Annotated in this window: 103 protein-coding genes and 1 pseudogene (2 of these 104 running past the window's edge); 51 read left to right on the top strand and 53 right to left on the bottom strand. The window is 60.3% G+C overall.

Annotation, left to right across the window (positions count from 1 at the left end; translation table 11 throughout):
* From folE to ACVHNU_RS01025, 4 genes are all read left to right on the top strand, one after another.
* On the top strand, positions 1-186 hold the end of the coding sequence (gene folE / locus ACVHNU_RS01040; protein WP_003221735.1) for a GTP cyclohydrolase I FolE. 375 nt of this gene lie to the left of the window's left edge; only the last 186 of its 561 coding nucleotides appear in the window; the start codon falls outside the window, past its left edge; its stop codon occupies positions 184-186.
* A complete protein-coding gene (folX, locus tag ACVHNU_RS01035; RefSeq protein WP_003221732.1) occupies positions 187-558 on the top strand; it encodes a dihydroneopterin triphosphate 2'-epimerase in 372 nt (123 codons plus the stop codon).
* 68 nt (positions 559-626) lie between these two features.
* On the top strand, positions 627-923 hold the full coding sequence (locus tag ACVHNU_RS01030) for a DUF1244 domain-containing protein (protein WP_473018822.1): 297 nt from the start codon (positions 627-629) through the stop codon (positions 921-923).
* The gene (locus tag ACVHNU_RS01025; protein ID WP_102900671.1) at positions 916-1,254 is read left to right on the top strand and encodes a HopJ type III effector protein; all 339 of its coding nucleotides are present in this window, start codon (positions 916-918) and stop codon (positions 1,252-1,254) included. The genes ACVHNU_RS01030 and ACVHNU_RS01025 overlap by 8 nt, the downstream gene beginning before the upstream one ends.
* A gap of 182 nt (positions 1,255-1,436) precedes the next feature.
* Here the strand turns inward: ACVHNU_RS01025 and trxB are convergent, their stop codons facing one another.
* The gene (trxB, locus tag ACVHNU_RS01020) at positions 1,437-2,399 is read right to left on the bottom strand and encodes a thioredoxin-disulfide reductase (RefSeq protein WP_003221727.1); all 963 of its coding nucleotides are present in this window, start codon (positions 2,397-2,399) and stop codon (positions 1,437-1,439) included.
* 311 nt (positions 2,400-2,710) lie between these two features.
* On the opposite strand from trxB, the gene cysZ reads away from it, so the two are divergent.
* Positions 2,711-3,463, top strand: coding sequence for a sulfate transporter CysZ (gene cysZ, locus ACVHNU_RS01015; protein WP_473018821.1), 753 nt, complete (start codon positions 2,711-2,713; stop codon positions 3,461-3,463).
* Positions 3,464-3,517: 54 nt separating this feature from the next.
* Positions 3,518-4,717: a glycosyltransferase family 4 protein gene (locus tag ACVHNU_RS01010; protein WP_103520213.1), complete on the top strand. Its 1,200-nt coding sequence runs from the start codon at positions 3,518-3,520 to the stop codon at positions 4,715-4,717.
* 218 nt (positions 4,718-4,935) lie between these two features.
* On the opposite strand, the gene ACVHNU_RS01005 is transcribed toward ACVHNU_RS01010, so the two are convergent.
* From ACVHNU_RS01005 to ACVHNU_RS00995, 3 genes are all read right to left on the bottom strand, one after another.
* Positions 4,936-6,039, bottom strand: a complete 1,104-nt coding sequence (locus ACVHNU_RS01005) for an NADH:flavin oxidoreductase (protein WP_473018820.1) — start codon at positions 6,037-6,039, stop codon at positions 4,936-4,938.
* A 142-nt stretch (positions 6,040-6,181) separates the two neighbouring features.
* Entirely contained in the window at positions 6,182-6,664 is a 483-nt protein-coding gene (locus tag ACVHNU_RS01000) for a glutathione peroxidase (RefSeq protein WP_103486179.1), read from the bottom strand.
* A 124-nt stretch (positions 6,665-6,788) separates the two neighbouring features.
* The gene (locus tag ACVHNU_RS00995; protein WP_003221719.1) at positions 6,789-7,274 is read right to left on the bottom strand and encodes an FKBP-type peptidyl-prolyl cis-trans isomerase; all 486 of its coding nucleotides are present in this window, start codon (positions 7,272-7,274) and stop codon (positions 6,789-6,791) included.
* Between ACVHNU_RS00995 and ACVHNU_RS00990 the strand changes: the two genes are divergently transcribed.
* Genes ACVHNU_RS00990 through ACVHNU_RS00980 form a run of 3 tightly spaced genes read left to right on the top strand, consistent with a single transcriptional unit; the run spans position 7,243 to position 10,665 of the window.
* Complete coding sequence (locus tag ACVHNU_RS00990) at positions 7,243-7,569, top strand: DUF3565 domain-containing protein (RefSeq protein WP_080593221.1); 327 nt, start codon at positions 7,243-7,245, stop codon at positions 7,567-7,569. The genes ACVHNU_RS00995 and ACVHNU_RS00990 overlap by 32 nt on opposite strands.
* Before the next feature lie 60 nt (positions 7,570-7,629).
* Positions 7,630-9,759, top strand: coding sequence for a phosphate acetyltransferase (gene pta / locus ACVHNU_RS00985; RefSeq protein WP_473018819.1), 2,130 nt, complete (start codon positions 7,630-7,632; stop codon positions 9,757-9,759).
* Positions 9,760-10,665 (top strand): acyltransferase, encoded by a 906-nt coding sequence (locus ACVHNU_RS00980; protein WP_103486180.1) that lies wholly within the window; start codon positions 9,760-9,762, stop codon positions 10,663-10,665.
* Between the two features lie 978 nt (positions 10,666-11,643).
* On the opposite strand, the gene cysN is transcribed toward ACVHNU_RS00980, so the two are convergent.
* From cysN to ACVHNU_RS00965, 3 genes are all read right to left on the bottom strand, one after another.
* Positions 11,644-13,542, bottom strand: coding sequence for a sulfate adenylyltransferase subunit CysN (gene cysN / locus ACVHNU_RS00975; RefSeq protein ID WP_473018818.1), 1,899 nt, complete (start codon positions 13,540-13,542; stop codon positions 11,644-11,646).
* A gap of 9 nt (positions 13,543-13,551) precedes the next feature.
* Positions 13,552-14,469, bottom strand: coding sequence for a sulfate adenylyltransferase subunit CysD (gene cysD, locus ACVHNU_RS00970; RefSeq protein WP_003221715.1), 918 nt, complete (start codon positions 14,467-14,469; stop codon positions 13,552-13,554).
* A gap of 250 nt (positions 14,470-14,719) precedes the next feature.
* On the bottom strand, positions 14,720-15,478 hold the full coding sequence (locus tag ACVHNU_RS00965) for a Nif3-like dinuclear metal center hexameric protein (RefSeq protein WP_473018817.1): 759 nt from the start codon (positions 15,476-15,478) through the stop codon (positions 14,720-14,722).
* 103 nt (positions 15,479-15,581) lie between these two features.
* On the opposite strand from ACVHNU_RS00965, the gene algW reads away from it, so the two are divergent.
* Positions 15,582-16,736, top strand: a complete 1,155-nt coding sequence (gene algW / locus ACVHNU_RS00960) for a Do family serine endopeptidase AlgW (protein ID WP_045122296.1) — start codon at positions 15,582-15,584, stop codon at positions 16,734-16,736.
* Between the two features lie 122 nt (positions 16,737-16,858).
* Here algW and hisC read toward each other — a convergent pair whose 3' ends face one another.
* The 10 genes from hisC to ACVHNU_RS00910 all read right to left on the bottom strand — a co-directional run bounded on the left by hisC (position 16,859) and on the right by ACVHNU_RS00910 (position 24,823).
* Complete coding sequence (gene hisC, locus ACVHNU_RS00955; protein WP_103485947.1) at positions 16,859-17,911, bottom strand: histidinol-phosphate transaminase; 1,053 nt, start codon at positions 17,909-17,911, stop codon at positions 16,859-16,861.
* Positions 17,912-17,913: 2 nt separating this feature from the next.
* On the bottom strand, positions 17,914-19,251 hold the full coding sequence (gene hisD, locus ACVHNU_RS00950; RefSeq protein WP_473018816.1) for a histidinol dehydrogenase: 1,338 nt from the start codon (positions 19,249-19,251) through the stop codon (positions 17,914-17,916).
* 125 nt (positions 19,252-19,376) lie between these two features.
* Positions 19,377-20,012, bottom strand: a complete 636-nt coding sequence (hisG, locus tag ACVHNU_RS00945; RefSeq protein WP_003221711.1) for an ATP phosphoribosyltransferase — start codon at positions 20,010-20,012, stop codon at positions 19,377-19,379.
* A gap of 126 nt (positions 20,013-20,138) precedes the next feature.
* Positions 20,139-21,404, bottom strand: coding sequence for a UDP-N-acetylglucosamine 1-carboxyvinyltransferase (murA, locus tag ACVHNU_RS00940; protein WP_045122295.1), 1,266 nt, complete (start codon positions 21,402-21,404; stop codon positions 20,139-20,141).
* 22 nt (positions 21,405-21,426) lie between these two features.
* Entirely contained in the window at positions 21,427-21,666 is a 240-nt protein-coding gene (locus ACVHNU_RS00935) for a BolA family protein (protein WP_003221710.1), read from the bottom strand.
* Between the two features lie 116 nt (positions 21,667-21,782).
* The gene (locus ACVHNU_RS00930) at positions 21,783-22,088 is read right to left on the bottom strand and encodes an STAS domain-containing protein (RefSeq protein ID WP_003221709.1); all 306 of its coding nucleotides are present in this window, start codon (positions 22,086-22,088) and stop codon (positions 21,783-21,785) included.
* Complete coding sequence (locus ACVHNU_RS00925) at positions 22,085-22,738, bottom strand: MlaC/ttg2D family ABC transporter substrate-binding protein (RefSeq protein WP_003221707.1); 654 nt, start codon at positions 22,736-22,738, stop codon at positions 22,085-22,087. The genes ACVHNU_RS00930 and ACVHNU_RS00925 overlap by 4 nt, the downstream gene beginning before the upstream one ends.
* Before the next feature lie 11 nt (positions 22,739-22,749).
* On the bottom strand, positions 22,750-23,217 hold the full coding sequence (gene mlaD, locus ACVHNU_RS00920) for an outer membrane lipid asymmetry maintenance protein MlaD (RefSeq protein WP_007967220.1): 468 nt from the start codon (positions 23,215-23,217) through the stop codon (positions 22,750-22,752).
* A complete protein-coding gene (gene mlaE, locus ACVHNU_RS00915) occupies positions 23,217-24,014 on the bottom strand; it encodes a lipid asymmetry maintenance ABC transporter permease subunit MlaE (protein WP_003221704.1) in 798 nt (265 codons plus the stop codon). The genes mlaD and mlaE overlap by 1 nt, the downstream gene beginning before the upstream one ends.
* Positions 24,014-24,823 (bottom strand): ATP-binding cassette domain-containing protein, encoded by an 810-nt coding sequence (locus tag ACVHNU_RS00910; RefSeq protein ID WP_003221703.1) that lies wholly within the window; start codon positions 24,821-24,823, stop codon positions 24,014-24,016. The genes mlaE and ACVHNU_RS00910 overlap by 1 nt, the downstream gene beginning before the upstream one ends.
* Before the next feature lie 275 nt (positions 24,824-25,098).
* On the opposite strand from ACVHNU_RS00910, the gene ACVHNU_RS00905 reads away from it, so the two are divergent.
* The 10 genes from ACVHNU_RS00905 (at position 25,099) to ACVHNU_RS00860 (ending at position 32,128) form a co-directional block, all read left to right on the top strand.
* A complete protein-coding gene (locus ACVHNU_RS00905) occupies positions 25,099-26,073 on the top strand; it encodes a KpsF/GutQ family sugar-phosphate isomerase (RefSeq protein ID WP_103520210.1) in 975 nt (324 codons plus the stop codon).
* Complete coding sequence (locus ACVHNU_RS00900) at positions 26,073-26,597, top strand: KdsC family phosphatase (RefSeq protein WP_003221699.1); 525 nt, start codon at positions 26,073-26,075, stop codon at positions 26,595-26,597. The genes ACVHNU_RS00905 and ACVHNU_RS00900 overlap by 1 nt, the downstream gene beginning before the upstream one ends.
* An 8-nt stretch (positions 26,598-26,605) precedes the next feature.
* Positions 26,606-27,178: an LPS export ABC transporter periplasmic protein LptC gene (gene lptC / locus ACVHNU_RS00895; protein ID WP_103485944.1), complete on the top strand. Its 573-nt coding sequence runs from the start codon at positions 26,606-26,608 to the stop codon at positions 27,176-27,178.
* Positions 27,165-27,713, top strand: coding sequence for a lipopolysaccharide transport periplasmic protein LptA (gene lptA, locus ACVHNU_RS00890; RefSeq protein ID WP_473018815.1), 549 nt, complete (start codon positions 27,165-27,167; stop codon positions 27,711-27,713). Before lptC ends, lptA begins: the two co-directional genes overlap by 14 nt.
* Positions 27,713-28,438 (top strand): LPS export ABC transporter ATP-binding protein, encoded by a 726-nt coding sequence (gene lptB, locus ACVHNU_RS00885; protein ID WP_003221693.1) that lies wholly within the window; start codon positions 27,713-27,715, stop codon positions 28,436-28,438. The genes lptA and lptB overlap by 1 nt, the downstream gene beginning before the upstream one ends.
* A gap of 186 nt (positions 28,439-28,624) precedes the next feature.
* Positions 28,625-30,118, top strand: coding sequence for an RNA polymerase factor sigma-54 (locus ACVHNU_RS00880; protein WP_201135790.1), 1,494 nt, complete (start codon positions 28,625-28,627; stop codon positions 30,116-30,118).
* Between the two features lie 73 nt (positions 30,119-30,191).
* Positions 30,192-30,500, top strand: coding sequence for a ribosome hibernation-promoting factor, HPF/YfiA family (gene hpf, locus ACVHNU_RS00875; RefSeq protein WP_003221690.1), 309 nt, complete (start codon positions 30,192-30,194; stop codon positions 30,498-30,500).
* Positions 30,501-30,512: 12 nt separating this feature from the next.
* Positions 30,513-30,977: a PTS IIA-like nitrogen regulatory protein PtsN gene (ptsN, locus tag ACVHNU_RS00870; RefSeq protein ID WP_003221688.1), complete on the top strand. Its 465-nt coding sequence runs from the start codon at positions 30,513-30,515 to the stop codon at positions 30,975-30,977.
* Between the two features lie 2 nt (positions 30,978-30,979).
* Positions 30,980-31,837, top strand: coding sequence for an RNase adapter RapZ (rapZ, locus tag ACVHNU_RS00865; RefSeq protein WP_473018814.1), 858 nt, complete (start codon positions 30,980-30,982; stop codon positions 31,835-31,837).
* Positions 31,838-31,852: 15 nt separating this feature from the next.
* Positions 31,853-32,128, top strand: a complete 276-nt coding sequence (locus ACVHNU_RS00860) for an HPr family phosphocarrier protein (protein WP_003221684.1) — start codon at positions 31,853-31,855, stop codon at positions 32,126-32,128.
* 37 nt (positions 32,129-32,165) lie between these two features.
* On the opposite strand, the gene ACVHNU_RS00855 is transcribed toward ACVHNU_RS00860, so the two are convergent.
* The 6 genes from ACVHNU_RS00855 to pmbA all read right to left on the bottom strand — a co-directional run bounded on the left by ACVHNU_RS00855 (position 32,166) and on the right by pmbA (position 37,530).
* On the bottom strand, positions 32,166-33,059 hold the full coding sequence (locus tag ACVHNU_RS00855; RefSeq protein WP_226500641.1) for a ZIP family metal transporter: 894 nt from the start codon (positions 33,057-33,059) through the stop codon (positions 32,166-32,168).
* A gap of 30 nt (positions 33,060-33,089) precedes the next feature.
* Positions 33,090-33,701 carry a superoxide dismutase gene (locus ACVHNU_RS00850; RefSeq protein WP_473018813.1) on the bottom strand — a complete coding sequence of 204 codons (612 nt, stop codon included), beginning with the start codon at positions 33,699-33,701 and terminating at the stop codon, positions 33,090-33,092.
* A gap of 1 nt (position 33,702) precedes the next feature.
* Positions 33,703-34,143, bottom strand: coding sequence for a hypothetical protein (locus ACVHNU_RS00845; protein WP_003221677.1), 441 nt, complete (start codon positions 34,141-34,143; stop codon positions 33,703-33,705).
* Between the two features lie 27 nt (positions 34,144-34,170).
* A complete protein-coding gene (locus ACVHNU_RS00840; protein ID WP_400499020.1) occupies positions 34,171-35,547 on the bottom strand; it encodes a class II fumarate hydratase in 1,377 nt (458 codons plus the stop codon).
* Positions 35,528-35,935 carry a FagA protein gene (locus ACVHNU_RS00835; RefSeq protein ID WP_103521624.1) on the bottom strand — a complete coding sequence of 136 codons (408 nt, stop codon included), beginning with the start codon at positions 35,933-35,935 and terminating at the stop codon, positions 35,528-35,530. Before ACVHNU_RS00835 ends, ACVHNU_RS00840 begins: the two co-directional genes overlap by 20 nt.
* 248 nt (positions 35,936-36,183) lie before the next feature.
* Positions 36,184-37,530: a metalloprotease PmbA gene (pmbA, locus tag ACVHNU_RS00830; protein WP_473018812.1), complete on the bottom strand. Its 1,347-nt coding sequence runs from the start codon at positions 37,528-37,530 to the stop codon at positions 36,184-36,186.
* 108 nt (positions 37,531-37,638) lie between these two features.
* Here pmbA and yjgA point away from each other — a divergent pair, with 108 nt between their 5' ends.
* On the top strand, positions 37,639-38,163 hold the full coding sequence (gene yjgA, locus ACVHNU_RS00825) for a ribosome biogenesis factor YjgA (protein WP_473018811.1): 525 nt from the start codon (positions 37,639-37,641) through the stop codon (positions 38,161-38,163).
* 51 nt (positions 38,164-38,214) lie between these two features.
* On the opposite strand, the gene tldD is transcribed toward yjgA, so the two are convergent.
* The 8 genes from tldD to mreB all read right to left on the bottom strand — a co-directional run bounded on the left by tldD (position 38,215) and on the right by mreB (position 49,411).
* Positions 38,215-39,657 (bottom strand): metalloprotease TldD, encoded by a 1,443-nt coding sequence (gene tldD, locus ACVHNU_RS00820; RefSeq protein WP_007961588.1) that lies wholly within the window; start codon positions 39,655-39,657, stop codon positions 38,215-38,217.
* A 4-nt stretch (positions 39,658-39,661) separates the two neighbouring features.
* A complete protein-coding gene (locus tag ACVHNU_RS00815) occupies positions 39,662-40,522 on the bottom strand; it encodes a carbon-nitrogen hydrolase family protein (protein WP_003221670.1) in 861 nt (286 codons plus the stop codon).
* A 58-nt stretch (positions 40,523-40,580) separates the two neighbouring features.
* Positions 40,581-44,384, bottom strand: a complete 3,804-nt coding sequence (locus ACVHNU_RS00810; RefSeq protein ID WP_473018810.1) for a YhdP family protein — start codon at positions 44,382-44,384, stop codon at positions 40,581-40,583.
* A gap of 75 nt (positions 44,385-44,459) precedes the next feature.
* Entirely contained in the window at positions 44,460-45,917 is a 1,458-nt protein-coding gene (rng, locus tag ACVHNU_RS00805) for a ribonuclease G (protein ID WP_003221665.1), read from the bottom strand.
* Positions 45,918-45,975: 58 nt separating this feature from the next.
* A complete protein-coding gene (locus ACVHNU_RS00800) occupies positions 45,976-46,572 on the bottom strand; it encodes a Maf family protein (protein WP_473018809.1) in 597 nt (198 codons plus the stop codon).
* A gap of 44 nt (positions 46,573-46,616) precedes the next feature.
* Positions 46,617-47,108, bottom strand: a complete 492-nt coding sequence (gene mreD, locus ACVHNU_RS00795) for a rod shape-determining protein MreD (protein ID WP_003221660.1) — start codon at positions 47,106-47,108, stop codon at positions 46,617-46,619.
* Complete coding sequence (gene mreC, locus ACVHNU_RS00790) at positions 47,108-48,232, bottom strand: rod shape-determining protein MreC (RefSeq protein WP_080593219.1); 1,125 nt, start codon at positions 48,230-48,232, stop codon at positions 47,108-47,110. Before mreC ends, mreD begins: the two co-directional genes overlap by 1 nt.
* A gap of 141 nt (positions 48,233-48,373) precedes the next feature.
* A complete protein-coding gene (gene mreB / locus ACVHNU_RS00785) occupies positions 48,374-49,411 on the bottom strand; it encodes a rod shape-determining protein MreB (RefSeq protein ID WP_002555108.1) in 1,038 nt (345 codons plus the stop codon).
* Between the two features lie 211 nt (positions 49,412-49,622).
* Here mreB and gatC point away from each other — a divergent pair, with 211 nt between their 5' ends.
* The 6 genes from gatC (at position 49,623) to ACVHNU_RS00755 (ending at position 54,886) form a co-directional block, all read left to right on the top strand.
* Positions 49,623-49,910 (top strand): Asp-tRNA(Asn)/Glu-tRNA(Gln) amidotransferase subunit GatC, encoded by a 288-nt coding sequence (gene gatC / locus ACVHNU_RS00780; protein ID WP_473018808.1) that lies wholly within the window; start codon positions 49,623-49,625, stop codon positions 49,908-49,910.
* A gap of 16 nt (positions 49,911-49,926) precedes the next feature.
* A complete protein-coding gene (gene gatA, locus ACVHNU_RS00775; RefSeq protein WP_097090387.1) occupies positions 49,927-51,378 on the top strand; it encodes an Asp-tRNA(Asn)/Glu-tRNA(Gln) amidotransferase subunit GatA in 1,452 nt (483 codons plus the stop codon).
* 10 nt (positions 51,379-51,388) lie between these two features.
* Positions 51,389-52,834, top strand: coding sequence for an Asp-tRNA(Asn)/Glu-tRNA(Gln) amidotransferase subunit GatB (gene gatB, locus ACVHNU_RS00770; protein ID WP_003221653.1), 1,446 nt, complete (start codon positions 51,389-51,391; stop codon positions 52,832-52,834).
* A 192-nt stretch (positions 52,835-53,026) separates the two neighbouring features.
* Complete coding sequence (locus ACVHNU_RS00765) at positions 53,027-53,401, top strand: septal ring lytic transglycosylase RlpA family protein (RefSeq protein WP_003221651.1); 375 nt, start codon at positions 53,027-53,029, stop codon at positions 53,399-53,401.
* A gap of 46 nt (positions 53,402-53,447) precedes the next feature.
* Entirely contained in the window at positions 53,448-54,509 is a 1,062-nt protein-coding gene (locus ACVHNU_RS00760; protein ID WP_003221649.1) for a calcium/sodium antiporter, read from the top strand.
* Positions 54,506-54,886: a carboxymuconolactone decarboxylase family protein gene (locus tag ACVHNU_RS00755; protein WP_003221648.1), complete on the top strand. Its 381-nt coding sequence runs from the start codon at positions 54,506-54,508 to the stop codon at positions 54,884-54,886. The genes ACVHNU_RS00760 and ACVHNU_RS00755 overlap by 4 nt, the downstream gene beginning before the upstream one ends.
* A gap of 135 nt (positions 54,887-55,021) precedes the next feature.
* On the opposite strand, the gene ACVHNU_RS00750 is transcribed toward ACVHNU_RS00755, so the two are convergent.
* The 5 genes from ACVHNU_RS00750 to kdgD all read right to left on the bottom strand — a co-directional run bounded on the left by ACVHNU_RS00750 (position 55,022) and on the right by kdgD (position 61,727).
* A complete protein-coding gene (locus ACVHNU_RS00750) occupies positions 55,022-55,963 on the bottom strand; it encodes an AEC family transporter (protein ID WP_003221646.1) in 942 nt (313 codons plus the stop codon).
* A gap of 234 nt (positions 55,964-56,197) precedes the next feature.
* On the bottom strand, positions 56,198-57,751 hold the full coding sequence (gene garD / locus ACVHNU_RS00745) for a galactarate dehydratase (RefSeq protein WP_473018807.1): 1,554 nt from the start codon (positions 57,749-57,751) through the stop codon (positions 56,198-56,200).
* Positions 57,752-57,762: 11 nt separating this feature from the next.
* Complete coding sequence (locus tag ACVHNU_RS00740; RefSeq protein ID WP_003221643.1) at positions 57,763-59,127, bottom strand: MFS transporter; 1,365 nt, start codon at positions 59,125-59,127, stop codon at positions 57,763-57,765.
* Between the two features lie 182 nt (positions 59,128-59,309).
* Complete coding sequence (locus ACVHNU_RS00735) at positions 59,310-60,755, bottom strand: aldehyde dehydrogenase family protein (RefSeq protein WP_473018806.1); 1,446 nt, start codon at positions 60,753-60,755, stop codon at positions 59,310-59,312.
* Positions 60,756-60,815: 60 nt separating this feature from the next.
* The gene (gene kdgD / locus ACVHNU_RS00730; protein WP_003221638.1) at positions 60,816-61,727 is read right to left on the bottom strand and encodes a 5-dehydro-4-deoxyglucarate dehydratase; all 912 of its coding nucleotides are present in this window, start codon (positions 61,725-61,727) and stop codon (positions 60,816-60,818) included.
* Positions 61,728-61,964: 237 nt separating this feature from the next.
* On the opposite strand from kdgD, the gene ACVHNU_RS00725 reads away from it, so the two are divergent.
* From ACVHNU_RS00725 to ACVHNU_RS00715, 3 genes are all read left to right on the top strand, one after another.
* The gene (locus ACVHNU_RS00725; RefSeq protein ID WP_473018805.1) at positions 61,965-63,269 is read left to right on the top strand and encodes a phospholipase; all 1,305 of its coding nucleotides are present in this window, start codon (positions 61,965-61,967) and stop codon (positions 63,267-63,269) included.
* A gap of 11 nt (positions 63,270-63,280) precedes the next feature.
* Positions 63,281-63,469, top strand: coding sequence for a hypothetical protein (locus ACVHNU_RS00720; RefSeq protein ID WP_473018804.1), 189 nt, complete (start codon positions 63,281-63,283; stop codon positions 63,467-63,469).
* 260 nt (positions 63,470-63,729) lie between these two features.
* Complete coding sequence (locus tag ACVHNU_RS00715) at positions 63,730-64,083, top strand: hypothetical protein (RefSeq protein ID WP_262143677.1); 354 nt, start codon at positions 63,730-63,732, stop codon at positions 64,081-64,083.
* A 4-nt stretch (positions 64,084-64,087) separates the two neighbouring features.
* Here the strand turns inward: ACVHNU_RS00715 and ACVHNU_RS00710 are convergent, their stop codons facing one another.
* The 4 genes from ACVHNU_RS00710 to ACVHNU_RS00695 all read right to left on the bottom strand — a co-directional run bounded on the left by ACVHNU_RS00710 (position 64,088) and on the right by ACVHNU_RS00695 (position 68,661).
* Complete coding sequence (locus ACVHNU_RS00710) at positions 64,088-64,834, bottom strand: FadR/GntR family transcriptional regulator (RefSeq protein ID WP_103485926.1); 747 nt, start codon at positions 64,832-64,834, stop codon at positions 64,088-64,090.
* A gap of 187 nt (positions 64,835-65,021) precedes the next feature.
* Complete coding sequence (locus ACVHNU_RS00705) at positions 65,022-66,749, bottom strand: ABC transporter ATP-binding protein/permease (RefSeq protein WP_473018803.1); 1,728 nt, start codon at positions 66,747-66,749, stop codon at positions 65,022-65,024.
* A gap of 96 nt (positions 66,750-66,845) precedes the next feature.
* A complete protein-coding gene (locus ACVHNU_RS00700) occupies positions 66,846-67,406 on the bottom strand; it encodes a response regulator transcription factor (protein ID WP_003221630.1) in 561 nt (186 codons plus the stop codon).
* Entirely contained in the window at positions 67,399-68,661 is a 1,263-nt protein-coding gene (locus ACVHNU_RS00695) for an ATP-binding protein (RefSeq protein ID WP_003221626.1), read from the bottom strand. Before ACVHNU_RS00695 ends, ACVHNU_RS00700 begins: the two co-directional genes overlap by 8 nt.
* Positions 68,662-69,076: 415 nt before the next feature.
* Between ACVHNU_RS00695 and ACVHNU_RS00690 the strand changes: the two genes are divergently transcribed.
* Positions 69,077-69,796, top strand: coding sequence for an SIMPL domain-containing protein (locus ACVHNU_RS00690; protein WP_003221624.1), 720 nt, complete (start codon positions 69,077-69,079; stop codon positions 69,794-69,796).
* Positions 69,797-69,967: 171 nt separating this feature from the next.
* On the opposite strand, the gene ACVHNU_RS00685 is transcribed toward ACVHNU_RS00690, so the two are convergent.
* A complete protein-coding gene (locus ACVHNU_RS00685) occupies positions 69,968-70,327 on the bottom strand; it encodes a DUF6124 family protein (protein ID WP_473018802.1) in 360 nt (119 codons plus the stop codon).
* A gap of 1,139 nt (positions 70,328-71,466) precedes the next feature.
* Here ACVHNU_RS00685 and ACVHNU_RS00680 point away from each other — a divergent pair.
* The 9 genes from ACVHNU_RS00680 (at position 71,467) to ACVHNU_RS00640 (ending at position 84,043) form a co-directional block, all read left to right on the top strand.
* Complete coding sequence (locus ACVHNU_RS00680) at positions 71,467-73,005, top strand: ABC transporter substrate-binding protein (RefSeq protein ID WP_473018801.1); 1,539 nt, start codon at positions 71,467-71,469, stop codon at positions 73,003-73,005.
* Positions 73,006-73,265: 260 nt separating this feature from the next.
* Entirely contained in the window at positions 73,266-74,891 is a 1,626-nt protein-coding gene (locus ACVHNU_RS00675; RefSeq protein WP_003221617.1) for an ABC transporter substrate-binding protein, read from the top strand.
* Between the two features lie 301 nt (positions 74,892-75,192).
* Positions 75,193-76,791: an ABC transporter substrate-binding protein gene (locus ACVHNU_RS00670; protein WP_473018800.1), complete on the top strand. Its 1,599-nt coding sequence runs from the start codon at positions 75,193-75,195 to the stop codon at positions 76,789-76,791.
* Positions 76,792-76,966: 175 nt separating this feature from the next.
* Entirely contained in the window at positions 76,967-78,388 is a 1,422-nt protein-coding gene (locus ACVHNU_RS00665; RefSeq protein ID WP_103485768.1) for an OprD family porin, read from the top strand.
* A gap of 78 nt (positions 78,389-78,466) precedes the next feature.
* Positions 78,467-80,062 carry an ABC transporter substrate-binding protein gene (locus ACVHNU_RS00660; RefSeq protein ID WP_226500658.1) on the top strand — a complete coding sequence of 532 codons (1,596 nt, stop codon included), beginning with the start codon at positions 78,467-78,469 and terminating at the stop codon, positions 80,060-80,062.
* A gap of 73 nt (positions 80,063-80,135) precedes the next feature.
* A complete protein-coding gene (locus ACVHNU_RS00655; protein WP_003221609.1) occupies positions 80,136-81,146 on the top strand; it encodes an ABC transporter permease subunit in 1,011 nt (336 codons plus the stop codon).
* An 11-nt stretch (positions 81,147-81,157) separates the two neighbouring features.
* Positions 81,158-82,084, top strand: coding sequence for an ABC transporter permease subunit (locus tag ACVHNU_RS00650; RefSeq protein ID WP_003221608.1), 927 nt, complete (start codon positions 81,158-81,160; stop codon positions 82,082-82,084).
* 10 nt (positions 82,085-82,094) lie between these two features.
* Positions 82,095-83,063 carry an ABC transporter ATP-binding protein gene (locus ACVHNU_RS00645; protein ID WP_003221606.1) on the top strand — a complete coding sequence of 323 codons (969 nt, stop codon included), beginning with the start codon at positions 82,095-82,097 and terminating at the stop codon, positions 83,061-83,063.
* The gene (locus tag ACVHNU_RS00640; RefSeq protein ID WP_103485765.1) at positions 83,063-84,043 is read left to right on the top strand and encodes a peptide ABC transporter ATP-binding protein; all 981 of its coding nucleotides are present in this window, start codon (positions 83,063-83,065) and stop codon (positions 84,041-84,043) included. Before ACVHNU_RS00645 ends, ACVHNU_RS00640 begins: the two co-directional genes overlap by 1 nt.
* Before the next feature lie 209 nt (positions 84,044-84,252).
* Here ACVHNU_RS00640 and ACVHNU_RS00635 read toward each other — a convergent pair whose 3' ends face one another.
* The 3 genes and pseudogenes from ACVHNU_RS00635 to ACVHNU_RS00625 all read right to left on the bottom strand — a co-directional run bounded on the left by ACVHNU_RS00635 (position 84,253) and on the right by ACVHNU_RS00625 (position 87,592).
* Positions 84,253-84,507, bottom strand: a complete 255-nt coding sequence (locus tag ACVHNU_RS00635; RefSeq protein WP_473018799.1) for a hypothetical protein — start codon at positions 84,505-84,507, stop codon at positions 84,253-84,255.
* Positions 84,508-84,664: 157 nt separating this feature from the next.
* A pseudogene (locus ACVHNU_RS00630) lies at positions 84,665-84,973 on the bottom strand (MFS transporter); the annotation flags it as partial.
* A 1,035-nt stretch (positions 84,974-86,008) separates the two neighbouring features.
* Positions 86,009-87,592: a peptide chain release factor 3 gene (locus ACVHNU_RS00625; RefSeq protein ID WP_027610807.1), complete on the bottom strand. Its 1,584-nt coding sequence runs from the start codon at positions 87,590-87,592 to the stop codon at positions 86,009-86,011.
* Positions 87,593-87,951: 359 nt separating this feature from the next.
* Here ACVHNU_RS00625 and ACVHNU_RS00620 point away from each other — a divergent pair, with 359 nt between their 5' ends.
* From ACVHNU_RS00620 to ACVHNU_RS00600, 5 genes are all read left to right on the top strand, one after another.
* Positions 87,952-88,641, top strand: coding sequence for an ABC transporter permease (locus ACVHNU_RS00620; RefSeq protein ID WP_177327464.1), 690 nt, complete (start codon positions 87,952-87,954; stop codon positions 88,639-88,641).
* A gap of 21 nt (positions 88,642-88,662) precedes the next feature.
* Entirely contained in the window at positions 88,663-89,556 is an 894-nt protein-coding gene (locus tag ACVHNU_RS00615; protein ID WP_473018798.1) for a glycine betaine ABC transporter substrate-binding protein, read from the top strand.
* A gap of 12 nt (positions 89,557-89,568) precedes the next feature.
* On the top strand, positions 89,569-90,222 hold the full coding sequence (locus ACVHNU_RS00610; protein WP_003221593.1) for an ABC transporter permease: 654 nt from the start codon (positions 89,569-89,571) through the stop codon (positions 90,220-90,222).
* A complete protein-coding gene (locus ACVHNU_RS00605; RefSeq protein WP_003221591.1) occupies positions 90,219-91,376 on the top strand; it encodes an osmoprotectant ABC transporter ATP-binding protein OsmV in 1,158 nt (385 codons plus the stop codon). Before ACVHNU_RS00610 ends, ACVHNU_RS00605 begins: the two co-directional genes overlap by 4 nt.
* Before the next feature lie 653 nt (positions 91,377-92,029).
* Positions 92,030-93,193 carry a type III PLP-dependent enzyme gene (locus ACVHNU_RS00600; RefSeq protein WP_003221589.1) on the top strand — a complete coding sequence of 388 codons (1,164 nt, stop codon included), beginning with the start codon at positions 92,030-92,032 and terminating at the stop codon, positions 93,191-93,193.
* A 42-nt stretch (positions 93,194-93,235) separates the two neighbouring features.
* Here ACVHNU_RS00600 and ACVHNU_RS00595 read toward each other — a convergent pair whose 3' ends face one another.
* Both ACVHNU_RS00595 and ACVHNU_RS00590 read right to left on the bottom strand, forming a co-directional pair.
* Positions 93,236-94,150 (bottom strand): hypothetical protein, encoded by a 915-nt coding sequence (locus ACVHNU_RS00595; RefSeq protein ID WP_262143686.1) that lies wholly within the window; start codon positions 94,148-94,150, stop codon positions 93,236-93,238.
* 15 nt (positions 94,151-94,165) lie between these two features.
* On the bottom strand, positions 94,166-96,382 hold the full coding sequence (locus ACVHNU_RS00590; protein WP_473018797.1) for an alpha-xenorhabdolysin family binary toxin subunit A: 2,217 nt from the start codon (positions 96,380-96,382) through the stop codon (positions 94,166-94,168).
* Positions 96,383-96,689: 307 nt separating this feature from the next.
* Here ACVHNU_RS00590 and ACVHNU_RS00585 point away from each other — a divergent pair, with 307 nt between their 5' ends.
* Together ACVHNU_RS00585 and ACVHNU_RS00580 are read left to right on the top strand one after the other, a co-directional pair.
* Positions 96,690-97,754, top strand: coding sequence for an alpha-xenorhabdolysin family binary toxin subunit A (locus ACVHNU_RS00585; RefSeq protein WP_473018796.1), 1,065 nt, complete (start codon positions 96,690-96,692; stop codon positions 97,752-97,754).
* 30 nt (positions 97,755-97,784) lie between these two features.
* Positions 97,785-98,786, top strand: coding sequence for an alpha-xenorhabdolysin family binary toxin subunit B (locus ACVHNU_RS00580; protein WP_473018795.1), 1,002 nt, complete (start codon positions 97,785-97,787; stop codon positions 98,784-98,786).
* Between the two features lie 17 nt (positions 98,787-98,803).
* Here the strand turns inward: ACVHNU_RS00580 and ACVHNU_RS00575 are convergent, their stop codons facing one another.
* Both ACVHNU_RS00575 and ACVHNU_RS00570 read right to left on the bottom strand, forming a co-directional pair.
* On the bottom strand, positions 98,804-99,580 hold the full coding sequence (locus tag ACVHNU_RS00575; RefSeq protein ID WP_473018794.1) for a tetratricopeptide repeat protein: 777 nt from the start codon (positions 99,578-99,580) through the stop codon (positions 98,804-98,806).
* The gene (locus tag ACVHNU_RS00570; RefSeq protein WP_473018793.1) at positions 99,577-100,257 is read right to left on the bottom strand and encodes a Fe2+-dependent dioxygenase; all 681 of its coding nucleotides are present in this window, start codon (positions 100,255-100,257) and stop codon (positions 99,577-99,579) included. Before ACVHNU_RS00570 ends, ACVHNU_RS00575 begins: the two co-directional genes overlap by 4 nt.
* Before the next feature lie 207 nt (positions 100,258-100,464).
* Between ACVHNU_RS00570 and ACVHNU_RS00565 the strand changes: the two genes are divergently transcribed.
* On the top strand, positions 100,465-102,786 hold the full coding sequence (locus ACVHNU_RS00565) for a TonB-dependent receptor (protein ID WP_473018792.1): 2,322 nt from the start codon (positions 100,465-100,467) through the stop codon (positions 102,784-102,786).
* Positions 102,787-103,038: 252 nt separating this feature from the next.
* Positions 103,039-105,567 carry a PepSY domain-containing protein gene (locus ACVHNU_RS00560; protein ID WP_473020045.1) on the top strand — a complete coding sequence of 843 codons (2,529 nt, stop codon included), beginning with the start codon at positions 103,039-103,041 and terminating at the stop codon, positions 105,565-105,567.
* Between the two features lie 117 nt (positions 105,568-105,684).
* On the opposite strand, the gene ACVHNU_RS00555 is transcribed toward ACVHNU_RS00560, so the two are convergent.
* The 4 genes from ACVHNU_RS00555 to ptsP form a co-directional block, all read right to left on the bottom strand.
* Positions 105,685-107,226, bottom strand: a complete 1,542-nt coding sequence (locus ACVHNU_RS00555; RefSeq protein ID WP_262143692.1) for an alkaline phosphatase D family protein — start codon at positions 107,224-107,226, stop codon at positions 105,685-105,687.
* A 170-nt stretch (positions 107,227-107,396) separates the two neighbouring features.
* On the bottom strand, positions 107,397-109,139 hold the full coding sequence (locus ACVHNU_RS00550; RefSeq protein WP_473018791.1) for a PTS fructose-like transporter subunit IIB: 1,743 nt from the start codon (positions 109,137-109,139) through the stop codon (positions 107,397-107,399).
* An 11-nt stretch (positions 109,140-109,150) separates the two neighbouring features.
* Complete coding sequence (pfkB, locus tag ACVHNU_RS00545) at positions 109,151-110,092, bottom strand: 1-phosphofructokinase (protein ID WP_473018790.1); 942 nt, start codon at positions 110,090-110,092, stop codon at positions 109,151-109,153.
* Positions 110,092-112,953: a phosphoenolpyruvate--protein phosphotransferase gene (gene ptsP, locus ACVHNU_RS00540; RefSeq protein ID WP_473018789.1), complete on the bottom strand. Its 2,862-nt coding sequence runs from the start codon at positions 112,951-112,953 to the stop codon at positions 110,092-110,094. Before ptsP ends, pfkB begins: the two co-directional genes overlap by 1 nt.
* Before the next feature lie 306 nt (positions 112,954-113,259).
* On the opposite strand from ptsP, the gene cra reads away from it, so the two are divergent.
* Together cra and ACVHNU_RS00530 are read left to right on the top strand one after the other, a co-directional pair.
* Positions 113,260-114,255, top strand: coding sequence for a catabolite repressor/activator (gene cra, locus ACVHNU_RS00535; RefSeq protein ID WP_400498354.1), 996 nt, complete (start codon positions 113,260-113,262; stop codon positions 114,253-114,255).
* Between the two features lie 3 nt (positions 114,256-114,258).
* Positions 114,259-115,035 (top strand): TatD family hydrolase, encoded by a 777-nt coding sequence (locus ACVHNU_RS00530; protein WP_473018788.1) that lies wholly within the window; start codon positions 114,259-114,261, stop codon positions 115,033-115,035.
* Here the strand turns inward: ACVHNU_RS00530 and ACVHNU_RS00525 are convergent, their stop codons facing one another.
* Positions 115,036-115,343: the 3' portion of a hypothetical protein gene (locus tag ACVHNU_RS00525; protein ID WP_473018787.1), read on the bottom strand. Its footprint extends 82 nt past the window's final position; only the last 308 of its 390 coding nucleotides appear in the window; its start codon lies beyond the right edge, outside the window; its stop codon occupies positions 115,036-115,038.

Here is a 115,343-nt window from a genome sequence, read left to right as displayed (position 1 = left end):
GCGGTGCAACAGGTCACCGATGCCGCCGGCGTCGCGGTGGTCATCGAGGCCCGGCACATGTGCATGATGATGCGCGGTGTCGAGAAACAGAATTCGACCATGAACACCTCGGTCATGCTCGGCGCCTTTCGCGAGTCGAGCAACACCCGCCAGGAGTTCCTGCAATTGATTGGACGGAGCAAGTAAATGTCACAACTTCAACCGGGAATGGCGCGCATCCGGGTCAAGGATCTGCGCCTGCGCACCTTTATCGGGATCAACGAGGACGAGATCCTCAACAAGCAGGATGTGCTGATCAACCTCACCATCCAGTACGCCGCGCAGGAAGCGGTGCGCGACAACGACATCGACCACGCGCTGAATTACCGCACCATCACCAAGGCGATCATCGCCCACGTCGAGGGCAATCGTTTTGCGCTGCTCGAACGCCTGACCCAGGAATTGCTGGACCTGGTGATGACCAATACCGCGGTGCTGTACGCCGAAGTCGAAGTCGACAAGCCGCATGCGCTGCGGTTTGCCGAGTCGGTGTCGATCACCCTCGCTGCCAGCCGCTGAGCATGTCTGGCGCATCGCGTGCCAGACTTTTATCATCCGCGCCACGAATAGACTGCACAGAGCCCATCATGACCGAGCAACAACGCCTCGAACTCGAAGCCGCCACCTTCCGCCGGCTGGTCGCTCACCTGGACAGCCGCAAGGACGTGCAGAACATCGACCTGATGAACCTCGCCGGGTTCTGCCGCAACTGCCTGTCCAAGTGGTACAAGGCTGCCGCCGATGAGCAGCAGATCGAGGTCAGCCTCGATGACGCCCGTGAAGTGGTTTACGGCATGCCTTACGCCGAGTGGAAAGCCCAATATCAGCAAGAAGCCAGCGCCGAGCAACAAGCGACGTTCGCCAAAGGAAAACCCAATGAGTGATCTGAACACCCTGCGCGCCAGCCTCAAAAGCGGCGAACACGCTTTCGCCGACACCCTGGCTTTCATCGCCGCCGGTTACGACTATCAGCCTCAAGCGTTCAACAACGGTGGCGTGGAAAACGCCGCCGGGCAGAACGAAGGTTCGTGCAAGACCCTGGGCCTGGCACTGCTGGAAGGCCTGAGCGATGAAGAAGCGCTGCTGGCATTCGGTGAACATTACCGTTCGGTGGTGGCGACGCCTGAGGGCAGCGACCACGGCAATATTCGCGCGCTGATCAAGCACGGTCTGGCGGGTGTGAAGTTCACCGCTCAGCCCCTGACTCGCCGCTGATATCAGATCTAACACCATCCCCTGTGGGAGCGGGCTTGCTCGCGAAGGCGCCGTGTCAGGCGACTTTTCTTTGTCTGAGACAACGCTTTCGCGAGCAAGCCCGCTCCCACAGGGTTATGCGGTGTAGCGGAAATACGGGCACAAAAAAAACCGGCCGAAGCCGGTTTTTTTGTGTCTGCGATTTAGAACGAAGCGTTCTGCAGACCGTCCAGGTAACGCTCGGTGTCCAGTGCCGCCATGCAGCCGGCGCCGGCCGAGGTGATGGCCTGACGGTAAACGTGGTCGGCCACGTCACCCGCAGCGAAGATGCCTTCGACGCTGGTTGCAGTCGCGTTGCCGTCACGGCCGCCCTGCACCACCAGGTAACCGTCTTTCAGGGTCAACTGGCCTTCGAACAGCGAAGTGTTCGGAGTGTGGCCGATCGCGATGAATACGCCGTCGACCTTGATTTCGTCGAAGCTGCCGTCGTTGTTCTTCAGGCGCGCGCCGGTCACGCCCATGTTGTCGCCCAGCACTTCGTCGAGGTTGGCATTCAACTTGAGGATGATCTTGCCTTCGGCCACACGGGCGTTGAGCTTGTCGATCAGGATCTTTTCGGCGCGGAAGGTTTCGCGACGGTGGATCAGGGTCACGGTGCTGGCGATGTTGGCCAGGTACAGTGCTTCCTCAACAGCGGTGTTGCCGCCGCCGACCACAGCCACTGGCTTGTTGCGGTAGAAGAAACCGTCGCAGGTCGCGCAGGCCGAAACGCCTTTGCCCATGAACGCTTCTTCCGACGGCAGGCCCAGGTAACGAGCGCTGGCACCGGTGGCGATGATCAGGGCGTCGCAGGTGTAAGTCGCGCTGTCGCCGGTCAGGGTGTATGGCTTGGCAGCGAAGTCCACGGCGTTGATGTGATCGAAAACGATCTCGGTTTCAAAACGCTCGGCGTGCTCGCGCATCCGCTCCATCAGCGCCGGACCGGTCAGGCCGTGAACGTCGCCTGGCCAGTTGTCGACTTCGGTAGTGGTGGTCAATTGACCGCCAGCCTGCATGCCGGTGATCAGCAGTGGCTTGAGGTTGGCACGGGCGGCGTAGACCGCGGCGCTGTAACCGGCAGGGCCGGAACCGAGAATAATCACTCGCGAATGACGGACTTCAGACATGACCTGCTCCTGTTGACCGAGCCGAAAGACTGGCGCGGAACGCCGGACTGCCGGCGGGAATAAAAAAGGACTGTGGATAACCTTGGGGAAGGCATGAGCTCGACAGTCCTGTAAAAAGTTGGGTGCAGCGTATCGAGGGGGGCAAGATTAAGGAAATACGGTTTAACAATCCAGCTCATAGGTGGTCTCTATGCGCAGACTCCGACCAGATCGACGTCTTTGTTACAGTGAATGTCGATCGTTCTGCCGCGCTTTCGCACGCAGTGCAAAGCCGGTAAGGTCGGCGCGTTTTCCCTTGCTCGGAGCACCTTATGCCCGCCCCTGTTCTGTCTGGCCCGCAATACCTGCGCGAAGGCCTCAAACTGGTTCTCAGCCCGGGCCTGCGCCTGTTCGTGTTGCTGCCGCTGGCGATCAACCTGGTGCTGTTCGTCGGATTGATCTATCTGGCCGGCCATCAGTTCAGCCTGTGGGTCGACAGCCTGATGCCGTCGCTGCCCGACTGGCTGGGTTTTCTCAGCTACATCCTCTGGCCGCTGTTCGTGGTGCTGGTGGCGTTGATGGTGTTCTTCACCTTCACCATGCTCGCCAACGTGATCGCCGCGCCGTTCAACGGTTTCCTCGCGGAAAAAGTCGAAGTGGTGGTGCGCGGCACCGACGACTTCCCGGCCTTCAGTTGGGGCGAACTGATCGCGATGATCCCGCGTACCCTCGCCCGGGAAATGCGCAAACTCGGCTACTTCCTGCCCCGGGCGATCGGCCTGTTCATCCTCTCGTTCATCCCGGTGGTGAACATCGTCGCCGCACCGCTGTGGCTGCTGTTCGGCGTGTGGATGATGGCGATCCAGTACATCGACTACCCGGCGGACAACCACAAACTGGGCTGGAACGAAATGCTCGCCTGGCTGCGCCAGAAGCGCTGGCAGAGCATGAGTTTTGGCGGGATCGTCTATCTGGCGCTGCTGATTCCAGTGGTCAACATTCTGATGATGCCGGCCGCTGTGGCCGGGGCAACATTGTTCTGGGTGCGTGAACGGGGTGCGGAGAACCTCGTCACGCAGCGCTAGGCCGCCCCCAGACAGCCAGTCACAAATCCATCATCCGAACGTCACAGGCACGACATGGCCTCAGCCGACACTGAGGTCATGACGACAGCTCTGCATATCACCCTGATCAGCGAAACCTTCCCACCGGAAATCAACGGGGTGGCCAATACCCTTGGCCGCTTGTGCGATGGCTTGCGCGCGCGTGGGCATCAGGTGGAGCTGGTGCGCCCGCGTCAGGCGGGCGATCCGCAGCGCGTCGAGGACGATGCCTTGCTGTTGTGCCGGGGCTGGCCGTTGCCGGGTTATCCCGGACTGCAATGGGGTCAGTCTTCGATGCACAAGCTGCTGCGGCGCTGGAAACGCCAGCGCCCGGATGTGCTGTACATCGCCACCGAAGGCCCGCTCGGTTTGTCGGCCTTGCGCGCGGCGCGACGTCTGGGGATCTCGGTGGTCAGTGGCTTTCACACCAATTTTCAGCAGTACACCAATCAGTACGGGCTGAGTTTGCTGACGCGCTTGCTCACGCATTATCTGCGCTGGTTTCACAACCGCTCGGCGATGACCCTGGTGCCCAGTTTCAGTCAGCGCCTGGAACTGGAGCGTCGGCATTTCGATCGCCTCGCCCTGCTGTCCCGTGGCGTGGACAGCCAGTTGTTTCACCCGGCCAAGCGCCTGAACGGCTTGCGTGAACAATGGGGTTTGTCCGAGCAGGACATCGCGGTGATTCACGTCGGACGTCTGGCCCCGGAGAAGAACCTCGGCCTGCTCAAGCGCTGCTTCGACACCCTGTGCAGCACTTATCCACAGCGCAATCTGAAGCTGATCGTGGTCGGCGACGGGCCGCAGCGTCTGGCGCTGGAAAAGCAAATCCCGCAAGCGATTTTCTGTGGCTCACAACGCGGCGAAGCTTTGGCGGCGCACTATGCGTCCGGCGATATCTTTCTGTTTCCGAGCATGACCGAAACCTTCGGCAACGTGGTACTTGAAGCACTGGCGTCCGGTCTGGGGGTGGTCGCTTACGATCAGGCTGCGGCGGCGCAGCACATCCGTCACGGCTACAACGGCGTGTTGGCGATGCCCGGGGATGAGGAAGCGTTCTGCGATGCGGCGGCGTGGTTATTGGAAGAGGACGAGCGCTTGCGCTGTGTACGTCTGAATGCGCGGCAGCATGCCAGTCGCCAGGGGTGGGCGGCGATCATCGAGCAGTTTGAAAAGCATCTGCGTGGCGCGTGTGTGCGGGAGCAGGTGTTACCGAATGCGCAGACATTACCTTAGATAATCGTCGACCCTGATGCCCTCTTCGCGAGCAAGCCCGCTCCCACATTTGGAATGCATTTCAAAATGTGGGAGCAGGTGGTGCCGAATGCGCAGGCATTGCCTTAGATATCGTCGACTCTGATGCCCTCTTCGCGAGCAAGCCCGCTCCCACACTTGGAATGCATTTCAAAATGTGGGAGCGAGCTTGCTCGCGAAGGGGTCGGTAATGGCGACGCTTAAACCAGGGTCATCAACGCCTCACGGCTGAACGGCAGAATGTCCTGCTCACGCCCTTCACGGACTTTCAGCGCCCAGTCCGGATCCACCAGCAGCGCACGGCCAACCGCCACCAGATCGAATTCGTCGTTGTTCAGACGCTCCAGCAGTTTCTCCAGGCTCGCCGGTTGCGCGACTTTATCGGTGTTGACCATGAACTGCAGGAACTCACCGTCCAGGCCGACACTGCCCACTGTAATGGTAGGTTTGCCGGTGAGCTTGCGCGTCCAGCCCGCCAGGTTCAGCTCGGAACCATCAAATTCAGGCTCCCAGAAACGCCGCGTCGAGCAGTGGAAAATGTCCACCCCGGCGTCGGCCAACGGCTTGAGGAATTCGCCCAGCGCCTCCGGGGTCTGCACCAGACGCGCGGTGTAATCCTGCTGCTTCCACTGCGAAAAACGGAAGATGATCGGGTAGCCTTCACCGACTGCCGCGCGCACCGCTTGAATCAACTCGATGGCGAACCGCGAACGGTTGGCCAGGCTGCCGCCGTATTCGTCGGTGCGCTGGTTGCTGCCTTCCCAGAAGAACTGGTCGATCAGATAGCCGTGTGCGCCGTGGATTTCCACGCCGTCCATGCCGATGCTTTGCGCATCCTTCGCCGCTTGGGCGAAAGCACCGATCACGTCTTGAATGTCCTGTTTGGTCATGCCGTGCACCACGACCTGACCATCCTTGAGTTTTTCCGTCGGACCGTAAGCCGGGACGCTGGCGTCCGGCTCGGTGCCGATGCGGCGCACGCTGCCGACGTGCCACAGTTGCGGAACAATCTTGCCGCCCTCAGCGTGTACCGCATCAACCACCTTCTTCCAGCCGGCCAGTGGCGCTTCGCCGAAGAACTGCGGCACGTTAGGGTAACCGTTGGAAGCCTTATGACCGACGGTGGTGCCTTCGGTGATGATCAGACCAACACCGGCCGCAGCGCGGCGACGGTAGTACTCGATCACTTTGGAATTGGGTACGCCACCTGGGGAAAACGAGCGGGTCATCGGCGCCATGACCACACGGGTCGGCAGTTCGAGGGCACCGAGGTGGAACGGTTTGAACAGGGCTTGAACCGGCATTGGAAGGCTCCACAGGGAATGACTTTATGACGGCGATAATATGAACAGTCAGTGCCTTTGAACAGCACTATTGATCTGAATGATTAAGAGTCAAAAGTCAGGCAAAAAAAAATCGCAGCTCAATGGCTGCGATTTTTGTGTTTCAGCCCAGCGCTTTTTCAATCGCGTGGACAATGGTCGGATCATCCGGCGGCGTGCGCGGCGAGAATCGCGCCAATACCCGGCCATCCTTGCCGAGCAGGAATTTCTCGAAGTTCCAGGTGATATCCCCCGGAAACTCTGCGCCCTCGCCCGCCAGCAAGCGGTACAGCTGATGACGATCATGGCCGTTGACTTCAAGCTTGCTCGACAACGGAAACGTCACACCATAGTTCAGGCTGCAGAACTCCTGGATTTGCTGTTCGGTACCTGGCTCCTGACCGGCAAACTGATTGCACGGCAGGCCCAGCACACTGAAGCCTTTGTCTTTGAATTGCTGATAGAGGTTTTCCAGTGCCGCGTACTGTGGGGTCAAGCCGCATTTGGAGGCGACGTTGACCACCAGCACGACTCGGCCCTTGAAAGGCGCCAGCGGTAGCTCCTGACCATCCAGGGCTGTCAACTTAAGGTCGTGAAAAGCACTCATGACGTACTCCAGGGATTCCCGTGTTCTACTCGAAACAGCCACTTGGCGAGGCCACCAAGGACAGCCGCGGACTAAAAAGGCGCCCGCAGGCGCCTCTCCAGTACTCGAAGCTTAGCGCAGAAAATCAGTGGTGATGGCCACCTTCGCCATGGACGTGGCCATGAGCGACTTCTTCCTGGCTGGCATCACGAACAGCAACGACCTTCACTTTGAAGTTCAGGCGCTGACCGGCCAGTGGGTGGTTACCGTCGACGGTGACGTCGTCGCCGTCCAGGTCACGGATGGTCACGATCTGCATCTGGCCGTCCGGCGCCGAAGCGTGGAACTGCATGCCGACTTCCAGCTCGTCAACGCCTTCGAACATGCTGCGGCTCAGGGTGCTGACCAGTTCAGCGGCGTATTCGCCGTAAGCGTCTTCCGGCTCAACGGAAACTTCCAGCTCGTCACCGACAGCTTTGCCTTCCAGAGCTTTTTCCAGGCCCGGGATGATGTTGCCTGCGCCTTGCAGGTAGACCAGCGGAGCGCCGCCGGCGGAGCTGTCGATGACCTCACCAGCGTCGTTGGTCAGGGTATAGTCGATGGAGACAGCCTTATTGGCGGCGATCAGCATGGGGCGAGACCTTTTGCATAAGAATATAGAAAGGCCAAGTTTAGCGAAGCAATCGCGCGAAAGCGAACACAACCCGGACAAACGGGATTCGACGATCACCGGCTTCCATCAGGATGAAGACGGTCACTGGGTCGCCGAGCTTTCCTGTGGCCACACCCAGCACCTGCGTCACCAGCCGCCGTGGCAATCGCGGGCCTGGGTTCTTGATCCGGCGCAACGTATTGAAAAAATAGGCCAACCCTTTGCCTGCGGTTGGTGCGCACAAGGCTCGGTTAGCGATAACCTTGGCGACTGAATTGCGGTAGGCGGTCACGTATAGATCGCCACCATTGCCATGCACCCTTAGAGAATCCGCATGCAAACTTTTTTTATCGCGCCCACCGATTTTGGCGTGGGTCTGACCTCCATCAGCCTCGGGCTGGTGCGCACCCTGGAGCGGGCAGGACTGAAAGTCGGCTTCTTCAAACCGATTGCCCAGCCGCATCCGGGCGATACCGGCCCTGAGCGTTCCACCGAACTGGTGGCGCGCACCCACGGCCTGAAACCGCCGCAGCCACTGGGCCTGGCCCACGTCGAGCGGATGCTCGGCGACGGCCAGCTCGATGAGTTGCTCGAAGAAATCATCGCCCTTTATCAGCAAGCCGCCATCGGTAAAGACGTGCTGGTGGTCGAAGGCATGGTGCCTACTCGCAGCGCCAGTTACGCCGCGCGGGTCAACCTGCACCTGGCCAAGAGCCTCGATGCCGAAGTGATTCTGGTCTCGGCGCCGGAAAACGAAGTGCTCGCCGAACTCTCCGGCCGCGTCGAATTGCAGGCGCAACTGTTCGGCGGCCCGAAAGACCCGAAAGTCCTCGGCGTGATCCTCAACAAGGTCAAGACCGATGAAAGCATGGACGCCTTCGCCACACGTCTGAAGGAGCATTCGCCGCTGTTGCGCAGCGGTGATTTCCGCCTGCTCGGCTGCATTCCGTTCCAGCCCGAACTCAACGCACCGCGCACCCGTGACGTCGCCGACCTGATGGGCGCGCAGGTGCTCAACGCCGGCGATTACGAAACCCGGCGCATGACCAAAATCATCATCTGCGCCCGTACCATGCGCAACACCGTGGAGCTGCTCAAACCCGGCGTGCTGGTGGTGACCCCGGGTGACCGCGACGACATCATTCTTGCGGTCAGCCTCGCGGCGTTGAACGGCGTACCGCTGGCCGGCCTGTTGCTGACCAGCGACACCCTGCCCGATCCGCGCATCATGGATCTGTGCCGTGGCGCGTTGCAGGCCGGCCTGCCGGTGTTGTCGGTGAGCACCGGCTCCTACGACACCGCCAACCTGCTCAATGGCCTGAACAAGGAAATCCCCATTGATGACCGCGAGCGCGCGGAGATCATCACCGACTTCGTCGCCAGCCACCTCGACGCCAAGTGGCTGCATCAACGCTGCGGCACGCCGCGGGAAATGCGCCTGTCACCCGCGGTATTCCGCTATCAACTGATTCAACGGGCGCAGTCGGCGAACAAACGTATCGTCCTGCCCGAAGGCAGCGAGCCGCTCACCGTGCAAGCGGCAGCAATCTGCCAGGAGCGCGGCATCGCCCGTTGCGTGTTGCTGGCCAAACCTGAAGATGTCGAGGCGGTGGCCCGCGCGCAAGGTATCGAGTTGCCGCCGGGGCTGGAGATTCTCGATCCGGACCTGATCCGCGAGCGCTACATCGAGCCGATGGTCGCCCTGCGCAAAAGCAAAAGCCTCAACGCGCCGATGGCCGAACAGCAACTGGAAGACACCGTGGTGATCGGCACCATGATGCTCGCGCTGGATGAGGTCGACGGTCTGGTCTCGGGCGTGATCAACACCACAGCAAACACCATCCGCCCGGCCCTGCAACTGATCAAGACCGCACCGGGCTGCACGCTGGTGTCGTCGGTGTTCTTCATGCTGTTCCCCGAAGAAGTGCTGGTCTACGGCGACTGCGTGATGAACCCGCACCCGAGCGCAACAGAACTGGCCGAGATCGCTTTGCAAAGCGCCGACTCGGCTGCCGCATTCGGCATCACCCCGCGCGTGGCGATGATCAGTTACTCCAGCGGCGAATCGGCCAGCGGCGAATCGGCCAGCGGCGAATCGGCCAGCGGCGAAGAAGTCGAGAAAGTCCGCGAAGCCACCCTGCTCGCCCACGAGCAACAGCATTCGCTGCTGATCGACGGCCCGCTGCAATACGACGCCGCTGCCAACGCAGACGTCGCCCGGCAACTGGCACCGAACAGCCAGGTGGCCGGTCGCGCCACGGTGTTCGTCTTCCCCGACCTGAACACCGGCAACACCACCCACAAAGCCGTGCAGCGCAGCGCCGACTGCGTCAGCCTCGGCCCGATGCTGCAAGGCCTGCGCAAACCGGTGAACGACCTGCCGCGCGGCGCGCAGGTCGACGACATCGTCTACACCATCGCCCTGACCGCGATCCAAGCCGCCAACCGACCTATGGATGTGTAAATGCTGGACTTCCTGCCCGCCCCGATTCGCGGCTTGATCGCCGCGCTGCTGTTGGCGCTCAATACGATTCTGCTGTGCTCGTTCCTGTTCTGCGTGGCGCTGATCAAAGTGCTGCCCTTCGACCTCGCCCGCCGCGCCTCACTGTGGCTGATGAGCCACACCCACGAAGCCTGGATCAGCAACAACAAAGCCTGGATGAACCTGGTGCGCCGCACGCGCTGGCACATCAGCGGCCTGCAAGGTCTGGACTACCAACACTCGTACCTGATCACCAGCAACCACCAGAGCTGGGTCGACATCCTGGTACTGCAATACGTACTCAACCGCCGTATCCAGCCACTGAAATTCTTCCTCAAGCAGGAGCTGATCTGGGTCCCGGTGATCGGTCTGGCCTGGTGGGCGCTGGGCTTCCCGTTCATGAAGCGCTACTCCAAGGCCTACCTGGAAAAGCACCCGGAAAAGAAAGGCAAAGACCTCGAAACCACGCGCAAGACCTGCGCGAAATTCCGCAACAACCCGGTGGGGATTTTCAACTTCGTCGAAGGCACACGCTTCACCGAAGGCAAACATGCGCAACAGCAGTCACCGTTCAAGTACCTGCTCAAACCCAAGGCTGGCGGCATCGCGTTTGTGCTCGATGCCATGGGCGAACAGTTGGAGTCGATCGTCAACGTGACCATTCACTACCCGGGCGGGCGCCCGGGTTTCTGGGATCTGCTGTGCGGCAACGTGCGCGACGTGGTGGTGCACTTTGAAGAACTGAAAATCCCCCCGGCATTCATCGGCAAAAACTACGACCAGGACGGCGAATATCGCCTGCAATTCCAGGGCTGGATCAACCAGCTGTGGCAGGACAAGGATGCGCTGCTGGAACAGATGCACCGAGAATTCGCAGGCAAACGCTAATCCCCTGTAGGAGTGAGCCTGCTCGCGATAGCGGTGGATCAGCCACTCCCAATGTTGAATGACACACCGCTATCGCGAGCAGGCTCACTCCTACAGTTGGATCAAGTGTATTCAGTTAGAGATTGGTCGGCTCGCAGGCCGCCATCGCTGGCAAGCCAGCCCCCACATTGGGATTGGGTGCATTCAGTTGGGGATTGATTGGGGGCAGGCCGCTTTCGCGAGCAGGCTCGCTCCTACAGTTTTGGGTTGGGTGCATTCAGTCAGGGATTGGTCGGCTGTCAGGCCGCCATCGAGAGCAGGCTCACTCCTACAGTTGGATTGGGTGTGTTCAGTTGGAGACTGGTCGGCTGTCAGGCCGCCATCGCGAGCAGGCTCACTCCTACAGTTGGATTGGGTGTGGTCAGTTAGAGACTGGTCGGCTGGCAGGCCGCCATCCCTGGCAAGCCAGCTCCCACAAAATCAAGATCAAAAGATCGCAGCCTGCGGCAGCTCCTACAGGAAGATAAGTACAACCCGCACGCGGCGCATGCCGCCCCACTCCAGGATGAGCGCAAGCTCGGCTGTCGCTCTTGACCTTGATCTTGATCCACAGGCGACGTCGGAAGGCTGAGCGGAGGGATTGATCCGGGGGTGGGAGCGCAGCGACCGTTTGGCGCAGCCAAACACAGCGAGAGGAGGTGCAGCGAAGCAAACCGTAGGCGCTGCCCCCGGATCAATCCCGCAGCGAAGGGACCCCGAGCCCCAGCGAGCGGGCCGAACGCAGGAGCAAGCCTTTTTGGTTACTTTTTCGGCGTCTGGAAAAAGTGACCCGCCGTAAGGGCGGAACCCTAAGCCGCCGTTACCACAGCAACGGATATACACCCAAAACCCCAAGAGCATGGTCGGCCCAAAGGCCGCCACCGCCGAAAACCAAATTACTCCAATAAAAAAGCCCGCCGATGATCACTCATCCACGGGCTCTTCATTTCCAGCTAACGCTTAAATCGCGCCACGCTGACGCAGCAGATCCAGCACTTGCTTAACGCTTTCTTCCAACGACAACGACTGCGTGTCGATCACCAGATCAGCATTCAGCGGCACGTCATACGGGAACGACTCACCCGGAATATTATCGCCACCCGCAGCATACAAGCCCTGCGGATCACGCTCGGCACACACCGCCGGCGAAGCCTGCACATAAACCGTCAGCAGACGCTCCTTACCGATCAGATCCTTGGCCTGTTCGCGACCTTCAGCACTCGGCGCAACAAACGCCGCCAGCGTCAACAGACCAGCCTCGTTGAACTGACGCGCCACATGCGCAGCACGCCGCCAGTTCTCAGTACGGCCAGCACGATCCTGCGGCAGCCCCTTGTTCAGGTCGTGACGCAGATTCTGACCATCCAGCACAAACACCGCACGGCCCATGTCGAACAGCTTGCGCTCGACCGCATAGGCCAGCGTGCTCTTGCCCGCGCCCGACAGACCGCTGAACAACACGGTAGCCGGCTGCTGGCCGAAGCGCTGGGCACGTTCCTCAGTGGCAACGTGAGCCAGTTTGCCGTGGTGCGAGGCAGTCCCGTGAGCCACTGGCTGAGCGATGATCATGCCGGCGCCGACGGTGCCGTTGGTCAGACGATCGATGACGATGAACGCGCCAGTGGTGCGGTTGCTGTCGTAACCGTCGAGGGCGATCGGCGCGTCGAGCGCGATCTTCACCTTGCCGATTTCGTTGAGCTGCAACGCGCTCGCCGGGCCTTCTTCGAGGGTGTTCACGTCGACCTTGTTGACGATGCTGGCGATAGAGCCCGGCACATAACTGGTCGCACGTTTGATGTCGTATTTCTTGCCCGGCAACATCGGCTCTTCAGCCATCCACACCAGCATCGCTTCGAAGCTGTCGGTGACCGGCGGCACGTTGTCGGCATGCACCAGCAGGTCGCCACGGGAGATGTCGATTTCGTCTTCCATGGTCAGCGTCACCGCTTGACCAGGGCCGGCCTGCTCCAGTTCACCTTCGAAGGTGACGATGGATTTGACGCGACTGCTCTTGCCCGACGGCAGAACCACCACTTCGTCGCCCTTGTGCACGATGCCGCTGGCGAGGGTGCCAGCGAAACCGCGGAAGTTCAGGTTCGGACGGTTGACGTACTGCACCGGGAAACGCAGATCGGTGAAGTTGCGGTCGCCCGCCACTTCCACGGTCTCGAGGATTTCCATCAGCGACTGGCCTTTGTACCAAGGCGAGCGCTCGGACTTGTTCACCACGTTGTCACCCTTGAGGGCAGACATCGGCACGAAGTACATGCTGGTCGGCTTCATCTTCAAGCCTTCGGCGAACTTCAGGTAGTCGGCCTTGATCGACTCGAACACGCCTTCATCGAAGTCTTTCAGGTCCATCTTGTTGATGGCGACGACGATGTGCTTGATGCCGAGCAACGAGGCGATGAAGCTGTGGCGACGGGTCTGGGTCTGCACGCCGTAACGGGCGTCGACCAGGATGATCGCCAGGTCACAGGTGGACGCACCGGTGGCCATGTTGCGGGTGTACTGCTCATGGCCAGGGGTGTCGGCGATGATGAATTTGCGTTTGGCGGTGGAGAAATAGCGGTAGGCGACATCGATGGTGATGCCCTGCTCACGCTCGGCCTGCAGGCCATCGACCAGCAATGCCAGGTCGATGTCGTCACCGGTGGTGCCGACTTTCTTCGAATCGCGGGTGATGGCTTCCAGGTGATCTTCGTAGATCATCTTGGAGTCGTGCAGCAGGCGCCCGATCAGGGTGCTCTTGCCGTCATCGACGTTACCGCAGGTCAAAAAGCGCAGCAGCTCTTTACGCTCGTGCTGGCCCAGGTAGGCGAGGATGTCCTCGCTGATCAAATCAGATTGGTGCGACATGACAACCCCTTAGAAATAACCCTGACGTTTCTTGTCTTCCATCGAGCCTGCGCCATCGTGGTCGATGACCCGGCCCTGGCGCTCGGAAGTTCGCGTCAGGAGCATTTCCTGAATGATGTCCGTGAGGGTTTCAGCCTCGGACTCCACCGCGCCCGTCAACGGGTAGCAGCCAAGGGTACGGAAACGCACTTTCTTTTTGACGATGCGTGCCTTGTCCTCGTCGGACAGGTGTTCGAGGATACGGTCGTCGTCGATCATGATCAGCGTGCCGTTCTTCTCGATCACTTCGCGCTCGGCGGCGAAGTACAGCGGCACGATCGGGATGCCTTCGAGGTAGATGTACTGCCAGATGTCCAGTTCGGTCCAGTTCGACAACGGGAATACACGAATGGATTCGCCCTTGTTGACCTTGCCGTTGTAGACGTTCCACAGCTCCGGACGCTGATTCTTCGGGTCCCAGCGATGCTTGCTGTCGCGGAACGAGTACACACGCTCCTTGGCGCGGGACTTCTCTTCATCGCGACGGGCGCCGCCGAACGCTGCGTCGAAACCATGCTTGTCGAGCGCCTGCTTCAGGCCCTCGGTCTTCATGATGTCGGTGTGCTTGGCGCTGCCGTGGGTGAACGGGTTGATATTCTGCGCCACGCCATCGGGGTTGATGTGAGTGATCAGGTCCAGGCCCAGCTCTTCGACCATCTTGTCGCGGAACTTGTACATCTCCTGGAATTTCCAGCGAGTGTCGACGTGCATCACCGGAAACGGCAGTTTGCCCGGGAAGAACGCCTTGCGTGCCAGATGCAGCATCACGGCGGAGTCTTTACCGATGGAGTACAGCATCACCGGGTTGTCGAACTCGGCGGCCACCTCGCGGATGATGTGGATGCTTTCCGCCTCCAGCTGTTTCAGATGCGTCAGTTTGTCGACCATGGCTACTCACGAAAGCTTTCTTATGAACGGCCAGCGGGCCGTGTTCGAGCGGGGAATCCTAGCACAGCGACCTCTTCTAATCAGGACGCCTACTAGATCGAAAGGGCATATGAATATGCCCACCCGTTTGGGCGCCTACCCCTTGTAGGAGTGAGCCTGCTCGCGATAGCGGTGTATCAGTCACCGCTATGTTGAATGTGACAAAGCTATCGCGAGCAGGCTCACTCCTACAGGGGAAATGCGCTGGATTTCAGATCGGGTTCGGGCAGTCGATGAAGATGTGTTCAAGGGCAAAACGCTTCGCCAGATAATCGCCCAGCGCCTGCACGCCATAGCGCTCGGTGGCATGATGGCCGGCGGCGATAAAGCTGATGTCGTTTTCCCGAGCGCTGTGGAAGGTCTGCTCGGAGGCTTCACCGCTGAGGAACAGATCAACACCCGCCGCTACGCCCTGGTCGATATAGCCCTGCCCGCCACCGGTGCACCAGCCGACCCGGCGGATCATCGCACTGCCTTCGACCAGCAGCGGTTCGCGGCCCATGACCTCTTGAACCTTGCGCGCGAAATCACGCGGGGTCATCGGCTCATTCAACGAGCCGACCAGCCCGACAATCTTCGGATTGTCCGGGTCCAGCGGCCCTTCGACGGTAATATCGAGCTGACGCGCCAGTTGCACGTTGTTGCCGACTTCCGGGTGCAGGTCCAGCGGCAGGTGATAGGCGAGCAGACTGATGTCGTGCTTGAGCAGCGTCTTCAGGCGCCGCTGCTTCATGCCGGTGATGCACGGGTTCTCGCCCTTCCAGAAATAGCCGTGATGCACCAGCACCAGATCGGCCTCGGCTTCCACCGCGGCATCGAGCAAAGCCTGACTCGCGGTGACGCCGCTGACGATACGCATCACCTGCGGACGGCCTTCGACCTGCAGGCCGTTGGGGCAGTAATCGGCGATTTTCGCACTGCCGAGGTAACGGTCGGCTTCTTCGACCAGGGTGCTGAGGGCGACGGCCATGAAAGACTCCTAAATATCCCGTTCAGAGGCACGCGCGGCCTCGTATAATGCGCGACATTATGGGCGGTCTGACCCCGCCTGCAACTTTTCCAGGACGTGCTTAATGCTCAAGGCGCTGCGTTTTTTCGGCTGGCCGCTGTTGGCCGGTGTGCTTATCGCTCTGTTGATTATTCAACGTTACCCGCAGTGGGTCGGGCTACCCAGCCTCGACGTCAACCTGCAACAGGCCCCGCAAACCACCAGCGTGCAGCAGGGGCCGGTGTCCTATGCGGACGCAGTGGTCATCGCCGCACCGTCGGTGGTCAACCTCTACACCACCAAGGTCATCGCCAAACCGGCGCATCCGCTGTTTGAAGATCCGCAGTTCCGGCGTTTCTTCGGTGACAACTCGCCGAAGCAGAAACGCATGGAATCGAGCCTCGGCTCCGGCGTGATCATGAGCCCGGAAGGCTACATTCTGACCAACAACCACGTGACCACCGGCGCCGACCAGATCGTGGTGGCGCTCAAGGACGGTCGTGAAACCCTCGCCCGCGTCATCGGCAGCGACCCGGAAACCGACCTCGCGGTACTGAAGATCGACTTGAAAAACCTGCCGGCAATCACCGTCGGCCGCTCCGACAGCATTCGCATCGGCGACGTCGCGCTGGCCATCGGCAACCCGTTCGGCGTCGGCCAGACCGTGACCATGGGCATCATCAGCGCCACCGGGCGCAACCAGCTGGGCCTGAACAACTACGAAGACTTCATCCAGACCGACGCGGCGATCAACCCGGGCAACTCCGGCGGCGCACTGGTCGATGCCAACGGCAACCTCACCGGGATCAACACCGCGATCTTCTCCAAGTCCGGCGGCTCGCAGGGCATCGGTTTTGCGATCCCGGTGAAACTGGCGATGGAAGTGATGAAGTCGATCATCGAGCACGGTCAGGTGATTCGTGGCTGGCTCGGTATTGAAGTGCAGCCGCTGACCCAGGAACTGGCCGAGTCGTTTGGCCTGTCCGGGCGTCCGGGAATTGTCGTGGCGGGGATCTTCCGCGATGGCCCGGCACAGAAGGCCGGCCTGCAACTGGGTGACGTAATTCTGAGTATCGACGGCGAACCGGCCGGTGATGGCCGCAAGTCAATGAACCAGGTGGCGCGGATCAAGCCGACCGACAAGGTGACCATCCAGGTCATGCGCAACGGCAAGGAACTGAAGCTGACCGCTGAAATCGGCCTGCGTCCGCCGCCGGCGCCGGTCAAAGAAGAAGAGTAAGCGCCTTCCCAAAACAATGTAGGAGTGAGCCTGCTCGCGATGGCGCCGGGTCAGTCAGCATAAATGTTGAATGTCCGTCCGCTATCGCGAGCAGGCTCACTCCTACAGGGGGCAGCGCTGTATCAAAGGTCGCCGAGGCCGTCGATCAGCGCCTGGTTCTGCTCCGGCGTACCGATCGAAATCCGCAGGAACTGGGCAATCCGCTCCTGCTTGAAGTGACGCACGATCACACCCTGCTCGCGCAGTTTGGCTGCCAGCCCTGCTGCATCGTGTTGCGGGTGACGGGCGAAGATGAAGTTCGCCGCCGACGGCAGCACTTCAAAGCCTTTGGCCTGCAACTGCGCGATCACCCACTCACGACTCTCGATCACCAGACGGCAGGTCTTGTCGAAATACTCGCGATCCTCAAACGCCGCCGCCGCACCGACAATCGCCAGGCGATCCAGCGGATAGGAGTTGAAGCTGTTCTTGATCCGCTCCAGCGCTTCGATCAGATCCGGATGACCCACCGCCAGACCGACGCGCAGCCCGGCCAGCGAGCGCGACTTGGACAGGGTCTGGGTCACCAGCAGATTCGGATAACGATCCACCAGGCTGATCGCGGTTTCGCCGCCGAAGTCGATGTACGCCTCATCCACGACCACCACCGAATCCGGACTGGCCTGGAGAATCTGCTCGACCGCTTCCAGTGCCAGCAGGCAACCGGTCGGTGCGTTCGGATTGGGGAAAATGATCCCGCCGTTCGGTTTGGCGTAGTCGGCCGGGTTGATCTGGAACTGCGCGTCCAGCGGCACGGCATCGAACTGGATGCCGTACAGACCGCAATACACCGGATAGAAGCTGTAGCTGATGTCCGGGAACAGCAGCGGCTGCTCGTGTTGCAGCAGACCGTGGAAGATGTGCGCCAGCACTTCGTCCGAACCGTTGCCGAGGAACACCTGATTGCTCTGCACGCCGTAGTAGTGGGCGACAGCGGTTTTCAGCAGATCGCTGTTCGGATCCGGGTACAGGCGCAGGTTGTCGTTGAGCTCGGTCTGCATCGCTGCCAGTGCTTTGGGCGACGGGCCGTAGGGGTTTTCGTTGGTATTGAGCTTGACCAGTTTGGTCAGCTTCGGCTGTTCGCCCGGCACATACGGCACCAGATCCTTGACGAACGGGCTCCAGAATTTACTCATGTTCACTCCCCCTGCCCTTGCAGCAAGTCTGCATCTTTGATGCGGTATTCGGCGCTGCGTGCGTGTGCACTGAGAGATTCGCCGCGCGCCAGCACCGAAGCGGTCTTGCCCAGCTCGGAAGCGCCGGCCTCGGAGCAGAAGATGATCGACGAACGTTTCTGGAAGTCGTACACACCCAGCGGCGAGGAGAAACGCGCGGTGCCGGAGGTAGGCAGCACGTGGTTCGGACCGGCGCAGTAGTCGCCCAGCGCCTCGGAGGTGTGGCGGCCCATGAAGATCGCGCCGGCGTGACGGATCTGCGGCAGCCACGCTTGCGGGTCGGCGACCGACAGCTCCAGGTGTTCCGGGGCGATGCGGTTGGCGACTTCGATGGCTTGCGCCATGTCACGCACGTGGATCAGCGCACCACGGCCATTGATCGAGGTTTCGATGATGGTCGCGCGATCCATGGTCGGCAGCAGTTTGTCGATGCTGGCGGCGACCTTGTCGAGGAACTCGGCGTCGGGGCTGACCAGAATCGCCTGGGCGTCTTCATCGTGCTCGGCCTGGGAGAACAGGTCCATGGCGATCCAGTCCGGATCGGTCTGGCCATCGCAGACCACGAGAATTTCCGACGGGCCGGCGATCATGTCGATGCCGACCTGACCGAACACGTGACGCTTGGCGGTAGCGACATAGATGTTGCCCGGGCCGACGACCTTGTCCACCTGTGGCACGCTTTCGGTGCCGTAAGCCAACGCGGCAACCGCTTGCGCGCCGCCGATGGTGAACACCCGGTCAACGCCGGCAATGCAAGCCGCCGCCAGCACCAGTTCATTGATTTCACCGCGCGGTGTCGGCACGACCATGACCACTTCGGTCACGCCGGCGACCTTGGCCGGAATCGCGTTCATCAACACCGAAGACGGGTACGACGCCTTGCCGCCCGGTACATACAGGCCAGCGCGATCCAGCGGCGTGACCTTCTGCCCGAGCACGGTGCCGTCGGCCTCGGTGTAGCTCCAGGAATCCTGTTTCTGTTTTTCGTGATAGCTGCGCACCCGCGCCGCGGCTTTTTCCAGCGCCTCGCGCTGTGCCACGGTGATGCGAGTCAGGGCCAGTTCCAGACGCTCGCGCGGCAGGATCAGGTCGGCCATCGACGCCACTTCGAGGCCGTCGAACTTCTGGGTGAACTCGACCAGCGCCGCGTCACCGCGCTCGCGCACAGCCTTGATGATGTCCAGCACGCGCTGATTGACCGAGTCGTCAGACACACTTTCCCAGCTCAGCAGATGATCCAGATGATGCGCGAAATCCGGGTCAGCAGCGTTGAGTCGGCGAATTGCAGTCGGTGCGGTCATAGCGAGAGCCTCATAGGAATGGCAAAAACTCAGGCGCCCTAACTTAGCAGTCGTTTCCGCTTGGGCACCTGAGATTCTGGCTATGAGGCGGATAGACGGGCGCGACTCAAGGTCGCGCAGGTACATCAGCCGCGGTGTCGCGATTCCACTGCCTTGCGCAGGGTATCGATCAACGCCTGGATTCGGGCGTGTTGCATCTTCATCGAAGCCTTGTTGACCACCAGGCGCGAGCTGATCGTGGCGATCAGTTCCTGAGGTTCCAGGCCATTGGCACGCAGAGTGTTGCCGGTGTCGACCACGTCGATGATCTTGTCGGCCAGGCCGATCAGCGGCGCCAGTTCCATCGAGCCGTAGAGCTTGATGATGTCGACCTGACGGCCCTGCTCGGCGTAGTAACGCTTGGCGACGTTGACGAACTTGGTCGCCACGCGCAGACGGCCCTTGGGCTCGGCCGCGCCGATCTTGCCGGCGGTCATCAGCTTGCACTGGGCAATCTGCAGATCCAGCGGCTCGTACAGGCCCTGGCCGGTGTATTCCATCAACACGTCTTTACCGGCGACGCCGAGATCGGCCGCGCCATGCTCGACATAGGTCGGCACGTCGGTGGCACGCACGATCAACAGACGTACGTCATCCTGAGTGGTGGGGATGATCAGCTTGCGGCTCTTGTCCGGATTCTCGGTCGGCACGATGCCCGCTTCAGCGAGAAGCGGCAGGGTGTCGTCAAGGATGCGGCCCTTGGACAGTGCGATGGTCAACATGGGAAACGTCAGTCCTTATCAAGGTACTCATGTCCGGTCGCAATCGGCGCCGGACACACATCGAGCCGGATACCGGCTCGACTCGAAACGAATTCAGTGGACACTTCCCTGTGCCCAGTGCAGCTACTAGCCCGGAACGCGACGGATCTTGGCGCCCAGCATCTGCAGTTTTTCTTCGATGCACTCGTAACCACGGTCGATGTGGTAGATGCGGTCGATCAGGGTGTCGCCTTCGGCCACCAGTGCCGAGATCACCAGGCTGGCCGAAGCACGCAGGTCGGTGGCCATCACTGGCGCGCCCTTCAGGACTTCAGTACCGGTGACGATCGCAGTGTTGCCTTCGACCTGGATCTTGGCGCCCATGCGGTGCAGTTCGTAAACGTGCATGAAACGGTTTTCGAAGATCGTCTCGATCACTGCGCCTGTGCCTTCGGCAATGGCATTGAGCGAGATGAACTGTGCCTGCATGTCGGTCGGGAACGCCGGGTACGGCGCGGTGCGCACGTTGACCGCTTTCGGGCGCTTGCCGTGCATGTTCAGCTCGATCCAGTCTTCACCGCTGGTGACTTCAGCGCCGGCTTCACGGAGCTTTTCCAGAACGGCTTCGAGGATGGTCGGATCGGTGTCCTTGACCTTCACGCGGCCACCGGTGACCGCAGCGGCCACCAGGTAGGTGCCGGTTTCGATACGGTCAGGCATGACCTTGTAGAAGCACGAACCCAGACGCTCGACGCCATCGATGGTGATGGTGTCGGTGCCGGCGCCGGAAACCTTGGCGCCCATGGCGTTGAGGAAGTTCGCCAGGTCAACCACTTCAGGCTCGCGCGCGGCGTTCTGCAGGACGCTGCGGCCCTTGGCCAGGGCAGCTGCCATCATGATGTTTTCGGTACCGGTCACACTGACGGTATCGAAGAAGAAGCTGGCGCCGCGCAGGCCGCCTTCAGGCGCCTTGGCCTTGATGTAGCCGCCTTCGACGTCGATCACCGCGCCCATGGCTTCGAGGCCACGGATGTGCAGGTCGACCGGACGCGAACCGATGGCGCAACCGCCAGGCAGGGCGACTTCGGCTTCGCCGAAACGCGCAACCATCGGGCCCAGTACCAGGATCGAGGCACGCATGGTTTTCACCAGTTCGTACGGTGCGATCAGGGTCTTGATGGTGCGTGGATCGATTTCGACGCTGAGTTTCTCGTCGATCACAGGCTCGATGCCCATGCGACCGAACAGCTCGATCATGGTGGTGATGTCGTGCAGGTGCGGCAGGTTGCCAACGGTCACCGGGCCATCGCACAGCAGGGTGGCAGCCAGAATCGGCAGGGCGGAGTTCTTCGCCCCGGAGATACGGATTTCGCCATCAAGACGAACGCCACCGGTAATAATCAATTTATCCATAAGAATCTCGACGCCCTTGGGCTCAGGTGCGCTCGGCCCAGGCCGCGCGGCTGAAAAATTTCATAGTGACCGCATGGATGCTGCCATCGGCGATCCACGGGTTCAAATGGGCATAGATGCTCTGCTGACGCTTGACCGGGCTTAACGCCGCCAGTTCATCGCTAATCACGTTCAGCTGAAAGTTGCAGCCTTCGCCTTCAACTTCCACCTGCGTTCCTGGCAGCTTCCCTTCAAGGAAGCTCTTCACTTCTACGGCCTGCATGCTCAACCTCAATCGGCGCCCTGTGCGCACGGGTCGGACATCATACAAAAAAGCCCCGCGCCTGCGAACCCCGCATTGGCAGGACTCTGACGGGGGGCTTTTTTATCGATGCGGGTTCAGGGGTGCGCCAGCAACTCGGTCAGCTCACTGACCTGAGCGATTTCGCGCATGTCTTCCGGCATCGCGCGGATGCTGACAACCTTGCCGGCCGCCTGGGCATCGCGCATGAAGCACAGCAGCAGGGACAAGCCGACGCTGCTGGACTTCTTCACTGCCGAGCAATCGATGACCAGCGACGTCGCCTTGCTGGACTTGATCAGCGCCTGGCCTTCCTTGCGCAGGTCGGGACCTGTGCGGTAATCCAGTACTCCACTGAGCAATAGCTCGTCGACGTCACTCATACGTATTGCCGCCTCACTCATTGCGCTGGCTTCGCGGCAGCTTTGTCGGTTTCTTCCTTGGCCTTGGCCACTTCACCGGCCCAACCATTGATGGTCTTGTCCAGGTCGTTGCCATTGCGCTGCATCGCATCGGCGAACTGGTCACGGAACAGCTTGCCAATGTTGATGCCGTTGATGATCACGTTGCGCAGTTTCCACTCGCCGTTGATCTTCTCCAGCGTGTATTGAACTGGATAGATCGCGCCGTTGTTGCCCTTGACGGTCATGCCGACGCTGGTGCGATCGCCGGACTCATCCTTGGCAGGATCTACGGTAATGCCCTGGTTGTTGTACTCGAGCAAAGCGTTGCCATAGAACTGGAACAGCCCGCGCTTGAAGTTTTCCTGGAACGTCTGCATCTGCGCAGGCGTTGCCTTGCGCGAATACTTGACGGTCATGATGCTCTTGGAAATGCCCTCGGCATCCACCACGGGACCGACAATGGTGTTCAGCGCCGTGTAGAAGTCCTGCGGATCCTTCTTGTACTTCTCTTTATTGGCCGACAGGTCGGCCAGCATCCGGTTCGTGGTGTCCTGAACCAGATCGTGCGCCGACTGTCCAGGCGCAGCGTTAGCCAGCAGTGGCAGTGTCGCGAGCAACACCAACAGGCCACGTCGCAAGGTAGAGATCATTCAAAAGCTCCTCATTTGGCGTCTTTGCTAACGGTATTGAGCAGGAATTTACCGATCAGGTCTTCCAGTACCAGAGACGACTGCGTGTCGTGGATGGTTCCACCATCCTTCAGACGGGTGTCTTCCCCGCCCACGCTGATACCGATGTACTTCTCGCCCAACAGGCCAGCGGTCAGGATAGACGCTGTGGAGTCGGTCGGCAGGTTGTCGACCTTTTTATCCACTTGCAGGGTTACCCGCCCGGTGAAGCTGTCGCGATCCAGATCGATGGCCGTGACCTTGCCGATGGTCACACCGGCCATGGTCACTTTGGCTCTGACCGTCAAACCGGCGATATTGTCGAAGTAGGCATACAGTTTATAGGTGTCGGTGGTCGAAGTCGGAGACAGGCCACTGACCCGCAGGGCAAGCAGCAACAAGGCCAGGATCCCTGCCAGCAGGAACAGGCCGACACCGATTTCCAGGGTGCGGTTTTGCATCAGAAATCTCCAAACATCAAAGCGGTCAGAATAAAGTCCAGGCCCAGTACCGCCAGCGAGGCGAATACCACGGTCTTGGTGGTGGCGCGACTGATGCCCTCGGAAGTGGGCTCACAGTCATAGCCTTGGAATACGGCGATCCAGGTCACGACGAAGGCGAAAACGATACTTTTGATGACGCCGTTGAGCACATCGCTGGTGAAGTTCACGCTGTTCTGCATGTTCGCCCAGTAGGAACCTTCATACACGCCAAGCCAGTCGACAGCCACCCACGAACCGCCCCAGATCCCCACCACGCTGAAAATCATCGCCAGCACCGGCAGGGAAATGAAACCGGCCCACAGACGCGGGGCAATAATGTATTTGAGCGGATCGACACCGATCATTTCCAGGCTGGAAAGCTGCTCGGTGGACTTCATGTTGCCAATTTCCGCGGTCAGCGCCGAACCGGCACGCCCGGCAAACAGCAAGGCCGTCACCACCGGACCCAGTTCACGCAGCAACGTCAGGGCCACCATCTGCCCCACCGCCTGCTCCGAACCGTAGCTCGACAGAATACTGAAGCCCTGCAGCGCCAGCACCATGCCGATGAAAATCCCGGACACGACGATGATCACCAGCGACATCACGCCAACCGAATGCAGCTGCTTGACCAACAGGCCAAAACCGCCGCTGATGCCGCCACGACCCAGCAGGGCGTGGAACAGGAACAGGGTCGCACGACCAAACACCGCAACGGCGTCGATCGCCGCCTCGCCGAAACGGCGTACGCGTTCTATTAATGAAATTCTGCGCATCAGCGCTTCCCCAGAAGATCTGCGCGGTAATCCGTCGCTGGAAAATGATACGGCACCGGGCCATCGGGGTTGCCGGTCATGAACTGGCGAATACGCGGCTCATCCGAATTCATCAACTCGTCCGGCGTGCCCTGCCCCAGCACCTGACCATCACCCACTACATAGATGTAGTCAGCGATGCTCGCGGTTTCGGCCAGATCGTGGGAGACCACGATACTGGTGATCCCCAGCGCATCGTTGAGCAGACGGATCAGGCGTACCAGCACGCCCATGGCGATCGGGTCCTGACCGACGAAAGGCTCGTCGTACATGAGAATCTGCGGATCGAGCGCAATTGCCCGGGCGAGCGCCACGCGACGCTTCATACCGCCGGACAGTTCGTCGGGCATCAGCTCGATGGCGCCGCGCAGACCGACCGCCTGCAATTTGAGCAGAACGATGTCGCGGATCATTTCATCCGGCAATTGGGTATGAACGCGCAGGGGGAAAGCGACGTTCTCGAAGACATCGAGATCGGTAAACAGCGCGCCGCTCTGAAACAGCACGCCCATGTGCTTGCGCGCATCGAACAGATCACTGCGCGACAGCGTCGGCAGGTTCTGGCCGTTGACCCAGACTTCGCCGCTGGAAGGACGCAACTGTGCACCCATCAAGCGCAACAAAGTGGTCTTGCCGCACCCGGAAGGTCCCATGATGCCGGTAACCTTGCCACGCGGGATGCGAATATCGACGTTATTGAAAATGCTGCGCGCACCGCGCTTGAAGGAGACTCCCTTCAGCTCGACCGCGTAGGCGTTATCGGCACTCATCTAAACTCCTTGCGATGCAGCCTCTCACTCGGACGCCTGGCTTTCCGCAGAAAGCACATACCTCCCGGGCAGGCCGAACTGGCGGCGAACTATATCACTGCAAAGGCCAAGCGCCCAAGGCCCATGCCCCCCTGTGTTCAGCGATATGACAGGCGCGGCCGCGCTTTTTCAGGGTTTTGGTTACGAGGAATGACAAAGCACAACGAACTTGCGTGAGGCTTTTCAACATAACCGCTATAATCGCCGCCTTTTCATCGGGCTATACGATTTCTGACATGAGCCAATCCAGCGACCTGATTCAATCGGCACAACGCACCATCCGCCTCGAAGTGGAAGCCGTACAAGGCTTGTTGCCCCATATCGACGCCGATTTCGTACGCGCTTGCGAGATGATTCTGGCCAGCAAAGGCCGTGTGGTCGTGGTCGGCATGGGCAAATCCGGGCACGTCGGCAACAAGATTGCCGCGACCCTGGCCAGCACCGGCACCCCGGCATTTTTCGTCCACCCCGCCGAAGCCAGTCATGGCGACATGGGCATGATCACCCGTGACGACGTGATTCTCGCCCTCTCCAACTCCGGCTCGACCAACGAAATCGTCACCTTGCTGCCCCTGATCAAGCGCCTGGGTATCCAGTTGATCAGCCTGACCGGCAATCCGCAGTCGCCGTTGGCCAAGGCCGCCGAAGTCAATCTCAATGTTCACGTCGAGCACGAAGCCTGCCCGCTGAACCTGGCGCCGACTTCCTCGACCACCGCAGCGCTGGTCATGGGCGATGCCCTGGCCGTGGCGCTGCTGGAAGCGCGTGGTTTCACCGCCGAAGATTTTGCTTTTTCCCACCCGGGCGGTGCCCTGGGTCGACGCCTGCTGCTGAAAGTGGAAAACGTCATGCACGCCGGGCAAGAGCTGCCGCAAGTGCAACGCGGCACCCTGCTCAAGGACGCGCTCATGGAAATGACCCGCAAGGGTCTGGGCATGACCGTCATCCTTGAAGCCGATGGCAAGCTGGCCGGGATCTTCACCGACGGCGACCTGCGCCGCACCCTGGATCGCAGCATCGACATCCGCAGCGCCACCATCGACCAGGTCATGACCGCACACGGCAAGACCGCACGGCCCGAGATGCTCGCCGCCGAAGCGCTGAAAATCATGGAAGACCACCGAATCAACGCACTGGTGGTCGTGGACGAAGAAGATCGCCCGATTGGCGCCTTCAACCTCTCCGATCTGCTGCGTGCAGGAGTGATGTAATGACAAGCGATCTGCTGCAACGCGGCAAAGCGATCAAACTGGCAGTGTTCGACGTCGACGGCGTCCTCACCGACGGGCGCCTGTACTTCCTTGAAGACGGCAGCGAATTCAAGACGTTCAACACCCTCGACGGCCAAGGCATCAAGATGCTGATGAATGCCGGTGTCGAGACGGCCATCATCAGTGGCCGCAAGACGCCGGTGGTTGAGCGCCGGGCGAAGAACCTCGGCATCCCGCATCTGTTTCAGGGCCGCGAAGACAAATTGGTGGTTCTGGACGGTCTTCTGCAGCAACTGGGCCTAAGCTATGAACAGGTCGCCTACCTCGGTGACGACTTGCCTGACCTGCCGGTGATCCGCCGCGTAGGCCTGGGCATGGCCGTCGCCAATGCTGCCGATTTCGTGCGCGAACACGCCCATGGCGTCACTCGGGCCCGTGGTGGCGAAGGTGCCGCCCGCGAATTCTGCGAATTGATCCTGCGCGCCCAGGGCCGCCTCGATGCGGCCAACGCCGCGTACCTGTGAGCCAAATCATGTTTAGCAAAAAATTTCGCAACTTCCTGCTGTTCGGCTGTATCGCTGCCATGTTTGCAGCGGTCGGCTACTGGAATATCAGTCCGGAACGCTTCCTCGACAAGCCTGCAGCCAAGGCCGAAGACACAGCCATCGACTGGTACGCCACCAATACACACACCTTTCAGTACCTCCCGGACGGCAAGCTGCAATACGAGATGACGTCGGACAAGGCCGAGCACCTGAAAGCGACGGATGTGACGCTTGTCACCAAACCCGACCTGAACATGTTCCGCGGCACCGAGTTTCCGTGGCACGTGACCAGCGAGCGCGGTGAAGTGAATTCAGGCGGCACCGAGGTCGAACTGATCGATTCCGTACGCGTCAAGCGTACTGACGAAAAGAACCGCGACACCTTGATCACCAGCACACGCATGACAGTGTTCCCGCAGCAGCAATATGCGCAGACCGCGCAACCCGTTAGAATCGACGGCGCTGGGGGTGTATCGACTGGCGTGGGAATGAAGGCGTATTTGAAGGAAAGCAGGATACACCTGCTATCTAACGTAAGAGGACAGTATGAGGCTCGTTAAAACCCTCCCTATTTTGCTCAGTCTGGGCGCAGCACTGGGAAGCGTGAGCGCCTGGGCTCTGCCGAACGATCAAGAGCAGCCCATTCGCATTCAGGCCGACGATGCCCAGATGGACGACAAGAATGGCGTTGCCACCTATAAAGGTGACGTGATCATTACCCAAGGCTCGATGAAGGTGACCGGTAATACCGTGACCCTGACTCGCACCCCGACCGGCGAAATCGACGTAGTGACCTCGGTGGGCAACCTCGCCTACTTCGAGCAACTGCAGACTGCCGGCGACAAAAAACCTGTGCAGGGCTGGGGCGTGACCATCCAGTATCACGCGCAGCAGAATCGCGTCGTGCTGATCGACAAGGCCAAGGTTGTCGACAAGGACAACAACACCACTCAGGGCGAAAAAATCGTCTATGACACGGTGAAAAAACTGGCCAGCGCCGGCCGCGCTACCGGCAGTAAAGTCACCGAGGCGCGTCCGCGCATCGACATGGTGATCCAGCCGAAGCCGAAAAACGACGAGAAAAAGGCCCAGTAATGGCAACTCTGAAAGCTCAACACCTGGCCAAGGCCTATAAAAGCCGCCAGGTTGTGCGCGACGTCAGCCTGTCGATCGACAGTGGCCAGATCGTTGGCCTGCTCGGCCCGAACGGCGCCGGCAAGACGACCTGCTTCTATATGATCGTCGGCCTGGTGCAGGCCGATCAGGGCCGCGTGTTGATCGATGATCTGGACGTCAGCCATCAGCCGATGCACGGCCGCGCCAAGGCCGGTATCGGCTATCTGCCGCAAGAAGCGTCGATCTTCCGCAAACTGTCGGTGGCCGATAACATCATGGCCATCCTCGAAACCCGCGCGGAACTCGACAAGGCCGGTCGTCGCAAGGAACTGGAAAGCCTGCTGCAGGAATTCCACATCAGCCACATCCGCGACAACCTCGGCATGAGCCTGTCCGGTGGTGAACGCCGCCGGGTGGAAATCGCTCGCGCACTGGCGACCGCACCGAAATTCATCCTGCTCGACGAACCGTTCGCCGGTGTCGACCCGATCTCGGTTGGCGACATCAAGCAGATCATCCACCACCTCAAGGCCAAGGGCATCGGTGTTCTGATCACCGACCACAACGTGCGTGAGACCCTGGATATCTGCGAAACCGCCTACATCGTCAACGACGGTCAACTGATCGCCGAAGGCGATGCTGCGACCATCCTTGCCAACGATCTGGTGAAGGAAGTGTATCTGGGCCACGAGTTCCGCCTGTAAGCACCAAGGCACTTGGCCAGCCTCCGGGTGCTGTATCGATGAAGCAGGCTTTTATACGCTTTTATTGTTACAGCGCTCTAGGCAAACACGACAGTTTCAGGCATATAATTTGCTTAAGTTTGGCGCTTCGGCGCCCTGTAGTGGATGGCGCATGCGCGCCGGCGAATAAGGTGTTAAGCCCCTGCCATGAAACCATCGCTAGTCTTGAGAATGGGCCAGCAGCTGACGATGACACCGCAGCTGCAACAGGCCATCCGCCTGCTCCAATTGTCGACCCTGGACCTGCAACAAGAAATCCAGGAGGCCCTGGAATCCAATCCGATGCTCGAACGCCAGGAAGAAGGCGACGACTTCGACAACTCCGATCCTTTGGCCGACAACGCCGAACAAAAGCCCAACACCGACATTCAGGAACCGTCATACCAGGAAACCGCCCCGACGGTGGACAACCTGGAGGAAGGTGAATGGAACGAGCGCATTCCCAACGAGCTGCCGGTCGACACTGCCTGGGAAGATGTCTACCAGACCAGCGCCAGCAGCCTGCCCAGCGGCGATGACGACGAGTGGGACTTCACCACCCGCACCTCTGCCGGGGAAAGCCTGCAGAGCCATTTGCTCTGGCAATTGAACCTGGCGCCGATGTCCGACACCGACCGCCTGATCGCCGTGACCCTGATCGATTGCATCAACAATCAGGGCTACCTCGATGAAACCCTCGAAGAAATTCTCGACGCCTTTGATCCGGAACTCGACATCGAGCTGGACGAGATCGAAGCCGTCCTGCACCGCATCCAGCAGTTCGAACCCGCCGGCATCGGCGCCCGCAACCTCGGCGAATGCCTGTTGCTGCAACTGCGCCAGCTCCCGGCCAAGACTCCGTGGCTGAACGAAGCCAAGCGTCTGGTCAGCGATTACATCGATCTGCTCGGCAGTCGCGACTACAGCCAGCTGATGCGGCGTATGAAGCTCAAGGAAGATGAGCTGCGTCAGGTCATCGAACTGGTGCAGAGCCTGAATCCGCGCCCGGGCTCGCAGATCGAATCGACTGAAGCCGAGTACGTGGTGCCGGACGTCATTGTGCGCAAGGACAACGAACGCTGGCTGGTCGAGCTGAATCAGGAGTCGGTGCCCCGTCTGCGGGTCAACGCACAGTACGCCGGTTTTGTCCGTCGCGCCGACACCAGCGCCGACAACACTTTCATGCGCAATCAGTTGCAGGAAGCGCGCTGGTTCATCAAGAGCCTGCAAAGCCGCAACGAAACCCTGATGAAAGTGGCGACCCAGATCGTCGAGCATCAGCGCGGTTTCCTGGAGTACGGCGACGAAGCCATGAAACCGTTGGTCCTGCACGACATCGCCGAGGCGGTCGGCATGCACGAATCGACGATTTCCCGCGTCACTACCCAGAAATTCATGCATACCCCACGGGGCATTTATGAACTGAAATACTTTTTCTCCAGCCACGTCAGCACCTCCGAAGGCGGCGAATGCTCGTCCACGGCGATTCGCGCGATCATCAAGAAACTGGTTGCGGCGGAAAATCAGAAAAAGCCGTTGAGTGACAGCAAGATCGCTGGTTTACTGGAGGCACAAGGCATTCAGGTGGCTCGCCGCACCGTCGCCAAGTACCGCGAATCCCTCGGGATCGCGCCTTCGAGCGAACGCAAGCGGTTGATGTAAGCCACGTTACAGCGTTCCAGTGGCAGGCTCTTCGGCCTGCCGCTTTATGCACTGGCAACGAAGGAGAAGCTGTATGCAAGTCAACATCAGTGGACACCAACTGGAAGTGACCCAACCTCTGCGTTCCTATATCGAGGAAAAACTCCAACGACTGGAGCGCCATTTCGACAAGATCACCAACGTGCAGGTCACGATGTGCGTCGAAAAGCTGAAGCAGAAAATCGAAGCCACCTTGCATATTCCCGGCAGCGAAGTGGTCGCCAACGCAGAAGATACCGACATGTACGCTGCGATCGACGCACTGACCGACAAGCTGGATCGCCAACTCAAAAAGCATAAGGAAAAGACCCAGAGCCTCCTCCAGGGCGCGACAGGTCGTTAACACCCCCAACCCATGATCCGACTTGAAAGTATCCTGACCCCCGGCCGTTCCCTGGTGAACGTGCCGGGCGGCAGTAAAAAGAAAGCCCTCGAACAGATTGCCAACCTGATCGCCCGCGAAGTGCCGGGTCTGGAGATGCAAGATGTCTTCGAGGCGCTGATCGCCCGTGAGAAACTCGGCTCCACCGGTTTCGGCAACGGCATCGCCATTCCCCACTGTCGCCTCAAAGGCTGTGAAGCGCCTGTCAGCGCTTTGATGCACCTTGATGCGCCTATCGATTTCGATGCCATCGACGGTGCGCCGGTTGACCTGCTGTTTGTCCTGCTGGTCCCGGAAGCTGCCACCGATGCCCACCTGGAATTACTGCGCCAGATCGCCAGCATGCTCGATCGCAAGGAAGTGCGCGAAAAACTGCGCAGCGCACCGAGTAACGAAGCCTTGTATCAGGTCGTCCTGAGCGAGCAAAACGGGCATTAATCATGCGCTTGATCATCGTCAGCGGCCGCTCCGGCTCGGGTAAAAGCACTGCCCTGGATGTCCTTGAGGACAACGGCTACTACTGCATCGACAACCTGCCGGCCGGTCTGCTGCCGGAACTGGCCGAACGCGCGCTGATCCACACCGAACTGGCCCAGCCGCTGGTGGCTGTGTCGATTGATGCGCGCAACCTACCGAGCCACCTGTCGCGTTTCCCCGAGTTGCTGGAAGAAGTCCGCTCCCGGCACATCCAGTGTGATGTGCTGTATCTGGATGCCGACGAAGAAACCCTGCTCAAGCGCTTTTCGGAAACCCGCCGTCGTCACCCGCTGAGCACGGCCAACCGTTCGCTGGCCGAAGCGATCAACGACGAGACCGCCCTGCTCGGGCCGATTGCCGACCTGGCCGACCTCAAGGTCAACACCACCAATCTGAACCTGTACCAGTTGCGCGACACCATCAAGCTACGCCTGCTGAACCAGCCGGAGCCGGGTACGGCCTTCCTGGTCGAGTCGTTCGGTTTCAAGCGCGGCATGCCGGTGGATGCGGATCTGGTGTTCGACGTGCGCTGCCTGCCCAATCCGTACTGGAAGCCTGAATTGCGCGCACAATCCGGTCTCGATGCACCGGTCGCCGAATATCTGGCCGCGCAGCCGGAGGTTGAGGAGATGTTTCAAGACATCTACGGCTACCTGAATAAATGGCTGCCGCGCTTTGCCGCGAGCAATCGCGCCTATGTCACCATTGCCATTGGCTGCACCGGCGGGCATCACCGCTCCGTTTACCTGACCGAACGTCTGGGTCAGGCCCTGCAGAAAACCCTGAAGAACGTCCAGGTTCGCCACCGCGACCTCACTTAAAGGATTCACACCGCGATGCCTGCTCTGGAAATCGAAATCATCAATAAGCTGGGCCTGCATGCCCGAGCGTCGGCCAAATTCGTCGGGGTAGCGGGCCAGTTCCCGGATTGCACGATCAGAGTGGGGCGTACACCCGAAACCACGGTCGATGGCAAAAGCATCATGGCGATGATGATGCTGGCCGCCGGCAAAGGCACCAAGATCTATCTGAGTACCGAAGGCCATCAGGAGCAGGAAGCGCTGGATGCGCTGGTGGCGTTGATCAACAACTACTTCGATGAAGGTGGTTGATCCTGCATGGAGGGGGAGCTTGCTCCCTCTCTGCCAATCAGCCCAGCGCCGTATCCATCACCATCATCAGACAGAACCCGATCAGCAAGCCAAGACTGGCAAGCTTGTCATGACCATTGCGTCGCGACTCGGGGATCACTTCATGCGTCACCACCAGCAACATCGCCCCTGCCGCCAGCGCCAGCCCCAACGGCAACAACAGCTCCGCCAGACTGACCAGCCACGCACAGAGCAGCGCAAACACTGGCTCGACCAGCCCTGAAGCCGCCCCGATCAAGAACGCCCTGGCCCGCGACATCCCCGCCCCGGCCAGCACCAGCGCAATCACCAATCCCTCTGGCACATCCTGCAAGGCAATGCCCATCGCCAGACTGTCGGCATCCGGCATGCCACCACCTGCAGAGACCCCCACCGCCATGCCTTCCGGGATGTTGTGGGCAATGATGGCGAAGACGAACAGCCAGATCCGCGGCGCAATCACCGGGCGCTCAGGGGTACCGACGAGCATTTCCGGTGAGGCGCCGGACAGTTTCAGGTCCACCAGATACAAGCCGAATGCACCGAGCATGATGCCGAAGCAGATCAGCCCGCTGGCTGCCCACGGTGTCAGGCCCAGAGTTTCGGCGGCACCAATGCCCGGCACGATCAGCGAAAACGCAGTCGCTGCCAGCATCACGCCGGCGCCGAAACCCAGCAGCGTATCGCTGAGCATCTGCGGCATGCGCCGGATCACCAACACCGGCACCGCGCCGAGCGCCGTGCCGAGGGCGCAGATCGCCCCACCCTGCAAGGCCCGCGACAGCTTCGGCTGCAGATCCAGCCATTCCAGGCCGTGCGCCGCAAGCAGTGTCATGCCCGCCAGCAGCAACAGCGACCCGACCGCGTAACGAAACATGCGCCCACCGCCAATCGACAGTGTTTCAGTGCCCATAGTCAGCCCTGGATTGTTTTTATAGATGGCTTAAACCAGTGCGGCCTGATAACGCGCGGCGACTTCAGGCCAATTGATCACGTTGTAGAACGCGTTGATGTATTCCGGACGGCGGTTCTGATAACGCAGGTAGTAAGCGTGTTCCCAGACGTCCAGACCGAGAATCGGTGTATTGCCATTCATCAGCGGGCTGTCCTGATTGCCGCTGCTTTCCACGATCAGTTTCTTGTCGGAAGTGACGCTGAGCCAGGCCCAGCCGCTGCCGAAACGGGTCAGTGCTGCTTTGGTGAAGGCGTCCTTGAAACTGTCGAGGCCGCCCAGTTGCTCATCGATCGCCTTGGCCAACGCGCCATCCGGCTTGCCACCGCCATTGGGCACCATGACTTCCCAGAACAGCGAATGGTTGGCGTGGCCGCCGCCCTGGTTGATCACCGCTGCGCGGAGTTTTTCCGGCAACTGCCGGACGCTGGCGACCAGTTTTTCCACCGGCCATTCGGCGTACTCAGTGCCTTCGACGGCGGCATTGAGGTTGTTGATGTAGGTCTGGTGGTGCTTGGTGTAATGAATCTCCATGGTTTGCGCATCAATGTGCGGTTCCAGAGCGTCGTAGGCGTACGGCAAGGCAGGCAAGGTAAAAGCCATTTCAGTGGACTCCATGGTGATGTGAGGCAGGCGCGCGGCGCGCATTGCCGGTATCCGGGTGCAGCAGGCGCTGGGTGCGCGGGTATTCGCCGTGCTCGCTGATGAAATTCAGCAGTTCGACGTAGGTCTTGCTGCTCTGGCGTAGCGCCGCTTCACGCAGCGCCGGACGCAGGCGTTCGTCCTGCATGGTTTGCAACAGCCGTTGATGAATCGCGCAGAGGTACTCTGCGCTCTCCTCCGGCTGATTCAGGCGCAGGTGCAGATCCGCCAGGTTGTGGTGGGAGATGACGCAGGCCGCCACCGCTTCGTCGGCATCGGCCCAGCGCTCGAACAGCACTTGCGCCAGGGCCAGGGCTTGCAGATAAGCTTCACGGGCATCAATCAGCTCGCCCAGCATGAAGCAGCGATTGGCCCGTTCGATCGTGCGTTTCCAGTGCTCCATGGTGAGCCTCCAAAGCGGTTGCGGGATTTACACGCCGCCGGCGGTGAGTTTCTCGGGGTTGAGCAACTCTTCCAGTTGGCTGCGCGACAGATCGGTGTGTTCCAGCGCGACGTCGATCACCGGACGCCCCTGTTTGTAGGCCTGCTTGGCGATTTCGGCGGCTTTCTGATAGCCGATGATCGGGTTGAGCGCGGTGACCAGAATCGGGTTGCGCGACAGCGCTTCCTTGAGCCGCGACTCATTGACCTTGAAGCTGGCGATGGCCTTGTCGCCGAGCAGACGACTGGCATTGGCCAGCAGTTCGATGCTGCTGAGCAGGTTCTGGGCGATGATCGGCAGCATCACGTTCAGTTCGAAATTGCCCGACTGGCCGGCGATGGTGATCACCGAGTCGTTGCCGATCACTTGCGCGGCGACCATCGCAGTGGCTTCCGGAATCACCGGGTTGACCTTGCCTGGCATGATCGACGAACCCGGTTGCAGCCCTTCGAGCTCGATCTCGCCGAGACCGGCAAGCGGCCCTGAGTTCATCCAGCGCAGGTCGTTGGCGATTTTCATCAGCGACACCGCGGTGGCCTTGAGCTGGCCGGAGACGGCGACGGCGGTGTCCTGCGAGCCGATCAGCGCGAACAGATCTTTGCCCGGAGTGAATTGCACATGGGTCAGCTGGCTCAGTTGGCGGCTGAAACGTGCGGCGAACTCCGGATGCGCATTGATCCCGGTACCCACCGCCGTACCGCCCTGTGCCAGCGATTGCAGGCTCGGCAGCAAATCCTGCAGATGACCGATGTTGGCCTTGAGCTGTTGCGCCCAGCCATTGAGCACCTGGCTCATGCGCACCGGCATCGCGTCCATCAAATGGGTGCGGCCGGTTTTGACATGGTGATGCACCTGTTCGGCTTTGTTTTCGATCACCTGCACCAGGTGCAGCAGCGCCGGCAGCAATTGTTCATGCAAAGCCAGGGCAGCGCTGACGTGGATGGTGGTCGGAATGATGTCGTTGCTGCTTTGGCCGCAGTTGACGTGATCGTTAGGGTTGACCGGCTCATCGAGCAGACGGCTGGCGAGGGTCGCAATCACTTCGTTGGCGTTCATGTTGGAGCTGGTGCCGGAGCCGGTCTGGAAGATATCCACCGGAAAATGCTGCATGAAGTCGCCTTCGAGCAGGCCTTGGGCCGCATCGCTGATGGCTTTGCCCTGTGCGGCGCTGATCTGGTTGAGTTCGACGTTGGCCCGGGCGGCAGCGGCTTTGGCGAGGATCAGCGCACGGATGAATTGCCTCGGCATCGGTTGGCCGCTGATCGGGAAGTTATCCACTGCGCGCTGGGTTTGCGCGCCGTAGAGAGCGTCCACCGGCACCTGCAATTCGCCCATGCTGTCGCGCTCAATACGTGTCTTGGTCATCTGAAAATCCTTGCACCAGTTCAATAAGAGGAATCGAAGGAAGCAACTCGCAGGTCGCCAGTTGCCAGGTGTAGCGCTGCCAGCGCTGGAGCCGGCAGTTGCACAGCGACAGGCGCTCCATTTCACGCAGCGGGCGCCAGGCTTGATCGAGACACAGGCTGCGCCAGTGCCACGGCAACGCGATGTCGGTGGCTGTGTCGAGCAGCAGACGGAAGGAGGTTTCAGCGATGGTCCACGGGGAAGTCGCCGTACAGCAGGCCAGATAACGGCCTTCGGCCAGGTAATGTTCGATCAGGCGTGGTTCGTCAGGATCCATCGCGCAACGGATCTGGCGACTCATCCAGCGCCAGCTTTCGAGGTACGGCTGCTCGTGCAAGGCAGAACTCATGATCCGGGACTCGTTCGGAGATGAGATTTATTATTAGATGATAATGAGAACCAAAACAAGAGCGCCTATGTACACAGACTCCATTGTGGGAGCGAGCCTGCTCGCGAAGGCGTCGTGTCAATCGCCGCTGCGGTCGGCTGTTAAATCGCTTTCGCGAGCAGGCTCGCTCCCACAGGGTTTTGTGGGGAGCCAAGAAAAAAGGCGCGCCACCCGATTGGGTGGCGCGCCTTTTTTGTTGCCGCCGGGTTTTAGCTACCCGCGACAGTCATCCGCTCGATCAACACCGAGCCCGTGCGAATATTGCTGCGCAGCTCCAGATCATTACCGACTGCGACGATCTGCTTGAACATGTCGCGCATGTTGCCGGCGATGGTCACTTCCTGCACCGCGAACTGGATTTCGCCGTTTTCGACCCAGAAACCCGCCGCCCCGCGCGAATAATCGCCTGTAACCATGTTCAAGCCATGGCCCATCAATTCGGTGACCAGCAGCCCACGGCCCATGCGCTTCAACAGCGCCGCCTGGTCTTCGTCACCGTGAGTGACGAACAGGTTGTGCACGCCACCCGCGTTGGCGGTGCTCGGCATGCCGAGTTTGCGCCCGGAGTACGTGCCGAGGATGTACGACACCAGTTCGCCCTTCTCGACGAACGGCTTGGCGTAAGTGGCCAGACCATCGCCGTCGTAGGACGCACTGCCCATGGCGCGCATCAGGTGCGGACGCTCGTCGATGGTCAGCCATTCCGGAAACAGTTTCTGCCCCAAAGTGCCTTCGAGAAACGACGATTTGCGGTACAGGCTGCCGCCGGACACCGCCGACAGGAAACTGCCGAACAATCCGCCCGCCAGCTCGGCGGAAAACAGCACCGGCACTTCGCAGGTCGGCACCGGACGCGCGCCCAGACGGCTCGCGGCGCGTTGCGCGGCACGCTGGCCGATGCTCACCGGATCCGCCAGCAAGCTGCCCTGACGGTTCACGTCATACCAGTAATCACGCTGCATCTGGCCATCGGCTTCGGCGATCATCACGCAGCTCAGGCTGTGCCGGGTCGACGCGTAACCGCCGATGAAACCGTGGCTGTTGCCATACACACGGCAGCCCTGATGCGTGCTGAGGGTGGTGCCGTCGGCGTTCTTGATCCGCGCATCGGCGTCGAACGCGGCCGCTTCACAGATCAGCGCCTTCTCGATGGCCTGCTCAGGGGTGATGCCCCACTCGTGAAACAGATCGAAATCCTGCTGATCCCTGGCCATCAGCGCCGCATCAGCGAGGCCCGATGCTTCGTCTTCAGAGGTGTGTCTGGCGATGGCCAGTGCAGCGGCAACGGTTTCGCGAATCGCATCAGGGCCGGTGGCGGAAGTGCTGGCCGAGCCTTTGCGCTGGCCAACATACAAGGTGATGCCAAAACCCTGATCGCGATTGAACTCGACCGTCTCGACCTCACGCTGGCGCACCGACGTCGACAAACCCTGCTCCAGCGACACCGCGACTTCGCAGGCGCTGGCGCCCTGACGCTTGGCTTCGGCGATGATCTGCTCGACCTGTTCCTGCAGTGCCGGCAATGCCTGCGGGCCGACGCTTTGAACTGCACTCATGCTCATCTCCACTCAAATTCTGCTTTCGGCTGGGGTCATCGAGCGACCGGGCCGGACAAGCGGCCCCCGACTGGTTATCATGGCGGCGTTTCTTTGCGGACTGCCACCATGGTTGATTCTTACGACGACTCCCTCGATACGGGAGAAAAAAGCAAATCTCAGGTCAAACGCGAGCTGCATGCTCTGGTTGACCTTGGCGAGCGCCTTACAACACTCAAGCCCGACTTGCAGGCAAAACTGCCATTGACCGACGCTTTGCGCCGGGCCCTGACCGATGCGCCCAAGCACACCGCGAACATCGCGCGTAAACGGCACCTGCAGTTCATCGGCAAACTGATGCGCGATCAGGACACTGACGCGATTCTGGTACTGCTCGATCAACTCGATGCCTCCACCCGTCAGTACAACGAGCGTTTCCACAACCTCGAACGCTGGCGTGACCGCCTGATCGCCGGTGACGATGCCGTGCTGGAGAAATTCGTCGTCGAGTACCCGGACGCCGATCGCCAACAACTGCGTTCCCTGATCCGTCAGGCTCAGCACGAGGTTGCGCAAAACAAACCTCCTGCTTCCAGCCGCAAGATCTTCAAGTACATCCGTGAGCTGGACGATACGCAACGCGGCCTGCGTTGATAGTCGTCAGCGGGTGGCCGCAATGCGCGCCACCCGAAGCTCCACCTCTTCTTATGCGCCCGTGCCACCCACGGTGATCGCATCGATTTTCAGCGTCGGCTGACCGACACCCACCGGCACCGACTGCCCATCCTTGCCGCACGTGCCCACACCGCTGTCCAGCGCCAGATCGTTACCGACCATCGACACCCGGCTCATCGCCTCGGGACCGTTGCCGATCAACGTCGCGCCCTTGACCGGCGCAGTGATCTTGCCGTCCTCGATCAGGTACGCCTCGCTGGTGGAAAACACGAACTTGCCGCTGGTGATGTCGACCTGACCGCCGCCAAGGTTGGCGCAGTAGATGCCCTTCTTCACCGAAGCGATGATTTCCGCCGGATCGCTCTCGCCGCCCAACATGTAGGTGTTGGTCATGCGCGGCATCGGTAGATGCGCATAAGACTCGCGACGACCATTACCGGTACGGGCCACGCCCATCAGGCGCGCATTGAGCTTGTCCTGCATGTAGCCCTTGAGCACGCCGTTTTCGATCAGCGTGGTGCACTCGGTCGGGGTGCCTTCGTCGTCGACGCTCAGCGAACCGCGACGACCACTCAACGTGCCGTCATCGACAATGGTGCAGAGCTTGGAAGCGACCATTTCGCCCATCCGCCCGCTGTAGGCCGAACTGCCCTTGCGGTTGAAGTCGCCTTCCAGACCGTGGCCGACCGCTTCGTGCAGGAGCACGCCGGACCAGCCCGAACCGAGGACGACAGGCAAGGTGCCGGCCGGTGCCGGAATCGCTTCGAGGTTCACCAGGGCCTGACGCAGCGCTTCACGGGCATAACCCATGGCACGGTCTTCGGCGAGGAAATAACGGTAGTCGGTACGCCCGCCGCCGCCATGCCCGCCGCGCTCGCGACGACCATTCTGCTCGACGATCACGCTGACGTTGAAACGCACCAGCGGTCGCACATCAGCGGCCAGGCCTCCGTCGGTGGACGCCACCAGAATCCGCTCCCAGACCCCGGCCATGCTCACGCTGACCTGCTGAATCCGTGGGTCGAGGGCGCGGGTAGCGACGTCGATGCGCTTGAGCAGCTCGACTTTCTCGGCGCGGCTCAACACTTCCAGCGGATTGTCCGGCGCATACAGCTGCGCGACATCCTGAGTGCTGAACGCCTGCACCGTGCCGTTCTGCCCGGCGCGGGAGATCGAACGCGCGGCACGAGCCGCAGCGCCCAGCGCTTCAAGGGTGATCGCGTTGCTGTAGGCAAAACCGGTCTTCTCACCGGACTGCGCACGCACGCCAACACCCTGATCGAGGTTGAAGCTGCCTTCCTTGACGATGCCGTCTTCCAGCGACCACGACTCGGAGATCTGACCCTGGAAATACAGGTCGGCAGCATCGATGCCCGGGCCTGCCAGATCGCCGAGCACGCCTTGCAGGCTCTCGATCGTCACGCCGCCGGGCGCCAACAGGTGATCACTGACTGAGGACAACAACTCGCTCATAGGTTTACGCCTTAAATTCATGTTCTGAAGCAGGCCGCTGTGCGCCCTGCGAGAAAAACCGCCGATGACTCGTCACCGGCATTCGCGCCCTGATGGACGCTTGTTCATCACTGTCGCGTTCGGCCAACAACACCGCTTCGCCTTGATCCTGATGCGCCAGCACACGGCCCCACGGGTCGACAATCGCCGCATGACCGAAGGTTTCCCGCGGCCCCGGATGGGTCCCGCCCTGCGCTGCCGCCAACACATAACACTGGGTCTCGATGGCCCGGGCGCGAATCAGCACGTCCCAATGCGCCGCACCGGTCACCGCGGTAAAGGCCGATGGAGCGGTGATCAACTCGGCACCGGCGGCGCGCAGTTCACTGTACAGCTCCGGGAAGCGCAAGTCGTAACACACGCTCAGACCGACGCGGCCGACCGGCGTGTCCGCCACCACCACGCCACTGCCATAAGCATAGTCATCGGATTCGCGATACCGCCCGCGATTGTCCGCCACATCGACATCGAACAGGTGCAGCTTGTCATACCGCGCGACGGTTTCACCCTGATCGTTGACCAGCAGCGAACAGGCGTGGGACTTGGCCTGCGGTTGCCCGAGCGGCGGCAACGGCAAGGTGCCGGCCACTATCCATAACTTGAGGTCACGGGCGGTCTGTTTCAACCACGGCAGGATCGGCCCTTCGCCGAGCGCTTCGGCGCGGCCGATGTCGGCGATATCGCGACGGCCCATGGCGGCGAAGTTTTCCGGCAGCACCGCCAGCTTCGCGCCGCCGGCCGCGGCCTGTTCGAGCAGGCGTCGAGCCTGCGCCAGATTGGCCAGCACATCACTCTGGCTGACCATTTGAATCACCGCTAAAGACATGGCGCGCTCCGCAACAGGTATGCGGCCATGCTACTCCATAGGCTTGGGATATGGCTGTTCAAAAAGGCTTGTCGAAGGTGATTTTCGGTTCTTTCCACGGGCCTTTGACGGTGTACTTGACGCTGGCGAAGCGTGCCACACGGTCACCGATCAGCTTGTCGATCAGGAACAACGCCCCGCCCACCGCCGGCGCGCCGACAATCAACGCGGCAATCGGCAGGTTGTTGGTCACCGGCAAGGTCACCAGCAATTTCGCATCGACCTGCTCACGCACCAGATCCAGCGTACCGTTGAGTTCCAGATTGCTCGACGGCCCGGTCAGGCGAATCGGCTCGCGAGTGTCGTAGACACCGGCGTTGGCCACCAGCAGGCCCTTGACCCGGTCGTAGCTCAGGCCCTTGCCGAACAAGTCGGAGAAATCCAGACGCAGGCGGCGGCCGATGGAGTTGAAGTTGAGCAGACCGAACACCCGCAACGCCTGCGCGCCGCCCTCCACTTCAACGAACTGACCTTTATTGAGCGAGGCATCCAGCGTGCCCGAGAAACGCTTGGTCGCCAGCCATGCCGGCGAACCGGGCCAGCGGCCATCGACGTCCATGTGAAACTCTTCACTGGTCACGCTCGGTGCAAAGCCCCAGCCCTTGAGCACATCGGCGAGGTTCTTGCCGCTGATCCGGCCCTTGAACCAACTGTTGGTCGACCCCGGTGTACCTTCCCAGCCGCCATTACCCTGCAACAGGATGCCCTTGAGGCCCATGTCCATATTGTTCAGGGCAATGCCTTTGGCCGTTGGCCGCACCTTGAGCGACCAGCCGCCCACCAGATCCGGGCCGAGGTACAACTGATTGATGGTGATATCCAGCGCAGGAATCTTCGTCGGGTCGACCGAAACCAGCGGGTCGGGCGAGTTCTCGTCAGCCTGCACCGTCGGATCCGGCGCCGGCAGGCGCACGTATTGCAGATTGACCCCAATCGGTGCGCCCTTGGCATCAGGCAGGCTGGCCGAGCCCTTGGCCTGCTGGCTGTCGAGCGACAGATTCCAGGCCCACGGTTTGCGGTTGACCTGCACTGCAGCCTGATCGAGCGTGGTGCCGAAAGCGGTGAGCTTGCCCACCTTGAAGTCGGCACTGTTGAGCAGTTGCTTGGCGCTGCCACCCGGGTCGTTGCCGGCGTATTTGCTGACCAGATCCTGCCACGGTGCGACGTCCAGCTCCGACAGCACACCACGAATGCGCAAACCCTTGGCCTCCGGCAGAACCGCGTCGCCCGTACCGAGGAACAGCTCGCCGCGGCCATCGGCAAAATTGCTCGGTGGCGCCGCGAAAGTGAAACTGGCCAGTTGATCGTAGCTGATCCAGTAGCGCCGCTCCGGACCTTGCAGGGTCATGCGGAATACCGTGTCCCGGCCCTGCTGGGCCGACATGCCGAACGGTGCCGGCAGATCCACCGCCACACCTTTCATGTTGGAACTGACCGTCAACTGACTGTCGCTGCCGTCCAGGTTGACCTGCAACTGATAGGGAATGGTCCCGGACACGGGCAACGGCTGCGTCACGCCCAGCCAGTCAGTGAGTTTTTTCACCTCGACCTGCCCGGAGGCGGCAACCCGGGTCTTGATCTTGTTGGCGCTGCCATCGGCAAAAATCTGCGCGGTGACTGGCTTGTCGAACGCCTGCGCCGCGATGTTCTGCCCGCTCAGCCCCTTGGCGCTGTCAAAACGGAAATCGCCTTTGAGCTGGCTCAGTTCAAGCTTCGGCTCCGCCAGTTTCAGGCGCGCATTGGCAGTCTTGAAGTCGACGACAATCTTCGGCTGATCACCCTTTTCCAGCGGAATATCGAGTTTGACCTTGCCCTGCAGATCGCCCTCGCCTTCCCAGCCGGCGAAGGTTTCGCCGGTGCCGATCGGCGCGGTCTGCAGGATTTTCAGTCCGTCGCCCAGCCCACCGGAAAAACCGCCGTCGAGGAACAGATGGGTATGTTGTCCGGCCTGCACATGGGGAATGTTGACTAAGACGTCACTGACCTGCGTGTCGAGCAACTGGCCCTTGTCGGCCACGATGCGCACACCGCTGTCCTCGATGAACACGTCGCCGCTGACCTTGCTCACATGCGGCCAGCCCGGCTGGAACGCCAGTTCGGCGTCATGCACCTTGAAGAACAGGCTGATACTGCGATCGACATCCTTGGCGTTCTTGTTCAACGAACCCTGGTACTGGAAGAACCCCTGGTCCACGGCGCCTTTGAGGATCGCCGTACGCAACCACTCGTCGAGGGCCGGGCTCAAGACTTCGGGCAGGTACTTGGCGGTGTAACGACCGTCGCCATCGACCAGTCCGACGCGCAGGTCCATGTAGTCTTCCTGGCTATGGTCGAAGTGCAGGCGGATCAGGAAGTCGCCGGCAATCTTGCCCTCTTCGCCCAGCACTTTCAGGTAAGGCGCGATCAGGGTGAAACCGTCTTTGTCGAGCTTCCAGGTCAAGCGGGCGTTGGCCTGAATGTATTGCCATGGCTTGGCGAAGATCGGGTCGAGGTGCAGGACGAAATCCTTGCTGTCCATGCGCAGTTCACCGCCGTCGAGGTTGCCGCTGAGGCTGCCACTGACGTTTCGCGCCGCCGGGGCACCGTGATAGGCATCGAAACCGACATTATCGAGGTTGGCAGCGAAGCCGAATTTCGAGCCGTCGGTGGCGTTCGGACGAAAATCCAGCAGCACGTTGCGCAGTCCGCCCGTCACCTTCAGATGGTCGACGACCGTGGCGACGCTTTCGGGCAACGGCCCCAGCGCATTGAGCAACGGCGTGAGCGGTGTCAGATCAAGGCGATCGGCCTGCAAGTGCCACAGCTCATCGGCTTTATCGGTGGCCACCGTCTGCTTGAGTTGCACATGAGATTCCCAGCGGGTCTCGCCGACATTCATCGCCAACGAATCGAGGGTAACGAGCGCGCCCTCGTCATCCCGCTGGTAATAACCGTTGAGCGCCAGATTGCTGATCTTGATCGGTTTGCGCTCGGCATAAGCGCCGGTCACCTGCGGCGCATTCAAACGCACGGCGGCGCTTTGCAGAGCGCCGTCGTTCCAGTTCACCCACAGCTCGCCGCCGGCCTTGATCTGGGAAAAATTCCACTGCTGGGTCAAACGCTCGGGCAGCCACTTTGACCAATCGCTTTGCGGCAGGCTGACATAACCCTCCACCGAACTGTTGGGCAATTGAGAGGGGCGAATCCGTGTACGCAGGCTCATCGCCACCGGCTGCCCGTCGGGCAAGGTCAGACGGGCGTCGAGACGCTGACGGCTGCTGCCGGTTTTCAGATTGAGGCCGACGTAGGTAAAGGTCATCGGCGCCTGATCCAGCGGCTGCACGGTCACCTGACTGTCGAGCACCGACAGTTGCTGAATGATCTGTGAGCGATTGAACAATTGTTCGGGATCAAGCGGCTGGTCGTTCTGCACTGGGAGGCCTTCCAGTGCCCAGGTGCCGTCCTGCGCTTGCTTGACGCTGATCTTCAGGCCGTTCAGTTCCAGATGGGCGATGCGCACTTCGCGCGCCAGCACACTGGCCCAGAGATCAGGCACCACGCGCACCCGGTCCAGACGCAAGGCATTGGCGCCGTCACCGACCATCACATCGTGGGCCAGCAGAATCGGCGCGAATCCGCTCCAGTTGCCTTCCAGTTCGCCGATCTGCAATGGCATGCCGAGCGCGGCCGTGGCCTTGTCTTCGATATCGGTGCGGTATTCCGCCACCAGCGGCGTCAGTTCCCGACCAAGGCTGACGTACAACGCCATCAGCACCAGAACCAACGCGCACAGGCCCAGCCCCCAGCGGGTCAGTGCGGCCAAAATGCGTGTCAGACGCTCCATGTCAGTTGGCTCCCATGGCAATAAAACTACTAAAAGCTGAGGCCAGCCGTTGTGGATTAAATGTGCTGCAGGGGTTCAGAGCAGCACCACGTCATATTGTTCCTGGGAATACATGGTTTCGACCTGAAAGCGTATGGTGCGGCCGATGAACCCTTCAAGCTCGGCGACGTTACCGGATTCTTCGTCGAGCAGCCGATCCACCACTTTCTGGTTCGCCAATACCCGATAACCCTCAGCCTGATAGGCCCGAGCTTCACGCAGAATCTCGCGGAAAATCTCGTAACAGATGGTTTCCGGAGTCTTCAACTTGCCACGCCCCTGGCAACTGCTGCACGGCTCGCACAGCACTTGTTCAAGACTTTCGCGGGTGCGCTTGCGGGTCATCTGCACCAGGCCCAACTCGGTGATGCCGATGATGTTGGTCTTGGCGTGATCACGTTCGAGCTGTTTTTCCAGGGTGCGCAGCACCTGACGCTGATGCTCTTCATCTTCCATGTCGATGAAGTCGATGATGATGATCCCGCCCAGATTGCGCAGGCGCATCTGCCGGGCAATCGCGGTGGCCGCTTCGAGGTTGGTCTTGAAGATGGTTTCTTCGAGATTGCGATGACCGACGAACGCGCCGGTGTTGACGTCGATGGTGGTCATGGCTTCCGCCGGATCGACCACCAGATAACCGCCGGACTTGAGCGGCACTTTGCGCTCGAGGGCTTTCTGGATTTCGTCTTCGACGCCATACAGGTCGAAAATCGGCCGCTCGCCCGGATAGTGTTCCAGACGATCGGCGATTTCCGGCATCAGTTCGGCGACGAACTGCGTGGTTTTCTGGAAGGTTTCCCGGGAGTCGATACGGATCTTCTCGATCTTCGGGCTGACCAGGTCGCGCAGGGTGCGCAGGGCCAGACCGAGGTCTTCGTAGATCACGCTCGGCGCGCCAATGGTCTTGATCTGCTCGCTGATCTGATCCCACAGACGGCGCAGGTAGCGGATGTCCATGAGAATTTCATCGGCCCCGGCCCCCTCGGCGGCGGTACGCAGGATGAAGCCACCGGCCTCTTTGATCCCTTCCTTGGCCACACAATCGCTGACCACCTGCTTGAGGCGTTCGCGCTCGGCTTCGTCTTCGATTTTCAGAGAAATGCCGACGTGGGCGGTGCGCGGCATGTACACCAGATAACGCGACGGAATCGACAGCTGAGTCGTCAGTCGTGCACCTTTCGACCCGATCGGGTCCTTGGTCACCTGCACCACCAGACTCTGGCCTTCGTGCACCAGCGAACTGATGCTTTCCACCGCCGGGCCTTCGCGCAGGGAGATTTCCGAAGCGTGAATGAAGGCCGCACGATCCAGACCGATATCGACGAATGCCGCCTGCATGCCCGGCAGCACGCGGACAATCTTGCCTTTATAGATGTTGCCGACGATCCCGCGCTTTTGCGTGCGCTCAACGTGGACTTCTTGCAGCACACCGTTTTCGACCACCGCCACGCGCGATTCCATCGGCGTGATGTTGATCAGAATCTCTTCACTCATGGCAGGGTCTCGTTCAGGCATGTTCACGATAATGGCCGCATCTTGATTCGTACGACGCTCATTGCGCGTTCAGGTTTTGCCAACAGGGTATGCCGAAATGGCCCAACAGTTCTGCGGTTTCGCAAACCGGCAGCCCGACCACCGCCGAATAGCTGCCATTGAGCCCGGCGACAAACACCGCGCCGAGGCCCTGAATGCCATAACCGCCGGCCTTGTCCCGAGGTTCACCGCTGGCCCAGTAGGCCGCCGCTTCTTCACGGCTGATCGAGCGGAACCGCACCAGACTGCGCACCACTCGCGACTCGCAACGCTGGCCTTCCAGCACCGCGACGGCGGTCAGCACTTCATGCTCCTTGCCGGACAACATCATCAGCATGGCGCATGCGTCGGCTTCGTCCACCGGTTTGCCAAGAATTTTGCCGTCGAGCACCACCGCGGTGTCCGCGCCCAGAACGCAAAACGCCGCGTCGGACACCCGCGTGCGTCGACCGGCCTCGGCCTTGCCACGCGCGAGGCGTTCGACATAGGCCGAGGGCAATTCTTCGGGAAGCGGGGTTTCATCGATGTCCGCACTGATGGCGGCGAACGGCACGCCGATCTGCGTGAGCAACTCACGCCGACGCGGCGAACCAGAGGCGAGGTAAAGCGGCTTCATCAAGACATCTCCCTTGTCGAGGTGCGGGCACATGCCTGACCGAATCAGTTGATTTTGTAGCGGCGGCGCAATCCACGCAAAGCAAAGCTGACCCAAGGCCAGAGCAAGGCGCTGGTCAAGGCTGGCAGCACCAGCGCCAGAGTTGGCTGGCGGTTGCCGGTCAGGGCACTCAGCCACAATTGAACCAACTGAGCGAGGCCGAAGATCACCAGGATCACCAGACATTGCTGCCACATCGGGAACATCCGCAGGCGTTGCTGCAAGGACAGCACCAGGAAGGTGATCAGGGTCAGGATCAAGGCGTTCTGGCCAAGCAGCGTGCCGTACAGCACGTCTTCGGCCAACCCCAGGCAAAACGCCGTGACCATGCCCACGGTTTGCGGCAAGGCCAACGCCCAGAATGCCAGCAGCAGCGCCAGCCAGAGCGGACGCAGGATTTCCATGAATTGCGGCATCGGCGACACGCTGAGCAGCAGACCGATGAGAAATGTCAGCCAGACCATCCAGCCGTTACGGGAAGCAGTAGCCCCAACCATTATTCTTGTCTCCCGGTATTGGCCGGCGCGGTGACCGGCGGTTTCGCCGCCGGACGCGCAGCAGGCTGGGACGCCGGCGGTTTACTCGCTGCCGCAGGCTTGGTCGCAGGCGGTTTGCTCGCTACCGGTTTGGCCGGCGTAGTGCTGGCCGCGGCGGCAGGTGCTGCGGGGGCGGTTGTTGCTGCAGCGGCAGCCGGGCTGTTGACGATTTTCGGCACTGTGGCCGGAAGCACCGGGCCACCGCCCTGCGCATCAAGATTTTCCTGGGCCTGCGCCGCATCGTTGGCGCGTTCTTCGGCGGTGCGGTTGTCGCTGAACACCAGCAGCAGATAACGGCTGCGGTTCAGCGCAGCGGTCGGCACCGCGCGGACAATCGCGAAAGGCTGGCCGGAATCGTGGATGACTTCCTTGACCGTCGCCACCGGATAACCGGCCGGGAAGCGCTGACCGAGGCCGGAGCTGACCAGCAGGTCGCCTTCCTTGATGTCGGCGGTGTCGGCAACGTGCCGCAGTTCCAGGCGTTCCGGATTGCCGGTGCCGCTGGCAATCGCCCGCAGACCGTTACGGTTCACCTGTACAGGAATGCTGTGAGTGGTGTCGGTCAGCAGCAGCACACGGGAGGTGTACGGCATCAACTCGACCACCTGGCCCATCAGACCGCGTGCATCGAGCACCGGCTGACCGAGCACGACGCCATCGCGCTCACCTTTATTGATGATGATGCGATGGGTGAAGGGATTGGGGTCCATACCGATCAACTCGGCCACTTCGACCTTTTCGTTGACCAGTGCAGAGGAATTGAGCAACTCGCGCAGCCGCACGTTCTGCTCGGTGAGGGCGGCAAGCTTCTGCATGCGGCCCTGCAACAGCAGGTTTTCGGTCTTGAGTTTTTCGTTTTCGGCGACAAGCTCGGTGCGACTGCCGAACTGACTGGCGACCCCTTCCCACAGCCGTCCGGGCAGGTCGGTGATCCAGTAGGCGTCCATCAACACCAGCGACGCTTGTTTGCGCGCGGGTTTGAGCAGGTCGAAGCGGGCATCGACCACCATCAGCGCGACCGACAGCACGGCCAACACCAACAGGCGCACACCCAACGAAGGGCCTTTGGCGAAAAGCGGTTTAATAAGCCGCTCCTCCCAGGCAAATGTTCTGTTTATTCATACGGCATCAAACCGGCCTGGATGAAGACTGACAGAAGATAAACGCCAACAGGCAGCACTGCAAAGTGCTGCCTGTGCGCTCACCCACGTATTGCAACCCAGCGCTTATTCGCTGGAGAGCAGGTCCATGGTGTGCTTGTCCATCATTTCCAATGCACGGCCACCGCCGCGAGCAACACAGGTCAGCGGATCTTCGGCAACGATCACCGGCAGACCGGTTTCCTGAGCCAGCAGCTTGTCGAGGTCACGCAGCAGCGCGCCACCACCGGTCAGCACCAGGCCACGCTCGGCGATGTCGGAAGCCAGTTCCGGCGGCGATTGCTCCAGCGCGCTTTTCACCGCCTGAACGATAGTAGCCAGCGACTCTTGCAGAGCTTCCAGCACTTCGTTGGAGTTCAGGGTGAATGCGCGTGGAACGCCTTCGGCCAGGTTGCGACCGCGAACGTCGACTTCGCGCACTTCGCCGCCCGGGTAAGCCGTACCGATTTCCTGCTTGATGCGCTCGGCCGTCGATTCACCGATCAGGCTGCCGTAGTTGCGGCGCACGTAGGTGATGATCGCTTCGTCGAAGCGGTCGCCGCCGACGCGGACGGATTCGGCATAGACCACACCGTTCAGGGAGATCAGCGCGATTTCAGTGGTACCACCACCGATATCGACGACCATCGAACCGCGTGCTTCTTCAACCGGCAGGCCGGCACCGATCGCAGCAGCCATTGGCTCTTCGATCAGGAACACTTCACGGGCACCGGCACCAAGGGCCGATTCACGGATGGCACGACGCTCGACCTGGGTGGATTTGCATGGAACGCAGATCAGCACACGAGGGCTGGGCTGCAGAAAGCTGTTTTCGTGAACCTTGTTGATAAAGTATTGCAGCATCTTTTCGCAGACGCTGAAGTCGGCGATCACGCCGTCCTTCATCGGACGAATGGCAGCAATGTTGCCCGGCGTACGACCGAGCATGCGCTTGGCTTCGGTGCCGACAGCTACGACACTTTTCTGGTTACCGTGTGTCCGAATGGCCACAACCGATGGCTCATTCAGGACGATACCGCGCTCGCGCACGTAAATAAGGGTGTTGGCAGTGCCCAGGTCAATGGAAAGATCGCTGGAAAACATGCCACGCAGTTTCTTGAACATGGGAAAGGGACCCTAGGCAACGCGTGGGTAAAAAAGTGCGGCAAACTCTAACAACGACAGGGATTTTGGGCAAGGCGCCAATATGTTAAATTGGCCGCTTTTCTGTGCACCAAGCCCCACAATCGCGGCCTTATGACCGTAGAAGTGCGGTAGTGTTCCGACAATCTAACACACGGACGCCGTCCGTTCTGTTTTCCACTGGAGAATCCCGATGGCGCTAGAACGCTCCGACGTGGAAAAAATCGCTCATCTGGCCTGCCTTGGCCTGAATGATGCCGATCTTCCGCACATTACTTCCGCCCTCAACAGCATTCTCGGGCTGGTCGACGAAATGCAGGCCGTCGATACCGACGGTATCGAGCCTTTGGCCCACCCGCTGGAAGCCAGTCAGCGCATGCGCGCCGACGTCGTGACCGAGACCAATCACCGCGAAGCCTATCAGTCCATCGCACCAGCGGTCGAAAACGGCCTGTATCTGGTTCCGAAAGTCATCGACTAAAGGGAAAGAGCCTGCAATGCATCAAATGACTCTGGCCGAGATCGCCCGCGGTCTCGCCGATAAAAAGTTTTCCTCCGAAGAGCTGACCAAAGTCCTGCTGGCGCGTATTACGCAGCTCGATCCGCAGCTCAACAGTTTCATCAGCCTCACCGAAGAGCTGGCACTCGAGCAGGCGAAAGCCGCCGACGCGCGCCGGGCCAACGGTGAGAGCGGCGCCCTGCTCGGCGCGCCGATCGCCCACAAGGACCTGTTCTGCACCCAGGGCATCCGCACCAGCTGCGGCTCGAAGATGCTCGACAACTTCAAGGCCCCGTACGACGCCACCGTGGTCGCGAAACTGGCCGCTGCCGGTGCCGTGACGCTGGGCAAGACCAACATGGACGAATTCGCCATGGGTTCGGCCAACGAGTCGAGCTGGTACGGCGCGGTGAAAAACCCGTGGAACCTAGAACACGTCCCGGGCGGTTCGTCCGGTGGTTCGGCAGCGGCAGTTGCCGCTCGTCTGTTGCCGGCGGCCACGGCCACCGACACCGGTGGTTCGATTCGTCAGCCCGCTGCATTTACCAACCTCACCGGCCTGAAACCGACCTACGGTCGCGTTTCGCGCTGGGGCATGATCGCTTACGCCTCCAGCCTCGATCAGGGCGGCCCGTTGGCGCGCACTGCCGAAGACTGCGCGATTTTGTTGCAAGGTATGGCCGGGTTCGATCAGAACGACTCCACCAGCATCGATGAGCCGGTTCCGGATTACTCCGCCAGCCTCAACACTTCGCTGCAGGGCCTGCGCATCGGCGTGCCGAAGGAATACTTCAGCGCCGGTCTCGACCCGCGTATCGCCGAACTGATCCAGAACAGCATCAAAGAGCTGCAGAAGCTCGGTGCCGTGATCAAGGAAATCAGCCTGCCGAACATGCAGCACGCGATTCCTGCGTACTACGTGATCGCCCCGGCCGAGGCCTCCTCGAACCTGTCGCGTTTCGACGGCGTGCGTTTCGGCCATCGCTGCGAGAACCCGGAAAACCTGATCGACCTGTACAAGCGCTCGCGTGGCGAAGGCTTCGGGCCGGAAGTGCAGCGCCGGATCATGGTCGGTGCCTACGCGCTGTCCGCCGGTTACTACGACGCCTACTACCTGAAAGCGCAGAAGATCCGTCGCCTGGTGAAGAACGACTTCATGGCGGCCTTTAATGAAGTCGACATCATCCTCGGCCCAACCACGCCGAACCCGGCCTGGAAACTCGGCGCCAAGAACAGCGACCCGGTCGCTGCCTATCTGGAAGACGTCTACACCATCACCGCCAACCTCGCGGGCCTGCCGGGCCTGTCGATGCCGGCCGGTTTTGTCGACGGTCTGCCGGTTGGCGTGCAGTTGCTCGCGCCGTATTTCCAGGAAGGCCGTTTGCTCAATGTTGCGCACCAGTATCAGTTGAACACTGACTGGCACACCCGCACCCCAACCGGCTTCTGAGGAGACACACATGCAATGGGAAGTCGTGATCGGGCTGGAGATTCACACTCAGCTCACTACCCGGTCGAAAATCTTTTCCGGTAGTTCCACCCAGTTCGGCTCCGAGCCGAACACCCAGGCCAGCCTGATCGACCTGGGCATGCCCGGTGTATTGCCGGTGCTGAACCAGGAAGCGGTGCGCATGGCGGTGATGTTCGGTCTGGCGATTGACGCCGAGATCGGTCAGCACAACGTGTTCGCCCGCAAAAACTACTTCTACCCGGATCTGCCGAAGGGCTACCAGATCAGCCAGATGGAATTGCCGATCGTCGGCAAGGGCCACCTGGACATCGCGCTGGAAGACGGCACCGTCAAACGTGTCGGCATCACCCGCGCGCACCTGGAAGAAGACGCCGGCAAGAGCCTGCACGAAGAATTCAACGGCGCCACCGGCATCGACCTGAACCGTGCCGGCACGCCGCTGCTGGAAATCGTTTCCGAGCCTGACATGCGCAGTGCCAAGGAAGCCGTGGCTTACGTCAAGGCGATCCACGCGCTCGTGCGTTACCTGGGCATCTGCGACGGCAACATGGCCGAAGGTTCGCTGCGTTGCGACTGCAACGTCTCGGTACGTCCGAAAGGCCAGGTCGAGTTCGGCACCCGCTGCGAGATCAAGAACGTCAACTCGTTCCGCTTCATCGAGAAGGCGATCAACTCCGAGATCCAGCGTCAGATCGAGCTGATCGAAGACGGCGGCAAAGTGATCCAGCAGACCCGTCTGTACGATCCGAACAAGGACGAGACCCGTCCGATGCGCTCCAAAGAGGAAGCCAACGACTACCGTTACTTCCCCGACCCGGACCTGCTGCCAGTGGTCATCGAAGAGTCGTTCCTCGGCGAGGTGCGTGCCACCCTGCCGGAACTGCCACCGCAAAAACGCGAGCGCTTCCAGAGCCAGTTCGGTCTGTCGGCCTACGACGCCAACGTGCTGGCCACCAGCCGTGAGCAAGCGGACTACTTCGAGAAAGTCGCCGCCATCGGCGGCGACGCCAAACTGGCGGCGAACTGGGTGATGGTCGAGTTGGGCAGCCTGCTCAACAAGCAAGGCCTGGACATCGACGAGTCGCCAGTGTCCGCCGAGCTGCTGGGCGGCATGCTGCAGCGCATCAAGGACAACACCATCTCCGGCAAGATCGCCAAAGTGGTGTTCGAAGCGATGGCCAACGGCGAAGGCACGGCGGACGAGATCATCGACAAGCGCGGTCTCAAGCAAGTGACCGACACCGGCGCCATCTCGGCGGTGCTGGACGAAATGCTCGCGGCCAATGCCGAGCAGGTCGAGCAATACCGCGCGGCAGACGAAGCCAAACGCGGCAAGATGTTCGGCTTCTTCGTCGGTCAGGCCATGAAGGCTTCGAAAGGCAAGGCCAACCCGCAGCAAGTGAACGAACTGCTGAAAAGCAAGCTCGAAGGCTGACCACAAATGGAGCCAGCATTTGTTACTGGCTCTGATCCCCTGTGGCGAGGGAGCTTGCTCCCGCTGGTCTGCGCAGCAGACCCAAGTCGGCAACCGCACTCTTCCAGAAAGAATGCGGTTGCCGGTTTTGCGACCGCTTCGCGGCCGAGCGGGAGCAAGCTCCCTCGCCACAATTATTTTGGGAGCTTTCGAATGAAACGCCTGCTCGGCGCGTGCGCCCTGCTCTCCTTGCTCGCCGGTTGCGCCAGCAACGACATCATCGACCCGCACGGTTACGACCAGACCGGGGTCGCCTCCTACTACGGCGCCCAACACCACGGCAAACGCACCGCCAGCGGCGAAGCGTTCAACCAGCATTCCCTGACCGCCGCCCATCGCCAACTGCCATTCGGTACGCGGGTGAAGGTCACCAACCTGAAAAATGACAAATCCTGCGTGGTGCGCATCAACGACCGCGGACCGCATACCCGTGGCCGTCTGATTGATGTTTCACGCGAAGCCGCCGAACAACTCGGTATGCTCGGCAGCGGTACGGCACGGGTTCGCGTGCAGGCCCTCGACGACTGATGGAGCACCCGCCATTTTCGCGCTAGCCGATTTACCGCTGATCAACGTGATCGAACTGCTCAGTGGCCTGCTACTGCTGATCCTCGGCGCCGAACTGATGGTGCGCGCCGCCGTGCGTCTCGCCGCACGCTTGCATGTGCGACCACTGATCATCGGCCTGACCATCGTCGCCCTCGGCAGCAGTGCCCCGCAGATGGCAGTCAGCCTGCAAGCGACCCTCGCGCACAATCCCGACATCGCCGTCGGCAGCGTGATCGGCAGCAGCATCTTCAACATCCTCGTGACCCTCGGCCTGTCGGCACTGATCATTCCGTTACGGGTTTCGCGACAGCTGGTGCGTCTGGATATTCCGCTGATGATCGGCGCCAGTCTGCTGGTGTTCGTCCTCGCCTGGAATGAACAGATCAGCCGCTTCGACGGCGTCCTGCTGCTCGCCGCGCTGGCGTTGTATCTGGGCTTGCTGCTGCGCCAGTCGCGGCACTCGGCGCGCCCGCATTCGGAATTGCCGCAAACCCCGCAGGCACCGTGGCTCAGCAGTCTGCTGATGATCGCTGTCGGGCTGGCGCTGCTGGTGTTCGCCGGGCATTTGCTGCTCGGCGCCGCCGTGGCGGTGGCGACCGATCTGGGCTTCTCCGAGCGGGTGATCGGCCTGACCGTGGTCGCGGTCGGCACCTCGCTGCCGGAACTCGCCACCTCATTGATAGCGGCACTGCGCGGGCAACGCGATATCGCCGTGGGCAACGTGATCGGCGCCAACCTGTTCAATCTGCTGGGAGTGCTCGGTATCACTGCGTTGATCGCGCCGACGCCGTTGTCGGTCTCGCCCAACGCGCTGGATTTCGACTTGCCGGTGATGCTCGGCGTCGCCGCGCTGTGCCTGCCGGTGTTCTATTCCGGCTACCGCGTGACCCGCGCCGAAGGTTTGTTGCTGCTCGGTTTGTACCTGGCTTACGGGCTGCACGTGGTGTCGTTCACCACCGGCATGCCGCTGGCCGGCAAACTGGAAAAGCTGATGCTGTTTTACGTGCTGCCGACGCTGCTGGCGTTCCTGTTGTTCACGTCCGTACGCGCCTGGCGCCGCCAACACCACAAGAGGGATGTGCCATGACCGATTCGCAGAAAACCGGGGTTGAAATCCGCCGTCAGGTAATGGGCGATGCGTTCGTTGATCGCGCGCTGGGCAACGCCACCGAATTTACTCAGCCGTTGCAGGATTTCGTCAATGAGCACGCCTGGGGCGGCGTGTGGAATCGCGAAGGTCTGCCACTGAAAACCCGCAGCCTGATCACCCTCGCCGCGCTGACCGCGTTGAAGTGTCCGCAGGAATTGAAGGGCCACGTGCGGGGTGCGCTGAACAATGGCTGCACGGTCGAGGAGATTCGTGAAGCGTTGCTGCATTGCGCGGTGTACGCCGGTGTGCCGGCGGCGATTGATGCGTTTCGGGCGGCGCAGGAAGTGATCGACAGTTACCAGAAGCCTGAGTGAAAGGACTGACGCCTTCGCGAGCAAGCCCGCTCCCACAGGGTTCTTTGGTGTTGTTGAAATCTGATTAACAACACAAAAACCTGTGGGAGCGGGCTTGCTCGCGAAGAGGCCCGCAGGAGCAACCCGAGTCTCAGGCTAGATCCACCCACCCCACTGCAACAGAAAGATCCCGATATTGGTGGTCACCGCCGCCATCAGCGTGGTCATGACAATGATCGCCGCCGCCAGCTCATGATTGCCCTGCGCCGCGCGGGCCATGACGAAACTGGCTGCCGCCGTCGGGCTGCCGAAGTACAGAAACAGAATACCCAGCTCCGCTCCGCGAAAACCCCACAGCCATGCGCCGAGCGTCGCCAGCAGCGGCAGGCCGATCATCTTCACCAGGCTCGAACTCAGCGCCATGCTGCCGCTCTTGCGCAGCGCCGCCAGTGACAACGTGCCGCCAATGCAGATCAGCGCCAACGGCAAGGTGGTTTGTGCCAGATACTGCCCGGAAGTTTCCAGCCAGCCCGGCAGGCTGATCTTGAACCAGGCAAACGGTGCCGCCGCGATCACGCTGATGATCAACGGATTGCTGAACACGCTTTTGCAGATGCTCCACGGATCGGACTTGATCACCGGGCTGTACACCGCGAGCACGATGGTCGACAGCGTGTTGTAGAACAGGATCACCAGCGCCGCGAGAATCGCCCCGAGGGAAATCCCGTAGTCGCCGTACATGCTCGCCGCCAGCGCCAGACCAATCACCCCGTTGTTGCCGCGAAACGCACCCTGGGTGTAGATGCCGCGATCTTCACGCGGGCACTTGATGATCGCCCAACCCCAGGCCAGGGCAAAACTCGCCAGCGTGGCGAGCGCAAAATAGATCAGCAGCGCCGGTTGCAGCGCGGCGTGCAGATCCGCATGCAGAATCCCCAGAAACAGCAGCGCCGGCATGCTCACGTTGAACACCAGCGCCGAGGCCGTGTGGATAAAGTTGTCGTTGATCCACTCGATACGCTTGAGCAACACCCCGAGGAACAGCATGGCGAACACCGGCGCGGTGATATTCAGGGTGTCGAGGAAGATTGCCAGCATGCCGGGGGAGCCTTTGGGTGAGCGTCGTCAGGGCTTAATGATAAGCCAGCGAGTCCTCCGGCGTCTGTCAGATTGCCTTCGCGAGCAAGCTCGCTCCCACAGAAACACCACAGATCCAATGTGGGAGCGGTCACACCTGTGGCGAGGGAGCTTGCTCCCGCTGGGTCGCGAAGCGGCCCCAAATAGAGGGGACTGCTTTGCAGTCCAGCGGGAGCAAGCTCCCTCGCCACAGGGTCAGGTAATCGGCGCCGGATTGAACAGGGTGATGTCGTTATGCAGCTTGTGCTTCTCCGCCCAGGTCTGCTGCTTGCCGCTCGCCACCTCCAGGTAATAGTGGAACAACTCCCACCCCAACTCCTCGATCGACGCGCGCCCGGTGGCGATCCGTCCGGCATCGATGTCGATCAGATCCGGCCAGCGCTGCGCCAGTTCGGTCCGGGTCGAGACCTTGACCACCGGCGCCATCGCCAGGCCATACGGCGTGCCACGCCCGGTGGTGAACACATGCAGGTTCATCCCCGCTGCCAACTGCAAGGTGCCGCAGACAAAATCACTCGCCGGTGTTGCGCAGAAGATCAGGCCCTTGCGCTTGAAACGCTCGCCAGGGCCGAGCACGCCGTTGATCGCGCTGCTACCGGATTTGACGATCGAACCCAGGGACTTCTCGACAATGTTCGACAACCCGCCCTTCTTGTTACCCGGCGTGGTGTTGGCGCTGCGATCCGCTTCGCCCTTGGCCAGATAGCGGTCGTACCAGTCCATCTCGCGCACCAGTTCCTGCGCCACGGTCTTGGTCTCGGCACGGGAGGTCAGCAGATAGATTGCATCGCGCACTTCGGTGACTTCGGAAAACATCACCGTCGCTCCTGCGCGCAGCAGCAAGTCCGAGGCATAACCCAGCGCCGGGTTGGCGGTGATTCCGGAGAACGCATCGCTGCCGCCGCACTGCATGCCGAGGATCAGCTCCGACGCCGGCACGGTTTCGCGGCGGCGCTGGTCGAGCTTCTTCAAACGGACTTCAGCCAGCGCCATGATCTGCTCGATCATCTCGGTAAAACCGTGGCTGGAATCCTGCAAGCGATAGAGCCACGGCTCGCTGAGATCCACCGAGGCGTCGTCCTCGTGCATCACCTGTCCGGCCTGCAATTTCTCGCAGCCCAGACTGATCACCAACGCTTCGCCGCCGAGGTTCGGGTTGCGCGCCAGATTGCGCACGGTGCGGATCGGGATGTAGGCATCGGTGGCGGTGATCGCTACGCCACAACCGTAACTGTGGGTCAGCGCCACCACGTCATCGACGTGCGGGTATTTCGGCAGCAGTTCGTCCTTGATGCGTTTCACCGCATGATCGAGCACACCGGTCACGCACTGCACGGTGGTGGTGATCCCGAGGATGTTGCGCGTACCGACGGTGCCGTCGGCGTTGCGGTAACCCTCAAAGGTGAAACCTTCCAGCGGTGCCTGCGCGGCCGGCACTTCGGTGGACAGCGGCAGGCTGTCCAGCGGCGGCGCGGTCGGCATGCGCAGTTGATCTTCCTTGACCCAACTGCCGCGTGGAATCGGCTGCAACGCGTAGCCGATGGTCTGACCGTAGCGAATCACCTGACCGCCCTCGGGAATGTCTTCGAGGGTGACCTTGTGGCTCTGCGGCACAAAATCCACGGTCACCAGACCGTCCGGGAATTCGGTGCCGGCCGCTACGCCCTGGTCGTTGACCACAATCACTACGTTGTCCCGCTCGTGCAGGCGGATGTAGCGCGGCGAGTCGGAATGTTCAATCAACTGCATGACGCCGCTCCTCAGGAATGCGCTTGAGACAATTTGCCGGTGATTTCAGAACCACCGTTGGTTGGCGGCTCTTTGAGCACCACACGTTTGATCGGACCGACGATCACCAGGTAGCTGAACACCGCGACCAGTGCGTTGGCGCCGACGAACACCAGTGCCCACTTGAACGAACCGGTGGAGCTGATGATGTAGCCAATCACGATCGGTGTGGTGATCGACGCGATGTTGCCGAACATGTTGAACAAGCCACCACTGAGGCCGGCGATCTGTTTCGGCGAAGTGTCGGAAACCACTGCCCAGCCCAGCGCACCCACGCCTTTGCCGAAGAACGCCAGGGCCATGAAGCCGACCACCATCCATTCGATGTCCACGTAATTGCAGGCGACGATGCTGCTCGACACCAGCAGACCGCCGATGATCGGTGCCTTGCGGGCGAAGGTCAGCGAGTGCCCTTTGCGCAGCAGGTAATCGGAAATCACCCCGCCGAGTACGCCGCCGATGAAGCCGCAGATCGCCGGCAACGAGGCGATGAAACCCGCCTTGAGAATGGTCATGCCGCGCTCCTGCACCAGGTACACCGGGAACCAGGTCAGGAAGAAATAAGTGATGCCGTTGATGCAGTACTGGCCCAGGTAAACGCCGAGCATCATGCGGTTGGTCAGCAACTGGCGAATGTAATCCCACTTCGGCCCGTCCGACTTTTTGCCTTGCTTCTGATCCATGTCGACCATGCCGCCGTTGTCGGCGATGAACTGCACTTCGGCGTCGTTGGCCATCGGGTGCTGGCGCGGGCTGTGGATAACCTTGAGCCAGATCAGCGAGAAGACAATGCCGAAACCGCCCATGACGATGAACACGTGTTCCCAGCCAAAGGTATAGACAATCCAGCCCATCAGCGGCGCGAACAGCACCGTGGCGAAGTATTGCGCCGAGTTGAAAATCGCCGAAGCGGTGCCACGTTCAGCAGTCGGGAACCACGCTGCGACAATTCGAGCGTTGCCGGGGAACGACGGCGCTTCGGCCAGGCCCACCAGAAAGCGCAGCATGAACAGCGCAACAATCGCCGTGGACATGCCGAACTCACCGACAAAGCCCTGCAGCACGGTGAACAGCGACCAGCAGAAGATGCTCAGGGCATAGACTTTTTTCGAGCCGAAGCGATCGAGCAGCCAGCCACCGGGGATCTGCCCGGCCACGTAGGCCCAACCGAAGGCGGAGAAGATATAACCGAGGGTGACCGCGTCGATGCCGAGGTCTTTTTGCAGGCTGGAACCGGCGATGGCGATGGTCGCGCGGTCGGCGTAGTTGATCGTGGTCACCAGGAACAACATGAGCAGGATCAAATAGCGGACGTGAGTCGGCTTGGACGGTTGCATGTAGATGTACTCCCACTGATTATTTTTATGCGCGGGTGAATCTGTTGTGCTGCATGTATTCCCTGTAGGAGCTGCCGCAGGCTGCGATCTTTTGATCTTGCTTTGAAGATCAGGATCAAAAGATCGCAGCCTTCGGCAGCTCCTACAGGGGTGCGGTGCCAGGGTCGACACCGCATGTTCCTTCAGGAACCGATGTAGCTGGTCTTCACGACCGTGTAGAACTCTTGTGCATAGCGGCCTTGCTCACGTGAGCCATAGGATGAACCCTTACGGCCACCGAACGGAACGTGGTAATCGACACCGGCGGTCGGCAGGTTGACCATGACCATCCCGGCCTGCGAATGACGCTTGAAGTGGTTGGCGTACTTCAGCGACGTGGTGGCGATACCGGCGGACAAGCCGAACTCAGTGTCGTTGGCCATCGCCAGCGCTGCCTCGTAATCGGCCACGCGAACGATGTTGGCCACCGGACCGAAAATCTCTTCACGGCTGATGCGCATCGACGCCTCGCTGTCGGCAAACAGCGTTGGCGCGAGGAAGTAGCCTTCGGTGTCGCAGGTCACCAGACCACCACCGCTGACCAGACGTGCACCTTCGCTCTGACCGATGTCGATGTACTTCAGGTCCTGTTCCAGTTGCGCCTGGGAAACCACCGGGCCGATGTCGGTGCCGGATTTCAGCGCATGGCCAACCTTGATCGACTGCATGCGCTCGGCCATGGCTTCGACGAACTTGTCGTGAATCCCGGCGGTGACGATCAGGCGGCTCGACGCCGTGCAACGCTGGCCGGTGGAGTAAAACGCGCTCTGCACCGACAGCTCGACCGCTTGCTTGAGATCGGCGTCGTCGAGAATGATCTGCGGGTTTTTGCCGCCCATTTCCAGCTGTACCTTGGCCTGACGCGAGACACAGTTGACCGCGATCTGCCGGCCCACGCCGACCGAACCGGTGAAGCTGATGCCATCGACTTTCGGGCTGTTGACCAGCGCTTCGCCAACCACCCGCCCGCTGCCCATCACCAGGTTGAACACGCCAGCGGGGAAGCCTGCGCGGGAGATGATTTCCGCCAGCGCCCAGGCGCAGCCCGGCACCAGGTCCGCCGGTTTCAAGACCACGCAGTTGCCGTAGGCCAGGGCCGGGGCGATCTTCCATGCCGGGATCGCAATCGGGAAGTTCCACGGGGTGATCAGGCCGACCACGCCGAGGGCTTCGCGGGTCACTTCGACGTTGACGCCCGGACGCACCGACGGCACGTAATCGCCGGACAGACGCAGGCATTCACCGGCGAAAAACTTGAAGATGTTGCCGGCGCGGGTCACTTCGCCGATGGCTTCGGGCAGGGTCTTGCCCTCCTCCCGGGCCAGCAGGGTGCCGAGTTCTTCGCGACGGGCGAGGATTTCCGTGCCGACTTTATCCAGCGCATCGTGACGGGCCTGAATACCGGACGTCGACCACGCCGGGAACGCGGCACGGGCGGCATCGATGGCGGCGTGAACCTGAGTCAGGTCAGCCTTGGCGTAGTCGCCGATGGTGTCGCTCAACTCGGACGGGTTGATGTTCGCCGAGTAATCGGCACCGGCGACCCATTCACCGTTGATGTAGTTGTCGTAACGCTTGGAATCAGCCACAGAAAATTCTCCTCTCTACGCAAAAGCCGCTGATTGCTCAGCGGCCTTGTGGGTCGGTGTTTATTGCGCGCCTTGCTTGTCGATCAGCGCGGCGAGCATTTCGAATTCTTCGCCGGTCAGGTCGGTCAGCGGCGCCCGCACCGGGCCTGCGTCATAGCCGGCAATCTTGGCCCCGGCCTTGACGATGCTCACGGCGTAACCGGCTTTGCGGTTGCGGATGTCGAGGTACGGCAGGAAGAAGTCGTCGATGATCTTGCCGACGGTGGCGTGATCGTCGCGGGCAATCGCGTGGTAGAAGTCCATCGCGGTTTTCGGGATGAAGTTGAACACCGCCGACGAGTAAACCGGCACGCCCAGCGCCTTGTAGGCGGCGGCGTAGACTTCAGCGGTCGGCAGGCCGCCGAGGTAGCTGAAGCGATCGCCGAGGCGACGACGGATCGACACCATCAGCTCGATATCGCCCAGACCGTCCTTGTAGCCGATCAGGTTCGGGCAGCGCTCGGCCAGACGTTCCAGCAGTGGCGCGGTCAGGCGGCAGACGTTGCGGTTGTAGACCACCACGCCGATGTTCACCGATTTGCACACCGCTTCAACGTGGGCGGCAACACCGTCCTGGCTGGCTTCGGTCAGGTAGTGCGGCAGCAGCAACAGGCCTTTGGCGCCCAGACGCTCGGCTTCCTGAGCGTACTCGATGGCTTGACGGGTCGAACCGCCGACACCGGCCAGAATTGGCACGCTGGTGGCGCAGGTGTCGACCGCGGTCTTGATGATTTCCGAGTATTCGCTGGCTGCCAGGGAGAAGAACTCACCGGTGCCACCGGCGGCGAACAGTGCCGAAGCGCCATACGGAGCCAGCCATTCCAGACGCTTGATATAGCTGGCGCGGTTGAAATCGCCCTGGGCGTTGAAATCGGTGACCGGGAACGACAACAGACCGGCGGAGAGGATGGACTTCAGTTCTTGTGGATTCATTTTTCGAACACCCTGGGTAGCAACATTTTTTGTGAGTTTTATGATTCAGCCAGCGCTGAAGTTGTAGGTCATCGTACAACTTAAAAGACAACCGTCAACTGCATTTCATCGTTGCCAGACGCTTTTTGTCGGACAAGATCCCTTCTTGACGTAGGAAAAATCTGGTCTAGGCTCGATCAAGCTGTATATCTATACAGTTAAAAATAAATCCACCGACGGCATATCAAGGAGCAAGAAATGTCCGGACCGCACCCAAACCCACAGGAAAGACCCAAGCCGCTGATCGCTCGTTTCGATGATCTTTTCACGGAAAACGGCATCCACTTCAGCGCCGACAATCCGCATCTGGTGTTGCACATCGCCGACGCCCACAGCGATGTTGAACCGCTAAGCGCCCTGCCAGGCAACACCCTCAAAGGCAAGCCCAAACTGCGCTTCGAAGGTGGCGAACACACGGCCATCGGCGACAACACCCTGCTGCGCCTTGCTGAAAACGCTGAACCGATCCGCGCGCAAAACGTGCCCTTGCACCTGCCCAACGGCCTCGCGCTGACCTACGGTCAGGTGCTGGCGCTGGGCGGTGATTTCTACGGCGTGGTTGATCGACCGATCAACGAAGGTGCGACCCCGGCCGATCGACTGAACCGGTTCAATGCCGCCTTCGACTCCCTCGCAGTACTGCCGGCCTCGCGCGTCGAGGCCACGCAGATTCTCGCGGTCATGCAAAAAGAGATCGACGCGGTTAAAAAAGCGATCCAGGACGGTAAACCGGCTCACGAAGCTTACGATGCACTGGGAGATACGTTGTCCGAAGAGTGGAACAAGATTACCGGTGGCGGCAGTTTCGTCTCCGCGCTGATCCCGCTCGGGCGTTATCTGAAACTGGCGGCGAACAACGCCGACCACTTCGGCGAATGGGCGAGACTGGCCTATATCGCCGGTCACACCGCCGCCCTGCAAACCGCCATCGCCGCCCGCGCCAGTCAGGATAAACAGCAACTGGAGCGCGCCTACGCGATGAACGCGTTTGCCGACCACTTCCTCACCGACCTGTTCTCATCCGGCCACTTGCGAGTACCGCGCAAGGAGCTTGCCGCGGTGGTGACCCCGAGCGATCTGGGTTCACTGATCACCCGTTTCATGCACGACGAGGACAGCAAATTCGGCCTCAAGGTGGGTAACGCCCATGGCGATCAATGGCGCGCGTACGGCGACAAGCGCTACTTCGAAGCCAGCGACGCGGACAACCGCACCCAGGTCAATCTGGCGGTGCAGGCCTCGGCGGATGAGGTGTTTGCCGCTTACTTGAGCGGCACGCTGCCCGCCCCGTCCACATTCGCCGCACTGCAACGCGTGCCCGACCTGACGGCGTTGCTGAATATTTCCAATAACTTCGCGCCGCTGTTCCGCGTCGAGGGCGGCAAAGTCTTGCGCCGCAAAGATGTGAACAACCTCAACGACACCGCCACCGTCGACAACTGGTGGGGCTGGAGCACCTACCTGCTGCTCAAGGACTATCACCCGAGCGGCAACGTCAATTAAGGAGAATGGGCATGACGATCAAATTGAAACTGGAACTGGCGTCGGGGCAATCGCTGCAAGGGGCGCCGCTGGAGTTGCTGGCCGATGGCAAGCCGATTGCGCGGGGGGTCGTGGATCAATCAGGCGAGGTGGCGTTTACTGCCAAGCCGGGTAAAGCGAAACTGGCGGTGAGGGTGGATCGTTCGATATTGTCGCGCTGAATTCACGGGCCCCTTCGCGAGCAAGCCCGCTCCCACAGTTGAAATGCATTCCAGAGTGGGCGCGGGCTTGCTCGCGAAAGCGCTGTGTCGTTGCATGAATCAGCGGCTTACCGTTCGTCGAAACTGGTATTTCTTACAGGTGCCGGCGTAATCCGCTTCCGGCTTCAATGTTCAAGGAGTTAACGAACCGGCTCCACCAGGTAACGCCGTAATCAGCTTGCCTTCAAACGGTTTGATGGATATTGAAACGGAGTTTGATCATGACTGCACAAGCTAAAGCTTTGGCTGCGCCAAGTCTCAGGGAAGCAGAAGACGGAAAACTTTATGTTGGCAAACTGACGGGAGCCGCCCACGGAGAAGTGCCGCCATCCCCTCATGCATCTGTCGGTGACCGAATTACTTTTTATGTAGTGACCACCTCCGGTAACACGTGGCAAGACCATCACGTACTGACTGCGCCCGAGTTAGGAAAGCCAATCACTTTCTCAATCCCCAAAGATGTTTTTGAAAAGAAACTGACTCCCGAAGCGACTGCCGATCTCCACTACATCACTAAACGTCTCAATCAGGCGCCTGAGCAATCACCGCCTCTGAGCATTAAACTGGAGCTGTAACCTTTCACCCCTGCGCCTGCGCCTCTTCATGGGCCTGGCGCAGTCTCTCGCGGCTGTTGGTCAAGTGCAGACGCATCGCCGCCCGCGCCGCATCTGCATCCTGACGGGCAATCGCTTCGTAGATTTCCTCGTGTTCCCGGCTCAGGCGGTTCATGTAGTGCTGCTGATCGTCATGCGCAAGGCGCGCAGAATTCAGCCGCGTACGCGGAATGATGCTGGTGCCCAGGTGGGTCATGATGTCGGTGAAATAGCGGTTGCCGGTGGACAGGGCGATTTCCAGATGGAAGGCGAAGTCCGAGGCCACCGCGTCGCTGGCGTGGGCCACGCTGTCGTTCAGCGCATCGAGGGCCGCTCGCATGGTCGCCAGTTGCTCCGGGCTGCGGCGTTGCGCGGCGAGGCCGGCGGACTCCACTTCCAGGCTGATGCGCAATTCGAGAATCGCCAGCACATCACGCAAGGTGACAACCGTCGCCGGGTCGATGCGAAAACCGCTCGGGCTCGGGGTGTCCAGCACAAAGGTGCCGATGCCATGGCGGGTTTCCACCTGGCCGGCGGCCTGCAAGCGGGAAATCGCCTCGCGCACCACGGTGCGGCTGACGCCATGTTCCTGCATGATCGCCGACTCGGTAGGCAGCTTGTCGCCGCGCTTGAGCAGACCGTCGCGGATCTGCTCGGTCAGCACCGTCACCAGCTCCTGGGCGAGGCTGCGGCGCTTGCGCGGGAGGCGTGGGGTGTCGATCGGGTTTTCCATGGTCTACGTCTGGTCTCGAAATTCGGCTTGGTGGGCATCATAGCGCAGGCGGGTTGTACGATCACTTACCACGCGTAACCCCTGTGGGAGCGGGCTTGCTCGCGAAGGCGGTGCGCCAGGCAACCGATTTGTCGACTGAATGGACGCCTTCGCGAGCAAGCCCGCTCCCACTGGGGAATGGTGGTGATCAGGCGGTCACGGCCTGCTCCACCAGATGCCCGCTGTCGATGCGCACATGGCGTGGATGGAAGCGTTTGAGGCTGCTGCGGTGGCCGACACTGACGATGCTCAGCCCCGGCAATTGATCGATCAGCGCCTGATACAGCGTCGCCTCATCTTCTTCATCCATCGCCGACGTCGCTTCGTCCATGTACAGCCATTGCGGTGCGTAAAGCATGGCGCGGGCGAAGGCCAGACGTTGCTGTTCACCCGGTGACAGCATGCGCTGCCAGTGATTGGCTTCGTCCAGTCGGCCGACCAGATGCGGCAGTCGGCAGATTTCCAGCACCTCGACGTAGCGCTCCGGCGCGTAGGTGTCGCCCGGTTGTGGATAACTCAACGCCTCGCGCAGGGTGCCGATCGGCAGATACGGCTTCTGCGGCAAAAACAGATAACGCGCCGCCGGCAAGCGGATGTTGCCGTGGCCCGCCGGCCACAAATGCCCCATCGCCCGCAGCAAGGTCGATTTACCGCTGCCGGAGCGGCCGCTGAGCATCACCCGCTCGCCCGGCTCCACCGTCATGTCGGCATTGGTCAACAGGTGACGACCGTCGGCCAGATCCAGACCGAGGTTGTGCACTTTCAACTCACGGCCCTGATTCTGCACGTCGATGGCCGGGGTGCGCTGTTCGTTATCGGTCATAGCCTGACGGAAACTCAGCAGACGATCACAGGTGGCGCGCCAGGACGCGAGGCTCTGGTAAGCGCTGATGAACCAGCTGAAGCTCTCCTGGACGTTGCCGAATGCCGAGCTGATCTGCATCAACTCGCCAAGTTCGATCTTGCCGGCGAGGTAACGCGGCGACGCAACGATAAACGGGAAAATGATCGCAGCCTGGCTGTAACCGGCAGTGAAGAACGTCAGGCGCTTGGACACTTTCATGATGTCCCAGAAGTTATGCCAGACATTGCCGAAGCGCCCGCTCAAACGACGATTTTCGTTCGGCTCGCCGTTGTACAACGCAATGCTCTCGGCATTTTCGCGAATCCGCACCATGGAAAAACGCAGGTCGGCTTCAAAGCGTTGTTGTTGGTTGTTCAGGCCGATCAAGCGACGACCGATCAGGTGCGTCAGCCAGCTGCCCACCACGGCGTAGACCAGCACGCACCAGAACATGTAGCCGGGAATGGTGATGCCATAGACTTCGATACTGCCCGACACGCCCCACAAAATGATCGAGAACGACACCAGGCTGACAATATTGCGCAGCAGGCCGATCCCCAGTTCAAGGGTATTGGAGGTGAAGTTGTTGAGGTCTTCGGAAATCCGCTGGTCCGGGTTGTCGGTGTAACCGCCCTGCTCCAGCTGGTAGTAATTCTTGTCGGCGAGCCAACGGGAGAAATGCTTTTCGGTGAGCCAGGCGCGCCAGCGAATCGTCAGCATCTGGGTCAGATAGAGCCTGTACACTGCGCCGATAATCGCCACGGCCGCAATGCCGCAAAAGTACAGAATCAAGCGCCAAAACGCCGCTTCATCCTTCTTTTGCAGGGCGTTGTAGAAGTCCTTGTACCAGGTGTTGAACCACACCGAGATGCCCACGCTCAGCAACGAGAGCGCGATCACCGCAATCAGCAGCGTCCAGGCCTTGCCCTTCTCTTCACTGCGCCAGTAAGGCGTGATGATCGCCCACACCTTGCGAAAAAACTGCCCGCGCACAGCATCGTTGACCGCGGAATATTCAGCGTTCTGATTCATGGAAAAGGCTCGATAAAGAAAAGAACAGACACGCACCGATCATAGTTGATCGGTGCGCGTTATCGCGAGAGCTGGCGATGGCCGTTCAGCGCAGGTTCAGCGACGAACCGGACGCTTCTGCAGTTTGCGCTGCAGGGTGCGGCGGTGCATGCCCAGGGCGCGGGCAGTGGCGGAGATGTTGCCTTCGTGCTCGGTCAGCACACGCTGGATGTGCTCCCACTGCAGACGGTCAACCGACATCGGGTTTTCCGGCACCAGGCTGTCGAGGTCGGCGTGCTCGGAGAGCAGCGCGGCCAGTACGTCGTCGGCGTCGGCCGGTTTGCACAAGTAGTTGCAGGCGCCGCGCTTGATCGCTTCGACCGCGGTGGCAATGCTCGAATAACCGGTGAGGATCACCACGCGCATTTCCGGGTCCAGTTCCAGCAGCTTGGGCAGCAGCACCAGGCCGGAGTCGCCGTCCATTTTCAGGTCGAGCGCGGCGTAGTCCGGCAGGTCGGCCTGGGCGATGGTCAGGCCTTCCTCGGCGGAACCGGCGGTGCTGACGCGAAAGCCACGACGGGCCATGGCACGGGCCATCACTCGGGTGAAGGTCGCGTCGTCGTCGACCAGCAGCAAATGCGGCAGTTCTTCGCCTTCGACTTGGATTTCGTCACTCATGTTGGTCTCCTCGGGCGCCGTGGGGCAGACGCAGCTCGGTGAGCGTGCCGCCTTCCTCATGACTATAGAGTTTCACTGAGCCGCCGGCGCGTGTCACGCTGGCCTTGCTCAAAAACAGGCCCAGGCCGAAACCTTTGCCCTTGGTGGTAAAAAACGGTTTGCCGATCTGCTCGGCGATGGCCAGCGGCACACCGGCGCCGTGGTCACGAATGCTGATGGTCACGGTTTCCGCGTCCCAGTCCAGGGTGACCTGGAGATTTTCCGGGCAGGCGTCGGCGGCGTTGTTCAGCAGGTTGAGCAGCGCCTGGGTCAGATCCGGTGGCGGCGCCATGCGCGGCACGCTGCCCTGGCCGAGACGCTGGAAACGGTAACTGGCTTCCGGACGCATCAGGTGCCAGCGGTTCAGCGCTTCGTCGAGCCATTGGGTGACGTCCTGCATCTCCACGGCCATACGGCGGTTGGCCTCGGCGGCGCGCACCAATTGTTGCAGGGTCTCTTTGCACAGCTTGACCTGATCCTGCAGCACCTTCAGATCGTCCTGCAACATCGCGTCGGGATGATCCTGCTGCATCTCCTTGAGCAACACACTCATGGTCGCCAGCGGCGTGCCGAGTTCATGCGCGGCGCCGGCCGCCTGGGTGGCGACAGCCAGCAATTGCTGATCGCGCAGGCCTTCTTCGCGACGAATCGCGCGCAATTCTTCCTGACGACGCAGCTCTTCCGCCATGCGCGCAGCGAAAAACGTGATCACCGCAGCGGCCAGCGCGAAGCTCAGCCACATGCCGTAGATCTGCAGGTTCTCGCGGGCCACCGGCAGGGTTTCCAGCGGGTAGAAACGCGTGAGCATCACGGTGTACAGCGCCAGCGCGATACCCGACAGAATCACCGAATAACGCCACGGCAGCGTCACCGCCGCGATGGTCAGCGGCACCAGATAATAGGAAACGAACGGGTTGGTCGAACCGCCGGAGAAATACAGCAACGCACTGTGGATCACCAGATCGCAGGCCAGTTGCAGGGCGTATTCGAGTTCAGTCACCGGCCATGAAGTACGCAGGCGCACGGCGGTGAACACACACAGCAGAATCGAGCAGCCAAGGGTCATCGCCAGTTGCACCCACGGCAACGGCAGCAGTTGCAGCCAGTAGGCCAGGCCTACGGAGCCGGCCTGCGCGGCGAGCACCAGGGTGCGGATAAAAGTCAGCCGCCAGAGGTTCTGGCGAGTGGCGGAAGTCAGTTGTACGGGGGCGAGCATGAGCTCTCCTGATGAGCGCTCCAGGCGGATCGCACGGAGTATAACCAAGCCACGGCTTTGAGAGGCGAAAGTGCGGCAAATGACCACATGGCGTTGCCGGAAAATTGGTCTACCCCGCATGGCTGCCCGAGATCACCTGTGGCGAGGGAGCTTGCTCCCGCTCGGCTGCGAAGCAGTCGTAAATCCGGTATCTCCAGTATTTCTGGCAGATCACGGTTGCCGGGTTTGGGACTGCTTCGCAGTCCAGCGGGAGCAAGCTCCCTCGCCACAAGAGCGCACTCGACTCAAGATCTGCGGTGATCCCGGCCATCTGTATAGAAGTTGTAACTGGGCGAACCGGATCATAAAAGCTAGAGTCTGATGGTTTCACGCAGGCCCCCCGATCCAGCACCTGCGCCCTCATCAAGGAGCTTTCATGCACACATTTCGCCGCAGCGCCGCCCTTCTCGCCCTGACCGTCGGCAGCGTCGCCAGCCTTCCGGCGCTGGCCGCCGATGAGCTGCACTACAACCAGATTTCCCTGCGCGCCGAAGTCAGCCAGGAAGTGGCCCGCGACCTGATGATCGTGACGCTCTACACCGAAGAGCAAAACACCGACCCGGCCAAACTCGCCGCCGACGTCAGCACCACCATGAACAAGGCACTGGCCCAGGCCAAGCAAGTCAAAGACATCACCCTGCGTCAGGGCAGCCGCAACAGCTACCCGATCTACGACACCAAAGGTCAGAAAATCACCGGCTGGCGTGAGCGCGCCGAACTGCGCCTGGAAAGCGCCGACTTCGCCGCCCTGTCCAAACTCACCGGCGAACTGCTGACCGACTTGAAAATGGGCGGCATGGACTTCGCCATCGCCGAGCCGACCCGCAAGGCCAGCGAAGACAAGTTGCTGAAAGAAGCCGTCAGCGCCTTCAAGGCCCGCGCGCAACTGGCCACCGATGCACTGGGCGGCAAGGGCTACAAAATCGTCAACCTGAACCTCAACAGCAACGGCTACCCACAACCGTACATGCGCGCCCCGATGATGATGAAAGCCGCCGGGATGGCGGATTCGGCACCGGTCACGCCGGAAGTTGAAGCCGGCACCAGCCAGGTCAGCCTGACCGCCGATGGCTCGATTGAAGTGCTGATGCAGTGAGTTGATGTGCGATGAATGAGAAACCGGCGATCAGTAAGTGATCGCCGGTTTTTTTGTGCCTGGATTTTGTGGTGAATGTTCCGCCGCCATCGCGAGCAGGCTCACTCCTACAATTTGGAATGCATTCCCCTGTGGGAGCGAGCCTGCTCGCGAAGAACGATAACGCGGTCGTCAGCCTTGCGGATCCACCCGATCCAGCGCCCGATTCACCGCCAGTTCAGCCAACATGATGATCTGCTGAATCGCCAGCGCCGTATTACGCTGCGGGCGACTGAGCTGATCGGCGAAATCACTGGCCATGGTGTTGGCCGAGGCCAGGGATTCACAGGCGTGGGCCAGCAGGCTTTCCGTGTCGATGCCCGGATGGACGAGGAACATCGAACTGGGTGGACGTGGTTTTGCGGATTCGGGGCTGAGGTAGAAATCGAGGGCGCGTTTGATGGCTTCGCGGTTTTTCGCGAGGTCTTCGGCGTGGAGGGCTTCGGAGAGTGGCGTTGTTTCTGGGGGTGGATCGGGGACAGGCTTAGTCATTGGATAACCCTATTTTGCAAATGAACGCCAGCACTTGCCGTTTCTCACGCGGCGAAGTGGGTGGCAGCTATGTGCGAGGTGAGAAACCGGAAAAAATAGGAAACCGGCCAGACCGAAGTCTGCCCGCACACAGCCGCCATGAAGCATTTGCAGGCAACAGATAAGCCGCCGGCAATTATGCGGACACATGGACCGAATCACTAATTTTTCCAGGCTCTCACACCCGATCGCTGAGTTCTCAGCGACAGCTCAAGGCTAGAGAGCTGGCGTCCGAGGGACAACCTGAAAACCTTGTGGGAAGGTTCTGGTTTTCTCACACATTCTTAAACACAACCCCACTCACTGGTAGGAGCTGCCGAAGGCTGCGATCTTTTGACTTTGACTTTGACTTTCACAAAAGCAAGATCAAAAGATCGCAGCCTTCGGCAGCTCCTACAGGGGGACTGGGTCCAGTCAATTAGAGACCGGTCGGCTGTCAGGCCGCCATCGCTGGCAAGCCAGCTCCCACAAAATCAAGATCAAAAGATCGCAGCCTTCGGCAGCTCCTACAGGGGGACTGGGTCCAGTCATTTAGAGACCGGTCGGCTATCAGGCCGCCATCGCTGGCAAGCCAGCTCCCACAAAATCAAGATCAAAAGATCGCAGCCTGCGGCAGCTCCTACAGGGAAGATAAGTACAACCCGTACGCGGCGCATGCCGCCCCACTCCAGGATGAGCGCAAGCTCGGCTGCAGCTCTTGATCTTGATCCACGGGCGACATCGGAAGGCTGAGTGGAGGGATTGATCCGGGGGTGGGAGCGCAGCGACCGTTTGGCGCAGCCAAACACAGCGAGAGGAGGTGCAGCGAAGCAAACCGTAGGCGCTGCCCCCGGATCGATCCCGGAGCGAAGGGACCCCGAGCCCCAGCGAGCGGGCCGAACGCAGGAGCAAGCCTTTTTGGTTACTTTTTCGGCGTCTGGAAAAAGTGACCCGCCGTAAGGGCGGAACCCCAAGCCGCCGTTACCGCAGCAACGGATATGTACCCAAAAGCCCCAGATATACCAAGATAGAAACCCCAACAAGAAAAACGATATTTCCGAAGCCCCCCAAATCCCCGCTACCCTGAAAACACAACTACCTCCAATCGACCCGGGGACTCCATGGAAAGATTCACCCTAAAACCACTTCTAATCACCCTCGCACTGACAGCCATAGCCCCCATAGCCAACGCAGCCACCACCCTGGTCTACTGCTCCGAAGCCAGCCCCGCAGGCTTCGACCCCAGCCAATACACCAGCGGCACCGAAGTCGAACCCGGCCTGGCAACCAACTGGGACGTAAGCTCGGACGGCCTCCAGTACACCTTCCACCTACGCCAAAACGTAAAATTCCACACCACCGACTACTTCAAACCCACCCGCGATTTCAACGCCGACGACGTGCTGTTCACCTTTCAGCGCCTGCTCGACCCGGACAACGCCTTCCGCAAGGCCTACCCCGCCGAGTCCCCGTACTTCACCGACATGGGCCTGAACACCACGATCAAATCGGTGGAAAAACTCGACGAGCAGACCGTGCGCTTCAACCTCAACAACGTCGACGCCGCGTTCGTGCAAAACCTCGCCATGAGCTTCGCCTCGGTGCAATCGGCCGAATACGCTGCCCAGCTATTAAAGGAAGGCAAAGCCGCCGACCTCAACCAGAAACCGGTGGGCACCGGCCCGTTCGTGTTCAAGCGCTACCAGAAAGACTCACAAATCCGCTACGCCGCGAACAAGGCCTACTGGAAACCCGAAGACGTAAAAATCGACAACCTGATCTTCTCGATCACCCCCGACGCCGCCGTACGCCTGCAAAAACTCAAGACCGGCGAATGCCAGGTCAGCGGCTACCCGCGCCCGGCGGACATCGAAGTGATGGAACAAGACCCGAACCTGCGCGTACTAAAGCAGGCCGGTTTCAACCTCGGCTTCCTCGCCTACAACACCACTCACCCGCCACTGGATCAGCTCAAGGTACGTCAGGCGCTGGACATGGCCATCGACAAACCGGCGATCATCAAAGCCGTCTACCAGAGTGCCGGCCAACTGGCGCAGAACGCCTTGCCGCCGGCGCAGTGGTCGTATGACCCGAACATCAAGGACGCGCCGTACGACCCGGTGAAAGCCAAGGCATTACTCAAGGAAGCGGGAGTGGCGCCAGGTACCACCATCAACCTGTGGGCGATGACCGTGCAGCGCGCCTCCAACCCGAACGCGCGGATGTCGGCGCAGATGATCCAGCAGGATTGGGAGAAGATCGGGATCAAGGCCAACATCGTCAGCTATGAATGGGGCGAGTACATCAAGCGCGCGAAAAATGGCGAACACGACGCCATGATCTATGGTTGGACAGGTGACAACGGTGACCCGGACAACTGGCTCGGCGTGCTCTACAGCTGCGCGGCGGTCAAGGGCAGTAACTACGCCAAGTGGTGCGATCCGGCCTACGACAAACTGGTGCAGCAGGCCAAGGTGACCACCGACAAGGCGCAACGGGTAAAACTGTATCAACAGGCGCAACTGATCCTTAAACAGCAGGTGCCGATCACCCCGATTGCCAACTCGACCGTGTTCCAGCCGCTGCGCAAAGAAGTGACCGGCTTCAAGATCAGCCCGTTCGGCCTGACGCCCTTCTACGGCGTGGGTATAAATAAGTAACACCGAGCCCCAGAGCGGCGCACACAACGTGACCCGCGCACCGTTTTGGGGCTTCGTTTGCACCGTAAAAAACGGCCGCAAACGGTCAAATGCGTCAACTCTTATACAAATGCGACATTAAGGTACGTTCGTGCCACGCTTTGAGGCCGGCAGTCGCTCTGGATCTTGCATTGGGTATGGCCCCTGCATAAGTATCCGCAGGCACGACTCACGAGGTCGTACCTCAATATTAAAAAATGACAACAAATCATGAGGCCAACATGCTTAAACACGCGGTCATTCCGTTTTTAGTCGGCGCAGGCTTGTTAGCCTCCGCACCATTCGCATCCGCTGCGACTAACCTGGTGTTCTGCTCCGAAGGGAGCCCGGCCGGTTTCGACCCGGGCCAGTACACCACCGGAACCGACTTCGACGCCTCAGCAGAAACCATGTTCAACCGTCTGAGCCAGTTCGAGCGCGGCGGTACCGCTGTTGTTCCTGGCCTGGCCACCAGCTGGGACATTTCCCCGGACGGCCTGACCTACACCTTCCACCTGCGTGAAGGCGTCAAGTTCCACACCACCCCGTATTTCAAGCCGACTCGTGAGTTCAACGCCGACGACGTGCTGTTCACCTTCAATCGCATGATTAACAAGGATGATCCGTTCCGTAAGGCGTACCCGACCGAATTCCCGTACTTCACCGACATGGGGATGGATACCAACATCACCAAGATCGATAAAGTCGACGACCACACCGTCAAGTTCACCCTGAAAGAAGTCGACGCCGCGTTCATCCAGAACATGGCCATGAGCTTCGCCTCGATCCAGTCCGCCGAGTACGCTGCCCAGCTGCTCAAGGAAGGCAAGGCTGCCGACATCAACCAGAAGCCGATCGGCACCGGCCCGTTCGTGTTCAAGAGCTACCAGAAAGACTCCAACATCCGCTACACCGGGAACAAGGACTACTGGAAGCCTGAAGACGTGAAGATCGACAACCTGATCTTCGCCATCACCACCGACCCGTCGGTACGTATCCAGAAGCTGAAAAAGAACGAGTGCCAGGTCACCCTGTTCCCGCGTCCGGCGGATCTCGCCGCGCTCAAGGCCGACAAGACCCTGAAGATGCCTGACCAGGCCGGTTTCAACCTAGGCTACATCGCCTACAACGTGATGGACAAGGTCAAGGGCAGCAACGAGCCGAACCCGCTGGCTGACCTGCGCGTACGTCAGGCGCTGGATATGGCGGTGAACAAGCCGCAGATCATCGATTCGGTTTACCAGGGCGCCGGCCAGCTGGCCGTCAATGCCATGCCGCCGACCCAGTGGTCCTACGACACCACCATCAAGGACGCCAAGTACGATCCTGAAAAAGCCAAGCAACTGCTCAAGGAAGCTGGCGTCAAGGAAGGTACCGAGATCGTTCTGTGGGCGATGCCGGTTCAGCGTCCGTACAACCCGAACGCCAAGCTGATGGCTGAAATGCTCCAGTCCGACTGGAAGAAGATCGGCCTGAACGTGAAGATCACCAGCTACGAGTGGGGCGAGTACATCAAGCGTTCCAAAGGTGGCGAGAACCAGGCCATGCTGATTGGCTGGAGCGGTGACAATGGTGATCCGGACAACTGGCTGAACGTACTGTTCGGCTGCGACTCGCTCAACGGCAACAACTTCTCCAAGTGGTGCGACAAGAAGTACGACGGTCTCGTCAAGGATGCCAAACGCACCACCGACCAGGCCAAGCGCACCGAACTGTACAAACAGGCGCAACACGTCCTTAAAGATGCTGTTCCATACACACCTATCGCTCACTCGACGGTGTTCCAACCCATGCGCGCCAACGTGCAGGACTTCAAGATCAGCCCATTCGGCTTGAATTCCTTCTACGGCGTCAGCGTCAGCAATTAAGCCATTGCAACGGCGGCGTTCATGACGTCGCCGTTGCTTTCGCTGCCGGGAAGTCAGGAATTTGCCTACAGCCAATTCCGCTGCGGATGACTGCAGCGGCAGAGGACGCGTCGACTTTTCCTACGAGTTTTCAGGCAATTACGCATTTACTGCCAGACCCACGGCCCCTACCGTCGGGCTCTGACCAGTTTCTGCGTGGGCCACCGGCTTGCTGTACGTACTGGATTGAGCTCAATGCAACCTCAACTTCCCTGGACGGGATCGCGGTGCATTGAACAACACTAAAAAAAGAGGGAGCGTCATGCGCCATACCTTGGTTTTTTCCGCATTGCTGGGCGCCGGCCTGTTGGCCGCCACCTCGGTCAGTTACGCCGCCAGCGACAGTCTGGTGTTCTGCTCCGAGGGCAGCCCGGCGGGTTTCGATACCGCGCAATACACGACGGCAACCGATAACGACGCCGCCGAGCCGCTGTACAACCGTCTGGTCGAGTTCGAAAAAGGCGCGACCAACGTCGTACCGGGTCTGGCAACCAAGTGGGATATTTCCGAGGATGGTCTCAAGTACACCTTTCACCTGCGTGAAGGTGTGAAGTTTCATACAACGCCGTACTTCAAACCGACGCGCGATTTCAACGCCGACGACGTGCTGTTCACGTTTAACCGCATGCTCGATCCCGCGCAGCCATTCCGTAAGGCTTATCCGACCGAATTCCCGTACTTCAACGGGATGAGCCTGAACAAGAACATCGCCAAGGTCGAAAAGACCGGGCCGCTGACCGTGGAGTTCACGCTCAACAGCGTCGACGCCGCGTTCATCCAGAACATCGCCATGAGCTTCGCTGCCATCCTGTCCGCCGAATACGCCGACAAGCTGCTGGCCGAAGGCAAGCCGAGCGACATCAACCAGAAGCCGGTCGGCACCGGGCCGTTCGTGTTCAAGAGCTATCAGAAAGATTCGAACATCCGTTACACCGGCAACGAGCATTACTGGGACCCGAGCCGGGTCAAGCTGAAGAACCTGATTTTCGCGATCAACACCGACGCCTCGGTACGCGTGCAGAAACTCAAGGCCGGCGAATGCCAGATCACCCTGCATCCGCGCCCGGCTGATGTTGAAGCGCTGAAGAACGATCCAAAACTGCAGCTGATTTCCAAGCCCGGTTTCAACCTCGGCTACATCGCCTACAACGTCCGTCACAAGCCGTTCGACCAGCTCGAAGTGCGGCAGGCGCTGGACATGGCGGTGAATAAACAAGGGATTCTCAACGCCGTTTATCAAGGTGCCGGACAGCTGGCGGTCAACGCCATGCCGCCGACCCAGTGGTCCTACGACGACAGCATCAAGGACGCCGCCTACAACCCGGAAAAAGCCCGCGAGTTGCTCAAGGCTGCCGGCGTCAAGGAAGGCACCGAGATCACCCTGTGGGCGATGCCGGTACAGCGTCCGTACAACCCGAATGCCAAATTGATGGCCGAAATGCTCCAGGCCGATTGGGCCAAGATCGGTCTGAAAGTGAAGATCGTCAGCTACGAATGGGGCGAGTACATCAAGCGCACCAAGAATGGTGAGCACGACATCAGCCTGATCGGCTGGACCGGCGACAACGGTGACCCGGACAACTGGCTGGGCACCCTGTACAGCTGCGACGCGATTGGCGGCAACAACTACTCCATGTGGTGCGACCCGGCTTACGACAAGCTGATCAAAGAGGCCAAGGTCGTCACCGACCGCGACCAGCGCACCACGCTCTACAAACAGGCGCAGCAGTTGCTCAAGCAGCAAGTGCCGATCACGCCTGTCGCCCACTCGACGGTCAACCAGCCGTTAAGCGCCAGGGTTGAAGGCTTCAAGGTCAGCCCCTTCGGTCGCAATGTGTTCTCGGGCGTCAGTATCGATTAACCCAACCGATTAGCCGCAACGCTGAGGGGGCTGTCTATCCCCCTCACGCAAGCGCTTTGCCGAAATTCGCCAATCAGGCGTTCTGCAAACGTTTGCGATGTGTGAATGAGTTCTAAACCAATAACCGGCCAACCCAAAAAAGCCGGCATAAAAAGAAAGTAAAGGAGCTTCACCCATGAAACTGAGCAGCACCGCGATACTGGCCTTGGCCATCAGCAGCATCACCGCTACGGCGTATGCGGAACCTGTTAGTCAGGAATTCGTACCGACCACTCTGGCCGGCAGCAGCGCCCAAAGCGAGGCCAAAGGTTTTGTCGATGGACAAAGTCTGGGCGGCACCACGCGTAACTGGTATGCCAACGAACTGAAGCGTCGCGATGACACCTTCAGCTACGTGAAAAACAGTGACAAGAACACTTCGCCCGTGGTCAAAACACCGACCGCACGTCGTATCAACTGGGTTCAAGGCACAATCGTCAACTACACCTCGGGCTTCACCCAAGGCACCGTTGGCGTCAGCACCGAAGTCGCGGCCTACAACGCCATCGCTCTCGACCGTGACCGCAAGGACATCGCCGGCGGTTCCAACCGTACCCTGGCGCACTCCGACGGTGACGCTGTCGACCAGTGGAGCAAACTGGGTCTGGCCAACGTCAAGTTCCGTGTTTCCAACACTACGCTGACCGCAGGCCGCCAGAATTTCAGCACCCCGATCGTCGACGTCATCGGCAACCGTCCGCTGCCTTCGAGCTTCGAAGGTATCAGCCTGCACAGCGAAGAATTCAACAACCTGTCGTTCGACCTGGCCGGTTTCGACCGCGTCTCGCCTCGTACCGAGCAGAGCCTGTCGAAGTTCCGCAGCGAATACGGTGCCAACGGCGCGGAAACCGACAAGGTCTACACTGCCGGCGTCAACTATCAGCCGCTCAAAAGCCTGAAAACCAGCCTCTACGTGGCCAACGTCGAAGACTTCTGGAACCAGTACTACTTCGGCGGCACCCATGAACTGGGTGACAGCCAGGTGCTGAGCCTGACCACCGGTCTGAACTACTACAAGACCGTAGATGAAGGCAAAAAACTGATGGGCAAAATCGACAACGACACCTACTCGCTGTCATTCGGCCTGACCCACCAGGCGCACAGCCTGACCTTCTCGTACCAGCAAGTGAACGGTGACGAGTACTTCGACTACCTGCACGAAACCAACGGTATCTACCTGGCCAACTCCCTGCTGTCGGACTTCAACGGCCCGAACGAGAAATCCTTCCAGATCGCCTATGGCATCAACATGGCCGAATACGGCGTGCCAGGCCTGAAGTTCAACATCTACCAGGCTCGCGGCTGGGGCATCGACGGTACTCACTACACCGGCACCGCCTACACCGATCCGGGCGCCAAGCGCGGCGACCTGAGCCTGATGGACGGCGAAAGCCACTACGAATACGGCATCGGCGCCTCTTACGCCGTGCAGAGTGGCCCTCTGAAGGCCACCGCGATTCGCGCGACTTACACCACTCACCGCGCGAGCGAGCACCAGGCTGACGGCAACATCAACGAGTTCCGTCTCGTGACCACGATTCCATTCAACATCCTGTAAAAACCACCGACCGACGGCTGACTCATGACGAGTCGGCCGTTCGGTTTTTTGTCTTCAACCGATTGCAGAGGGTTATCGATGAAAATGCTTCCCCTACGTGCGGCCGTCGCTGCCGCGTTGTTGAGCGCCGCCATCGGCGTCTCGGCCAAACCCTTGGTGGTCTGCACCGAAGCCAGCCCGGAAGGCTTCGATATGGTCCAGTACACAACTGCAGTCACTGCCGATGCGGTGGCCGAAACGATCTTCAACCGTCTGGCCGACTTCAAGCCCGGCACCACCGAAGTGATCCCGGCGCTCGCCGAGTCCTGGGACATCAGTGACGACGGCCTGACCTACACGTTCCACCTGCGCAAAGGCGTCAAGTTTCACACCACCGAATATTTCAAGCCGACCCGCGACATGAACGCCGACGACGTGGTCTGGAGCTTCCAGCGCCAGCTGGACCCGAATCACCCGTGGCACAAACTGTCGAGCGTGGGCTTCCCGTACTTTGAAAGCATGGGCTTCAAGGAACTGCTCAAAAGCGTAGAGAAAGTCGACGACAACACGGTCAAGTTCACCCTGACCCGCCGCGAAGCGCCGTTCCTGGCCGACATCGCCATGGCGTTCTCCTCGATCTACCCGGCCGAATACGCCGACCAGTTGCTCAAGTCTGGCAAAACTGCCGACCTGAACAGCAAGCCGATCGGTACCGGACCGTTCATCTTCCAGCGCTACGCCAAGGATGCGCAGGTGCGCTTCAAGGCCAACCCGGACTACTTCCGTGGCAAGGCCCCGGCCGACGCGCTGATCCTGGCGATCGCCACCGACAACAACGTGCGTCTGCAGAAACTCAAGGCCAACGAGTGCCAGATCGCGCTGTATCCGAAACCGGATGACATCCCGAGCATCAAGAAAGACAGCAACCTGAAGGTCGACGAGATGGACGCGATGACCGTCTCGTACATCGCCATGAACACCCAGCACAAATACATCAGCGACGTGCGAGTGCGCAAAGCGATCGACATCGCCTTCGACAAGGAAGCCTACGTCAACGCGCTCTTCGGCAAAGGCAACGCCTCGGTCGCGGTCAACCCGTACCCGCCGACGCTGCTGGGCTACAACCACGACCTGAAGAACCCGCCACGTGACCTCGACAAGGCGCGCGCCCTGCTCAAGGAAGCCGGGGTTCCGGAAGGCACCGTGTTTACCCTGTTTACCCGTAACGGCGGTGGCCCGACCAACCCGAACCCGATGCTCGGCGCGCAGATGATGCAGGCTGACCTGGCGAAAGTCGGGATCAAGATCGACATCCGCGTGATGGAATGGGGCGAGATGCTCAAACGCGCCAAGGCCGGCGAGCACGACATGGTGTCGGCCGGATGGGCGGGCGACAACGGCGACCCGGATAACTTCCTGACGCCTATGCTCAGTTGCGAAGCGGCCAAGAACGGCGAAAACTACGCGCGCTGGTGCAACGAGAAATTCCAGGCACTGCTGGACGAAGCACGGGCTAAAGTAGATCCGGCCGAACGCGCCAAACTCTACGAACAGGCCCAGGTGCTGTTTAATCAGGATCAACCGTGGATCAGCATGGCCCACACCCGTATGTTTACCGCAATGCGCAACAACGTAGAGGGTTATCACATCAGCCCTCTCACCACTAATAACTTCGCCACCACCCAGGTGAAGTAGATAAGAAACTCCCGGCCTCCCTGACCCCAGGGTCGCCGGGCACGCCTAACCGGCTGATGAGGTACCACACAAGATGTTTAGTTTTATTGCCCGCCGACTGGGGTTGTTGATCCCCACGTTTTTCGGCATCACCCTGCTGACTTTCGCGTTGATTCGCATGATCCCTGGCGACCCCGTGGAAGTGATGATGGGCGAACGTCGGGTCGACCCCGAAATGCACGCTCAGGCAATGGAACGCCTAGGTCTGAACAAACCGCTGTATGCCCAGTACCTGGACTACATCGGCAAACTGGCCCACGGCGATCTCGGCGAATCCCTGCGTACGCGTGAAAGCGTATGGACCGAGTTCACCTCTCTCTTCCCGGCGACCCTGGAACTGTCCATGGCCGCCCTGCTGTTCGCCGGCATCCTGGGCCTGCTGGCCGGGGTGATTGCGGCCCTCAAGCGAGGATCCCTGTTCGACCACGGGGTGATGGGCATCTCCCTGGCGGGGTATTCGATGCCGATCTTCTGGTGGGGCCTGATCCTGATCATGTTCTTCTCGGTGAGCCTGGGCTGGACCCCGGTCTCCGGACGGATCGACCTGCTCTACGACATCGAGCCGCGCACCGGTTTCATGCTGATCGACACGCTGCTGGCCGATGACATGGGCGCGTTCCTCGATGCCCTGCATCACCTGATCCTGCCGGCCATCGTGCTCGGCACCATTCCGCTGGCGGTGATCGCGCGGATGACCCGTTCGTCGATGCTCGAAGTGCTGCGTGAGGACTACATCCGTACCGCCCGGGCCAAAGGCCTGTCGCCGGCGCGCGTGGTGTTCGTGCACGGCCTGCGCAACGCACTGATTCCGGTGCTGACCGTGGTCGGTCTGCAAGTCGGCACCCTGCTGGCCGGTGCAGTCCTGACCGAAACCATCTTCTCCTGGCCCGGCATTGGTAAGTGGCTGATCGAAGCCATCGGCGCCCGGGACTACCCGGTTGTGCAAAACGGCATCCTGTTAATCGCCTGCCTGGTGATTCTGGTCAACTTCGTGGTGGACATCCTCTACGGCTTTGCCAACCCACGCATCCGTCATCAGCGCTGAGGTCCATACCCATGAGCACTCCAACATCCTCAGTAGCCACGTCCGCCCCAAGCGCGGATCAAAGTCTGCTGTACCCGTCGCCGTACAAAGAATTCTGGCAAGCCTTCTCCAAGAACAAGGGCGCAGTTGCCGGCCTGCTGTTCATGCTGCTGGTGATTTTCTGCGCGATCTTCGCGCCGTGGGTCGCCCCGCATAACCCGAGCGAGCAATACCGTGACTTCCTACTGACGCCACCGGCGTGGCTTGAAGGCGGGCAGATGCAGTTCCTGCTCGGTACCGATGAACTGGGGCGTGACCTGCTGTCGCGCCTGATCCAGGGTTCGCGCCTGTCGCTGCTGATCGGTCTGTCGTCGGTGGTGATGTCGCTGATCCCGGGAATCCTGCTGGGTCTGTTCGCCGGTTTCTTCCCGAAAATGATCGGCCCGACCATCATGCGTCTGATGGACATCATGCTGGCCCTGCCGTCGCTGCTGCTGGCTGTGGCGATTGTCGCCATCCTCGGCCCTGGCCTGATCAACACCGTGATCGCTATCGCTGTGGTGTCCTTGCCGTCCTACGTGCGTCTGACCCGTGCTGCGGTGATGGGCGAACTGAACCGCGACTACGTGACCGCCGCGCGCCTGGCCGGTGCCGGTCTGCCACGCCTGATGTTCATCACCGTGCTGCCCAACTGCATGGCGCCACTGATCGTGCAGGCCACCCTGAGTTTCTCCTCGGCGATTCTCGATGCTGCGGCACTGGGCTTCCTCGGCCTTGGCGTACAACCGCCAACCCCTGAGTGGGGCACCATGCTGGCCTCGGCCCGCGACTACATCGAACGCGCCTGGTGGGTCGTCAGTCTGCCTGGTTTGACCATTTTGCTCAGCGTGCTGGCAATCAACTTGATGGGCGACGGCCTGCGCGATGCGCTGGACCCGAAACTCAAGAACGCCGCCTGAGGAGATTCCCATGTCACTGCTAGAAATCAAGAATCTCAACGTTCGCTTCGGCGACAAGAACGCCGTTCCAGTAGTCGACGGCCTCGACCTGAAAGTCGACAAGGGCGAAGTCCTGGCGATCGTTGGCGAATCGGGTTCGGGTAAATCCGTGACCATGATGGCGCTGATGGGCCTGATCGAGCATCCCGGCATCGTCACCGCCGACTCGCTCAGCTTTGACGGCAAAGACATGCTCAAGCTGAGCAATCGTCAGCGTCGGCAAATCGTCGGCAAAGACCTGGCGATGGTGTTCCAGGACCCGATGACCGCGCTCAACCCGAGCTACACCGTCGGTTTCCAGATCGAAGAAGTGCTGCGCCTGCACCTGAAAATGTCCGGCAAGCAAGCGCGCAAACGTGCAATCGAACTGCTGGAAAAAGTTGAAATCCCGGGCGCCGCCAGCCGTATGGACGCCTACCCGCACCAACTGTCCGGCGGTATGAGCCAGCGTGTCGCGATTGCCATGGCGATTGCCGGCGAGCCAAAACTGCTGATCGCCGACGAGCCGACCACCGCACTCGACGTGACGATTCAGGCACAGATCATGGATCTGCTGCTGGCGTTGCAGAAAGAACAGAACATGGGCCTGGTGCTGATCACCCACGACCTCGCGGTCGTGGCTGAAACCGCCCAGCGCGTGTGCGTGATGTACGCCGGCCAAGCGGTTGAAGTCGGTCAGGTGCCGCAACTGTTCGACATCCCGGCGCACCCGTACAGCGAAGCGCTGCTCAAGGCGATTCCCGAACACAGCCTCGGCGCTTCACGCCTGTCGACCCTGCCGGGTATCGTTCCGGGCCGCTACGACCGTCCGCAAGGTTGCCTGCTGTCGCCGCGCTGCCCGTACGTGCAGGACAGCTGCCGCGCGCAGCGTCCAGCCCTTGATCCGAAAAGCAACAGCCTCGCGCGCTGCTTCTTCCCGCTGAACCAGGAGGTGGCGTAATGGCCGTCGTACTTACCGCCCGCGACTTGACCCGTCACTACGAAGTCTCCCGTGGCCTGTTCAAGGGCCATGCGACCGTGCGCGCCCTCAACGGTGTGTCGTTCGAACTGGAAGCCGGCAAGACCCTCGCCGTGGTGGGCGAATCGGGCTGCGGCAAATCCACCCTGGCCCGTGCCCTGACCCTGATTGAAGAGCCGTCGTCCGGCTCGCTGAAAATCGCCGGTCAGGAAGTCGCCGGCGCCGACAAGGCCCAGCGCAAGCAACTGCGCAAAGACGTGCAGATGGTATTCCAGAGCCCGTATGCGTCGTTGAACCCACGGCAGAAAATCGGTGATCAACTGGCCGAGCCGCTGCTGATCAACACCAACCTGTCGGCCACCGAACGTCGCGAGAAAGTCCAGGCGATGATGAAGCAGGTCGGCTTGCGTCCAGAGCACTACCAGCGTTATCCGCACATGTTCTCCGGCGGTCAGCGCCAGCGGATCGCCCTCGCCCGGGCGATGATGCTGCAACCGAAAGTGCTGGTGGCGGATGAACCGACCTCGGCGCTGGACGTGTCGATTCAGGCGCAGGTGCTGAACCTGTTCATGGATCTGCAGCAAGAATTCAACACCGCCTACGTGTTCATCTCGCACAACCTGGCAGTGGTGCGTCACGTCGCTGATTCGGTGCTGGTGATGTACCTCGGCCGACCGGTGGAAATGGGCCCGAAAGAGGACATCTACACCCGTCCTCTGCACCCGTACACCCAAGCCTTGTTGTCGGCGACGCCAACGATCCACCCGGATCCGGACAAGCCGAAAATCAAGATCGTCGGCGAACTGCCCAACCCGCTGAACCCGCCACCGGGCTGCGCATTCCACAAGCGCTGCCCGTACGCGACCGAACGTTGCAGCAGCGAAGAGCCGGCCCTGCGCCAGCTCGACAATCGGCAGGTGGCATGCCACTACGCCGAGCAGTTCCTCGACGGCGCCGCGTAAGCAAAACCGAAGACCGACACAAAACCTGTAGGAGCTGTCGAGTGAAACGAGGCTGCGATCTGTTGATTTTCAGCATCAAGATCAAAAGATCGCAGCGTGCCGCAGCTCCTACAGGGATCGTGTTTATCCGGAGGTAACGTGTTACCCAAACCCCTTCTCCTCCGATTGCGCATCAGTCGGGGAAGAAGGGGTTTTCTTTTGCCGGCGATTTACGACTGGCTGTCGCCGTCATCATCGTCAGTGTCCGGCTCGTCAGTGGTCGAGTCGTCATCGTCCTTGCTGCCGCCCTGGTCCTGATCGCCCGGTTCGGATTCCGACTTGGCCAGCATGACCACACCGGCTTGTCCGTGGGCTGCATTAAAACCTTGTTGTGGCGTGGCGGAACTCGCCCACGCCGCCGTGGTGCCAAGCGTCAATATCACCAAAACCTTAAGCAACAGCACAACGCGTTGAAAAATGCTCATAGCCATTTCCATCCTTTCGTGGTTGAAGCCTGGGGTGCCAATCCGGCGCTGAATGAAATCTAGTTCCGATCAGTCCGGTTCACCAGATAGGACGCTAACGAGACCTCGGAAATGCCCCGGTTTGGCAGATCACTTCTGAATAACTTCTATAACCGAATCAGCTAAGCGAGGCGGCATGCCTGGTGGCGACCAGCGCCTTGGCCTGGGTCAATGAGCGTGTTGCAAGGCAGATCAACGGCAGGGTCAGAAGCGCCAGCGTCGCACTCGAAAGCCATACGCTGTGGCCGCCGAAGCGACCATACAACTGCCCACTGAGTACCGGCGACAGCAATGCACTGGCGCTCCAGCCCATGAAAAACAGACCAGAATACTGGCCGTTTTTGCCACCCTGCGCGTGCCGCATGACCAGCACATTCATCGGCGGCATGAAAAAAGCTTCACCCAATGTCCAGATCACCGTCGACAGAAACACCAACGGTCAGCACGCCGCTTGTCGCGCTCAAGAACATCGAGATCTCAAAATACGGAGTCGTCCTACAGTCCCTGCAGGAGCTGCCGTAGGCTGCGATCTTTTGACTTCGCTTTTTAAGTCCAAAAGATCGCAGCCTTCGGTCGCTCAGTTCGATTAGAAAATGGTCGGTTGTAAAACCGCCTTCGCGAGCAAGCCCGCTCCCACAGTGGGATTGGGTGTGGTCTGTTGGAGATTGGTCGGCTGTCAGGCCGCCATCGCCAGCAGGCTGGCTCCTACAGTGGGATTGGGTGCAGGCAGTTGGAGAATGGTCGGTTGTGAAACCGCCTTCGCGAGCAAGCCCGCTCCCACAGTGGGATTGGGTATGGTCTGTTGGAGATTGGTCGGCTGTCAGGCCGCCATCGCCAGCAGGCTGGCTCCTACAGTGGGATTGGGTGTGGTCTGTTGGAGATTGGTCGGCTCGGAGGCCGCCATCGCTGGCAAGCCAGCTCCCACATTGGGATGGGTGTGGTCTGTTGGAGATTGGTCGGCTGTCAGGCCGCCATCGCCAGCAGGCTGGCTCCTACAGGAAAGCAAAAGCCCAGCGCATGCTCTTCACCACTCAAATGGCCGAGTGTCAGCTCGCCGAAAGCTCTTGATCTTGATCTTGATCCACGGGCGACATCGGAAGGCTGAGCGGAGGGATTGATCCGGGGGTGGGAGCGCAACGACCGTTTGGCGCAGCCAAACACAGCGAGAGGAGGTGCAGCGAAGCAAACCGTAGGCGCTGCCCCCGGATCGATCCCGGAGCGAAGGCACCCCGAGCCCCAGCGAGCGGGCCGAACGCAGGAGCAAGCCTTTTTGGTTACTTTTTCGGCGTCTGGAAAAAGTGACCCGCCGTAAGGGCGGAACCCTAATCCGCCATCACCAAAAAAACCGATATACACCCAAACCACCCGAAGCCTGGTCGGCCCGACGGCCGCCAAGACCAAAGCCCAAAAAAAAGCCCCCAAGGCCTACACCTCAGGGGCTCCAGACAACTCAGCTCAACGCTTAATGATGCTCACGCGTCGCACGGAATTTCACATCCGGCCACCGCTCTTCCATCAACGCCAGGTTAACCCGCGTCGGCGCCAGATAGGTCAGGTGCCCACCGCCATCCAATGCCAGGTTCTCCACAGCCTTGTTGGAAAACTCCTCAAGCTTCTTCTTGTCGCTGCATTCAATCCAGCGCGCGGAATACACAGTGATCGGCTCATAAGAGCACTCAACCTTGTATTCCTCCTTCAAGCGGCTCGCGACCACATCAAACTGCAGCACACCCACGGCGCCAAGAATGATGTCGTTGCTGCGCTCCGGGAAGAACACCTGAGTCGCGCCCTCTTCAGCCAGCTGTTGCAGCCCCTGACGTAACTGCTTGGACTTCAACGGATCACGCAAACGCACACGACGGAACAGTTCCGGGGCGAAGTGCGGGATGCCGGTGAAACCGAGGACTTCGCCTTCGCTGAAGGTGTCGCCGATCTGGATGGTGCCGTGGTTATGCAGACCGATGATGTCGCCGGCGTACGCCTCTTCCAGCTGTTCACGCTCGGAGGAGAAGAACGTCAGGGCGTCGCCGATGCGCACGTCCTTGCCGGTACGCACGTGGCGCATCTTCATACCTTTCTCGTACTTGCCGGAGCAGATACGCATGAAGGCGATGCGGTCACGGTGTTTCGGGTCCATGTTCGCCTGGATCTTGAAGATGAAGCCCGAGAACTTCTCTTCCACCGGCTCCACAGTACGCTCGTTGGCGACACGGGCCAGCGGACGCGGTGCCCAATCAACCACAGCATCAAGCACGTGATCGACCCCGAAGTTGCCCAATGCAGTACCGAAGAACACCGGGGTCAGTTGACCGTCGAGGAACTCCTGCTGGTTGAACTCGTGGCAGGCGCCCTGCACCAGCTCCAGTTGTTCGAGGAAGCGATCGTACTCGTCGCCCAGGTGCGCGCGCGCCTCGTCGGAGTCGAGTTTCTCGATGATCTTGGTTTCGGTGCGTTCGTGACCGTGACCGGCGGTGTAGACAATGATGTAGTCGTCGGCCAGGTGATAAACGCCCTTGAAGTCGCGGTAGCAACCGATCGGCCAGGTGATCGGCGCAGCCTTGATCTTGAGGACGGCTTCGATTTCGTCGAGCAGTTCGATCGGGTCGCGGATGTCACGGTCGAGTTTGTTGATGAAGCTGACGATCGGCGTGTCACGCAGACGGCAGACGTCCATCAGCGCGATGGTCCGTGGCTCAACGCCTTTACCGCCGTCGAGCACCATCAGCGCCGAGTCGACCGCCGTCAGGGTGCGGTAGGTGTCTTCGGAGAAGTCTTCGTGGCCCGGGGTGTCGAGCAGGTTGATCATGTGTTCGCGATACGGGAACTGCATGACCGACGTGGTAATGGAAATACCCCGTTGCTTCTCCATCTCCATCCAGTCGGATGTCGCATGGCGATCGGATTTACGGGATTTCACCGTGCCGGCCACTGCAATCGCCTTGCCCATCAACAGGAGCTTTTCGGTGATCGTGGTTTTACCGGCATCGGGGTGGGAAATAATGGCGAAAGTGCGGCGTTTCGCGACTTCGGCGGCCTGGTTGGTCATGGGAAATCGCCTGGCGGTGATTCAAAAAAGGGCCGCGATTATAGCCCAACTCGATGCAATAACCGAACCGTTGAGCACATTAAGGGTGGCCAAATGCTGCCCCGGATGGGAACCTTTTAAAGCACGGAGACGTCCATCCCCTGTTACGACATTTCGTCAGGGGCTGAAAAATCAGCAAGTTAGCCTGACGAGGCTGCGCTCATGGCTCGCTTTCAGACCGCTTGTTGCCGGTGCTGAGGGAGCTGCTTCTCGCGAACGTTTATTTCCCGGCAGCCAGGCATGGCATGCCACTCGGGACGGCGTTCGCCGACTACAAGAAAAGGAGTCCGCCTGTGGCTATCCGCTATGGCAAAGGGCTGATGGGAGGTGCGGTGGTTATCGCGCTCCTGGCCCTGCTGGTCCACTGGATCGGCATCAACACGATCGAACATTACCGCGACGATTTGTTGTTTTACCTGCAAGCTCATCTGATTCTCGTCCTCGCTTCAATGCTGGCCGCCCTTGTCGTGGGCATCCCCGCCGGTATCTTCCTCAGTCGCCCGACCATGGTCGGCCGCGCTGAACGCTTCATGCAGATCTTCAATATCGGCAACACCGTGCCACCGCTGGCCGTACTGGCGATTGCCTTGGGGATTCTCGGCATCGGCAGTGGCCCGGCAATCTTCGCTTTGTTCCTCGCCTCTCTGTTGCCGATTGTGCGCAACACCTACGAAGGCCTGAAAAACGTCCAGGGTTCGCTGAAAGAAGCCGCCGTCGGCATCGGAATGACCCCGCGCCAGGTGCTGTGGAAAGTTGAATTGCCCAACGCCGTGCCGATCATCATCGGTGGCGTGCGCGTGGCACTGGCGATCAACGTCGGCACCGCGCCGCTGGCATTCCTGATCGGCGCCAACAGCCTCGGCAGCCTGATCTTTCCCGGCATCGCCCTGAACAATCAGCCGCAACTGCTGCTCGGCGCCGCGTGCACCGCGCTGCTGGCCCTGCTGCTCGATGGCGTGGTCACCCTCGCCAGCCGTCTCTGGCTGGAACGCGGTTTGCGCCCGTCTTAAGGCTCTTGCGAAGGAATATTTATGAAACGATTTAGCTTGATCTTGAGCTGCCTCCTGCTGTTTGCAGGATTGGCCCAAGCCGCCGAAAAACCGGTGATTCGCCTCGGCGCCCGGGTGTTCACCGAGCAGACCCTGCTCGCGGAAATCACCGCGCAATACCTGCGCAGCAAAGGTTACGACGCGCAGATCACCGGCGGTCTGGGCAGCAACCTCGCCCGCAGCGCCCACGAAAGCGGGCAACTGGACATGCTCTGGGAATACACCGGCGTGTCACTGGTGGCCTACAACCATGTCACCGAGAAACTCGACAGCGAACAGTCCTACGCCCGGGTCAAAGAACTCGACGCGGAAAAAGGCCTGGTCTGGCTGACCCCGTCGAAATTCAGCAACACCTACGCCCTCGCCCTGCCGAAAAAAGTCGCCGAGGAGTACCCGCAGATCAACACCATCAGCGACCTGAACAAGGTGCTGCGCGATGAGGCCAAGACCAATCACCTGGTGGCGCTGGACACCGAGTTTGCCAACCGCTCCGACGGTCTCGACGGCATGGTCAAGCTCTACGACATGAACCTCACCCGCAAGAACATCCGCCAGATGGACGCGGGGCTGGTCTACACCGCGCTGCGCAACGGCCAGGTGTTTGCCGGTCTGGTCTACACCACCGACGGTCGCCTGAATGCCTTCGGTCTGAAGCTGCTGGAAGACGACAAGCACTACTTCCCCGACTACACCGCCGCGCCGGTGGTGCGTCAGGCCTACCTTGATGCGCACCCGCAACTGGCCGAGCAACTCAAGCCGCTGGCAGAACTGTTCGATGACGAAACCATGCGCCAGCTCAACGCGCGGGTCGACGTCGATCACGAAAGCCCATCGAAAGTGGCCGCCGACTTTCTGCGCCAGCACCCACTCAATTAAGGAGGAGAAGTCATGGAATTTCTGAACGCCTTTTCCCACCTCGACTGGCAGCAGGTGATGCACCTGACCTGGCAGCACATCACCCTGGTTGGCATCGCCGTGACACTGGCGATCTTCATTGGTGTGCCGCTGGGCATTCTGATGACGCGTTTCCCGAGCCTCGCCGGTCCCTTGCAGGCCAGCGCCACAGTGCTGCTGACCGTGCCGTCGATTGCGCTGTTCGGTCTGCTGCTGCCGTTCTACTCCAAGTTCGGCCAGGGCCTTGGGCCGATGCCGGCGATCACCGCGGTGTTCCTTTATTCACTGCTGCCGATCATGCGTAACACCTACCTCGCCCTGACCGGCGTCGAGCCGGGCATCCGTGAAGCTGCACGCGGTATCGGCATGACCTTCGGCCAGCGCCTGCGCATGGTCGAGTTGCCGATTGCGGTGCCAGTGATCCTCGCCGGGGTGCGCACCGCGGTGGTGATGAACATCGGTGTGATGACCATCGCCGCGACCATCGGCGCCGGTGGCCTGGGCGTGCTGATCCTCGCCTCCATCAGCCGCAGCGACATGTCGATGCTGATCGTCGGCGCGCTGCTGGTCAGTCTTCTGGCGATCTTCGCCGACCTTCTCCTGCAGTGGCTGCAACGTACGCTGACTCCAAAAGGACTCCTCAAATGATCGAACTTCAAAACCTCAGCAAGACCTTCCAGAGCAACGGCAAAGATGTCAAAGCCGTGGACTCGGTAAGCCTGACCGTCAATGAAGGCGAAATCTGTGTGTTCCTCGGGCCATCGGGTTGCGGCAAAAGCACCACGCTGAAAATGATCAACCGCCTGATCAAGCCGACCTCAGGCAAGATCCTGATCAACGGCGAAGACACCACCGACCTCGACGAAGTGACCCTGCGCCGCAACATCGGCTACGTGATCCAGCAGATCGGCCTGTTCCCCAACATGACCATCGAAGAGAACATCGTTGTGGTGCCGAAACTGCTCGGCTGGGACAAACAGAAATGCCACGACCGCGCCCGCGAACTGATGAGCATGATCAAACTGGAACCCAAACAGTATCTGCACCGCTATCCGCGTGAACTGTCCGGTGGCCAGCAACAGCGCATCGGCGTGATCCGCGCATTGGCCGCTGATGCGCCGCTGTTGCTGATGGACGAGCCGTTCGGTGCGGTCGACCCGATCAACCGCGAGATGATCCAGAACGAGTTCTTCGAGATGCAGCGGGCACTGAACAAGACCGTGATCATGGTTAGCCACGACATCGACGAAGCGATCAAACTCGGCGACAAGATCGCGATTTTCCGCGCCGGCAAACTGCTGCAGATCGATCACCCAGACACCCTGCTCGCGCACCCGGCGGACGACTTTGTCAGCAACTTCGTTGGCCAGGACAGCACCCTCAAGCGTCTGCTGCTGGTGAAGGCTGAAGACGCAGCCGACAACGCGCCATCGGTCAGTCCGGAAACCCCGGTGGCCGATGCGCTGGAATTGATGGACGAACATGACCGCCGCTACGTGGTGGTCACCTGTGCCGAGAACAAGGCGCTGGGTTACGTCCGTCGTCGCGACCTGCACCGCCAGACCGGCACCTGCGCGCAGTATCTGCGCGAGTTCAACGCCACCGCGGCGTACGACGAGCATCTGCGCATCCTGCTGTCGCGCATGTACGAGTTCAACCGTTCGTGGCTGCCGGTGATGGATGCCGAGCGGGTGTTCCTGGGAGAGGTGACGCAGGAGTCGATTGCGGCTTACCTGAGCTCGGGGCGTTCCCGTGGGATGAAGACCAATATCGTCTCGCCGGCTGAGGCCGTGGTCGCCTGATCGATTAAAAGGTCGCACACCGAACCTGTGGCGAGGGAGCTTGCTCCCGCTGGGTCGCGCAGCGGCCCCTCTTTTCAAAAAAAGCGGGGGACTGCTTCGCAGTCCAGCGGGAGCAAGCTCCCTCGCCACAGGTTTTTTGTGTATTCAAAGACTGGAAAAGAATATCAACACCGAGGTGGGTTCTGGTACTGCAAAACCTTCCGTCACACCGATCAAAATCCCTCTCAACCCGCCCTCTCGCCGCCAACGTCGCCGATGTTGCGCCTATCGCACTTACCCACGACTTAGCCGACAAAAGCATCGAACGTGCAGGTATTTTTAACACATGAAAATTATCGGGGAACATCTGTCCGTCATCTCGGTCGGCTACAAAGAGTGATATCCGCGACGTACGTCAGAAGCGTGCAAAAACGCGACATTTTTAGTTGATCTCAGGCCCCTCACGCCCTAAAGTTCGCGCCGAACGTCCATGCTGGAAACGATCCATCCGGCTCAAGTACTGACGACGAGACAGCAAGGCCAAGGGCAGTTACGCCCGTGGCCTTTTTGCTTTCGGCGACATGCCTTGGGAAGTAGGCGAACCAAAGTGGGGATACGGAGGACGTTCATTTACACCCATGTTTTTACCCGTTTGCCCATAGGAGCACTCCAGCATGTCGATCCAGGTCGAAGACTATTTCGCGCGCGAAACCTTTCAGAAAATGAAGGCGTTCGCCGACAAACAGGAAACCCCGTTCGTGGTGATCGACACCGCGATGATCAGCCAGGCCTACGATGACCTGCGCGCCGGTTTCGAATTCGCCAAGGTCTACTACGCGGTCAAGGCCAACCCGGCCGTCGAGATCATCGACCTGCTCAAAGAGAAAGGCTCGAGCTTCGACATCGCCTCCATCTATGAGCTGGACAAAGTGCTGAGCCGTGGCGTCAGCCCGGACCAGATCAGCTACGGCAACACCATCAAGAAATCCAAGGACATCCGCTACTTCTTCGAGAAGGGCGTGCGCCTGTACGCCACCGACTCCGAAGCCGACCTGCGCAACATCGCCAAGGCCGCGCCGGGTTCGAAAGTCTATGTGCGCATCCTCACCGAAGGCTCGACCACCGCTGACTGGCCACTGTCGCGCAAGTTCGGCTGCCAGACCGACATGGCCATGGACCTGCTGATCCTCGCCCGTGACCTGGGCCTGGTGCCTTACGGCATCTCGTTCCACGTGGGCTCGCAGCAGCGTGATATCAGCGTCTGGGACGCGGCCATCGCCAAGGTCAAAGTGATCTTCGAGCGCCTGAAAGAAGAAGACGGCATTCATCTGAAGCTGATCAACATGGGCGGCGGCTTCCCGGCCAACTACATCACCCGCACCAATAGCCTGGAAACCTACGCCGAAGAAATCATCCGCTTCCTCAAGGAAGACTTCGGTGACGATCTGCCGGAAATCATTCTGGAACCGGGCCGTTCGCTGATTGCCAACGCCGGTATTCTGGTCAGCGAAGTGGTACTGGTTGCACGTAAATCCCGCACCGCCGTCGAGCGTTGGGTGTATACCGATGTGGGCAAGTTCTCCGGCCTGATCGAAACCATGGACGAAGCGATCAAGTTCCCGATCTGGACCGAGAAGAAAGGCGAGATGGAAGAAGTGGTCATCGCCGGTCCAACCTGCGACAGCGCCGACATCATGTACGAGAACTACAAGTACGGCCTGCCGCTGAACCTGGCCATCGGTGATCGTCTGTACTGGCTGTCGACCGGTGCGTACACCACCAGCTACAGCGCCGTCGAATTCAATGGCTTCCCGCCGCTGAAATCGTTCTACGTGTAACCGACACCTCAGAGTAAAAAAGGCCCATTGAATGGGCCTTTTTTATTTTTTCAGCCAGTTTTCGAAGTGCGTCAACATCTGCAAAATCTCATCAGCGCCCTCCAGAGCCGATTCGATCTTGAAATTCAGCAGCCCCATGGTGGTCATATTTTCGGTTTGTGTGAGGGCAGTGCCCAAGCCTCTCGCACGCTCAGATACGTTTCTGAGGAACACGCCCATCTGAATATTCAGCGGTACGAACTCATTGAAGAGTTTAGCGATATCGGCCTGAAACTCGGCAGCCCTGATCGTGGGGTCTGAAGAAGAGTAAGCAATGTCCCAGGGAGGCGTTGTCGCAGAATTCCTGAACAACTCTTGCGCGACAGTCGGTTGTGGATGACAGGCACACGACTGCCAACCCATTATCTTGATAAATGCCGCGTTCAATCCAAATGATGCCTCGCCCAGCATGTCAATCTGGCCCTCAATCGGATTGATTACTCCGCTCAAGCTCCAGAAACAATTACCCAACTGGTGAACCAATCCTCTGGGGCTGGTCGGTGGAGACCGTCCCCAGTCCGTCGAGCGATACAGACTGTAACTTGTTACGTCAACCTGACTGACAGGTGCGCGTTTCGATGTTCTCTGTGTTATTTCCAAAGATTCACGTCCAAACGTATCCAGGTCACTCAAATACCGACTGGTCAAACTCCGCAAGTCTCTAATTCGCTCCCAGCTCTCTTGTAGATATTGTTCATAAAAGTTAACGCGGTTCAGGCGCGTATCCCAGGACAGTTCTGCGCGTTGATGGCCACTTTTTCGTCGCGCCTCAAATACAACTGGCGTGCTGTCGTAGGTCGGTATCAACAGACCCAGCCAACGGATATAGCGATTCAGCACCTCGCGCTGCGGCGCCGAAAACTCATAACTCACTGAATTCATATTTCCTGTGCAGGAAGTGGGCGAGCGATCGCCCACTTCCTCACCTCCTTGTTATTGGGAAATGGATTTCAGAACGTTAACGGCTTCGGCAATCCGGGCAATTGCAGAGTCTGCCCGGCCGTCCACCGGCACCGAAGTGTCCTGGGTAAACTCAGTAGAGAGCAGATCAAAGTAGTTGATCAGGCTGGCAAACTCATTGGCGTACTTCGAACGTTCGTCGTCCTGCTCGTCCAGCGTAGTGACCAGTTCGATACGCCCAACAATCCGAGTGCCATCGTTGAGGTGCCTGCGCAACTGAGCGCGCATTTCAGCTGCTTTGTCGCTGAGTCGACGGTACGCAGCCAGCATGTTGAGATAAGAAATCGCCTCACCAATACCAGAAATCAATTTTTTCAGGGTATCAATAGCTAACATGGCGATTTGAACTTGCGGAGGCGCCAGACCCAACGCCTTCAGATTTTCAAGCGATAACTGGGCTTCCTGGCCAATTTTTTCGATACCCGCCTTGGTGATCAGATCAATCGCATCGGAAATAGACTTTATCTCAGCAGTGAAGGCTGCAATCTTCTCTTCGGATTGGGTCTTGAGTTCCTCGTTACTGACACGCTCTTCTTCCAGCTTGACGATCCACTCCGCCGACGCCTTGCGGTCATAGACTGCGCCAATACTCTTGTGGATACTTTTCAAATCTCGAGTTTGCGCAGAGACTTTAGCGAAAATATCTTTCAGTTCCACCTCCATGTCCTCGCGCACCTCTTCCGCATCCTCGGGTGAACTCAATTCTTCCTGATAGGATTTTAAATTCCTCTCGGACAGCACCAGACTGATGCTTAGTCTCTGCGCCTTGTCGCGCAATTCAAAAGTTGCCTTGTTCAACGCCAGTGCCACACCGTTCATGGCCCCGACAGTGCCGGGCATGTAATCGAATTGCTCAAAGAGCATTTGCGCAGTAGTGTTCAGTTGCTGCACGGACGCATTGTGTTCGCGCAGTTTTTGCATATTGAACGCTGGTTCTACAGCATTGATCGAAAAATTTTGCATTGCAGCCCTACTCCGAATCGCGACATTATTGTTTTGGTATTCTTTATCGGCTTCCGCAAACACCGCCAACAACTGATCGGCCTTGGATTGTATTTGCTCCCACGGAGCGATGATTTGAACTATCTGATTCTTGAAAGCGCGCAACGTCACGGACTCGTCGATTAGATTGACTTTATTGATAGAGGCAATGACATAATCACCGAGCGCGTTCCAAACCAGCATGAGGTTTTGGGTTGCTACATCGGCCTCGATCGCAACGTAACTAAGGTTTTGCAGATCATCACGAACTTTATTCAGCGAACTCAGCGTCTGGTTCTTGCTGGCCATTTTTTGATTATCGGCCTGCTGCAGTTGCTTCAACGCATTACGTTCACGGCGTATTTTTTCAGCTTTGACACCCTGATAGATAGCCATGACCAGTCCACCAATGTTAAGACCCGCCGCATCTCTGATCGCATCTTGAACCAACTTTTCATATTGTTTGTTCAGCTCATCAATCTCAGCGGAACGCTGATCCATTTGACCTTGCAACTCTTTGATATCAGATGCGTACGTATTCCTGGAAACGAACTCCAGTCGCAGCTTGATTTCCGGCAGAACAGACGCTCGCATATCGGTGCCGAAACGATCCAGTTCCCCGCGTACGTGTTCGGCTTTTTGATGACAAAGCCTGATTGCTGACAGCAAGTCATTCAGATAACTTCGAATATCGGCGATATCGCCAGGGGCAAGATCAAGATCTGGCAGCCCTGGCATTTGCCGTTGAAGTTTCAGGTATTGTTCAACAGTAGTAATATCATGCTCTTCCAGATATTTAGAAGCCCTCAGATCGTTATACACTTCAACAATGGCATCACCCGTTCCGATGATGCTGCCAGCAAATATCTTCAGATCATTTCCCGTCAGCATTATTTTCTCGCGCAGAGGCGACCAGCGTCGCGCATGCTGATAGGTCGTGGTAAAAGTTCGCAAAAAATCCCGAGCAGTGCGTCCCACACCACCGTCATCACCGGAGCCATAGTTAAGATAGGCAATGACGTCGTCCAATTGAATCGGCAGGGACAAGCCTAGCGCCTCATACCTCCTCAAATTGTTTATTTGCTCTTTGGTCACATGGAGACCGGTATCTCGATTGTATTCTTCGCCCTCACCCAACGAAGCGTTCACAAAAAGCAATGGGGCTTTTGCGGCGGCCTCAACCATCTTGTCATTTAAATTCTGTTCCATCGGAGACTCCTTGTCTTCTTCGGATATTAATATTGATTATTCACTTACAGCGTTGGCGCGCTCATCCGGAGCGCAATCAAATCAACGCCACCCCTCAACTTAGATCGACAAAACCAGCGCATGCAACCAATCAAATATTAAAATTGAATACACAAACATCGTCTTGCGACAGACAACCAGCCACCCATGCAAAAAATTACAAAAAACGACAAATCATAACCAACAACAAGTCACAATCAATACATGTACTCAACAGCGAATCCGGATTTAATCTAAGGACTCAAACAACACTTCAAAGGAATTGAAAGTGCAACCCATCTCAAAACCGCTCATCACCAAAGACGACATTCGAAAAATAAAAAACTACATTTCCACCGCCAAGGCATTGCCGCGCAATATCGAAGATATCGAAAGGCAATTGAAAACAAAACGCACCGGCATCATCGGTCTGGAGTTAACCGACATTGTCGAACTCAATCACACGATGATTAACAATGCCAATTCCTGGACAGATATCGAATATTCGATGCGGCGCGTGGCCGGTAGCCTCGCTACCTTCTCGGAAGACCTGGAAAGTTTCGGTCAGGACATTATCGACGCGATCGTGACCATGCCGGGCTACATCAACTTCATTGGCACTATCGACTCGCTGAGTGAAGAAGAGATAAACAGTCTGCCGCCGCTGGAAATCGGTCGGGAAGAAAAGAACCGATTCGGTTCCATCCAGGAATCACTGGCGTTCATTGCACGGTCGATCGAGGACAAAAAGCTCAGCAGCCGGGACGTCAATGAGCGCCTGAAATACTTCAAGGCGGAGCTCAACGACAAGGTCGCCGTCAGAATTGGCGAAAAACTGAAACTGGCCGGCGATGCGCAAATCAACCGACAGCTTACCGAGTTGAATGCCGCCATTGATCTTGCCGAGCAGCGTATTGCCGAGAAGACCAGAGAGTCCAATGCTGATTTTTTCGACTACATCTTCGGCACCATCGTGGTTTACACCGGTGGCGGACCCGCCTGGCATCGGCACGTCAATCTGGAGCAGGCAATCCACTTGCGTCCGCTGATCGAGCAACGAGACTTGCTGGCCGAGCAGGTCAAGCAAAAAAACATTCTTGCCGGCACGCTCATGGAGTTTCAGTCGAGCTTGAGCAGTATGTCGATCTATGTCGAGGGCGCCGTCAATAGCACCTCACAACTTGAGCAGCTGTGGAGCGAAATTACTCAGTACATCAACGCCTCGCAAAACACAGTAATGGGCATGCATGAATTCCTGACCCTCAGAACTTTTGTCGCGAGTTTCAATGTTGTTCTCAAGAACTGGAAAACCGTTCAGAACAACTCGAACCTGCTTATCAGCGCCTTCGACTAACGCCATCCATCCAAGCGAGAATAATTTCCCATGACAACCATTGCTTACGCCCTGCCCGATCTTGGCCGCCTTAACGAAAGCCGCGAGGCGATTCGTTACCAGGCGATCATCGGCTCCGCCAATCTGTACATCAAAGCCCTGAGCGATGAATTGCTCAGCTTGAATACCGCCATCAGCGATCTGGATCTCGTGGCTGCCAACGCCATCACCACGGCAATCTCTGCACTGGAGACAGACGAACTGAGCGAGAACCTGCAGGCCCTGGCCAGCCTCGGCGAGGCTGAATCCACCCCTCAGGCTGCAAACGCACGCAAGCTTTATTCGCAGGCTGTTACAGGACTGATCAGGCTGTGTATCGATCAAATGACCACGCTGCACTTGTCACTGCACAACGGTGTATTCGGTGTGCAGAGCATCGCCATCAGCAACAACCGTTTCCGACTCGAGGAACTGGCCACCGCCAAAGTCGATCTGGACCGTGAATACACTGCCGAGAAAATCCCGCTGGCTCAATTGAAAGACGATGAGGCGGTTCTGAATCTGGCCATTGCGGAGTTTGAAAAACTGACAGTCATCGACCGAATCAAACCGCTGTTCGAGCAACTCAAGGCGATGTTCAGCGGCAAACCCAAAAGCCCCGAAGCCCTGGCGTTGGAAGCTGGACTGCTCGTCGCCACCAAGTTTCTCGACGAAGGCAACGAGTTGATCAAATACAAGGACCTGCTCAGAGCGCGACAGATCCTGCAGACGCGCCTCGACCAGCGCGAGGAGCGTGTGGCGTCGCTGGCCAAACAGCTGCGGGACAACGATGACAAGAGCCGTCAGCTGACTGACACTCAGAAGGTTCTGCCCCACCGGCAAACCTATGTCAGCGAAACCGGCAAATTGACCGAAGCGCTGTCAGCGTTTCTCAGTGCTGTCACTGCTTCGCCCAACGACAATATCCTGCTGCGCGGCGAGCGAGTGCTCGAGCACAGTCAGGCCCTGCGCAATTATCTGTATCCGCTGCAGGGACGCTGGTTGCGTGGCTGATTGATCGCGCCTGCCTTTCACGCCTGATGAAGGGCATGCGCTCCGCCAGCGAGGCCCGATAGACGCTGACGGTACGCCTCGCCCATGGCGCGCATCTGCGGATGCGCGGAGGTCAGCAGCGACTCGCTGCTGACCTGTAAGAATTTCACGTTGCCGATCACCAGGGCTTTCTCAAGCCATTGCAATGCGTCATCGAGGCGCCCTGCTTCCGCCAGGATCGCGGCATGACTGAACTGCCCACGAAAATCCCCGGCCTCGGCCGAACGTCGATACCAGTCGTGCGCTGCTGCCGGATCGGCCTGGCAGGCCTGGCCCTCTTCCAGATAACGTCCCAGCAGGTTCATCGATTTGGCGTGGCCGGCTTCGGCGGCGCGCTGATACAGCGCCAGCGCCTGAGCATGATCCACCGCCACACCACGCCCGGTCGCGAGCAGATTGGCCAGGTTGTACATCGCCCAGTCCAGGCCGGCATCCGCGGCCATTCGATAATGCTGCGCGGCAACCGCAGCATCCGCCACACAGCCCCAACCATGCTCATGGCAGCGACCGAGCATGTTGCGCGCCATTAAATGCCCCTGGCCGGCAGCGATAGCAAACCAGCGCAGCGCCAACGGTTGATCCTGAGCGATGCCACGGCCGTCGAGCAGGATCTGCCCGAGCAATGCCTGCGCTTCGACAATGCCCTGACCGGCCGCGAGCAGAATCGCCTGCGCGGCACGGGCCGGACTTTCTTCGAGCATGGCGCTGAGCTGTGCACCGTCGAGCACTTCCTCGCGCCGCAGTTGAAAACTCATACCTCGACCCAGCGCCGCAGCAGATTGTGATAGGTGCCGGTGAGGCGGATCAGCGACGGGTGATCGGGCATGTCTTGAGTCAGCTGCTGGATCGCCCCGTCCATCTCGAACAGCAAGGCGCGCTGGCTGTCTTCGCGTACCAGACTTTGCGTCCAGAAGAACGACGCATAACGCGTACCGCGCGTGACGGCATTGACCTTGTGCAGGCTGGTGCCGGGGTACAGCACCATGTCGCCGGCAGGCAGTTTTACCCGCTGGGTGCCGAAGGTGTCCTGGATCTCCAGCTCGCCACCGTCGTAGTCCTCGGGCTCGCTGAAAAACAGCGTGGCCGAGAGATCGGTGCGCACCCGTTCGATGCTGCCCTTGTGCTGGCGTACAGCGTTGTCGATGTGAAAATCGAAACTGCCGCCCGCCGTGTAGCAGTTGAGTAACGGCGGGAATACTTTGTGCGGCAGCGCGGCAGACATGAACAGTGGGTTTTTCCACAGCCGTTCGAGCATCGCTGCACCAATTTCCTTGGCCAGTGGATGACCTTCAGGCAGTTGCAGATTGTGCTTGGTCTTGGCCGACTGGTAACCGGCGGTGATCTTGCCATCGGCCCAGTCAGCCTGCTCCAGCGCCTCGCGAATGCGCTGCACTTCGTCTTTGGCGAACAGGCCGGGAATGTGCAGCAGCATGACGAACGTACCTGATGGCAAAGGGGTGCCAATGGTATTGATTCTTATTGACCGTGTAAAACCCGTGTGACGAATGAATCGGCAAAAACCGTAAGGCCAAATTGTAAAGAATGTAAATTCGTCGCGAATAACAATATTTCGCAATTGATACGAATACCTGTTTACCCTATATTCCGCCGCCTCAAATCCTTGGGGAGGGGAATAAAAATGTCACGTCAACACGCACAATTGCCGGTCAGTTCACCACGTCTGCTGGCGTCGGCCATTGGTGTCGCCATTACTGCCGGCTCCGCTGGGCACATGGTATTTGCCGCCGAAAAGACCGACAGCAAAGCCTCCGGCAATGCCATCGCTCTGGACGCTACCGCCATCACCGGTGAAGCGCAGGACCCGACGTCCTACCAGGTCGAAAAAGCCTCCTCGCCCAAGTACACCGCACCGCTGGTCGACACCCCGCGCTCGGTCACTGTGATCCCACAACAAGTGCTGAAGGACACCGGCGCGCTGAACATGCAGGACGCGCTGCGCACCGTACCGGGCATCACCTTCGGTGCCGGTGAAGGCGGCAACCCGCAGGGTGATCGTCCGTTCATTCGCGGTTTCGACGCTCAGGGCGACACCTATCTCGACGGCGTGCGCGACACCGGTTCACAGAGCCGCGAAATCTTCGCCGTGGAAAACATCGAAGTCAGCAAGGGCCCGAACTCCGCCATCGGCGGTCGCGGCGCGGCTGGCGGCAGCATCAACCTGGTGAGCAAGAAAGCGCACCTGGGCAACTCCTTCGACGGCGGCTTCACCTGGGGTTCCGACCAGACCCAGCGCTACACCCTGGATGGCAACTACCAGTTCAGCGACACCGCTGCCGGCCGTCTGAACCTGATGAGCCACGAGAGCAACGTCGCCGGTCGCGACAGCGTCGATTACGATCGCTGGGGTATCGCCCCGTCCCTGGCGTTCGGCCTGGGCACCGACACCCGCGTCAACCTCGACTACTACCACCTCGAAAGCAACGACACCCCGGATTCGGGCATTCCCTACACCATTCCGGCTGCAGGCTCGGCGGCGCGTACCAAGTCCAATCCGGACAAACCGTACGCCGGTGGCGATCACAGCAACTTCTATGGCCTGGACGATCGCGACTTCCGCAAGGGCCGTACCGACACCGCGACCTTCGCCATCGAACATGATCTGAGCGATTCGCTGACCATCAAGAACACCCTGCGCCACGGCACCAGCATGCAGGATTACATCCTGACCCAGCCGGACGACAGCAAGGGCAACGTCAACAACGGCAGCGTGTGGCGCCGTGCCAACACGCGCGTCAGCAATACCGAAACCACCACCAACCAGACTGATCTGTTCGGCAATTTCTACATCGCCGGTTTCAAGAACAGCTTCTCCACCGGTGTCGAGTACACCTACGAAGAAGCCCAGAAGTCCTCGTACAACGTCAACACCGACACCACACCGCGCAGCCCGGGCAACGCCAGCACCAACTGCACCCCGTCGATGATCGGCGCCTCGAGCGGTTACAACTGCACCTCGCTGTCGAACCCGAATCCGGGCGATCCGTGGAACGGCGCGATCTCGCGCAACTACGCCGGCACCGACACCAAGGCCAACACCTATGCGCTGTACGCGTTTGACACTCTGGAGTTGTCCGAACAGTGGCTGGTGAACATGGGACTGCGTTACGACCACTTCTACACCGACTACAAAACCTACACCAACGCCGGCACCACCACCTCCAAGGGTGATGACACCAGCGAGTTCGTGACCGGTCAGTTCGGCGTGGTCTACAAGCCAGCTCCGAACGGTAGCATCTACGCGTCCTATGCCACGTCTGCGACGCCACCTGGCAACACGTTGGGCGAGGGTATGGAAGGCAACCCGCTGGGCGGCACCCCGGATCGCAATGGCAACCTGCTCAAGAGCGACATGGAGCCGGAAACCACCAAGAACTACGAAATCGGCACCAAGTGGGATCTGTTGAACGATCGCCTGTCGCTGACGGCTGACATCTTCCGCACCGAGAAAGAAAACGCTCGTGTGCAAGTCGACACCACCTCGTACGAAAACGCCGGCAAGACCCGTGTGCAAGGTATCGAGCTGTCGGCCAGCGGCAAGATCACAGACAAGTGGCAAGTGTTCGCCGGCTACGCGTTCATGGACAGCGAACAACTCGACGGCGGCCCGATGGGCAAGGCCAACGATGGTAACGAGTTGCCGAACACGCCGAAAAACAGCGCCAGCCTGTGGACCACTTACCAGGTCACGCCGAAGCTGACCCTCGGTGGCGGCGCGTTCTACGTCGACGACGTATACGGCAGCGTGGCCAACACCACGATGGTCGATTCCTACGTACGTTACGACGCGATGGCTGCCTACAAGCTGAGCAAGAACGTCGACCTGCAACTCAACGTGCAGAACCTGACCAACGAGGTCTACTACGACAAAGCGTTCTCGACCCACTTCGCCAACCAGGCGGCGGGCCGTACGGCATTGCTGAGCACCAACTTCCACTTCTGACCAACGCTGTAAATGTGGGAGAACCTGCAGGAGTGAGCCTGCTCGCGATGAGGTCGTGCCTGCCAGCGAATGGATTGACTGATCCACCGCTATCGCGAGCAGGCTCACTCCTACGAAGGTATGCACCGCAAGATCATGGCCCCGTTCATTCCATTGAACGGGGCCTTTGTGCGTAAAGAAGAACGCTTCTCGACAACCCACGGCATAATGCGCGCCGTGATGACAATTTTTCGAACGGACAAGGCGAGCGACGTGTTGAAGAAAACCCTGTTCCAGTTGCACTGGTTTTTCGGCATCACTGCCGGGCTGGTGCTGGCCCTGATGGGCATTACCGGTGCCGCCTATTCGTTCCAGGACGAAATCCTGCGGGCGCTGAACCCGTCGGTGTTGCAGGTGGAAAAACAGGTCGCCGGCGTCCTGCCTCCAGTCGACCTGGTGGAACACATCGAAGCGACTTCCGGCAAGAAAGTCTCGATGCTCTGGGTCGAGACCGACAGCGGCAACGCCGCGCGCGTCTACTTCACTCCGCCCAAAGGCGAACGCCGTGGCGAGATGCGCTACTTCGATCCCTACACCGGTGAGTTCATGGGCGACGCGGTTGGCCAGGACTTCTTCGGCCTGATGCTGCAACTGCACCGCTTCCTCGCCATGGGTGATACCGGGCGCAACATCACCGGCGCCTGCACCCTGATCCTGTTGTTCTTCTGCCTGTCCGGGCTGTACCTGCGCTGGCCGCGACAGTGGAACAGCTGGCGCGTGTGGCTGACCCTCGACTGGAAGAAAAAGGGCCGCAGCTTCAACTGGGACCTGCACTCGGTCGCGGGCACCTGGTGTTTGCTGGTGTATCTGCTGCTGGCGTTGACCGGGTTGTCGTGGTCGTACGAGTGGTACAACAAGGGCCTGACCAAACTGCTTTCCGACGCGCCGCAAAACGAGCGCGTGCGCGGTGGTCGCGGCCCGGCGCCGGAAGGTCCGGCACCGACCGCCGATTACGCGGCAATGTGGAGCAGCATCTACAGCGCTGCGGGCCCGGGCCTGTCGGCCTACAACATCCGTATGCCGCCAGTGGCCGGACAACCGGCGACCGTGTTCTATCTGCTCGACAGCTCGCCGCATGATCGCGCGTTGAACCAGATCACCCTCGACCCGGCCACCGGCGTGGTCAAACGCGTCGATCGCTACGCCGACAAGAGCTTCAAGGCGCAGCTGTTGACCAGCATTTACGCGCTGCACGTCGGCAGCTATTTCGGCCTCGTCGGACGGATCATCATCACCCTCGCCGCCGTGTGCATGCCGCTGTTTTTCATCACTGGCTGGCTGCTGTATCTGGATCGCCGACGCAAGAAAAAGCAGATTCAGGACGCGCGCAAAGGTCTTGAACAACCGACCGGCAATGCCCCTGGATGGCTGATCGGTTTTGCCAGCCAAAGTGGTTTTGCCGAACAACTGGCGTGGCAGACCGCCGGGCAACTGCAAGCCGCCGGGTTGCCGGTGAAGGTGCAGCCGCTGGCGAATGTCAGCGCAGAGGATCTGCGCGAATCGAACCACGCGCTGTTCGTGGTCAGCACCTTCGGCGACGGCGAAGCACCGGACAGCGCGCGCGGTTTCGAGCGCAAAGTGCTGCGCAACGCCGCGCACATCGATGGCCTGAACTACGCGGTGCTGGGACTCGGCGACCGTCAATACGCGCACTTCTGCGGCTTCGCCCGACGCCTGCATCAGTGGCTCGGCGAACACGGCGGCAAGACCCTGTTCGCCCCGGTCGAAGTCGACAGCGGCGACCCGTACGCCCTGCGTCACTGGCAGACTCAACTCGGCCTGATCACCGGACAAGCGCCGGTCGACACCTGGCAAGCGCCGAGCTACGACAACTGGACACTGCTGCGCCGCGACCTGATGAACCCCGACAGCAGCGGTTCGCCGGTGTACCTGTTGGGCCTGAAGGCGCCGAGCACCAGCAGCTGGCTGGCCGGCGATCTGGTGGAAGTGTTGCCGCGCAACTGTGCGTGGGCGATCGAGCATTTCCTCGACGGCCTCGGCATTCGTGGCGAAACACCCGTGAAGATCAACGGCCTCGAAGAGCCGCTGGAAGTCGCCCTCGCCAGCCGCCAGTTGCCGGAACATCGTGCGCATCTGGTCGGCCTGCATGCGCAAGCGCTGGTGGATGCGATGGTGCCGCTGGCGATGCGCGAATACTCGATCGCCTCGATTGCCGCCGACGGCGTGCTGGAACTGATCGTACGTCAGGAACAACACGCCGATGGCAGCCTCGGCATCGCTTCCGGCTGGCTGACCGAACACGCCCCGGTGGGCGGCAGCATCAGCCTGCGCGTGCGGCGCAACAGCGGGTTCCATCTGCCGAATGAACCGCTGCCGATGATTCTGCTGGGCAACGGCACCGGCCTCGCCGGGTTGCGCAGCCTGCTCAAGGCGCGCATCGCCGACGGTCAGCAGCGTCACTGGCTGCTGTTTGGCGAGCGCAATCGCGAGCATGATTTCCTCTGCCGGGCGGAGCTGGAAGAGTGGCTGATCAATGGCGATCTGGCGCGCCTGGACCTGGCGTTTTCGCGGGATCAGGCGCAGAAGATTTACGTTCAGGATCGCCTGCGCGAATCCGCTGACGAGCTGAAAAAATGGCTGGCTGACGGTGCGGTGATCTACATCTGCGGCAGCCTGCAGGGTATGGCCTCCGGCGTCGATCAAGTGCTCAACGACGTGTTGGGTGCAGCCGAAGTCGAACGCCTGATCGAACAGGGCCGTTACCGCCGCGACGTGTACTGACACCCATCATTCCCCTGTGGGAGCGGGCTTGCTCGCGAAGGCACCGTGCCAGTCGATATCGACTTCGCTGACACACCGTCTTCGCGAGCAAGCCCGCTCCCACAGGTTCCGCAGCGTCTAGACGGGTTGCAACTTCTGCTCAAACACCGCCACCCCATTCAAATCCCGCAACACCACACTCATCTCCCCGCTCTGCCCTTCGATATTCACCTCGCCAAAGAACTGAAACCCGGCAAATGGTGAAGCGTTCTGCGTCGGCGGTGCCTTCTGGAATACCACTTCCGGGCCGAAGGTCTTGTCCAGCGGATTAGGCCCGAAGCTCCCGGCATTCAGCGGCCCGGCGACAAACTCCCAGAACGGCTCGAAATCCTGAAACGCCGCACGGTCAGGGTGGTAGTGATGCGCCGCGCAGTAATGCACGTCCGCGGTCAGAAACACGAAATTGCGTACCTGTTGCGCGCGCAGGAAACCCAGCAACTCAGCGACTTCCAGCTCCCGCCCCTGAGCCGGGCCGGGATCACCGTTGGCCACGGCCTCCCAGCGCGCCACGCCCGGGCTGACTTCACCGTCGGGCACACCGAGGCCGATCGGCATGTCGGCGGCAATCACCTTCCACTGCGCCTTGGAGTGCTTCAAGCCGCGCTTGAGCCAGTCCAGTTGTTCGCGCCCGAGGAACGGCTTGGCCGCGCCGAGGTTGTCGTCGTTGGCCCCGCGATAACTGCGCATGTCGAGCACGAACACGTCGAGCATCGGCCCGTAGCTGAGCTTGCGATAGATCCGTCCGCCGCCATCGGCCGCCTGCAAACGCATCGGCGAATATTCCAGCCAGGCCTTGCGCGCGCGGCCGACCAGGGTGTGGATATCTTTCTCTTGGTAACGCTCGTCGAGCTGCTTGCCCGGCGACCAATTATTGACCACTTCGTGGTCGTCCCACTGCCAGATCTGCGGGACTTCGGCGTTGAAGCGGCGGATGTTTTCGTCCATCAGGTTGTAGCGGTAGTTGCCGCGATAATCGTCGAGGGTCTGCGCGACTTTGCTCTTGGCTTCGGTGGTGAGGTTGCGCCAGATCCGCCCGCCTTCGGTGGTCAGTTGCGCCGGCACCGGGCCGTCGGCGTAGATGGTGTCGCCGCTGTGGATAAAGAAGTCCGGCAAGCGCAGACGCATGGATTCGTAGATGCGCATGCCGCCGATGTCCGGGTTGATGCCGAAGCCTTGGCCGACGGTGTCACCGCTCCACACAAAACGAATATTGCGCCGCGCCGTCGGTGCGCTGCGCAGGTGGCCGAGCCACGGCTCGCTGGCGACGCCAGTTTGTGCGTCCTTGAAATACACCCGATAGAAAATCGCCTGATCGGCAGGCAGCCCGGTGAGTTCGACACGGGCGGTGAAGTCGGTGCGCGCATCGGCCAGTGCCGAGACTACACGGCGCGGGTGGCGAAACTGGCTGCGAGTGTCCCACTCGACCACCATCCGCGCCGGGCGGTCGCTGCGGCTCCAGATCATCGCGCGGTCGCCTTGCAGGTCGCCGGACTGCACGCCGTCGGTGAGTTGCGGCCGATCCTTGACCGACGCGATCACTGCCGGCGCCAGCCCGGGCATCAGCAGCCCGGCGCCGACCACTTGCATGACCCGACGGCGCCCGAGGTTGAAATCGCTCATGCTGTTCTCCCTGAAAAAAGGAAAACTTAAGCACGCGATGATGAATCCGGCATGACAACACATCCCCTGTGGGAGCGGGCTTGCTCGCGAAAGCGGTGTGTCAGTTAAAGAAATATCGACTGACATGACGCCTTCGCGAGCAAGCCCGCTCCCACAGGGGTGTTGCAGTGTCAGACGTTGACGGGTTCGACCGCCAGTTCCGCGGCTTCCGGACGCTTGACCGTTGCGTAAACCACCGCCGTCAACAAACTCCCCGCGACAATCGCCAGCAGATACAGCAACGCATGATTGATCGCATTCGGGATCGCCAGCACAAACAAGCCACCGTGCGGCGCCATCAGTTTGCAGCCGAAGTACATCGACAACGCGCCAGTCAACGCACCACCGGCGATGCTTGCCGGAATCACTCGCAGCGGGTCTTTCGCGGCAAACGGAATCGCCCCTTCGGAGATCAAGCACAGCCCCAGCACCAGCGCCGCTTTACCGGCCTCGCGCTCGGTCTGGGCGAACTTGCGGCGGGCGATGAAGGTGGCGATGCCCAGCCCGATTGGCGGCACCATGCCGGCGGCCATGGTCGCGGCCATCGGTGCATAACTCTGCGACGCCAGCAGCCCCACCGAGAACGCATACGCGGCTTTGTTGATCGGTCCGCCGAGGTCGACGCACATCATGCCGCCGAGCAATACACCGAGCAGGATCGCGTTGGTGGTGCCCATGCTGTCGAGGAAATGCGTCAGCGCCGCAAGCATGCCGGCAACCGGTTTACCGACCACGTAGATCATCACCAGCCCGGTGAACAGGCTGGCGAACAACGGAATGATCAGAATCGGTTTCAACGCTTCCAGACTCTGCGGCAACGCCACGTAGCGACTGATGGCCTTGGCCGCATAACCGGCGATAAACCCGGCGACGATCCCGCCGATGAACCCCGCCCCAAGCGTACTGGCGAGCAAACCACCGATCATCCCCGGCGCCAGGCCCGGGCGGTCGGCGATCGAATAGGCGATGTAACCGGCGAGCAGCGGCACCATCAGCTTGAACGCAGTCTCGCCACCGATCTGCATCAGCGCCGCCGCCAGCGTGCCCTCTTCCTTGAACGCGGTGATGCCGAACACGAACGACAAGGCGATCATCAGACCACCGGCCACCACCATCGGCAGCATGAACGACACGCCCGTCAGCAGGTGTTTGTAGACCCCGGTTTTCTCTTGCTTGGCCGGCGCGTTGCCGTCACTCGCGGCGCTCTCCACCTGAGCTTCGGCGAGGGCTTTTTTCAGGGTCGCTTCGGATTGCTTCAAAGCAATCCCGGTGCCACAGCGATAGATTTTCTTGCCGGCAAAACGCTCGGTGGCGACTTCGATGTCCGCCGCCAGCAACACCACGTCAGCCTCGGCAATCGCCGTCGCGCTGAGCGGGGTTTTCGCGCCGACCGAACCCTGGGTTTCGACGTGCAATTCATAGCCCAGACGCTTGGCCGTTTGCTGCAACGCTTCGGCAGCCATGAAGGTGTGGGCGACGCCGGTCGGGCACGCGGTGATGGCGACGATGCGCGGCGCACGTGGCGCACGTGGCGCTGCGGCAACCGGGGCGGCATCGCTGGCGACGTAGACTTCAGCCTCCTCAGCCCCTCGACGCAACACCGCTTCGACATCCTGCAGCGCTTGCGCCGGAGCGATGCGGAACACGCGCTTGCCGATAAAACGGCGCATGTCGATGTCACCGGTGACCACCAGCAACACCCACTCCGCCGCCGCAATAGTGGCGGCCGACAATTCGCGCTCCGGGTGCGCCGCATCGACCACTTCAACGCTGGTGCTCCAGCCCTGACGCTGGGCCGCTGCATCGAGCAGGCGGGCGCACAGCACACTGGTGACCATGCCGTTCGGGCAGGCCGTGACAATGGCTAATTTCATGACAAACCCTCTTATTGTTCTGTCAGGGGACGCACGCGTACACCCTGTTCGAGCTGCGCCAGTTGCGCCGCATCGTTGATGCCGAAACCGATCTGCGTCACCGCCATCGCGGCAATCGCCGTGGCCGTGCGCAGGGTCTGCTCGGGAGTATCGGCACTGAGCAGACCGTGCAGCATGCCGGCCAGCAACGAGTCACCGGCACCCACCGTACTGGCGACCGTGACCTTCGGCGGCGTGGCATGCAGCGCCGAGCCGACGCTGAACCAGTTCACCCCGTCGACACCGTGGGAGATCACCACATGCTCGATACCTTTGGCGTGCAGGCACGCCGCAGCCTGTGCCTCGGCGGCGTGCGAGACCACATCGCAATCGAGCGCATCGGCGAGTTCTTCGGTGTTCGGCTTGATCAGCCACGGGCGCGCTTCAATCGCCGCGCGCAAGGCTTCGCCGCTGCTGTCGAGGGCGACTTTCAGACCGAGACCGTTCAGACGTTCGATCAGTTCGCGCAACCACTGCGCGCTGACGCCGCGCGGCAGACTGCCAGCGACCACCACCGCGTCATGCCCCGGGGCGATCTGCAGCAGACGCTCGAGCAACGCCTGCTGCGCCGCCGCGTCGACCACCGGCCCCGGGCCGTTGATGTCGGTGATGCGCCCGTCGTGCTCGGCGACCTTGATGTTGCTGCGCGTCTCCCCCGGCACGCGGATGAACGCATCGACAAATCCGCGCTTGGCGAACAAAGTCTCGAAGGCTTGCAGATTGTCTTCGCCGAGAAAGCCGCTGACCGTCAGTTGATGCCCGAGGTCTGCGAGGACCTGAGCGACGTTCACGCCTTTGCCGGCGGCGTGGGTGTGCATCTCGTCGCTGCGGTTGACCTGACCGGCCTCCAGGCGTGACAACTCGACCGTGAGGTCCAGCGCCGGGTTAAGGGTCAGGGTGAGAATCTTGGCCATTACAGGGCCTCCACTAATGCACGCACTTCGTTCGCGCTGCCCACGGTGAGGGCTTGTTGAGCAAGGGTTTGTGCCTGGGTCAGGCTGAGTTCGCGGATGCGCGCCTTGACCTCGGCGATGCTGCGCCCGGACACGCTCAGTTCATCGACGCCGAGGCCGACCAGCACCGGCACCGCCAGCGGATCCGCCGCCAGTTCGCCGCACACGCCGACCCATTTGCCATGGGCATGCGCGGCGCGCACGGTGATGTCGATCAACTGCAGCACCGCTGGGTGCAATCCATCGGCCTGAGCTGAAAGCGTCGGGTGACCCCGGTCGATGGCCAGGGTGTATTGCGTCAGGTCGTTGGTGCCGACACTGAAGAAGTCGACTTCCTTCGCCAGCACCGGCGCCAGCAATGCGGCGGACGGTACTTCAATCATGATCCCCAGTTGCAAGTCAGCGACCGGGATTTCCAGGCGCAGGCGCTCGGTCATGTCGCGGGCTTGGCGCCACTCTTCAACGCTGCCGACCATCGGGAACATGATCCGCAACGGCCGGTTGTCCGCCGAACGCAGCAAGGCGCGCAATTGCGCTTCCATGACTTGCGGACGCTGCAACGTCAGGCGAATGCCACGCACGCCGAGGAACGGGTTTTCTTCCTTGGCGATCGGCCAATACGGCAGCGGTTTGTCGCCGCCGACATCAAGGGTGCGCACCACCAATGGCCGCCCGGCGAGGCCGTCGAGAACGCGACGGTATTCCGCTTCCTGAGTGGCTTCGTCCGGCGCCTGCGGGTGGGCCATGAAAATCAGTTCGGTGCGCAGCAGACCAATACCTTCGGCGCCCTGCTCGACCGCAGCGGTAACGCCGGCGCTTTCACCGATGTTGGCGAACACTTCCACGGCGTGACCGTCAGTGGTGTGCGCCGGTTGATGGCGTTGTTCGGCGGCGGCCTTGAGACGTTGTTCGCGGGTATCGCGTTCTTCGGCGGCGCGTTGCAGGGTCGCGGCATCCGCGTCGACATGCAGGCGACCGCGCTGGCCATCAAGCAGCAACGGTGTGCCCGGTGCCAGCAGCAGCACCGCTGCGCCCGCACCGACTAGCGCCGGAATTCCGAGAGCACGGGCGACGATTGCACTGTGCGCGGTGGCGCCGCCGCGCGCGGTGAGAATCCCTGCAACTCGGGCCGGATCGAGCCGCGCCACGTCGGATGGGCCGACTTCGTCCATCACCAGAATGTACGGCTGCTCCGGCTCGTTCGGCGTCTGCACACCGCAGAGTTGCGCCAGCACCCGACGACCGATGTCACGCAGATCCGCCGCCCGCTCGGCGAGCAACGCGTCCTGCAGCGATTCCTGTTGTTTGGCCGCCGCTTCAATCACCGCCATCCACGCTGCTTCAGCGCTTTCGCCTTGTTTGAGGCGGGTGTCGACTTCGTCGGTCAGTTCCGGGTCGTCGAGCATTTCCTGGTGGGTGATAAAGATCTCGCGGATGGCCTTGGCTTTGCTGCGTTCGATCAGGCCCTGGATGTCTCTGCGCACATCGCTCAGCGCTTGCTTGAGACGCTCGCGCTCGATGGCCGCGGACTCGCCGCGCAACGGGTAATCGATAGCCTGCTGCACCTGAATGTGCGCCGGGCCGATGGCGATGCCCGGGGCGGCAGGGATCGCCTGCAACTGCGCGCCGGACGCCGGGGCGACCAGCACTTCGGCGATATCGGCGATGACTTCGCGTTGCTGACTCACGGCCGGCAGCGGTTCGACTTCTTCACCGAGGCCTTCTTCGATAGCGGCCAGCAGCGCCGGCAGGGCATCGGCGGCGATGCTCGGTTCGGCGATCAACTCCAGCACCTGTCCACGACGGGCGCCGAGACTCAGCAGCTTGCTCAGGCTTTTTACCGACACGGCGCTGTCCGCGCTGTCGACGATGCGCACGCGGATTTCACCGTCGAAACTCTTCGCCAGTTGCGCAAGAATCTTCGCCGGACGTGCATGCAAACCGTGGGCGTTGGCCAGAGCGATACGGGCGCTTGGCCAATCGGCGGGCAGTTCGCCGCCGAGCACTTCGAGGACTTTGCGGCTGCTGGTGGCGCGGCCCAATTCATGACCGCGTCCTTCGATGAGCAGCGCACACAGACGTTCGAGCAGCGCCTGATGCGCCTCACCCAGACTGGCCAGACAAAACAGACCGCTGAGCGGCTGGCCGAGGTAACGCATCGGTTTGTCCGGGGTGACGAAGGCCAGGCCCGGACGCTTCACGGTCTGCTCGCTGTGCAGCCACCACAGGCCATCGCCGAGCGGCAGCGCCTCGACTTGTTGCAACACGCCGGCAAAACCGTTGCTCACACAATCGGCCTGCCGCAACAGACGCGCGCCACGCCAGACCAGTTCTTCGAAATCGTCAGCCGACACGCCGAGGCCGATCATCTGCGCATCCAGCGCCAGTTCCTGTGGCGCGCCTTGGAGCAGTTTCAGCAGCGCTTCCGGCGAGCTGGCGCGACGCAGGGCCTGACCCAGATCGGTCTCGCCGAGGGCGCGGGTCAGCAGTTGCAGCAGGCGCAGGTGTTCGTCGGATTTGGCCGCGATGCCGATCGCCAGATAAACGATCTGGCCATCGCCCCAATCCACGCCCTCGGGAAACTGCATCAGCCGCACGCCGGTGGCGAATACCTGATCGCGGGTCTCCGGGGTGCCGTGGGGGATGGCAATACCCTGGCCGAGAAAGGTCGAGCCCTGGGCTTCCCGGGCCTGCAATCCAGCGAGGTAGCCATCGGCGACCAGGCCATCGGCCACCAGATGATGGGCAAGCAATTGCAGGGCGGCGGGTTTATCCACAGCCGATTGGCCCATGGATATCTGCTCTATAGTGAGCTCGAGCATGCGATCTCCTTTTTGGCACATGGATGCGCCAGGATATTGTTTTGAATGGTCACAGCTTAGGCGCTGGTCAGCCTGCTTTTCAGCGGCAGTTTTGGCGGTTTCACGGCAGAACCGGCCAAAAGCGTCTAAAACGTAGAAAATACGCCTGCTGAAACGTTTAATCTAGATTGATCGGCACGTTACTCGATAATGTCTCATCCTTGAAGTCCAACTTGTCGGATGCGCTGCGACAATAGTCGTCTGCCCGAATCGGGTAGGATTGGCGAAAATGTTGCGGCAAGCTCGAAAAAACAAGGAAATCCCGGGTTGAAACTCAGTGATATCGCGCGGTTGGCCGGAGTGTCCGTGACCACCGCCAGCTACGTCATCAACGGCAAGGCCGAACAGCAACGCATCAGCAGCGCCACGGTCGAGCGCGTGCGTGCGGTCGTCGAAGAGCACGGCTTCACCCCCAACCCACAAGCGGCCGGGCTGCGCAGTCGGCACACGCGCACGTTGGGCTTTATTCTGCCGGATCTGGAAAACCCCAGTTACGCGCGGATCGCCAAACTGCTGGAGCAAGGTGCGCGGGCGCGTGGCTATCAGTTGCTGATCGCCAGCTCCGACGATGCGCCGGACAGCGAGCGCCAGTTGCTGCAACTGTTCCGCGCCCGCCGCTGCGATGCGCTGATCGTCGCCAGTTGCCTGCCGGCCGGTGACGACAGCTATCGCCAGTTGCAGGCCAAGGGCTTGCCGATCATCGCCATCGACCGGGTCATGGAACCCGAGCACTTCTGCTCGGTGATCAGTGACGACCGCGAAGCCAGCCTGCACCTGACCCAGAGCCTGCTCGATCCGCAACCAAAACAGATCGTGCTGCTCGGTGCGCGTCCGGAGCTGAGCATCAGCCAGGAACGTGCGGCCGGCTTCAAGCAGGCCTTGGTCGACTTCAAAGGCGAAGTGCTGATCGAGCACGCCGAGTCCTTCAGCCGTGAATGCGGCAAGCAATTGATGGAAGAACTCCTGCAACGTCTGGGGCATTTGCCGGATGCGCTGGTGACCACGTCCTACGTGCTGTTGCAGGGCGTGTTCGATGCGCTGCATGACTTCCCGCTCAAATCCCGCCCGCTGCGCCTGGGCACCTTCGGTGATACGCAGTTGCTGGACTTCCTGCCGCTGCCGGTCAACGCCATGGCCCAGCAGCACCAGTTGATCGCCGACAAGGCGCTGGAACTGGCGCTGGCCGCCGTCGAGCAATCGGAATACAAGCCTGGCGTGCAGGCCATCGCCCGTACCTTCAAGCAGCGTATTCACCGGGACTGAGCCGTGCAGCTGATCGACAGCCACACCCACCTCGACTTCCCCGACTTCGACGCCGATCGCTCGGCGTTGCTCGCCGAAAGCCGCGCCCTCGGGGTGCGGCGGATGGTAGTGCTGGGGGTTTATCAGGGCAATTGGCAACGGGTGTGGGATCTGGTGCAGAGCGATGCCGACCTGTACGCGGCATTCGGTCTGCATCCGGTGTATCTCGATCAGCATCAACCCGAAGATTTACGCACGCTCGGTGACTGGCTGACGCGGCTGCGCGGCCATCGACAACTGTGTGCGGTGGGCGAGATCGGTCTGGATTACTTCATCGAAACCCTCGACCGTGAACGCCAGCAGACGCTGTTCGAGGCGCAGCTGCAACTGGCAGCGGACTTCGAACTGCCGGCGCTGATCCACGTGCGCCGCAGCCACGCAGCCGTAATCGCCACGCTCAAACGGTTCAAGCTTAAACGCGCCGGGATCATCCACGCCTTCGCCGGCAGCCGTGAAGAAGCTCGGGAATACATCAAACTCGGTTTCAAACTGGGTCTGGGCGGCGCGCCGACCTGGCCGCAGGCGTTGCGCATGCATCGGGTCCTGGCGGATCTGCCGCTGGAGTCGATCGTGCTGGAAACCGACTCCCCGGACATGGCGCCGGCGATGTTTCCCGGAGTACGCAATACCCCCGCGCACTTGCCGGCGATCTGTGCGGCGCTCGCCGAGTTGATGAATATCAGTTCAGAACAACTGGCTGCCGCCAGCACCGTCAACAGCTGCGAAGTGTTCGGTTGGTAATCAGTCGCCGTGGGCCTTGGCCGCCTCGAGGATCAGGGTCATGCGCTGGCGATGATGAACAAAACGCAGCAGCGCGAAGTACACAAAAAGCACGATCAGCGATGCATTCAACTGTTCCGTCACGTTGAGCAGCCCGATCCATTCCATGACCAACGCCACCAGCAGCGCGGTGCACACCGTGACTGACGCGCTGAAGCGCAGCAATCCGAGAGAGTCGAGAGATTTGAAGCGTTTGATCTGCACCGGACAGCGCAACTCCAGGGTTTTCTGGCAGTGATTGCAGGTAAACAGTTCATTGATTGCGATGG

The sequence above is a fragment of the Pseudomonas sp. Ors-4-3C genome (genome assembly GCF_055755035.1).
This window is presented reverse-complemented; position numbering and strand designations above follow the sequence as displayed.

Bases quoted from the DNA above. Each gene is read 5' to 3' on its own strand.
- folX (WP_003221732.1), top strand. From the start codon at position 187: ATGTCACAACTTCAACCGGGAATGGCGCGCATCCGGGTCAAGGATCTG.
- ACVHNU_RS01030 (WP_473018822.1), top strand. From the start codon at position 627: ATGACCGAGCAACAACGCCTCGAACTCGAAGCCGCCACCTTCCGCCGG.
- ACVHNU_RS01025 (WP_102900671.1), top strand. From the start codon at position 916: ATGAGTGATCTGAACACCCTGCGCGCCAGCCTCAAAAGCGGCGAACAC.
- trxB (WP_003221727.1), bottom strand. From the start codon at position 2,399: ATGTCTGAAGTCCGTCATTCGCGAGTGATTATTCTCGGTTCCGGCCCT.
- cysZ (WP_473018821.1), top strand. From the start codon at position 2,711: ATGCCCGCCCCTGTTCTGTCTGGCCCGCAATACCTGCGCGAAGGCCTC.
- ACVHNU_RS01010 (WP_103520213.1), top strand. From the start codon at position 3,518: ATGGCCTCAGCCGACACTGAGGTCATGACGACAGCTCTGCATATCACC.
- ACVHNU_RS01005 (WP_473018820.1), bottom strand. From the start codon at position 6,039: ATGCCGGTTCAAGCCCTGTTCAAACCGTTCCACCTCGGTGCCCTCGAA.
- ACVHNU_RS01000 (WP_103486179.1), bottom strand. From the start codon at position 6,664: ATGAGTGCTTTTCACGACCTTAAGTTGACAGCCCTGGATGGTCAGGAG.
- ACVHNU_RS00990 (WP_080593221.1), top strand. From the start codon at position 7,243: ATGGAGACAGCCTTATTGGCGGCGATCAGCATGGGGCGAGACCTTTTG.
- ACVHNU_RS00995 (WP_003221719.1), bottom strand. From the start codon at position 7,274: ATGCTGATCGCCGCCAATAAGGCTGTCTCCATCGACTATACCCTGACC.
- pta (WP_473018819.1), top strand. From the start codon at position 7,630: ATGCAAACTTTTTTTATCGCGCCCACCGATTTTGGCGTGGGTCTGACC.
- ACVHNU_RS00980 (WP_103486180.1), top strand. From the start codon at position 9,760: ATGCTGGACTTCCTGCCCGCCCCGATTCGCGGCTTGATCGCCGCGCTG.
- cysN (WP_473018818.1), bottom strand. From the start codon at position 13,542: ATGTCGCACCAATCTGATTTGATCAGCGAGGACATCCTCGCCTACCTG.
- cysD (WP_003221715.1), bottom strand. From the start codon at position 14,469: ATGGTCGACAAACTGACGCATCTGAAACAGCTGGAGGCGGAAAGCATC.
- ACVHNU_RS00965 (WP_473018817.1), bottom strand. From the start codon at position 15,478: ATGGCCGTCGCCCTCAGCACCCTGGTCGAAGAAGCCGACCGTTACCTC.
- algW (WP_045122296.1), top strand. From the start codon at position 15,582: ATGCTCAAGGCGCTGCGTTTTTTCGGCTGGCCGCTGTTGGCCGGTGTG.
- hisC (WP_103485947.1), bottom strand. From the start codon at position 17,911: ATGAGTAAATTCTGGAGCCCGTTCGTCAAGGATCTGGTGCCGTATGTG.
- hisD (WP_473018816.1), bottom strand. From the start codon at position 19,251: ATGACCGCACCGACTGCAATTCGCCGACTCAACGCTGCTGACCCGGAT.
- hisG (WP_003221711.1), bottom strand. From the start codon at position 20,012: ATGTTGACCATCGCACTGTCCAAGGGCCGCATCCTTGACGACACCCTG.
- murA (WP_045122295.1), bottom strand. From the start codon at position 21,404: ATGGATAAATTGATTATTACCGGTGGCGTTCGTCTTGATGGCGAAATC.
- ACVHNU_RS00935 (WP_003221710.1), bottom strand. From the start codon at position 21,666: ATGCAGGCCGTAGAAGTGAAGAGCTTCCTTGAAGGGAAGCTGCCAGGA.
- ACVHNU_RS00930 (WP_003221709.1), bottom strand. From the start codon at position 22,088: ATGAGTGAGGCGGCAATACGTATGAGTGACGTCGACGAGCTATTGCTC.
- ACVHNU_RS00925 (WP_003221707.1), bottom strand. From the start codon at position 22,738: ATGATCTCTACCTTGCGACGTGGCCTGTTGGTGTTGCTCGCGACACTG.
- mlaD (WP_007967220.1), bottom strand. From the start codon at position 23,217: ATGCAAAACCGCACCCTGGAAATCGGTGTCGGCCTGTTCCTGCTGGCA.
- mlaE (WP_003221704.1), bottom strand. From the start codon at position 24,014: ATGCGCAGAATTTCATTAATAGAACGCGTACGCCGTTTCGGCGAGGCG.
- ACVHNU_RS00910 (WP_003221703.1), bottom strand. From the start codon at position 24,823: ATGAGTGCCGATAACGCCTACGCGGTCGAGCTGAAGGGAGTCTCCTTC.
- ACVHNU_RS00905 (WP_103520210.1), top strand. From the start codon at position 25,099: ATGAGCCAATCCAGCGACCTGATTCAATCGGCACAACGCACCATCCGC.
- ACVHNU_RS00900 (WP_003221699.1), top strand. From the start codon at position 26,073: ATGACAAGCGATCTGCTGCAACGCGGCAAAGCGATCAAACTGGCAGTG.
- lptC (WP_103485944.1), top strand. From the start codon at position 26,606: ATGTTTAGCAAAAAATTTCGCAACTTCCTGCTGTTCGGCTGTATCGCT.
- lptA (WP_473018815.1), top strand. From the start codon at position 27,165: ATGAGGCTCGTTAAAACCCTCCCTATTTTGCTCAGTCTGGGCGCAGCA.
- lptB (WP_003221693.1), top strand. From the start codon at position 27,713: ATGGCAACTCTGAAAGCTCAACACCTGGCCAAGGCCTATAAAAGCCGC.
- ACVHNU_RS00880 (WP_201135790.1), top strand. From the start codon at position 28,625: ATGAAACCATCGCTAGTCTTGAGAATGGGCCAGCAGCTGACGATGACA.
- hpf (WP_003221690.1), top strand. From the start codon at position 30,192: ATGCAAGTCAACATCAGTGGACACCAACTGGAAGTGACCCAACCTCTG.
- ptsN (WP_003221688.1), top strand. From the start codon at position 30,513: ATGATCCGACTTGAAAGTATCCTGACCCCCGGCCGTTCCCTGGTGAAC.
- rapZ (WP_473018814.1), top strand. From the start codon at position 30,980: ATGCGCTTGATCATCGTCAGCGGCCGCTCCGGCTCGGGTAAAAGCACT.
- ACVHNU_RS00860 (WP_003221684.1), top strand. From the start codon at position 31,853: ATGCCTGCTCTGGAAATCGAAATCATCAATAAGCTGGGCCTGCATGCC.
- ACVHNU_RS00855 (WP_226500641.1), bottom strand. From the start codon at position 33,059: ATGGGCACTGAAACACTGTCGATTGGCGGTGGGCGCATGTTTCGTTAC.
- ACVHNU_RS00850 (WP_473018813.1), bottom strand. From the start codon at position 33,701: ATGGCTTTTACCTTGCCTGCCTTGCCGTACGCCTACGACGCTCTGGAA.
- ACVHNU_RS00845 (WP_003221677.1), bottom strand. From the start codon at position 34,143: ATGGAGCACTGGAAACGCACGATCGAACGGGCCAATCGCTGCTTCATG.
- ACVHNU_RS00840 (WP_400499020.1), bottom strand. From the start codon at position 35,547: ATGACCAAGACACGTATTGAGCGCGACAGCATGGGCGAATTGCAGGTG.
- ACVHNU_RS00835 (WP_103521624.1), bottom strand. From the start codon at position 35,935: ATGAGTTCTGCCTTGCACGAGCAGCCGTACCTCGAAAGCTGGCGCTGG.
- pmbA (WP_473018812.1), bottom strand. From the start codon at position 37,530: ATGAGTGCAGTTCAAAGCGTCGGCCCGCAGGCATTGCCGGCACTGCAG.
- yjgA (WP_473018811.1), top strand. From the start codon at position 37,639: ATGGTTGATTCTTACGACGACTCCCTCGATACGGGAGAAAAAAGCAAA.
- tldD (WP_007961588.1), bottom strand. From the start codon at position 39,657: ATGAGCGAGTTGTTGTCCTCAGTCAGTGATCACCTGTTGGCGCCCGGC.
- ACVHNU_RS00815 (WP_003221670.1), bottom strand. From the start codon at position 40,522: ATGTCTTTAGCGGTGATTCAAATGGTCAGCCAGAGTGATGTGCTGGCC.
- ACVHNU_RS00810 (WP_473018810.1), bottom strand. From the start codon at position 44,384: ATGGAGCGTCTGACACGCATTTTGGCCGCACTGACCCGCTGGGGGCTG.
- rng (WP_003221665.1), bottom strand. From the start codon at position 45,917: ATGAGTGAAGAGATTCTGATCAACATCACGCCGATGGAATCGCGCGTG.
- ACVHNU_RS00800 (WP_473018809.1), bottom strand. From the start codon at position 46,572: ATGAAGCCGCTTTACCTCGCCTCTGGTTCGCCGCGTCGGCGTGAGTTG.
- mreD (WP_003221660.1), bottom strand. From the start codon at position 47,108: ATGGTTGGGGCTACTGCTTCCCGTAACGGCTGGATGGTCTGGCTGACA.
- mreB (WP_002555108.1), bottom strand. From the start codon at position 49,411: ATGTTCAAGAAACTGCGTGGCATGTTTTCCAGCGATCTTTCCATTGAC.
- gatC (WP_473018808.1), top strand. From the start codon at position 49,623: ATGGCGCTAGAACGCTCCGACGTGGAAAAAATCGCTCATCTGGCCTGC.
- gatA (WP_097090387.1), top strand. From the start codon at position 49,927: ATGCATCAAATGACTCTGGCCGAGATCGCCCGCGGTCTCGCCGATAAA.
- gatB (WP_003221653.1), top strand. From the start codon at position 51,389: ATGCAATGGGAAGTCGTGATCGGGCTGGAGATTCACACTCAGCTCACT.
- ACVHNU_RS00765 (WP_003221651.1), top strand. From the start codon at position 53,027: ATGAAACGCCTGCTCGGCGCGTGCGCCCTGCTCTCCTTGCTCGCCGGT.
- ACVHNU_RS00755 (WP_003221648.1), top strand. From the start codon at position 54,506: ATGACCGATTCGCAGAAAACCGGGGTTGAAATCCGCCGTCAGGTAATG.
- ACVHNU_RS00750 (WP_003221646.1), bottom strand. From the start codon at position 55,963: ATGCTGGCAATCTTCCTCGACACCCTGAATATCACCGCGCCGGTGTTC.
- garD (WP_473018807.1), bottom strand. From the start codon at position 57,751: ATGCAGTTGATTGAACATTCCGACTCGCCGCGCTACATCCGCCTGCAC.
- ACVHNU_RS00740 (WP_003221643.1), bottom strand. From the start codon at position 59,127: ATGCAACCGTCCAAGCCGACTCACGTCCGCTATTTGATCCTGCTCATG.
- kdgD (WP_003221638.1), bottom strand. From the start codon at position 61,727: ATGAATCCACAAGAACTGAAGTCCATCCTCTCCGCCGGTCTGTTGTCG.
- ACVHNU_RS00725 (WP_473018805.1), top strand. From the start codon at position 61,965: ATGTCCGGACCGCACCCAAACCCACAGGAAAGACCCAAGCCGCTGATC.
- ACVHNU_RS00720 (WP_473018804.1), top strand. From the start codon at position 63,281: ATGACGATCAAATTGAAACTGGAACTGGCGTCGGGGCAATCGCTGCAA.
- ACVHNU_RS00715 (WP_262143677.1), top strand. From the start codon at position 63,730: ATGACTGCACAAGCTAAAGCTTTGGCTGCGCCAAGTCTCAGGGAAGCA.
- ACVHNU_RS00710 (WP_103485926.1), bottom strand. From the start codon at position 64,834: ATGGAAAACCCGATCGACACCCCACGCCTCCCGCGCAAGCGCCGCAGC.
- ACVHNU_RS00705 (WP_473018803.1), bottom strand. From the start codon at position 66,749: ATGAATCAGAACGCTGAATATTCCGCGGTCAACGATGCTGTGCGCGGG.
- ACVHNU_RS00700 (WP_003221630.1), bottom strand. From the start codon at position 67,406: ATGAGTGACGAAATCCAAGTCGAAGGCGAAGAACTGCCGCATTTGCTG.
- ACVHNU_RS00695 (WP_003221626.1), bottom strand. From the start codon at position 68,661: ATGCTCGCCCCCGTACAACTGACTTCCGCCACTCGCCAGAACCTCTGG.
- ACVHNU_RS00690 (WP_003221624.1), top strand. From the start codon at position 69,077: ATGCACACATTTCGCCGCAGCGCCGCCCTTCTCGCCCTGACCGTCGGC.
- ACVHNU_RS00685 (WP_473018802.1), bottom strand. From the start codon at position 70,327: ATGACTAAGCCTGTCCCCGATCCACCCCCAGAAACAACGCCACTCTCC.
- ACVHNU_RS00680 (WP_473018801.1), top strand. From the start codon at position 71,467: ATGGAAAGATTCACCCTAAAACCACTTCTAATCACCCTCGCACTGACA.
- ACVHNU_RS00675 (WP_003221617.1), top strand. From the start codon at position 73,266: ATGCTTAAACACGCGGTCATTCCGTTTTTAGTCGGCGCAGGCTTGTTA.
- ACVHNU_RS00670 (WP_473018800.1), top strand. From the start codon at position 75,193: ATGCGCCATACCTTGGTTTTTTCCGCATTGCTGGGCGCCGGCCTGTTG.
- ACVHNU_RS00665 (WP_103485768.1), top strand. From the start codon at position 76,967: ATGAAACTGAGCAGCACCGCGATACTGGCCTTGGCCATCAGCAGCATC.
- ACVHNU_RS00660 (WP_226500658.1), top strand. From the start codon at position 78,467: ATGAAAATGCTTCCCCTACGTGCGGCCGTCGCTGCCGCGTTGTTGAGC.
- ACVHNU_RS00655 (WP_003221609.1), top strand. From the start codon at position 80,136: ATGTTTAGTTTTATTGCCCGCCGACTGGGGTTGTTGATCCCCACGTTT.
- ACVHNU_RS00650 (WP_003221608.1), top strand. From the start codon at position 81,158: ATGAGCACTCCAACATCCTCAGTAGCCACGTCCGCCCCAAGCGCGGAT.
- ACVHNU_RS00645 (WP_003221606.1), top strand. From the start codon at position 82,095: ATGTCACTGCTAGAAATCAAGAATCTCAACGTTCGCTTCGGCGACAAG.
- ACVHNU_RS00640 (WP_103485765.1), top strand. From the start codon at position 83,063: ATGGCCGTCGTACTTACCGCCCGCGACTTGACCCGTCACTACGAAGTC.
- ACVHNU_RS00635 (WP_473018799.1), bottom strand. From the start codon at position 84,507: ATGAGCATTTTTCAACGCGTTGTGCTGTTGCTTAAGGTTTTGGTGATA.
- ACVHNU_RS00625 (WP_027610807.1), bottom strand. From the start codon at position 87,592: ATGACCAACCAGGCCGCCGAAGTCGCGAAACGCCGCACTTTCGCCATT.
- ACVHNU_RS00620 (WP_177327464.1), top strand. From the start codon at position 87,952: ATGGGAGGTGCGGTGGTTATCGCGCTCCTGGCCCTGCTGGTCCACTGG.
- ACVHNU_RS00615 (WP_473018798.1), top strand. From the start codon at position 88,663: ATGAAACGATTTAGCTTGATCTTGAGCTGCCTCCTGCTGTTTGCAGGA.
- ACVHNU_RS00610 (WP_003221593.1), top strand. From the start codon at position 89,569: ATGGAATTTCTGAACGCCTTTTCCCACCTCGACTGGCAGCAGGTGATG.
- ACVHNU_RS00605 (WP_003221591.1), top strand. From the start codon at position 90,219: ATGATCGAACTTCAAAACCTCAGCAAGACCTTCCAGAGCAACGGCAAA.
- ACVHNU_RS00600 (WP_003221589.1), top strand. From the start codon at position 92,030: ATGTCGATCCAGGTCGAAGACTATTTCGCGCGCGAAACCTTTCAGAAA.
- ACVHNU_RS00590 (WP_473018797.1), bottom strand. From the start codon at position 96,382: ATGGAACAGAATTTAAATGACAAGATGGTTGAGGCCGCCGCAAAAGCC.
- ACVHNU_RS00580 (WP_473018795.1), top strand. From the start codon at position 97,785: ATGACAACCATTGCTTACGCCCTGCCCGATCTTGGCCGCCTTAACGAA.
- ACVHNU_RS00575 (WP_473018794.1), bottom strand. From the start codon at position 99,580: ATGAGTTTTCAACTGCGGCGCGAGGAAGTGCTCGACGGTGCACAGCTC.
- ACVHNU_RS00570 (WP_473018793.1), bottom strand. From the start codon at position 100,257: ATGCTGCTGCACATTCCCGGCCTGTTCGCCAAAGACGAAGTGCAGCGC.
- ACVHNU_RS00565 (WP_473018792.1), top strand. From the start codon at position 100,465: ATGTCACGTCAACACGCACAATTGCCGGTCAGTTCACCACGTCTGCTG.
- ACVHNU_RS00555 (WP_262143692.1), bottom strand. From the start codon at position 107,226: ATGAGCGATTTCAACCTCGGGCGCCGTCGGGTCATGCAAGTGGTCGGC.
- ACVHNU_RS00550 (WP_473018791.1), bottom strand. From the start codon at position 109,139: ATGAAATTAGCCATTGTCACGGCCTGCCCGAACGGCATGGTCACCAGT.
- pfkB (WP_473018790.1), bottom strand. From the start codon at position 110,092: ATGGCCAAGATTCTCACCCTGACCCTTAACCCGGCGCTGGACCTCACG.
- ptsP (WP_473018789.1), bottom strand. From the start codon at position 112,953: ATGCTCGAGCTCACTATAGAGCAGATATCCATGGGCCAATCGGCTGTG.